This window comes from Agrococcus sp. ARC_14 (genome assembly GCF_022436485.1).
GTDB lineage: Bacteria > Actinomycetota > Actinomycetes > Actinomycetales > Microbacteriaceae > Agrococcus.
The window spans coordinates 1,285,095-1,396,967 of sequence record NZ_JAKUDO010000001.1 but is presented as its reverse complement, the minus strand read 5'-3'; the positions used below and the strand labels follow the sequence as shown (position 1 = coordinate 1,396,967).

105 protein-coding genes, 2 tRNA genes and 1 riboswitch (2 of these 108 running past the window's edge) are annotated in these 111,873 nt (G+C 71.9%); of the genes, 39 read left to right on the top strand and 68 right to left on the bottom strand.

All coding sequences use genetic code 11. From position 1 onward, the window contains the following. Positions 1–96 carry the start of a peptide chain release factor 2 gene (prfB, locus tag MKD51_RS06970; protein ID WP_240239610.1) on the bottom strand. 1,023 nt of this gene lie to the left of the window's left edge, so the window shows 96 of its 1,119 coding nt (coding positions 1–96); the start codon lies at positions 94–96; its stop codon lies beyond the left edge, outside the window. A gap of 73 nt (positions 97–169) precedes the next feature. Between prfB and MKD51_RS06965 the strand changes: the two genes are divergently transcribed. Next, positions 170–1,399: an MFS transporter gene (locus MKD51_RS06965; RefSeq protein ID WP_240239609.1), complete on the top strand. Its 1,230-nt coding sequence runs from the start codon at positions 170–172 to the stop codon at positions 1,397–1,399. A 50-nt stretch (positions 1,400–1,449) separates the two neighbouring features. Here the strand turns inward: MKD51_RS06965 and MKD51_RS06960 are convergent, their stop codons facing one another. Continuing rightward, on the bottom strand, positions 1,450–1,710 hold the full coding sequence (locus MKD51_RS06960) for a hypothetical protein (protein ID WP_240239608.1): 261 nt from the start codon (positions 1,708–1,710) through the stop codon (positions 1,450–1,452). A 158-nt stretch (positions 1,711–1,868) separates the two neighbouring features. On the opposite strand from MKD51_RS06960, the gene MKD51_RS06955 reads away from it, so the two are divergent. Beyond that, a complete protein-coding gene (locus tag MKD51_RS06955; RefSeq protein ID WP_240239607.1) occupies positions 1,869–4,985 on the top strand; it encodes a PKD domain-containing protein in 3,117 nt (1,038 codons plus the stop codon). A 35-nt stretch (positions 4,986–5,020) separates the two neighbouring features. Here the strand turns inward: MKD51_RS06955 and MKD51_RS06950 are convergent, their stop codons facing one another. From MKD51_RS06950 to MKD51_RS06920, 7 genes are read right to left on the bottom strand one after another with little or no spacing between them, the layout of a single operon-like run. Beyond that, the gene (locus MKD51_RS06950; protein WP_240239606.1) at positions 5,021–5,467 is read right to left on the bottom strand and encodes a pilus assembly protein TadG-related protein; all 447 of its coding nucleotides are present in this window, start codon (positions 5,465–5,467) and stop codon (positions 5,021–5,023) included. Then, positions 5,464–5,958, bottom strand: coding sequence for a hypothetical protein (locus MKD51_RS06945; protein WP_240239605.1), 495 nt, complete (start codon positions 5,956–5,958; stop codon positions 5,464–5,466). Before MKD51_RS06945 ends, MKD51_RS06950 begins: the two co-directional genes overlap by 4 nt. Further along, positions 5,933–6,313: a TadE/TadG family type IV pilus assembly protein gene (locus MKD51_RS06940; protein ID WP_346986695.1), complete on the bottom strand. Its 381-nt coding sequence runs from the start codon at positions 6,311–6,313 to the stop codon at positions 5,933–5,935. Before MKD51_RS06940 ends, MKD51_RS06945 begins: the two co-directional genes overlap by 26 nt. After that, positions 6,313–6,501 carry a hypothetical protein gene (locus tag MKD51_RS06935; RefSeq protein WP_240239604.1) on the bottom strand — a complete coding sequence of 63 codons (189 nt, stop codon included), beginning with the start codon at positions 6,499–6,501 and terminating at the stop codon, positions 6,313–6,315. Before MKD51_RS06935 ends, MKD51_RS06940 begins: the two co-directional genes overlap by 1 nt. 10 nt (positions 6,502–6,511) lie before the next feature. Beyond that, positions 6,512–7,447 (bottom strand): type II secretion system F family protein, encoded by a 936-nt coding sequence (locus MKD51_RS06930; RefSeq protein WP_240239603.1) that lies wholly within the window; start codon positions 7,445–7,447, stop codon positions 6,512–6,514. Next, the gene (locus tag MKD51_RS06925; RefSeq protein ID WP_240239602.1) at positions 7,444–8,301 is read right to left on the bottom strand and encodes a type II secretion system F family protein; all 858 of its coding nucleotides are present in this window, start codon (positions 8,299–8,301) and stop codon (positions 7,444–7,446) included. The genes MKD51_RS06930 and MKD51_RS06925 overlap by 4 nt, the downstream gene beginning before the upstream one ends. After that, a complete protein-coding gene (locus MKD51_RS06920; protein WP_240239601.1) occupies positions 8,298–9,530 on the bottom strand; it encodes an ATPase, T2SS/T4P/T4SS family in 1,233 nt (410 codons plus the stop codon). The genes MKD51_RS06925 and MKD51_RS06920 overlap by 4 nt, the downstream gene beginning before the upstream one ends. Positions 9,531–9,642: 112 nt before the next feature. Here MKD51_RS06920 and MKD51_RS06915 point away from each other — a divergent pair, with 112 nt between their 5' ends. The 3 genes from MKD51_RS06915 to MKD51_RS06905 are packed head-to-tail and all read left to right on the top strand — an operon-like array spanning position 9,643 to position 12,365. Continuing rightward, a complete protein-coding gene (locus tag MKD51_RS06915) occupies positions 9,643–10,545 on the top strand; it encodes an alpha/beta hydrolase (RefSeq protein ID WP_240239600.1) in 903 nt (300 codons plus the stop codon). A gap of 4 nt (positions 10,546–10,549) precedes the next feature. Continuing rightward, on the top strand, positions 10,550–11,161 hold the full coding sequence (locus MKD51_RS06910; RefSeq protein WP_240239599.1) for a TetR/AcrR family transcriptional regulator: 612 nt from the start codon (positions 10,550–10,552) through the stop codon (positions 11,159–11,161). Positions 11,162–11,192: 31 nt separating this feature from the next. After that, entirely contained in the window at positions 11,193–12,365 is a 1,173-nt protein-coding gene (locus MKD51_RS06905; protein ID WP_240239598.1) for an MFS transporter, read from the top strand. 48 nt (positions 12,366–12,413) lie between these two features. On the opposite strand, the gene msrA is transcribed toward MKD51_RS06905, so the two are convergent. The 7 genes from msrA to MKD51_RS06870 all read right to left on the bottom strand — a co-directional run bounded on the left by msrA (position 12,414) and on the right by MKD51_RS06870 (position 17,904). Beyond that, entirely contained in the window at positions 12,414–12,968 is a 555-nt protein-coding gene (gene msrA, locus MKD51_RS06900; RefSeq protein ID WP_240239597.1) for a peptide-methionine (S)-S-oxide reductase MsrA, read from the bottom strand. Further along, the gene (gene msrB / locus MKD51_RS06895) at positions 12,965–13,444 is read right to left on the bottom strand and encodes a peptide-methionine (R)-S-oxide reductase MsrB (protein WP_240239596.1); all 480 of its coding nucleotides are present in this window, start codon (positions 13,442–13,444) and stop codon (positions 12,965–12,967) included. The genes msrA and msrB overlap by 4 nt, the downstream gene beginning before the upstream one ends. A gap of 86 nt (positions 13,445–13,530) precedes the next feature. Continuing rightward, the gene (locus MKD51_RS06890; RefSeq protein WP_240239595.1) at positions 13,531–14,466 is read right to left on the bottom strand and encodes a hypothetical protein; all 936 of its coding nucleotides are present in this window, start codon (positions 14,464–14,466) and stop codon (positions 13,531–13,533) included. Between the two features lie 65 nt (positions 14,467–14,531). Further along, the gene (locus tag MKD51_RS06885; RefSeq protein WP_240239594.1) at positions 14,532–15,338 is read right to left on the bottom strand and encodes an alpha/beta hydrolase; all 807 of its coding nucleotides are present in this window, start codon (positions 15,336–15,338) and stop codon (positions 14,532–14,534) included. A 10-nt stretch (positions 15,339–15,348) separates the two neighbouring features. Next, positions 15,349–16,053: a flavodoxin family protein gene (locus MKD51_RS06880; protein ID WP_240239593.1), complete on the bottom strand. Its 705-nt coding sequence runs from the start codon at positions 16,051–16,053 to the stop codon at positions 15,349–15,351. 155 nt (positions 16,054–16,208) lie between these two features. Continuing rightward, positions 16,209–17,063 carry a 3-hydroxyacyl-CoA dehydrogenase family protein gene (locus MKD51_RS06875; protein ID WP_240239592.1) on the bottom strand — a complete coding sequence of 285 codons (855 nt, stop codon included), beginning with the start codon at positions 17,061–17,063 and terminating at the stop codon, positions 16,209–16,211. Between the two features lie 85 nt (positions 17,064–17,148). After that, the gene (locus MKD51_RS06870; RefSeq protein ID WP_240239591.1) at positions 17,149–17,904 is read right to left on the bottom strand and encodes an SDR family NAD(P)-dependent oxidoreductase; all 756 of its coding nucleotides are present in this window, start codon (positions 17,902–17,904) and stop codon (positions 17,149–17,151) included. A gap of 62 nt (positions 17,905–17,966) precedes the next feature. On the opposite strand from MKD51_RS06870, the gene MKD51_RS06865 reads away from it, so the two are divergent. Continuing rightward, positions 17,967–18,049: transfer RNA gene (locus tag MKD51_RS06865), tRNA-Leu, on the top strand. 29 nt (positions 18,050–18,078) lie between these two features. Further along, positions 18,079–18,801: a DedA family protein gene (locus tag MKD51_RS06860; protein ID WP_240239590.1), complete on the top strand. Its 723-nt coding sequence runs from the start codon at positions 18,079–18,081 to the stop codon at positions 18,799–18,801. 25 nt (positions 18,802–18,826) lie between these two features. Here the strand turns inward: MKD51_RS06860 and MKD51_RS06855 are convergent, their stop codons facing one another. The 7 genes from MKD51_RS06855 to murI all read right to left on the bottom strand — a co-directional run bounded on the left by MKD51_RS06855 (position 18,827) and on the right by murI (position 24,696). Next, a complete protein-coding gene (locus MKD51_RS06855) occupies positions 18,827–19,480 on the bottom strand; it encodes a metal-dependent transcriptional regulator (protein ID WP_240239589.1) in 654 nt (217 codons plus the stop codon). Further along, on the bottom strand, positions 19,461–20,348 hold the full coding sequence (locus MKD51_RS06850; protein ID WP_240239588.1) for a metal ABC transporter permease: 888 nt from the start codon (positions 20,346–20,348) through the stop codon (positions 19,461–19,463). Before MKD51_RS06850 ends, MKD51_RS06855 begins: the two co-directional genes overlap by 20 nt. Then, positions 20,348–21,163, bottom strand: a complete 816-nt coding sequence (locus MKD51_RS06845; RefSeq protein WP_240239587.1) for a metal ABC transporter ATP-binding protein — start codon at positions 21,161–21,163, stop codon at positions 20,348–20,350. Before MKD51_RS06845 ends, MKD51_RS06850 begins: the two co-directional genes overlap by 1 nt. Next, positions 21,160–22,071 carry a zinc ABC transporter substrate-binding protein gene (locus MKD51_RS06840; RefSeq protein WP_240239586.1) on the bottom strand — a complete coding sequence of 304 codons (912 nt, stop codon included), beginning with the start codon at positions 22,069–22,071 and terminating at the stop codon, positions 21,160–21,162. Before MKD51_RS06840 ends, MKD51_RS06845 begins: the two co-directional genes overlap by 4 nt. Positions 22,072–22,444: 373 nt before the next feature. Then, on the bottom strand, positions 22,445–23,062 hold the full coding sequence (gene rdgB / locus MKD51_RS06835; protein ID WP_240239585.1) for an RdgB/HAM1 family non-canonical purine NTP pyrophosphatase: 618 nt from the start codon (positions 23,060–23,062) through the stop codon (positions 22,445–22,447). Beyond that, complete coding sequence (gene rph, locus MKD51_RS06830) at positions 23,059–23,796, bottom strand: ribonuclease PH (protein ID WP_240239584.1); 738 nt, start codon at positions 23,794–23,796, stop codon at positions 23,059–23,061. The genes rdgB and rph overlap by 4 nt, the downstream gene beginning before the upstream one ends. A 63-nt stretch (positions 23,797–23,859) precedes the next feature. Then, positions 23,860–24,696 carry a glutamate racemase gene (gene murI, locus MKD51_RS06825; RefSeq protein WP_240239583.1) on the bottom strand — a complete coding sequence of 279 codons (837 nt, stop codon included), beginning with the start codon at positions 24,694–24,696 and terminating at the stop codon, positions 23,860–23,862. A 146-nt stretch (positions 24,697–24,842) separates the two neighbouring features. On the opposite strand from murI, the gene MKD51_RS06820 reads away from it, so the two are divergent. The 4 genes from MKD51_RS06820 to MKD51_RS06805 are packed head-to-tail and all read left to right on the top strand — an operon-like array spanning position 24,843 to position 27,988. Then, positions 24,843–25,655: an ATP-binding cassette domain-containing protein gene (locus MKD51_RS06820; RefSeq protein WP_240239582.1), complete on the top strand. Its 813-nt coding sequence runs from the start codon at positions 24,843–24,845 to the stop codon at positions 25,653–25,655. A 31-nt stretch (positions 25,656–25,686) separates the two neighbouring features. Further along, positions 25,687–26,331: an ABC transporter permease subunit gene (locus MKD51_RS06815; RefSeq protein ID WP_240239581.1), complete on the top strand. Its 645-nt coding sequence runs from the start codon at positions 25,687–25,689 to the stop codon at positions 26,329–26,331. Then, a complete protein-coding gene (locus tag MKD51_RS06810; RefSeq protein ID WP_240239580.1) occupies positions 26,328–27,026 on the top strand; it encodes an ABC transporter permease in 699 nt (232 codons plus the stop codon). Before MKD51_RS06815 ends, MKD51_RS06810 begins: the two co-directional genes overlap by 4 nt. Further along, entirely contained in the window at positions 27,023–27,988 is a 966-nt protein-coding gene (locus MKD51_RS06805) for an ABC transporter substrate-binding protein (RefSeq protein WP_240239579.1), read from the top strand. Before MKD51_RS06810 ends, MKD51_RS06805 begins: the two co-directional genes overlap by 4 nt. A gap of 86 nt (positions 27,989–28,074) precedes the next feature. Here the strand turns inward: MKD51_RS06805 and MKD51_RS06800 are convergent, their stop codons facing one another. The 3 genes from MKD51_RS06800 to MKD51_RS06790 are packed head-to-tail and all read right to left on the bottom strand — an operon-like array spanning position 28,075 to position 30,760. Continuing rightward, positions 28,075–28,629, bottom strand: coding sequence for a GNAT family N-acetyltransferase (locus MKD51_RS06800; protein ID WP_240239578.1), 555 nt, complete (start codon positions 28,627–28,629; stop codon positions 28,075–28,077). A 38-nt stretch (positions 28,630–28,667) separates the two neighbouring features. Next, on the bottom strand, positions 28,668–29,333 hold the full coding sequence (locus tag MKD51_RS06795) for a response regulator transcription factor (RefSeq protein ID WP_240239577.1): 666 nt from the start codon (positions 29,331–29,333) through the stop codon (positions 28,668–28,670). Further along, complete coding sequence (locus MKD51_RS06790; RefSeq protein ID WP_240239576.1) at positions 29,330–30,760, bottom strand: histidine kinase; 1,431 nt, start codon at positions 30,758–30,760, stop codon at positions 29,330–29,332. The genes MKD51_RS06795 and MKD51_RS06790 overlap by 4 nt, the downstream gene beginning before the upstream one ends. 108 nt (positions 30,761–30,868) lie before the next feature. Between MKD51_RS06790 and MKD51_RS06785 the strand changes: the two genes are divergently transcribed. Further along, on the top strand, positions 30,869–31,477 hold the full coding sequence (locus tag MKD51_RS06785) for a DedA family protein (protein ID WP_240239575.1): 609 nt from the start codon (positions 30,869–30,871) through the stop codon (positions 31,475–31,477). Between the two features lie 84 nt (positions 31,478–31,561). Next, complete coding sequence (locus MKD51_RS06780) at positions 31,562–32,866, top strand: nicotinate phosphoribosyltransferase (protein ID WP_346986694.1); 1,305 nt, start codon at positions 31,562–31,564, stop codon at positions 32,864–32,866. Between the two features lie 20 nt (positions 32,867–32,886). Here MKD51_RS06780 and MKD51_RS06775 read toward each other — a convergent pair whose 3' ends face one another. Continuing rightward, on the bottom strand, positions 32,887–33,177 hold the full coding sequence (locus MKD51_RS06775; RefSeq protein WP_240239574.1) for a DUF3039 domain-containing protein: 291 nt from the start codon (positions 33,175–33,177) through the stop codon (positions 32,887–32,889). A 116-nt stretch (positions 33,178–33,293) separates the two neighbouring features. Between MKD51_RS06775 and MKD51_RS06770 the strand changes: the two genes are divergently transcribed. Next, positions 33,294–34,223: a hypothetical protein gene (locus tag MKD51_RS06770; protein ID WP_240239573.1), complete on the top strand. Its 930-nt coding sequence runs from the start codon at positions 33,294–33,296 to the stop codon at positions 34,221–34,223. Between the two features lies 1 nt (position 34,224). On the opposite strand, the gene MKD51_RS16200 is transcribed toward MKD51_RS06770, so the two are convergent. Beyond that, positions 34,225–35,772, bottom strand: coding sequence for a trypsin-like peptidase domain-containing protein (locus tag MKD51_RS16200; RefSeq protein WP_277603926.1), 1,548 nt, complete (start codon positions 35,770–35,772; stop codon positions 34,225–34,227). Between the two features lie 91 nt (positions 35,773–35,863). On the opposite strand from MKD51_RS16200, the gene MKD51_RS06760 reads away from it, so the two are divergent. Next, on the top strand, positions 35,864–37,072 hold the full coding sequence (locus MKD51_RS06760) for an aminotransferase class I/II-fold pyridoxal phosphate-dependent enzyme (protein ID WP_240239572.1): 1,209 nt from the start codon (positions 35,864–35,866) through the stop codon (positions 37,070–37,072). Between the two features lie 22 nt (positions 37,073–37,094). Here MKD51_RS06760 and MKD51_RS06755 read toward each other — a convergent pair whose 3' ends face one another. Beyond that, positions 37,095–37,925, bottom strand: a complete 831-nt coding sequence (locus MKD51_RS06755; protein WP_240239571.1) for a carbon-nitrogen hydrolase family protein — start codon at positions 37,923–37,925, stop codon at positions 37,095–37,097. Positions 37,926–37,998: 73 nt separating this feature from the next. On the opposite strand from MKD51_RS06755, the gene MKD51_RS06750 reads away from it, so the two are divergent. Then, entirely contained in the window at positions 37,999–38,304 is a 306-nt protein-coding gene (locus tag MKD51_RS06750; protein WP_240239570.1) for a thiamine-binding protein, read from the top strand. Then, positions 38,301–38,987 (top strand): AIM24 family protein, encoded by a 687-nt coding sequence (locus MKD51_RS06745; protein WP_240239569.1) that lies wholly within the window; start codon positions 38,301–38,303, stop codon positions 38,985–38,987. Before MKD51_RS06750 ends, MKD51_RS06745 begins: the two co-directional genes overlap by 4 nt. A gap of 78 nt (positions 38,988–39,065) precedes the next feature. On the opposite strand, the gene MKD51_RS06740 is transcribed toward MKD51_RS06745, so the two are convergent. From MKD51_RS06740 to MKD51_RS06730, 3 genes are all read right to left on the bottom strand, one after another. After that, positions 39,066–39,139, bottom strand: a tRNA-Met gene (locus MKD51_RS06740). Positions 39,140–39,186: 47 nt separating this feature from the next. Further along, positions 39,187–42,180, bottom strand: coding sequence for a UPF0182 family protein (locus MKD51_RS06735; RefSeq protein WP_240239568.1), 2,994 nt, complete (start codon positions 42,178–42,180; stop codon positions 39,187–39,189). A gap of 55 nt (positions 42,181–42,235) precedes the next feature. Further along, positions 42,236–43,372 carry a S16 family serine protease gene (locus tag MKD51_RS06730; protein WP_240239567.1) on the bottom strand — a complete coding sequence of 379 codons (1,137 nt, stop codon included), beginning with the start codon at positions 43,370–43,372 and terminating at the stop codon, positions 42,236–42,238. A 20-nt stretch (positions 43,373–43,392) separates the two neighbouring features. On the opposite strand from MKD51_RS06730, the gene MKD51_RS06725 reads away from it, so the two are divergent. Next, entirely contained in the window at positions 43,393–44,814 is a 1,422-nt protein-coding gene (locus MKD51_RS06725) for a zinc-dependent metalloprotease (protein WP_240239566.1), read from the top strand. A gap of 76 nt (positions 44,815–44,890) precedes the next feature. Further along, positions 44,891–45,643, top strand: coding sequence for a hypothetical protein (locus MKD51_RS06720; protein WP_240239565.1), 753 nt, complete (start codon positions 44,891–44,893; stop codon positions 45,641–45,643). Here the strand turns inward: MKD51_RS06720 and MKD51_RS06715 are convergent. Next, positions 45,534–47,339, bottom strand: coding sequence for an ATP-dependent helicase (locus MKD51_RS06715; protein WP_240239564.1), 1,806 nt, complete (start codon positions 47,337–47,339; stop codon positions 45,534–45,536). The two genes, MKD51_RS06720 and MKD51_RS06715, sit on opposite strands and share 110 nt — an antisense overlap. Further along, positions 47,324–48,241 (bottom strand): NAD(+) diphosphatase, encoded by a 918-nt coding sequence (nudC, locus tag MKD51_RS06710; RefSeq protein ID WP_240239563.1) that lies wholly within the window; start codon positions 48,239–48,241, stop codon positions 47,324–47,326. Before nudC ends, MKD51_RS06715 begins: the two co-directional genes overlap by 16 nt. 58 nt (positions 48,242–48,299) lie before the next feature. On the opposite strand from nudC, the gene MKD51_RS06705 reads away from it, so the two are divergent. Next, positions 48,300–49,475, top strand: a complete 1,176-nt coding sequence (locus MKD51_RS06705) for a phosphotransferase (protein ID WP_240239562.1) — start codon at positions 48,300–48,302, stop codon at positions 49,473–49,475. Here the strand turns inward: MKD51_RS06705 and MKD51_RS06700 are convergent. Beyond that, a complete protein-coding gene (locus MKD51_RS06700; RefSeq protein ID WP_240239561.1) occupies positions 49,461–52,634 on the bottom strand; it encodes an ATP-dependent DNA helicase in 3,174 nt (1,057 codons plus the stop codon). The genes MKD51_RS06705 and MKD51_RS06700 overlap by 15 nt on opposite strands. Next, the gene (locus tag MKD51_RS06695; protein WP_240239560.1) at positions 52,631–55,681 is read right to left on the bottom strand and encodes a UrvD/REP family ATP-dependent DNA helicase; all 3,051 of its coding nucleotides are present in this window, start codon (positions 55,679–55,681) and stop codon (positions 52,631–52,633) included. Before MKD51_RS06695 ends, MKD51_RS06700 begins: the two co-directional genes overlap by 4 nt. Before the next feature lie 113 nt (positions 55,682–55,794). On the opposite strand from MKD51_RS06695, the gene MKD51_RS06690 reads away from it, so the two are divergent. Both MKD51_RS06690 and MKD51_RS06685 read left to right on the top strand, forming a co-directional pair. Next, on the top strand, positions 55,795–56,013 hold the full coding sequence (locus MKD51_RS06690) for a DUF3107 domain-containing protein (protein WP_240239559.1): 219 nt from the start codon (positions 55,795–55,797) through the stop codon (positions 56,011–56,013). Further along, complete coding sequence (locus MKD51_RS06685) at positions 56,013–56,318, top strand: hypothetical protein (RefSeq protein WP_240239558.1); 306 nt, start codon at positions 56,013–56,015, stop codon at positions 56,316–56,318. Before MKD51_RS06690 ends, MKD51_RS06685 begins: the two co-directional genes overlap by 1 nt. 127 nt (positions 56,319–56,445) lie before the next feature. Here the strand turns inward: MKD51_RS06685 and MKD51_RS06680 are convergent, their stop codons facing one another. Next, complete coding sequence (locus MKD51_RS06680; RefSeq protein ID WP_240239557.1) at positions 56,446–57,171, bottom strand: ferritin-like fold-containing protein; 726 nt, start codon at positions 57,169–57,171, stop codon at positions 56,446–56,448. Positions 57,172–57,256: 85 nt separating this feature from the next. Between MKD51_RS06680 and MKD51_RS06675 the strand changes: the two genes are divergently transcribed. Beyond that, entirely contained in the window at positions 57,257–58,768 is a 1,512-nt protein-coding gene (locus MKD51_RS06675) for a DEAD/DEAH box helicase (protein ID WP_240239556.1), read from the top strand. Between the two features lie 331 nt (positions 58,769–59,099). On the opposite strand, the gene MKD51_RS06670 is transcribed toward MKD51_RS06675, so the two are convergent. After that, a complete protein-coding gene (locus MKD51_RS06670) occupies positions 59,100–59,996 on the bottom strand; it encodes a PHP domain-containing protein (protein WP_240239555.1) in 897 nt (298 codons plus the stop codon). A 62-nt stretch (positions 59,997–60,058) separates the two neighbouring features. Here MKD51_RS06670 and MKD51_RS06665 point away from each other — a divergent pair, with 62 nt between their 5' ends. After that, positions 60,059–61,093 carry an endonuclease/exonuclease/phosphatase family protein gene (locus MKD51_RS06665; RefSeq protein ID WP_240239554.1) on the top strand — a complete coding sequence of 345 codons (1,035 nt, stop codon included), beginning with the start codon at positions 60,059–60,061 and terminating at the stop codon, positions 61,091–61,093. Between the two features lie 104 nt (positions 61,094–61,197). On the opposite strand, the gene MKD51_RS06660 is transcribed toward MKD51_RS06665, so the two are convergent. The 3 genes from MKD51_RS06660 to MKD51_RS06650 form a co-directional block, all read right to left on the bottom strand. After that, positions 61,198–61,902, bottom strand: coding sequence for a hypothetical protein (locus tag MKD51_RS06660; RefSeq protein ID WP_240239553.1), 705 nt, complete (start codon positions 61,900–61,902; stop codon positions 61,198–61,200). After that, positions 61,899–62,693 (bottom strand): alpha/beta hydrolase, encoded by a 795-nt coding sequence (locus MKD51_RS06655; RefSeq protein WP_240239552.1) that lies wholly within the window; start codon positions 62,691–62,693, stop codon positions 61,899–61,901. The genes MKD51_RS06660 and MKD51_RS06655 overlap by 4 nt, the downstream gene beginning before the upstream one ends. A gap of 80 nt (positions 62,694–62,773) precedes the next feature. Next, complete coding sequence (locus MKD51_RS06650) at positions 62,774–64,087, bottom strand: MFS transporter (RefSeq protein WP_240239551.1); 1,314 nt, start codon at positions 64,085–64,087, stop codon at positions 62,774–62,776. A 57-nt stretch (positions 64,088–64,144) separates the two neighbouring features. On the opposite strand from MKD51_RS06650, the gene MKD51_RS06645 reads away from it, so the two are divergent. Both MKD51_RS06645 and MKD51_RS06640 read left to right on the top strand, forming a co-directional pair. After that, positions 64,145–64,681, top strand: a complete 537-nt coding sequence (locus tag MKD51_RS06645) for a winged helix-turn-helix domain-containing protein (RefSeq protein WP_240239550.1) — start codon at positions 64,145–64,147, stop codon at positions 64,679–64,681. A 47-nt stretch (positions 64,682–64,728) separates the two neighbouring features. Beyond that, positions 64,729–66,192 (top strand): aminopeptidase P family protein, encoded by a 1,464-nt coding sequence (locus MKD51_RS06640; protein ID WP_240239549.1) that lies wholly within the window; start codon positions 64,729–64,731, stop codon positions 66,190–66,192. 26 nt (positions 66,193–66,218) lie between these two features. On the opposite strand, the gene MKD51_RS06635 is transcribed toward MKD51_RS06640, so the two are convergent. Next, complete coding sequence (locus MKD51_RS06635; RefSeq protein ID WP_240239547.1) at positions 66,219–66,899, bottom strand: LysE/ArgO family amino acid transporter; 681 nt, start codon at positions 66,897–66,899, stop codon at positions 66,219–66,221. Between the two features lie 85 nt (positions 66,900–66,984). On the opposite strand from MKD51_RS06635, the gene MKD51_RS06630 reads away from it, so the two are divergent. Further along, positions 66,985–67,866 (top strand): LysR family transcriptional regulator ArgP, encoded by an 882-nt coding sequence (locus tag MKD51_RS06630; protein WP_240239545.1) that lies wholly within the window; start codon positions 66,985–66,987, stop codon positions 67,864–67,866. 8 nt (positions 67,867–67,874) lie between these two features. Here MKD51_RS06630 and MKD51_RS06625 read toward each other — a convergent pair whose 3' ends face one another. Then, positions 67,875–68,525 (bottom strand): general stress protein, encoded by a 651-nt coding sequence (locus MKD51_RS06625; RefSeq protein ID WP_346986723.1) that lies wholly within the window; start codon positions 68,523–68,525, stop codon positions 67,875–67,877. An 87-nt stretch (positions 68,526–68,612) separates the two neighbouring features. On the opposite strand from MKD51_RS06625, the gene MKD51_RS06620 reads away from it, so the two are divergent. The 3 genes from MKD51_RS06620 to MKD51_RS06610 are packed head-to-tail and all read left to right on the top strand — an operon-like array spanning position 68,613 to position 71,452. Next, positions 68,613–69,842 carry a CBS domain-containing protein gene (locus MKD51_RS06620; RefSeq protein ID WP_240239542.1) on the top strand — a complete coding sequence of 410 codons (1,230 nt, stop codon included), beginning with the start codon at positions 68,613–68,615 and terminating at the stop codon, positions 69,840–69,842. Beyond that, positions 69,835–70,338 (top strand): DUF1003 domain-containing protein, encoded by a 504-nt coding sequence (locus MKD51_RS06615; RefSeq protein ID WP_240239540.1) that lies wholly within the window; start codon positions 69,835–69,837, stop codon positions 70,336–70,338. Before MKD51_RS06620 ends, MKD51_RS06615 begins: the two co-directional genes overlap by 8 nt. A gap of 22 nt (positions 70,339–70,360) precedes the next feature. Beyond that, positions 70,361–71,452 (top strand): Mrp/NBP35 family ATP-binding protein, encoded by a 1,092-nt coding sequence (locus tag MKD51_RS06610; RefSeq protein ID WP_240239539.1) that lies wholly within the window; start codon positions 70,361–70,363, stop codon positions 71,450–71,452. Between the two features lie 25 nt (positions 71,453–71,477). Here MKD51_RS06610 and MKD51_RS06605 read toward each other — a convergent pair whose 3' ends face one another. After that, on the bottom strand, positions 71,478–71,852 hold the full coding sequence (locus tag MKD51_RS06605) for a Sec-independent protein translocase TatB (protein WP_240239537.1): 375 nt from the start codon (positions 71,850–71,852) through the stop codon (positions 71,478–71,480). A gap of 80 nt (positions 71,853–71,932) precedes the next feature. Here MKD51_RS06605 and MKD51_RS06600 point away from each other — a divergent pair, with 80 nt between their 5' ends. Next, positions 71,933–72,571 (top strand): class I SAM-dependent methyltransferase, encoded by a 639-nt coding sequence (locus tag MKD51_RS06600; RefSeq protein ID WP_240239535.1) that lies wholly within the window; start codon positions 71,933–71,935, stop codon positions 72,569–72,571. A 105-nt stretch (positions 72,572–72,676) separates the two neighbouring features. On the opposite strand, the gene MKD51_RS06595 is transcribed toward MKD51_RS06600, so the two are convergent. The 3 genes from MKD51_RS06595 to dapE all read right to left on the bottom strand — a co-directional run bounded on the left by MKD51_RS06595 (position 72,677) and on the right by dapE (position 75,197). After that, positions 72,677–72,850 (bottom strand): DUF3117 domain-containing protein, encoded by a 174-nt coding sequence (locus MKD51_RS06595; protein ID WP_240239534.1) that lies wholly within the window; start codon positions 72,848–72,850, stop codon positions 72,677–72,679. Positions 72,851–72,933: 83 nt separating this feature from the next. Continuing rightward, positions 72,934–74,118 (bottom strand): hypothetical protein, encoded by a 1,185-nt coding sequence (locus tag MKD51_RS06590; RefSeq protein ID WP_240239532.1) that lies wholly within the window; start codon positions 74,116–74,118, stop codon positions 72,934–72,936. Next, positions 74,100–75,197, bottom strand: a complete 1,098-nt coding sequence (gene dapE, locus MKD51_RS06585) for a succinyl-diaminopimelate desuccinylase (RefSeq protein WP_240239531.1) — start codon at positions 75,195–75,197, stop codon at positions 74,100–74,102. The genes MKD51_RS06590 and dapE overlap by 19 nt, the downstream gene beginning before the upstream one ends. A 23-nt stretch (positions 75,198–75,220) precedes the next feature. Between dapE and dapD the strand changes: the two genes are divergently transcribed. The 3 genes from dapD to MKD51_RS06570 all read left to right on the top strand — a co-directional run bounded on the left by dapD (position 75,221) and on the right by MKD51_RS06570 (position 78,589). Beyond that, positions 75,221–76,141 (top strand): 2,3,4,5-tetrahydropyridine-2,6-dicarboxylate N-succinyltransferase, encoded by a 921-nt coding sequence (dapD, locus tag MKD51_RS06580; protein ID WP_240239529.1) that lies wholly within the window; start codon positions 75,221–75,223, stop codon positions 76,139–76,141. A 64-nt stretch (positions 76,142–76,205) separates the two neighbouring features. Then, positions 76,206–76,988, top strand: coding sequence for an ABC transporter ATP-binding protein (locus tag MKD51_RS06575; protein ID WP_240239528.1), 783 nt, complete (start codon positions 76,206–76,208; stop codon positions 76,986–76,988). Next, positions 76,970–78,589, top strand: coding sequence for a hypothetical protein (locus MKD51_RS06570; protein ID WP_240239527.1), 1,620 nt, complete (start codon positions 76,970–76,972; stop codon positions 78,587–78,589). Before MKD51_RS06575 ends, MKD51_RS06570 begins: the two co-directional genes overlap by 19 nt. Positions 78,590–78,631: 42 nt before the next feature. On the opposite strand, the gene MKD51_RS06565 is transcribed toward MKD51_RS06570, so the two are convergent. From MKD51_RS06565 to msuE, 6 genes are all read right to left on the bottom strand, one after another. Next, a complete protein-coding gene (locus tag MKD51_RS06565; protein ID WP_240239525.1) occupies positions 78,632–80,083 on the bottom strand; it encodes an NCS2 family permease in 1,452 nt (483 codons plus the stop codon). Between the two features lie 83 nt (positions 80,084–80,166). Continuing rightward, positions 80,167–81,417: a citrate synthase gene (locus MKD51_RS06560; RefSeq protein WP_240240858.1), complete on the bottom strand. Its 1,251-nt coding sequence runs from the start codon at positions 81,415–81,417 to the stop codon at positions 80,167–80,169. A 115-nt stretch (positions 81,418–81,532) separates the two neighbouring features. Then, on the bottom strand, positions 81,533–82,606 hold the full coding sequence (gene dapC / locus MKD51_RS06555; protein ID WP_240239524.1) for a succinyldiaminopimelate transaminase: 1,074 nt from the start codon (positions 82,604–82,606) through the stop codon (positions 81,533–81,535). Continuing rightward, entirely contained in the window at positions 82,606–82,929 is a 324-nt protein-coding gene (gene fdxA / locus MKD51_RS06550) for a ferredoxin (RefSeq protein WP_240239523.1), read from the bottom strand. Before fdxA ends, dapC begins: the two co-directional genes overlap by 1 nt. After that, the gene (locus MKD51_RS06545; RefSeq protein ID WP_240239522.1) at positions 82,926–84,020 is read right to left on the bottom strand and encodes a PIG-L family deacetylase; all 1,095 of its coding nucleotides are present in this window, start codon (positions 84,018–84,020) and stop codon (positions 82,926–82,928) included. Before MKD51_RS06545 ends, fdxA begins: the two co-directional genes overlap by 4 nt. A gap of 171 nt (positions 84,021–84,191) precedes the next feature. Next, on the bottom strand, positions 84,192–84,824 hold the full coding sequence (msuE, locus tag MKD51_RS06540) for an FMN reductase (RefSeq protein ID WP_240239521.1): 633 nt from the start codon (positions 84,822–84,824) through the stop codon (positions 84,192–84,194). Positions 84,825–84,944: 120 nt separating this feature from the next. On the opposite strand from msuE, the gene MKD51_RS06535 reads away from it, so the two are divergent. Then, positions 84,945–86,342, top strand: a complete 1,398-nt coding sequence (locus tag MKD51_RS06535) for an LLM class flavin-dependent oxidoreductase (protein WP_240239520.1) — start codon at positions 84,945–84,947, stop codon at positions 86,340–86,342. 128 nt (positions 86,343–86,470) lie between these two features. Here MKD51_RS06535 and typA read toward each other — a convergent pair whose 3' ends face one another. Both typA and MKD51_RS06525 read right to left on the bottom strand, forming a co-directional pair. Then, complete coding sequence (gene typA, locus MKD51_RS06530; RefSeq protein WP_240239519.1) at positions 86,471–88,372, bottom strand: translational GTPase TypA; 1,902 nt, start codon at positions 88,370–88,372, stop codon at positions 86,471–86,473. 86 nt (positions 88,373–88,458) lie between these two features. Next, positions 88,459–90,363 (bottom strand): ABC transporter ATP-binding protein, encoded by a 1,905-nt coding sequence (locus MKD51_RS06525; protein ID WP_240239518.1) that lies wholly within the window; start codon positions 90,361–90,363, stop codon positions 88,459–88,461. 83 nt (positions 90,364–90,446) lie between these two features. On the opposite strand from MKD51_RS06525, the gene MKD51_RS06520 reads away from it, so the two are divergent. After that, on the top strand, positions 90,447–91,043 hold the full coding sequence (locus tag MKD51_RS06520; RefSeq protein WP_240239517.1) for a PH domain-containing protein: 597 nt from the start codon (positions 90,447–90,449) through the stop codon (positions 91,041–91,043). Between the two features lie 17 nt (positions 91,044–91,060). Here the strand turns inward: MKD51_RS06520 and MKD51_RS06515 are convergent, their stop codons facing one another. From MKD51_RS06515 to MKD51_RS06505, 3 genes are all read right to left on the bottom strand, one after another. After that, positions 91,061–92,071: an ABC transporter permease gene (locus tag MKD51_RS06515; RefSeq protein ID WP_240239516.1), complete on the bottom strand. Its 1,011-nt coding sequence runs from the start codon at positions 92,069–92,071 to the stop codon at positions 91,061–91,063. Continuing rightward, positions 92,068–93,609, bottom strand: coding sequence for an ABC transporter permease (locus MKD51_RS06510; protein ID WP_240239514.1), 1,542 nt, complete (start codon positions 93,607–93,609; stop codon positions 92,068–92,070). The genes MKD51_RS06515 and MKD51_RS06510 overlap by 4 nt, the downstream gene beginning before the upstream one ends. Positions 93,610–93,747: 138 nt before the next feature. Next, on the bottom strand, positions 93,748–95,547 hold the full coding sequence (locus MKD51_RS06505) for an ABC transporter family substrate-binding protein (RefSeq protein ID WP_240240852.1): 1,800 nt from the start codon (positions 95,545–95,547) through the stop codon (positions 93,748–93,750). A gap of 173 nt (positions 95,548–95,720) precedes the next feature. Between MKD51_RS06505 and MKD51_RS06500 the strand changes: the two genes are divergently transcribed. After that, positions 95,721–96,503, top strand: coding sequence for a CPBP family intramembrane glutamic endopeptidase (locus tag MKD51_RS06500; protein WP_240239513.1), 783 nt, complete (start codon positions 95,721–95,723; stop codon positions 96,501–96,503). A 65-nt stretch (positions 96,504–96,568) separates the two neighbouring features. Here the strand turns inward: MKD51_RS06500 and MKD51_RS06495 are convergent, their stop codons facing one another. The 10 genes from MKD51_RS06495 to MKD51_RS06450 form a co-directional block, all read right to left on the bottom strand. Further along, a complete protein-coding gene (locus MKD51_RS06495; protein WP_240239512.1) occupies positions 96,569–98,347 on the bottom strand; it encodes an ABC transporter substrate-binding protein in 1,779 nt (592 codons plus the stop codon). Between the two features lie 179 nt (positions 98,348–98,526). After that, positions 98,527–101,391: an aminomethyl-transferring glycine dehydrogenase gene (gene gcvP / locus MKD51_RS06490; protein WP_240239511.1), complete on the bottom strand. Its 2,865-nt coding sequence runs from the start codon at positions 101,389–101,391 to the stop codon at positions 98,527–98,529. Then, positions 101,391–101,750 (bottom strand): glycine cleavage system protein GcvH, encoded by a 360-nt coding sequence (gcvH, locus tag MKD51_RS06485; protein WP_240239510.1) that lies wholly within the window; start codon positions 101,748–101,750, stop codon positions 101,391–101,393. The genes gcvP and gcvH overlap by 1 nt, the downstream gene beginning before the upstream one ends. Before the next feature lie 2 nt (positions 101,751–101,752). After that, entirely contained in the window at positions 101,753–102,865 is a 1,113-nt protein-coding gene (gene gcvT / locus MKD51_RS06480) for a glycine cleavage system aminomethyltransferase GcvT (RefSeq protein WP_240239507.1), read from the bottom strand. Between the two features lie 63 nt (positions 102,866–102,928). Further along, positions 102,929–103,015: riboswitch (glycine riboswitch) on the bottom strand. Positions 103,016–103,045: 30 nt separating this feature from the next. Beyond that, positions 103,046–103,417, bottom strand: coding sequence for a monovalent cation/H(+) antiporter subunit G (mnhG, locus tag MKD51_RS06475; protein WP_240239506.1), 372 nt, complete (start codon positions 103,415–103,417; stop codon positions 103,046–103,048). Further along, on the bottom strand, positions 103,414–103,782 hold the full coding sequence (locus MKD51_RS06470; RefSeq protein ID WP_240239505.1) for a monovalent cation/H+ antiporter complex subunit F: 369 nt from the start codon (positions 103,780–103,782) through the stop codon (positions 103,414–103,416). The genes mnhG and MKD51_RS06470 overlap by 4 nt, the downstream gene beginning before the upstream one ends. Continuing rightward, entirely contained in the window at positions 103,782–104,312 is a 531-nt protein-coding gene (locus MKD51_RS06465) for a Na+/H+ antiporter subunit E (RefSeq protein ID WP_240239503.1), read from the bottom strand. Before MKD51_RS06465 ends, MKD51_RS06470 begins: the two co-directional genes overlap by 1 nt. Beyond that, the gene (locus tag MKD51_RS06460; protein ID WP_240239501.1) at positions 104,309–105,817 is read right to left on the bottom strand and encodes a Na+/H+ antiporter subunit D; all 1,509 of its coding nucleotides are present in this window, start codon (positions 105,815–105,817) and stop codon (positions 104,309–104,311) included. Before MKD51_RS06460 ends, MKD51_RS06465 begins: the two co-directional genes overlap by 4 nt. Continuing rightward, the gene (locus MKD51_RS06455; protein ID WP_240239495.1) at positions 105,817–106,332 is read right to left on the bottom strand and encodes a Na(+)/H(+) antiporter subunit C; all 516 of its coding nucleotides are present in this window, start codon (positions 106,330–106,332) and stop codon (positions 105,817–105,819) included. The genes MKD51_RS06460 and MKD51_RS06455 overlap by 1 nt, the downstream gene beginning before the upstream one ends. Further along, entirely contained in the window at positions 106,329–109,175 is a 2,847-nt protein-coding gene (locus MKD51_RS06450) for a Na+/H+ antiporter subunit A (protein ID WP_240239493.1), read from the bottom strand. Before MKD51_RS06450 ends, MKD51_RS06455 begins: the two co-directional genes overlap by 4 nt. 100 nt (positions 109,176–109,275) lie before the next feature. On the opposite strand from MKD51_RS06450, the gene MKD51_RS06445 reads away from it, so the two are divergent. Beyond that, positions 109,276–110,430, top strand: a complete 1,155-nt coding sequence (locus tag MKD51_RS06445) for an exonuclease SbcCD subunit D (protein WP_240239485.1) — start codon at positions 109,276–109,278, stop codon at positions 110,428–110,430. Positions 110,431–110,443: 13 nt separating this feature from the next. Further along, positions 110,444–111,873 carry the beginning of an SMC family ATPase gene (locus MKD51_RS06440; RefSeq protein WP_240239483.1) on the top strand. The gene runs 1,543 nt beyond the window's last position, so the window shows 1,430 of its 2,973 coding nt (coding positions 1–1,430); its start codon is at positions 110,444–110,446; its stop codon lies beyond the right edge, outside the window.

Sequence of the window (111,873 nt, the reverse complement as noted above, 5' to 3'; positions counted from 1 at the left end):
GTCGGCCCGCAGACGCTCGGCGTCGAGCACCGACTTGATGTCGAAGAATGTGGAGCGCAGCTCGGCGATGTCGCCGGCGATGTCGAGATCGGCCATGATCATCCAGCCTACCGACGCGGGGCCGCCCACCCGCACGGCCGTGACGATGCATCCGCCGTAGGCTCGGCTCGTGAGCGGACTCGACCAGTCGGAGCGGTTCCCCTGGCGCAGGATCGCCGGGGCCGCCTACGTGCCGACTGCGGCGTTCGCGATCGGCGAGGGCGCGGTCATCCCCTACATCCCGCTCATCGCCGGCGATCTGGGCGCGACGCTCGCGGTGGCTGCCATCGTCGCGGCGATGCTCACGGTCGGTCAGCTCGCGGGCGACGTGCCTGGCGGCTCGGTGGTCGCGCGCTTCGGCGAGCGGCCCACGATGATCGGTGCCGGCCTGCTGGTGCTGGTGTCGCTCGCGCTGGCGTTCTTCTCGACCACCGTGTGGATGCTCGGGGCGGCGATCTTCGTGCTCGGCCTCGGCCACGCCGTGTTCGCGCTCGCGCGGCACGCGTTCATGACGACGTATGTGCCGCTGCGGTTCAGGGCGCGGGCGCTCTCGACCCTCGGCGGCATCTTCCGGATGGGCATGTTCGTCGGGCCGCTGATCGGCTCGGCCGTGCTGGGGCTCGGCTTCGGCGTCAGCTCGGTGTGGATCATCTGCGCGATCGGCACGATCGTGGCGATCGTGGTGCTCATCGTGCTGCCGGATCCGTCATCGGTGTTCGAGCGCACGCCGCCGACGACGGGCGTGCTCGAGCTGCGCTCCGAGCGCACCGGCATCTGGCAGGTCGTGCGGCGCAGCGCGCGCGTGCTGGCGACCGTCGGCGTCGGTGCGGCGATGCTCGCCCTCGCACGGCAGGCCCGCAACGTGCTGCTGCCGCTGTGGGCGATCTCGATCGGGCTCGACGCCGTCACGACAGGGCTCGTGATCGGCATCGCTGGCGGCGTCGACTTCGCGCTGTTCTTCGTCTCGGGCTGGGTGATGGATCGCTTCGGCAGGCTCTGGAGCGTCGTGCCGTCGCTCGCGCTCATGGCCGCCTCGTTCGTGATGCTCGCCCTCTCGCACGACCTCGACGCCGCGACCGCCTGGTTCGTCGCGGCGGCGCTCGTGATGGCGCTCGGCAACGGGCTGGGCTCCGGCATCCTCATGACGCTCGGCGCCGATCTGGCCGACCCCAGGCATCCGGCGCCGTTCCTCGGCGCATGGCGCCTGACGACCGACACCGGGGGCGCCGTCGCGCCGCTGCTCATCTCGCTGCTCATCTCGATCGCATCGATCGGATGGGCTGCCGGCGGCCTGGCGGCACTGTGCCTGGTGGGCGCGGGGATGCTGCTGCGCTGGCTGCCGCGCAAGCCCCGCAGCTAGCGAGGCCTCACTCGGCGCCGGGCGAGAGATTCTGCCTCGACGTCAGCTGCTCACTGCTCGTCGCGGCGCAGCTCCTGGCGCGCGGCCAAGTCGAGCGCGATGGAGTTGGCCTCGTCGCGCAGCTCGTCGTCGTTCAGCTCGCCTGCCTGGATCTGACCGACCAGCTGCCGGAACGCGGGATTCTGCATCAGGGCCTTGAGGCCGTCGGCGGCGCGCTCGGGATGGTCGGTCGGCAGGGTCGCGGCAACGGCGTCGTAGTCGAACGTCTCCGGGTCGATCGATCGCGGGTCCTGCTCTGGCTGCTCGTTCATGCTGCGAGGGTAACGCGATGGCCTGAGGTTGCTCTGGCGTCCTTGACGGAACCCTGCGTTGTCCGGCGCCCGATCGAGTGGGAGCATTCGCCCCAGGGAGCGCTGCCAAGCCGCTCCCCCGAGCCGGATGGCGTCACGGGCCAGTGCTGGAGAGAACCGTGATCGCTCGACCGCTTCCCCGCCTGACGGCGCTCGCCGCCGTGACCGCCGTCGCCCTCGCCCTCGGCCTGGCGATGCCGAGCGCCGCATCGGCAGCGCCGCCTGCCGCCGCCGCGCTCGTGACGCCCGCCGACGGCAGCACCACCGCATCCGTCACCCCCACGCTCAGCGTCACGGCCTCGGACCCCGATGGCGGCAGCCTCGAGGTGACCTTCGAGGGCCGCGAGCGCGGCGCGACCGTGCCGGGCGACTCGGATGCCGACCCGTTCACGGTCGTGGTCGTGCCCGACACGCAGAACTACAGCGACGGGCGGGAGGCGCTGCTGGAGGAGCAGCTGCGGTGGGTGCGTGACAGCCGCGACGAGCTCGACACGGCCTTCGTCATCCAGGTCGGCGACCTGGTCGGCGACTGGTTCATCCCGCGCCAGTGGGGCAACGTGTCGGATGCGTTCGGGATCCTCGACGACGCGAGCGTGCCGAACACGGTGGTGCCCGGCAACCACGACTTCGACTACGCCACGGGCGATGTCGGCCCCTACAACGAGTGGTTCGGGCCCGCGCGCTATGCGGACGCATCCTGGAACACGGAGACCACCCGCTACGGCGGCTACCTGGGGCAGGACCAGTTCGGGCCGGACGGCATCGACCGCGGCAACGCCGACAGCTATGCGCTCTTCACCGCCGGCGGGCGCGACTTCCTGGTGCTGAACCTCGAGTGGGAGGCACCCGGCTACGCGCTCGAGTGGGCCGACCGCGTGCTCGATGCCCACCCCGACCGCACGGTCATCATGGCGACTCACAGCTTCCTGACGGTCAACGGCACGAGGCTCACGACGCCCCAGCGGCCGGGCGGCACCTCGCCCTCGCAGCTCTGGAACGACTTCGTGCGCACCCACTGCCAGATCCGCCTGGTGGTCGCCGGGCACGAGAACCAGGGCGATCTCGGCGAGGCGAACCGCACCGACGACAACGCCTGCGGCCAGCCCGTGCACCAGATCCTCTCCGACTACCAGGCGCGGGCGAACGGCGGCGACGGCTGGCTGCGCACCTACGCCTTCGACCCGGCCGCGAACACGATGACCGCCGAGACCTACTCGCCGACCCTCGACCAGCACGAGACGGATGCGAACTCGGCCTTCACCCTGCCCTTCGAGCTCTCGACGCAGCAGCCGGCACCCTTCGAGCCGATCGCGACCCGCACGGTCGCCTCCGGCGCGACGGCGTCGGCACCCTGGACGGGCCTCGAGCACGAGACCGACTACGAGTGGCGCGCCGTCGTGCGCGACGGCACCGCGAGCACGCCTTCTGCCACCTGGTCGCTGCGCACGCCGCCCGTGCCGGTGAACGCCATCGCGGCGGACAGCTTCACCCGCACCGCCTCGAACGCGTGGGGCACCGCGGATGTCGGCGGTGCGTGGGCGGTCACCGGCGGCAGCGCGGCCTTCTCCGTCAGCGGCGGGCGGGGCATCGTCGCGCTGGCGCCCTCGCACACGCGCGAGGCACGGCTGAGCGGGGTCTCGGCGAGGGACGTCGTCGTCGACGTTCGGGTGAGCGCCGACGTGGCCTCGGCCGGCGGCACCGCGAGCGCCACGGTCTCGGCGCGACTCGTCGGCAGCTCGAGCTATGCCCTGAGCGTGCGCTTCCAGCCGGGCGGCGTGCTGCAGACCTACCTGCTGCGCAACGGCGCGGCGCTGGCCGGCACGACCGGCACGTGGTCGCCGGGGCAGGTCTTCACCGCCAGGCTGTCGCTCACGGGCGCCAGCCCCACGCAGCTGGCGGCGAAGGTCTGGCCCAGCGCGGGCGCCGAGCCGGTCGCCTGGCAGATGACCGCCACCGACAGCACGGCCGGCCTGCAGACCGCCGGCATCGTGACGCTCAAGTCGGCGCTCAGCTCCTCCTCGTCGGTGCCGACCACGAGGCTCTCCTACGACGACCTCCGGGTCGTCGCGCCCGGGGCGCCCCCGGCCAACCTGCCGCCGACCGCGCAGTTCAGCACCGGCGGCTCGCAGCTGACCGTCACGACCGACGGGCGGGGCTCGAGCGACAGCGACGGCACCATCGCCGGCTACGCCTGGCAGTTCGGCGACGGCAGCACGGCGACGGGCGCCACGGCCTCGCGCACCTACGCCGAGGCCGGCACCTACACGGTGCGACTCACGGTCACCGACGACGACGGCGCGACCGCGACCACCACGCGCAGCGTGACGGCCACGGCTCCCCCGCCGCAGAACACGCCTCCGACGGCGGTGATCGCGACCCCGAGCATCGAGGGCAGAGCGGTCTCGGTGAGCGGCGCCGGCTCGAGCGACGGCGACGGCACCATCGCCGGCTACGCCTGGCAGTTCGGCGACGGCGGCACCGCGACGGGCGCGACGGCGACGCACACCTACACGGCGGATGGGTCGTACACGGTGCGCCTGACGGTCACCGACGACGACGGGGCGACCACGACGGCCACGCGCAGCGTCACCGTCACCGGGCCTCCCACGACCGGCGGCGAGGTGATCGCGGCCGACGCCTTCCAGCGCACGGTCAGCGGCGGCTGGGGTCCGGCCGACACCGGCGGAGCATGGACGGTCACCGGCGGCTCGGCAGCGTTCTCGGTGAGCGACGGCGCGGGCGTAGTGGCGCTGCGACCGAGCGACACGCGCGAGGCCAGGCTGCTGGGTGTGTCGACGACCGACGCCGACATCACCGTGCGGATCAGCTCGGAGACCGCCGCAGCCGGCGGCACCGCGAGCGCCACCGTCGTCGGCCGGCTGGTCGGCACCGCGGTCTACTCGGCCAGGCTGCGGCTCGAGCCGGGCGGCGTGATGCGGCTGTACCTGCTGCGCGACCAGGCGCTGCTCGGCAGCCACCTGCTGCCCGGCACGTACATCCCCGGCGAGGGCGTCATGCTGCGGCTGAGCGTCAGCGGCACCTCGCCGACGACGCTCGCGGCGAAGATCTGGCGTGCGAGCGGCGCAGAGCCTGCGGGGTGGCAGCTGCAGGCGACGGACTCGACCGCTGCGCTGCAGTCGGCCGGCGCCCTCACGCTCCACTCCTACATCTCCGGGGGCTCGACGGTGGCGACGACCCGGCTGCGCTACGACGACTACCGCGTGATCACCGGCTGAGCGCCACTCGGCGGTCGTCGTCGCGGGCTGCGCGTTCAGTCGACGAACACCGCCCTCGCCGTCGAGGTGACGTCGAGACGGATGCCCTCCGGCAGCAGGAGAGAGACCACCGGCGGGTGCCACGCGCTCGAGACCGAGACGGTCGCGCTGCGGGCATCGGCGGCTGCGCCGTCGACGCGCACCTCGGTGAGATCGCCGCCGGCGCGGCTCGCCCAGTCTGCGGCCGCGCGGTCGACGGCCGCGTCGGCGAGCTGCGGCGTGGCATCGGTGCCGTCGAAGCGCACCTGTTCGAGCGCGAACGCCTCCGCCGCCGCGAGCGCAGCGCCGTCGGCGACGCTGAAGAGCCGCCGGCGCTCGATGAGCAGGCTGGTCGCGGCAGTGACAGCGATGATGAGCGCGAGAGCGAGGGCAGCGAAGCCGATCGTCAGCAGCAGTGTCGAGCCGTCCTCCTCCCGCCGGAGACGGCGCAGCAGCCGCGTCACGGTGCACTCGCGAACGCCGACACCGGCTGCATGGCGTGCGCGGAGATCGGCACGCCGAGGCTGCCGTCGAGATGCAGCACGGGCGGCGCGAGGGGCAGCGGCACCGTCGCCGCCAGCTGCACCGTGACGGTGCCGCGCGGGGTGTCGCATGCATCCGGCTCCGGCGCGCACGCGACCGTCACCTCCGCGGCGGCAGGCTCGAGCCCCGCATCCGTCAGCGCGACCGCGATCGCCCTGTCGGCGGCGGCGAGCCCCTCTTCGTGGCTCTCCGCCTGCGCGATCGCGCGCGCGGCGTGCCGCGCACCGCCCTCGATGCCCAGCACGGCGTGCTGGATCTGACCGAGCGTGAGCACGAGGTAGACGAGCGGCACGAGCAGCAGCACGCCGACCGTGAGGAACTCCAGCGAGGCTGACCCGGCGTCGTCGGAGAGCCACCGAAGGCGGCGGGCCATCGCCCGCTGGCGCTCAGCCCAACGACTCGACCGGCGCATGCCCGGTCACCTCCAGCGCGGTCGGGCCGATGAGCCCGAAGACCGGAAGCGGCGCCGCGACCCGGATCTCGATCGTGTCGAGCCCGGCGACCGTCGCCGTCGATGCCGACACCTGCTGCGCATACTGCGGGCCGATCGCCGTGGTGATCAGCGCGCGGGTGCGGGTGACGCCGGCAGACGCATCCGCGCCCACGAGCGAGGCGTGCCTGGCGCCCTCTGCGGCCGCGTCGGCGACCGTGGCGCGCACATGCAGCGCGAGCGCCAGCTGCATGACCGAGAGCACGAGCACGACGAGCAGCGCAGCCACCATCGTGAACTCGGCGACCGCCGAGCCTCGCTCGTCGGCCAGCCGCATCAGAAGCTCGTGACGCGCGCGATCGCCTGCTCGAAGACGCCCGTGAGCGCTGGGCCCGCGACCGTCCAGATGACGATGACGAGCCCCGCCGTCATCAGTGTGACGAGCACCCATCCGGGCACATCGCCCCGCTCGTCCTCCCGCATGCGCCCGACGAGGCGCTGCAATCGTCGGCTGATCGTCGACATATCTCCTCCTTCAGAATCCGACCTGCAACACGTGGATGCCCGGCCACAGCGCGAACGCGACGGTGGTCGGCAGGAGGCCGAACACCAGCGGCACGAGCATCGAGATCTCCTTGCGGCCCGCGGCCTCGAGCAGGTCACGCTTCGCGGCGTCGCGCGCGTCGAGCGCCTGGGCCTGCAGCGTCTGCGCCAGAGGCGTGCCGCGCTCGAGCGCGCCCCGCATCTGGTCGACGCTGCGGGTCACGGCCGGGTGCGCGAGCTCATCCGCGAGCATGGCCAGCGCACTCGAGAGGCTCGTGCCCGCTGCCGCATCGGCGACGACGCCAGCCAGCTCGCGGCCCAGAGCGCTGTGTCCCGCCGCGCCGACGCGGCGCAGCGCGTCCTGCAGCCCTTCGCCGGCGGCGAGGCTGAGCGAGAGGAACTCCAGGATCGACGGCAGCTCGCTCGAGATGCGCGAGAGCCTGCGCTTCGCTCGCTGCTGCACCAGCCAGTCGACCGTGAAGGCGCCGATCGCCGCCCCGAGCAGCGCGAGCGCGGCCGGCAGCGCGACGTGCGCACCCTGCAGCGCGCCGGCGACACCGAGCCCCGCACCGATGGCACCGCCGAGCACGCTCCAGCGAAGCTGCCGCCCGCGGAAGTCCGCGACCGTCTCGCTCGATGCCGCCTGGCGGAGCCGGCGATGGATGCCCTCCGGCGCCCCGAGCACCGCGTGCACCACGGGTGTGAGGCGGTCGCCGATCGGCGAGGCGGCGACGCCCAGCACGTGGGTGGGGCTGACGCGACTGCGCGCGACCAGATCGCGAGCGCCGGCGGAGACATCCAGCACGTAGGGGGCGACGCGGTGGAGCAGCAGCGGGCGTCGCAGGATCGGCACCAGGCTCACGAGCATCCAGAGCCCGAAGCCGAGGCCCGCGCCCAGGATCAGGCTCCAGCCGACCTCCACGTTCACGCGAACCACCTCGCCTCGGTCGGCAGCGCGCCGATGCGCAGCATCACGCGGTAGGCGATGAAGGTCACGAGCGCCCCGCAGGCGATCAGCATGAAGCCACCCGCCGAGTTGTAGGCCTGCGCCGCCTCCGGTCTGGTCGAGAGGATGAGCAGCACGATCCACGGCGCCGCGACCCCGAGACGGGCCGCGCTCACGATCCACGTCTGGCGCGCCTCCAGCTCGCCGCGGGTTGCGAGGTCCACCCGCAGGTAGGCGGCGAGCTCGCGCAGCACGGTCGTCACCTCGGTGCCGCCGACCTCGCGGGCCATGCGCAGCGTCTCGACGATGCGGTCGCCGACCGGGTCGGCCAGCCGATCTTTCAAGCGATCGAGGGCGTAGCCGAACGATCCGGTCGCCCGGTGGTCGGCCGCGTACGCCGCGAAGGCCGGGCGCGTGATCTCGGGACCTGCGCGCTCGAGCTGCGCCACGGCATCCGGCAGCGCGAGCCCGCTGCGCACGGCCGAGACCAGGTGGTCGACGACGTCGGGCCAGACGGCGGCCTGCGCACGACGGCGGCGCTTGGCCCGCCAGCGCACCGCCAGCAGCGGGGCGGCTGCTCCCGCGACGAACACGGCGGCAGCGACGGCCACGACGGGCGCGAAGGCGAGCGCGATCCCCGCCGCGAGCACGCCGACGACCAGCGAGATCGCGGCGAGCGCGAGCGGCGGGAGGCCCACGAGCCCCGCCTGCGTGAGCCGATCGAGCAGCCGGGCCCGCGGGCGCGGCTCGTCGGAGCGCGCCGTGCGCGGCCACAGCCACGGGCTGATCGCCAGCACGATGCCGAGCCCGAGCACGGATCCCAGCAGCCACGTCATGCGCTGCCCCTCGCGAGCAGCGCGGTCGGGTCGATGCCGACGGCGGTGAACTTGGCCGTGCGCGCCGGGTGGGAGCCGGTCGGCTCGAGCAGCCCGCCGCGCGTCGCGAACAGCGTGGATGCTTCGAGCACGCCACCGGTCGACTGGCCGGTGGGCGCGAGGATCTCGACGACCTGGCGATTGCCGCGCGCATCGATCGCCAGGTGCACGACCAGGTCGATGCACTGTGCGACGGCGGGCACGACGAAGCCGGAGTCGATGTTCCGGCCTGCCAGCAGCGGCAGCGTCGTGAGCTTGCTGAGGGCATCGCGCGCGGAGTTCGCGTGGATCGAGCACATGCCGCTGACGCCGCAGTTGAGAGCGACGAGCAGGTCGAGCGCCTCGGCCTCGCGCACCTCGCCGACGACCAGCCGGTCGGGTCGCATGCGCAGCGACTCCTTCACCAGTCGGCGCAGCGAGATCTCACCCGTGCCCTCGAGCGACGGCTGCCGGCACTGGAGCGCGACGATGTCATCGACGGGCGGGTCGAGCTCGAAGGTCTCCTCGACGGTGACGATGCGCTCGCCAGGCCGCACCGCGGCGAGCAGCGCGTTGAGCAGCGTCGTCTTGCCTGCGTGCGTCGGACCGGAGACCAGGATGTTGCAGCCAGCGATGACCGCCTGCCGCAGGAAGACCGCGGCATCCTGGCTGAGCGCGCCCCGCTCGACGAGCGCCGTCAGCGACGACAGCCTGCGCGAGAACTTGCGGATGTTGAGGCTCATCGCTCCGCGCGCCACCTCGCCGCTCGCCACATGGAGGCGCGCGCCGTCGGGCAGCGAGGCGTCGACGAACGGCGTGCTGAGATCGACTCTGCGGCCGGTGGTAGAGAGCATCCGCTCGACCAGATCGCGCACCTCGGTCTCGGTCAGCCGCAGCGGGAGCTGCTCGCTGACCCCGCCGCGGGCGCAGAACACGCGCGAGCCCTGGTTGACCCAGAGCTCCTCGATCTCGGGATCATCGAGGTAGGGCTGCAGCGGCCCGTAGCCGGAGACCGCTGCGAGCACGTCGCGCTCCGCCTGCCGCTCGTCGGCGAGCATCGGCAGACTGCCGCCGAGCGAACGCTCGGCGTAGGCGCGCACGGCGTCGCGCACGTAGCGCTCCGCCAGATCGCCCGAGCCGGCGAGGTCGACGCCGTCGCGGCGCACCTTCGCCCGCACGTTCGCGGTGATCTCGGCGACGGCCTGGCGCATAGGGATCAGTGAAGCCCAAGGGGCACAGGGTCCGCGGAAGTTGTCCACAGCGGGTCGACTTGATAGTTTGTGACCACTTGCAAACATTCGGTCACTACCCGGGAGGCCCGCCATGGACGCAGCGCGACACACGATCGAGCTGCCGTCGGGGCCGGTCTCCTACCTCGAATGGCGACCGGCGGCACCGGCCGGCGCATCCGACGTCCTCCTCCTCCACGGCGGTGGGCTCGACAGCGCGTGGCTGTCGTGGGGCGACCTCGGCGCGCGGCTGGCCGCCGCCGGGCATCGCGTGATCGCTCCCGACGCGCCGGGCTACGGCAAGAGCGCGCGTGCCCCGTGGCCCGCGACGCACGCCAACCTCGTCGCCTACGTCGAGACCTTCGCGCAGGCGATGCAGCTCGAGCGCTACGCCGTCGGCGGCCTGTCGATGGGCGGCGGCATGACCCTCGGGCACGTGCTCGCGCATCCCGAGCGCGTCACCGGCGCCATCCTCATCGGCTCCTTCGGCATCATGCCCCGGCAGGGCACCGGCTGGCGCTCGCACCCGTGGCACCTGCTCGCCTGGGCCATGACGCACACCGGGCTCATGGGCGTCACGATGCGCGCCTACGCGGGGCGGCCGCAGGCGCTGGCGCGCAGTCTGCGCGGCATCATCCGCGACGAGCGGCAGATCACCCCGGCGCTGGTGGACGCCGTCGCGGCGGAGGCCGCGAGCGGCAGCGGGCTCACCGCCTTCGACCAGTGGCAGCGCGACCAGATCCGGTTCGGCAGGGTGCGCGACGACTACAGCGACCGCCTGCACGCCTTCCCGCGGCCGGCACTCGTCGTCCACGGCGAGCGCGACAGCGGGGTGCCGGTCGCCCTCGCCCGACAGGCGGCGGCGCGGATGCCCGACGCGCGCTACGTCGAGGCTCCGGATGCGGGGCACTGGACCCAGCGGGATGCTCCCGACCTCGTCACCAGTGCGATCACCGACTTCCTCGATGCGCTCGCCGCCCGCGAGCCAGAGGATTGACACGATGCCCCGGCCCCTCATCCCCCACCGCCGCGAGCGCATCCTCGCCGAGGCCGAGTCGCTCATCCTCGCGCACGGCTTCGACGCCGTGAGCGTGCAGGCGATCGCCGATCGCGTCGGCATCGCGAAGGGCGCGGTGTATCGGGAGTTCGCGAGCAAGGACGCCGTGCTCGAGGCGCTGCTGCAGGCTTCGATGGCGCGGATGACGGCACGGAGCAGCGAGCTGGTCGGCGAGCGCCCGCGGCTCAGCGCCGCCTACCGCGCGAGCATCGAGGTGCTGCTCGACGAGCCGCTCATGGTCGCCGCCTTCCTCGACGACGCGGGCGTGCTCGGCTCCTACGCGGTCGCGGTCCGCGACGGGCGCTACCGCGAGCGGATGCTCGAGATCGTGCGCTGGATCGCGGAGCTGCAGGAGCGCGGCGAGCTCGACGCCGGCATCGACGCCGAGGCGCTCGGCCTGGCGCTCTCGAGCACCACGCTGGGCCTGCTGACCGCCGCGCAGCACCTCGGCCCGCTCTCACGGGAGCAGCTCGCGGGCGCGATCGGCGCGATGGAGGCTCTGGTGTCTGGCCTGGAACCTGCCGCGCCGAACGCCATTCGCGAGCGCCGAAGTTGACGCCCGCGCCCGGCGGGCACAGCCTGGAGTGATGAGCAGCAGCGAACCGGCACAGCAGACGGGCTCCCCGCGCGGGCTCGCAGTGCTGCTGGCGACGACGTTCCTCGCCTTCCTCAACTTCACGGGGCTGCTCGCCGTCGTGCCCCTGTGGGCCTCGACGGGCGGTCTCGGCAGCGCGGGCGTCGGCAGCACGACCGGCGTGATGATGGCCGCGACGGTCGCCACGCAGCTCAGCGCGCGCTGGGTGTTCCGCCTCCTGTCGCTGCGCGCGATGATGATCGTGGGCGCCGCGCTGCTGGGCCTCCCAACGCCGCTGTATGCGCTCTCGACCGACGTCGTGCCGATCCTGCTGCTGACGGCCGTCCGCGGGATCGGGTTCGCGCTCATGGTGGTGGCCGGCGCCATCCTGATCGCGGATGTCGCGGGCAAGGGGCGACTCGGCCGGGCCGCCTCGTACTACGGCGTCGCCGGGGCGCTGCCGAACGTGCTCGCGCTCGGCGGCGGCATCTGGGCGGCCGACGCCTGGGGCTTCCCCGTCGTGTTCGCCGTCACGGGCGCGGCCGGCGTGCTCGGCGCGATCCTGGCGTGCATGCTCCCGCGCGGCTCCCGGGCAACGTTCAGCGTCGTGTCACGGCACGACGTGCGCCGCATCGCGCCGACGATCGTGCTGTTCGTGACGACGACCGCGGCCTTCGGAGCCGCATCCACCTTCCTGCCGCTCGCGGGCCCCGATGCGACGCTCGCCGCGCTCGCGCTGCTCGCCGCCTCCTGCGCGATCGTGCTCGGCCGGCTCGCAGCCGGCACGCTCGCCGACCGCGTCGGGTCGGGCCGACTGCTCGTGCCAGCGGCCATCATCGTGGCGATCGGCGTGCTCGTCGCCGGGCTCTCGCTGGAGGGCCCAGCGTGGGCGCTGCTGCTCGGCTGCGCCCTCGTCGGAGCGGGCTTCGGCGCCTGCCAGAACGACTCCTTCGTGGTCACGCTCCGCAGCTTCGGCGCAGCCCGCCGCGGCACCGCCAGCACGATCTGGAACATCGCCTACGACGGCGGCGTGGGCCTCGGCGCGTTCGGCCTCGGCTGGGTGATCGGGCACCTCGGGCATGCCGGTGCGTTCATCGCCCTGGCAGCGGCGATCGCCGCGATCACCGCGCTGTGCCTGCCCGCAGCCCTGCGCCATCCGGCCGCGTCAGAGCCCTCGCGGCACTGAGGCGCGCCCACCGCTGCATCGGTGGACGCGCCCAGGATTGCCTCTGGATCAGACAGTGCCCGCCGAGCGCTTCGGCAGCACCCAGTCCGGGCGCACGAAGTGGCACGTGTAGCCGTTCGGGTTATCGACCAGGTAGTCCTGGTGCTCGGGCTCGGCCTCCCAGAACGGGCCCGCGGGCTCGATCGTCGTGACAGCCTTGCCCGGCCACAGTCCCGACGCATCGACATCCGCGATCGTGTCGAGCGCGATCTCCTGCTGCTCGGAGGTCAGCGGGAAGATGGCCGACCGGTAGCTCGTGCCGACGTCGTTGCCCTGCCGGTTCATCGTGGACGGGTCGTGCACCTGGAAGAAGAACTCCAGGATGTCGCGATACGTCGTCTCGGTGGGGTCGAAGACGATCTCGACCGCCTCTGCGTGACCGGGGTGGTTGCGGTAGGTGGCGTGGTCGTTGTCGCCTCCGGTGTAGCCGGCGCGGGTGTCCAGCACTCCGGGCTGTCTGCGGATGAGATCATCCAGGCCCCAGAAGCACCCTCCTGCCAGGACGGCGGTCTCGGTGCCCGGGTCACGCGTGATCGCTCCGGTGTCGTCGATGCCGTGGGTCATGATGTGTGCTCCTCTGTGCTGGTGGCGTCGGTGGTCTCGAACAGCGGACGGAACTGACCGTAGCCCTCCGCCTCGAGCGCTGCGGCCGGGATGAAGCGCAGCGAGGCGGAGTTCATGCAGTACCGCTGGCCTCCCGCGTCGGCGGGGCCATCGTCGAACAGGTGGCCGAGGTGGCTCTCGGCGCCGGTGGAGCGCACCCCGGTGCGGATCATGCCGTGCGAGGCGTCACGCTCGGCGCGCACCGCATCCGCCTCGATCGGTCGGGTGAAGCTGGGCCAACCGGTGCCGCTGTCGAACTGGTCGGTCGAGGAGAACAGCGGCTGACCGCCGACCACATCCACGTAGATGCCGTCCTCGTGGTTGTCCCAGTACTCGTTGCGGAAGGCCGGCTCGGTGCCGTCCTCCTGCGTGACGCGGAACTGATGCGCGGTGAGGCGGCTCAGCGCCTCGGGCGTCTTGCGGTAGTCGTGTGCCATGGTGTTGCACTCCTTTGCTGACGTCACCGGCTGTGGCGTCATTGAGACCAACACTGCCGCATCTGATTTTGGTCCCGACCCGGGATTCATCCGCGGATCGGGTGCCCCGACCAGCGCAGCACCCGCAGCGCCTTGAACGTGATCCAGCGGTTCGGCTCCCCCACCGGTCCGTAGTCGTTCACGGCGTCGCCGCCATGCACGACGTCGAGCGGCCACGAGCCGTCGTCCAGCCGCTTCGCGTGCAGCAGGTCGATCGCCTCGCGCATCCGCTCGTCGGGCACGGCGCCGACGGCGCGGAAGTGCTCGAGCGCCCGCAGCGCGTCGTACTCGTGCCGCGGCGGGAAGGCGAGCTGCGTGTACGTGGTCTTCGGGATCTCGCCGGTCGACCTCCGCCGCAGCAGGTCGCGCTCCAGCAGGTAGGCCTCGCCGCTGGCGCGAGCCTCGCGCACCCGCGAGTCGTCGCTGACCGACTCGACCGCCGCCATCGCCTCGATCACCGCGATCGTGGTGTCGAACGACGAGCGCACGCTGCCCTGCTCCTGCTCGCAGTTCCAGCCGCCGTCGGCCATGCGCTCCCCCAGCAGCCGCTCGACGACCGCGAAGTCCAGCTCGCCGAAGTACACGGCATTCGTCACGAGCGCACCATTGATGCACGGCTCGACCTCGCCCTCGAAGTAGGGCTCGTCGTCGTACTCCCACCGCGTGACGCGCTTGACGTCGGCGACGGCGGCGCGCACCGCCGCATCCGCCGGGTCGACACCCAGCAGCCGCAGCTCCGTCAGCACATGGGCGGTGGATGTCCACGGCTGGCCCGGCAGCGTCGGCTCGGTCTTCGGGAAGTGCGCGCCGCCAGCCCACTGGCCGTCGGCGCCGCGTGCCGCCAGCAGTGCAGCGCCCCATCCCTCGGACGCGACGCGAGCGCGCTCGCGCGCCACCGCATCCGGATCCTCGTCCAGCAGGTCGGCCATGACCTGCCAGCGGATCGCGGGGTCGCCCTGCAGCAGCCAGTCGATGATGCGCATGCGGCCATCGTGCCCGCGCCGGCCCACACGCGCCAGTGCCGAGCCGCGGTGGCCGACCGCGCGGCTCAGCGCGCCAGGAACGCCACCAGCGCGTCGTTGAACTGCGAGGCATGGCTGACGTTGCAGCCGTGCGGGGCGTCGGCGAGCACCTGCAGCTCGCTGTGCTCGATCGTCTCGTGCGTGCGGCGGCCGGAGCCGTCGAACGGCACGGTCTGGTCGCCGTCGCCGTGGAGCACGAGCGTCGGCACGGTGATCGTGCCGATGTCGTCGCGGAAGTCGGTCGTCGCCCAGGCATCCATGCAGCCGAGCGCCGCAGGCTGGTGCGACTGCAGCGCGAGCGCGAGGGCCGCCTGCCGCTCCGCCTCCGTGACGCAGACCTCCTCCGCGTTGGAGAAGAAGCCGGTGATGAACTCGTCGAGGAAGCCCTCGCGGTCTGCCTCGAGGCCTGCGCGCATCTCGCGATAGGCCGACTCGGGCAGCGGCCCCTCCGGGTTGTCCGGCCCCTGCAGCAGGAACGGCGGCACGGCCGCAGCGAGCACGACGGCACGCACCCGCTCCTCGCCGTAGGTCGACACGTAGCGCACCACCTCGCCGCCACCCATCGAGAAGCCCACGAGCGTCACGTCGCGCAGGTCGACCTCGGCGAGCACCCGGTCGAGGTCGGCGGCGAGGGTGTCGTAGTCGTAGCCGTCGTCGGGCTTGTCGCTGCGCCCGAAGCCGCGCCGGTCGTAGGCGACCACGCGGTGCCCGGCCTGCACCAGGGCCTCCGTCTGCGGCTTCCACGCCTCCGCGGAGAGCGGCCAGCCGTGGAGCAGCACGACCGGGCGGCCCTCGCCGCCGGTGTCGTCGATGTGGAGCGTGATGTCGGTCATGCTGTCTCCTCTAGCGGTATTCGGGGTTCTGGAAGCCGAAGCGCTCGCCGTCGGCCCAGGCGCGGCGGTCGTTGCCCTCGGGGGGGATGCCGCCGCGCAGCGCACGGGCCAGGTGCAGCAGATTCCAGGCCATGATCGTGATGTTGCGCTGCGTGAAGTCGTTGTCGGCGCCGGCATGCGTGCCGTCGTCGAGCTCATCGCCGTAGCTCGGGCCGGGCCCCGCCTCGCCGACCCAGCCGGCGTCGGCCTGGGGCGGGATCGTCAGGCCGACGTGCTGGAGCGCGTAGAGCACCTCGCGGGCGACGTGCTTCATGCCGTCCTCGTTGCCGCCGACGAGGCATCCGCCGACCTTGCCGTAGAAGATCGACTGGCCCTGCTCGTTCAGCTCGCCCGACTCGCTGTAGAGCCGCTCGATCACGCGCCGCGTGACGCTGGATGCGTCGCCCAGCCAGATGGGCGTCGCGAGCACGACGATGTCGGCCCGCAGCACGCGCTGCCAGAGCGCCGGCCAGGCGTCCTCGCTCGCGCCGTGCTCGGTCATGTCGGGCTGCACGCCGGGGGCGATGGCGTGGTCGACGGCGCGCACCACCTCCACCTCGACGCCCTGCTCGCGCAGGATGTGGGCGCTCGCCTCGATCAGCAGGTCGGTGTGGCTCTCGCCCGGCGAGGGCGTGAGCGTGCCGTTGAAGTAGATGGCGCGGATGGGTTCGGTCATGGTGTCCACGGTGCCACGGCGACGAAGACGCCGCCAGATGCGAGACACCCGCCGGAGGAAGTCCGGCGCTGACGGCAGCCCGCTGGATGGTGCAACCGGATCACGCGAGCGGCCGCGATCCTCCGGGCCGACACCTGCCGACCACCGCGGCAGGCTCAGTTGATCGAGTCCCGCGCCTCGAGCAGCGCCGCGAGCCGCCGCGCGAACGCCGCGCCCGCGTCTGCATCCCGCGGCAGGAACCCCTGCCCGCTCTTCGCGCCCAGCTCGCCCCGCGCTGCACGGTCGCGCAGCATGGCAGGGGCGGCGGAGGCGTCGCCGAGCGTCGGGAAGAGACCGTCCGTCACGCTCGTCCACACGTCGAGCCCGCCGAGATCCATGATCTCGAAGGGGCCAGCGAGCGCCCAGCGCGGCCCGAGCCCGGCGGTGACGGCCTCGTCGATCTGCTCGGGCGTCGCGACGCCGAGCTCCACGAGGTGCATCGCCTCGCGATAGAGCGCCGCCTGCAGCCGGTTCGCGATGAAGCCCTCCACCTGCTGCGCGAGCGGCACGGCCGTCTTGCCGCACCCTTCCAGCAGCGCCACCATCCGGTCGACGGTCGCCTGCGGCGTCGCGGGCCCCGGCACGACCTCCACGAGCGGCACGGTGTCCGCCGGGTTGAAGAAGTGCGCGATGACGAGCCTCGCCGGATCCCGCATGCCCTCCGCCAGCGCATCCGGGGCGATCGAGGAGGTGTTCGAGGCGATGATCGCGCCGGCGTTCGCGGCCTCGACCTGCGCGATGAGGTCGCGCTTGAGCTCGAGCCGCTCGGGCGCGGCCTCGAGCACGATGGTGGCTCCGGCCACGGCGCTCTCGAGCTGCACGTGGGCGGATGCGCCGGCCGACTCGGCCGCGGCGGTCGCGGCCTCCGGCCGAACATCGAACACCCGCACCTCATGGCCCGCCCGCGCGAGCACACGGGCGATGCCGGCTCCCATGATGCCGGCGCCGAGCACGGCGATCGTCTCCTGCATGTGCTGCTCCCTCGCTCGTCACCGACGATGCCACAGCGCGGCGCGCGCCGGCGCTCCGCTGCGATCGGCATCGCTGATCACCGCGTCACCGACCGATGCGACCGCCGAGTCCCACGCCGGCGATGACCCGGTCGGGCACGAGCGGGATGAGCGGCGCCGCCAGCCGGTAGCGCCAGTCGCTGACGACGACGCCGCGCCGCCTGCGCAGCGCGTGCAGTCCGTCGCGGACGACCGTGGACGCATCCGACCACCCCGCCCGCGGGACGACGTCGGGCGAGACGCCCATCCGGTCGTGGAACTCGGTGGGCACGAAGCCCGGCAGCAGCGCCGTCACCGTGACGCCGTCGCGGTGGTAGCGGGCGTTGAGCGCGCGCGAGAGCGTGATCACCTGAGACTTCGCGGCGGCGTACGAGCCGCTCGGCAGCCTGCCCGCGAGGCTCGCGACATTGAGGATGCCGCCGCGGCCGCGCGCCCGCATGCCCGGCAGCGCCGCGTGGGCGAGCCGCAGCGGCACCCAGGAGAGCAGCTCGTGCATGCGCCGCTCATCCTCGATGACGGATGCGTGGAAGGGCTCTGCCACGGCGAACCCGGCGTTGTTGACCAAGACGTCGACCGGCCGGGAGGCATCGCCGAGGCGCGCAGCGGCCAGCTCGAGCCCCGCGTCGCTCGTGAGATCAGCCGGCAGCACCTCGGTCTCGACGGGCAGCTCGTCGGCCAGCGCGCGCAGCCGATCGGCGTCGCGCGCGACGAGCACGAGGGAGAAGCCATCCGCGGCGAGCTGCCGCGCGAACTCGGCGCCAAGGCCCGCGGAGGCACCGGTCACGAGCGCGCGCATCTGCATGGAGCAACCCTGGCAGAACCTGGGCGTCGCGGTGGGCGCGCCCCAGTAGTCTGGGGGCCCACGCGGGAGTGGTGGAATTGGCAGACACGCAAGGTTTAGGTCCTTGTGCCCTCGTGGCGTAGGGGTTCAAGTCCCCTCTCCCGCACTCGACGCACTATGCGAAGGAGCACGCGCGTGCATCCGCTGCCATCCGAGTTCCTCATCGACATCGAGGGCTTGATCACTGGCGCGGGCGCGTGGGCGCTGCTGGTGGTCTGCGCGATCGTCTTCGTCGAGACGGGGCTGCTGGTCGGCTTCCTGCTCCCAGGCGACACGCTGCTGGTGATCGCGGGCGTGCTCTCGTTCACGGGCGCCATCCAGCAGCCGATCTGGCTCGTGATGCTCTGCATCGCCGCGTGCGCGATCGCCGGCGACCAGCTGGGGTACTACATCGGCCACAAGGCCGGGCCGCCGATCTTCCAGCGAAGATCCTCCGGCCTGTTCTCCCACCGCACCATCGAGCGCACCAACCGCTTCTTCGTCCGCTACGGCGCGGCCGCCGTCATCATCGCCCGCTTCATCGGCATCGTCCGCACCTTCATGCCGGTCGCCGCCGGCGTCGGCAAGATGCCCTGGCCGCTGTTCTTCCGCCTCGACATCATCGGCGGCCTGCTGTGGGGCGCCGGGCTGCCGCTGCTCGGGTGGGGCGTCGCGCACATCCCCGGCGTCGCAGCGATCGTCACCGAGTACATCGACCTCGTGCTCATCGGCGTGGTCGTGATCGCGATCGGCTTCATCGTCTGGCACGCCATCCAGTCGCGCCGCGAGGTGGAGCGCGAGATCCGCGACGGCACGTCCGCGAACGTGGTGGAGACGCTCGACCTCTCGGGCACGAGCGAGCCGGGCATCGAGCGCTGACAGCCGCGCTGCGGAGCAGGTGGGGTCAGGCCGTGACCCAGACGGCCTGCGCGACCGCAGGCCCGAGGTCGACCGTTCCGTTGGCCGTGTGCACCTGGATGGACCCCGAGTAGGGCTTCTGGCCCAGCACCGTGAGCGCCGTGTCGAGCGCGATGCCCGCATCCGCCAGGAACCGCAGCATCGCGGGGTCGTTGTCTGAGATGCGCACCACGGCACCCTCGTGACCGACGACCGCATCGGCGAGCAGCACCGCATCCGGTCGCACCACCGCGCCGTCGGCGGCGGGGATCGGGTCGCCGTGCGGATCGCGAACGGGGTCGCCGAGCGAGCGGGCGATCGAGTCGAGCAGCCGGTCGCTGAGCGCGTGCTCGAGGATCTCGGCCTCGTCGTGCACCTCGTCCCAGTCGTAGCCGTGGCGCTCGACGAGCCAGGTCTCGACCACCCGGTGTCGACGCACCTGGCGCACGGCGAGCGCCGCGCCCTGCGTCGTGAGCGCGATCGCGCCGTAGGGCCGGTGATGCACCAGGCCGGCGGCGGCGAGCTTCTTCACCATCTCGGTGACGGTCGAGTTCGCCAGCCCCAGCCTGGCAGCGAGCTGCGATGGCGTGACGGGATCCGCCTGCCACTCCGTGTGGTGATAGATCGCCTTGACGTAGTCCTCAGCCGCTGTGGACTGCATGTCGCCTCGCTCTCGACCACCGCATCACGAATCCCCGACGGGGCCCGAACAGCAACGCTAGCCCGAACCCGAGCCCCTGCGTCAGCACCACAGCGCCGCCCGGCGAGATGTCGAGCCAGAACGCCGCCATGAGGCCGACGAGCGAGGCGACGACGGTGATGCCGACCGACCAGGCGAGCAGTGCATCCCAGCGCACGGCGATGAGGGAGGCGGTCGCCCCCGGGATGACGAGCATGGCGACCACGAGGATGATGCCGACCGCCTGCAGTGCGGTGACGACGGTGAGCGCGAGCGCGCCGAGCAGCACGGCGTGGAGGATGCGCGGGCGCAGGCCGATCGCGTGGGCGTGGCCGGCGTCGAAGGCGACCAGGGTCAGGTCGCGTCGCAGCACCAGCAGGGTCACGCAGACGATGCCGCCGACGATCAGCACCTGTGCGATGTCCCCGTCCGAGACGCCCAGCACGTTGCCGAAGAGGATGTGCTGCAGATCGGTGTCGGATGGGGTGACCGAGATGATCACGAGGCCGAGCGCGAACAAGGTGGTGAAGACGACGCCGATGGCCGCATCCGCCTTGATCCTGGTGGCGGCCCGGACGCCGCCGATGAGGGCGACGGCGCCGATGCCGAACACCGCGGCGCCGATCGCGAACGGAAGGCCGAGGATGTAGGCGAGCGCGACGCCCGGGAGCACCGAGTGCGAGACGGCGTCGCCCATGAGCGACCAACCCATCTGCACGAGCCAGGTCGACAGCAGCGCGCAGGCGACGGCGGCGACGAGCGTGACGATCATCGCGCGCTGCATGAAGCCGTAGGTGAACGGGGCGACGATGGCGTCGAGCACGGTGGAGTCGAGCACGGTGGCGTCCATCAGCGCTCCTCCCCGGCGCGGTCGTCCGCCGGCGTGCCCTGCTGCTCGCGCGGCCTGCCGGCACCGAAGGCCTCGGCGATGCGCTCGGGCGTGAGCACCTCGGCGGGCGGCCCGTGGTGCAGCAGCCGGCCGCGCTGCAGCAGCAGCACCCGGTCGACGAGCTCCGCGACGCCCGAGAGGTCGTGGTGCACGATGATGACGCTGCGGCCGCGCTCGCGCAGCGCTCGCAGCACCTCGGTGATCGCCGCCTCGCTCGTGCGGTCGACGCCCGCGAATGGCTCGTCGAGCAGCATCAGCTCGGCGTCCTGCGCGATCGCGCGGGCGACGAAGGCGCGCTTGCGCTGGCCGCCGGAGAGCTCACCGATCTGCCTGCCGGCGAGCTGCTCGAGGCCCAGCAGCGCGATCGCCTCGTCGACGGCGGCGCGGTCGGCGGCCCTCGGGATCCGCAGCACGCCCATGCGCCCGTAGCGGCCGGTCGTGACGACGTCCCGCACGGTCACCGGGAAGTCCCAGTCGACCGCCTCCGCCTGCGGCACCGAGGCGACGAGCCCTGCGCGGCGGGCCTCCTTCGGCGCGCGGCCGAGGATGCGCACGGTGCCCTCGTGCGGCACGCGCTCGAGCACGGCGGCCAGCATCGACGACTTGCCAGAGCCGTTCACGCCCACGAGACCGGTGATCTCCCCTGCCCGGATGCGGACGGTCACGTTGGTGAGCGCGCGCACCTCGCCGTAGCGCACGCCGAGGCCTGCGACCTCGACGGCGTCCGGCTCTTTGTGGTCGCCCATCCGCGGATATCGGTGGGGTGCGGTGCTCATCGGCTGAGGCCCTCCAGGATCGCGTCGATGTCGTGCTCGATGAGCGCGAGGTAGGTCGGTGCGGGGCCGTCGGCAGCCGAGAGCGAGTCGACGTGCAGGCTGCCGTCGAAGCGCACGCCGGCAGTGCGCGCGATCTGCTGCTGGGTGCCCGGATGCGTCGTGGACTCGCAGAACACGGTCGGCACGCGGGTCTCGGCGACCACGGCCGCCACGTTCGCGATCGCCCGCGGGGTGCCCTGGCCACCGGCGTTCACGGGCCAGAGGCTCGCCTCAGCGAGGCCTGCGTCGCGAGCGAGATAGCTGAAGGCGCCCTCGCAGGTGACGAGCACACGATGCTCGGGCGGCAGCGCGGCGACGCCCTCGCGGAGGCGGTCGCCCTGCAGCTCGAGCTCGGCGGTGAGGGCGGCAGCGCGCTCGTCGATGGCGGCGCGCTGCTCGGGGGCGAGGTCGCCGATGGCGACCCGCAGCTGCTCGACGTAGCGCGCGCCCTCGGCGGGCGACACCCAGGCGTGGGCGTTGGGGTTGCCCGCGTAGTGGCCGGTCTCGATGGCGATCGGCTCGACCGCGTCGCTCAGCACCAGGTGCGGGGCGTCTGCGCGCTCGACGAGGGTCAGCAGCCAGTCATCGATGCCCATGCCATTCGTGACGACGAGGTCGGCGCCCTCGGTGCGCACGAGATCGCCGGGGGTCGGCTCGTAGTCGTGCACCTCGACGCCCACGCGCGTGAGCGACTCGACGCGCGCGGCGGGGCCAGCCACCTCGCGAGCGAGATCGGCGATCACGGTGAAGGTGGCGAGCACGAGGGGCCGGTCGTCGCCGCCCTGCCCTGTCGCCGCGGCGCCGCCCGCGCCATCGCCAGCGTCGAGCGTGCAGCCGGTCAGCGCCGCGAGCGCGCACGCCGCGGCCACGGCGACAATTCGCCTCCCCGCACGCACATATTTCGGCACGCCGAAATCATGGCACACCCGCGCTTCCACGCGCCACCGCGGGTCGCAGGGGACCCCTTCGCCGAGCGGGGACCTGTTGCAGCGGGTCCCCGCTCGGCGGAGGGGTCCCCAGGCGACGCGGCTCGGGCGCGCAGCGTTGCGGCGCGGCTCGGGTGCGCAGCAGTCGCGGCAGACGCAGCACGCGCCGCGCCGGATCAGCGTGGGGCCGCGAGGCGGACCCCCTCTGCCGAGGCGGACCCGGTGCACCGGGTCCGGTTCAGCTGCAGGGGTCCGCTGCAGCAGGTGGCGCGCTCGATCAGCAGGTGGCGCGCCCGTCAGCAGGTGGCGCGCTGGATCAGGGGTGCTGCAGCCGCTCCGCGAGCGCCGTGAACGCGATGCGGCGGTGGCTCAGCGCATCCTTCTCCTCCGGCGCCAGCTCGGCGGCCGCGCGGCCGCCGCCGTCGTGCGGCAGGAAGATCGGGTCGTACCCGAACCCGGCGTCGCCCCTGGGCGCATCCGCGATCTCGCCCTCCCACTCCCCGCGCACGGCGAAGTCGCCGTCGGCGTCCACCCAGGCGGCAGCGCAGACGAACCGCCCGCCGCGGTCGGTGCTCTCGCCCAGATCGGCCAGCAGCAGCTCGAGGTTGTCGCGATCGTCGCGCGTGCCGGCATAGCGCGCCGAGTGGATGCCGGGAGCCCCACCCAGCGCGTCGACCTCGATGCCGGAGTCGTCGGCGAGCGCCGGGAGCCCGGTGTGCGCGTGAGCGGCGCGCGCCTTGATGAGCGCGTTGGCCTCGAACGTGTCGCCGTCCTCCACGGGCTCCGGCCCGTCGTAGGGCAGCAGCTCGACGCCGGGCAGCAGCGGCGTCAGGATGCGCGCGAGCTCCTCGACCTTGTGCGCGTTGTGCGTTGCGACGACCACCTGCAGCCCGCCGCCGACGAGGTCGAGCCCCATCGCGCCGCTCGGGCTCATGCGCTCGCTCCCAGCACCTCACGCTGGATCTCGGTCAGCCGCGCGGTGCCCGCAAGTGCCAGGTCGAGCAGCTGGTCGAGCTCCGAGCGGTCGAAGGGTGCGCCCTCGGCCGTGCCCTGCACCTCGATGAGCAGCCCGCGCCCGGTGGCGACGACGTTCATGTCGGTCTCGGCGCGCACATCCTCCGTGTAGGCGAGATCGAGCATGGGCGTGCCGTCGACGATGCCGACCGAGACGGCAGCGACCGAGTCGAGCAGCGGCTTCGCGCTCTTGGGCACGCGACCGGCGGCCTGCGCCCACGAGATGGCGTCCGCGAGCGCCACGTAGGCGCCGGTGATCGCTGCAGTGCGGGTGCCGCCGTCGGCCTGCAGCACGTCGCAGTCGACGCTGATCGAGAGCTCGCCGAGCGCCTTCATGTCGACCCCGGCGCGCAGGGAGCGCCCGACGAGCCGCGAGATCTCGTGCGTGCGGCCGCCGACCTTGCCTCGCACGCTCTCGCGATCCATCCGCTCGTTCGTCGAGCGCGGCAGCATCGCGTACTCCGCGGTCACCCAGCCCTTGCCCTTGCCCGCCATCCAGCGGGGCACGGTGGGCATGACGGATGCGGTGCACAGCACTCGCGTGCGACCGAAGGAGACGAGGGCGCTGCCCTCCGCCTGGTCGCTCCAGCCGCGCTCGATCGTCACGTCGCGGAGCTCGTCGAGCTGCCTGCCGTCCTTGCGTGCCATGGGCATCCGTTCTCTCGGTCCTGCGGATCAGTCGTGCGGGTCGGTGGGTGCGTGGCCAGCCGGTATCGGTCAGTCCGTGCGGCCGGGCAGCTGGATCACCCCGGTCTGCGTGAACTCCACGTGCGTGACCTCTGGCCCCAGGAAGCGGCGCGCGAGTCGCAGGAAGGGCTCCTGCGCGGCGGTCGTCGCCTCGAACTGGTAGCTCGGCTGCGCATCCGTCGGCGCCAGCAAGTCGCGGTCGCTGAGGATGCGGTAGACGTCGCCCGCGGTCTCCTCGGCGCTCGAGACGAGTCGCACGTCGGGGCCCGCGACGTAGCCGATCGCGCCGGCCAGCAGCGGGTAGTGCGTGCAGCCGAGCACGAGCGTGTCCGGATGCTCGGCCAGCAGCGGCTCGAGGTATTCGTGCGCGGCCTCGAGCACCTCATCGCCGGTGGTGACGCCGGCCTCGACGAACTCCACGAAGCGCGGCGCCGCGGCGGCAGCGACATGCGCCACGCCTGCTTCGGCGAAGGCCCGCTGGTAGGCACCGGAGCCGATCGTGCCGGCGGTGCCGATCACGCCGATGCGGCCCGAGCGGCTCTGCGCGACCGCGGCGCGCACGGCGGGGTGGATGACCTCGACGATCGGGATGCCCATGCCGGTCTCGTAGCGCTCGCGCGCGATGTCGAACATGGCGGCCGATGCGGTGTTGCACGCGATCACGAGCATCTTCACGCCCTGCGCGACGAGCGTGTCGAGCACGTCGAGGGCGAGGTGACGCACGTCATCCTGCGCGCGCGGGCCGTAGGGGCCGTTGGCCGTGTCGCCGATGTAGGTGATCGACTCGGCGGGCAGCTGGTCGATGATCGCGCGCGCCACGGTGAGCCCGCCGACACCGCTGTCGAAGACTCCGATCGGGCGCTGCACGTCGGCAATCCTAGTCGCGGCGGAGCACGGCGGCCCGCGCCGCGACCGGCCACCGCAGTCATCCGACGCCACACTCGCGCCCGCTGTCCCCCGATGTCAGTCCCACCCGGTATCGTCAGCATCCCGGCGATCGGGAGGAGCCCCGCGTGATCGAGTTCGACGCCGTGCGCAAGCAGTACCCCGACGGCACCGTCGCCGTCACAGACTTCAGCCTGCGCATCCCCTCCCACTCCGTGGTCGCGCTCGTCGGCTCCTCCGGCAGCGGCAAGACCACGCTGCTGCGGATGGTGAACCGCATGGTCGAACCCACGAGCGGCAGCGTGCGGATCGACGACGTCGACGTGCGCTCGATGGATCGCGTGCAGCTGCGGCGCTCGATCGGCTACGTGCTGCAGGCGGGCGGCCTGCTGCCCCACCGCACCGTCGCCGACAACATCGCGACCGTGCCGGTGCTCGAGGGCAAGAACCGTCGGGAGGCGAAGGCGGATGCGCTGGGCCTGCTCGAGCGCGTCGGTCTCGACCCTGCGCTCGCCGACCGCTACCCCGCGCAGCTCTCCGGCGGGCAGCAGCAGCGCGTGGGCGTCGCGCGCGCGCTCGCCGCCGACCCCAACATCCTGCTGATGGACGAGCCGTTCGGCGCCGTCGACCCGATCGTGCGCGACCAGCTGCAGGCCGAGATGCGCACGCTGCAGGCCGACATCGGCAAGACGATCCTGTTCATCACCCACGACATCGACGAGGCCTTCGCGCTCGGCGACGAGGTGGTGGTGCTCCGCACCGGCGCAGAGATCGCGCAGCGCGGCACCCCCGCCGAGATCCTCGCCGCGCCGGCAGACGCCTTCGTCTCCAACTTCGTCGGCGCCGAGTCCGCCCGCCGCACCCTGCGCATCCGAGAGGTCGACGGACGCAGCGTGGTCGTCGACGGCGACGACCGCCCGACCGGGGTGCTGTCGGCGTGAGGGCCGCCGTCGCCATGAGGGGCGCAGCGCGATGAACTGGCTGAGCCAGAACCTGCACATCGTCGGCCAGCTGCTGGTCGACCACCTGGTGCTGTCGATCCCGCCGATCCTGCTCAGCCTGCTGATCTCGGTGCCGCTCGGGCGCCTCGCCGCGGGCAGCCCGCGCTGGCGCACGCCGCTGCTGACCGGCACGGGGCTGCTCTACGCGATCCCCTCGCTGCCGCTGTTCATCATCATCCCGGTGATCTTCGGCTTCTCCTTGCGCTCCCCCGCGACCATGATCACGGCGCTCACCCTCTACGGCTGCGCGCTGCTCGTGCGCGGTGCGGCGGATGCCTTCCTGTCGGTGCCCGAGGATGTCCGGCTGGCTGCCGAGGCCACCGGGCACTCGCGCTGGGCGCTGTTCTGGCGCGTGGAGCTGCCGCTCGCAGGACCCGTGCTGCTCTCATCGCTGCGTGTCGTGACGGTCTCGACGGTGAGCCTCGTGACGGTGGGCGCCGTCATCGGCATCTCGAGCCTCGGCACGCTCTTCACCGACGGCTTCCAGCGCAACATCGAGGCCTCGATCCTGACCGGCCTCGTGCTCACGGTCGTGGTCGCCTTCGTGCTCGACGGCCTCTGCGTGCTCGCGGCTCGATTCGCGATGCCCTGGCGACGTGCGGTGGTGCGCGCATGAACCTCCTCGTCGAAGCGATGCAGTGGCTGTTCGACCCCGCCAACTGGACGGGTGCCGGCAACATCGGGCAGCGCATCCTCGAGCACCTGGGCTTCTCGTTGGCGGTGCTGCTCGCCGCCGCAGTGATCGGCATCCCGATCGGCACGATGATCGGGCACACCGGTCGTGGGCGCGGAGCGATCATCGCGATCACCGGTGGCGCACGTGCACTGCCGACGCTCGGCCTGCTGACCCTGCTGGGGCTGGCGTTCGGCATCGGGCTCGAGGCGCCGTTCCTGGCGCTGCTGGTGCTCGCGCTGCCGCCGGTGATCGCCGGCGCCTACGCGGGGGTCGAATCCGTCGACCGCGCGACGGTCGGCGCGGCTCGCGCGATCGGTCTGACCGAGCGGCAGATCCTCACCCGGGTCGAGCTGCCGCTCGCTGCGCCCGTCATCCTCGGCGGCCTGCGCTCGGCCGCGCTGCAGGTCATCTCCACCGCCACCCTGGCTGCCTACATCTCCAACACCGGCCTCGGCAGACCACTGTTCTCGGGGCTCAAGACGCAGGACTACGGCATGATGCTCGGCGCCTCCATCCTCGTCGCACTGCTCTCGCTGATCGTCGAGCTCTGCTTCCAGCTCGTCCAATCCGCGGCGACCCGCCGCGCCGAACCCCATCGCGCACCACGGGGTGCCCGAGAGAGGATCCAGGCATGAACACCACTCCCAGCACCAGAGGTGGCCGCTTCGGCACCATCCGTCGGGCCGGCTTCGCGCTGGCCGCGATGGGCACGGCCGCAGCGCTGCTCGCCGGCTGCGCGAGCGCCGACCCGCTCGAGGAGGGCGGCGAGACCACGCCTCCCGCCGAGGGCGACAGCGCAGCGCTCGTCGTCGGCTCGCAGGCCTACTACTCCAACGAGATCATCGCCGAGCTCTACGCCCAGGCCCTCGAGGCCGACGGCTATGAGATCGATCGCCAGCTGCAGATCGGCCAGCGCGAGGTCTACCTGCCCGAGATCGAGGCCGGGTCGATCGACCTCTTCCCCGAGTACAGCGGGCCGCTGCTGCAGCAGTGGTCGGAGGACCCTGCGGAGCGCACGAGCGACGAGGTCTACAGCGCGCTCGTCGAGGCGGCTCCGGAGGGTCTCACGATCCTCGACCAGGCGCCGGCGACCGACCAGGACTCCTATGTCGTCACGCGCGAGTTCGCCGAGGCGAACGACATCACGACGGTCGCCGACCTGGCGAACGTCGAGGGCGCGCTGACGCTGGGCGCCAACTCCGAGGCAGAGACGCGCCCCAACGGCCCGCAGGGCATCGCCGAGTACTACGGCATCGAGGTCGGATTCACGCCCATCGAGGATTCGGGCGGCCCGCTCACGATCCAGGCGCTGCAGGACGGCGACATCCAGCTCGCCATCGTCTACACCGCCGACCCGACGATCGTCCAGAACGACCTCGTCGTGCTGGAGGACCCGGAGGGGCTCTTCCTGTCCTCCAACGTGGTGCCGGTGGCGAGCGACCGCGTCGACGCCGAGGCGCAGGCGACCGTCAACGAGGTCAGCGCTGCGCTGACCGCCGACGCGCTCGTCGAGCTCAACCGCCAGAGCGTCGAGCAGCAGTCGCCGGCAGCAGACATTGCCCAGGCGTGGCTGGAGGAGCAGGGCTTCCTGGGCTGATCCGTCGCACCACGGTCATCGAGTAGCCCCGCAGGGGCGTATCGAGACGAGTCGGTCGACGTCTCGATACGCCGCCCTGCGGGCGGCTACTCGACGAGCGTGCTGGCCCGCACCATCCTGTGCATCGGGATGTTGCCCCAGGTCGGGCCCGTCTCGACCTGCTCGTCCTGGTGACGGAAGCCGCGCCGCTCGTAGAACCGGGCGGCGCGGCTGTTGCCGTCGATGAGCCACAGGTAGAGCGGCCGCTCGTCGACCACCGCGTCGAACAGCACGGCGCCCAGCCCCGTGCCGTGCATATCAGCGTGCACGTAGAGCCGGTCGAGCTCCCGCTCAGCGGGCGGCGGCACCAGGCCGAGCTCGACCTCCCACCGGCCCGGTGCCGTGCTCGTCGAGGCGATGCCGACGACCCGGTCTCCCTGCCAGGCGATGCGGCGCACGGCCTCGCGCGGCTCGCCGAAGGCACGGGCGAGCCCGACGACGTTCGCCTGGGCGAGCCCCGCGAGCGCGAAGTCGCGCGGCAGTCGCCCGGCATAGGTGCGCAGCTGCTCCTCGACCAGGAACGAGGCCCAAGCGGGCGCATCCTGTGGCGTCGGCTCGCGCAGCTCGACGCCATCCGGCAGGGCTCGGGTGGGATTCGGCACCGGACAACGCTACCGGCAGCAGGCGGTGCCCGGGATGCTCAGTCGCCTTCGGACGAGAGCCCGGCGCGGTAGGCGACGACCGCCGCCTGCACGCGGTTCTCGACGCCGAGCTCGACGAACAGCGCAGACAGATACTGCTTCACCGTGCCCTCCGAGAGATGCAGCGAGCGGGCGATCGCGGCGTTCGCATGCCCGCGCCCGACCTCGCGCAGCAGCTCGCGCTGCCGCGAAGTGAGGCGCGAGACCGCCTCGTGCGCACCGCCGCGCTGCCGTTGGGCCGCCTGCTCCCTGCGGGCGAGCCAGCGTGCCACGCGAGGCGAGAAGGAGCCTCCGCCGTCCGCCAGGGCGTGCACCGCGGCGATGAGGTGGCTCGGCTCATCCGACTTCAGCAGGAACCCGACCGCCCCGCCACCGATCGCCTCGGCGATGAGCTCGTCATCCGAGAAGGTGGTGAGCATCGCGACCGGCAGCTGCGGCTGCTGCCGACGGATCGCGCGCAGTGCCTCGATGCCACTCATGCCCGGCATCTGGATGTCGAGCAGCACGACATCCAGACGATGGGCTCTGACGAGGTCGACTGCCGTGGCACCGTCGTCGGCCTCGCCGGTGACCACGATGGACGGATCCGACGCGAGGATGCTCGCGATGCCCGCGCGCACGAGTCTGTCGTCGTCAGCGAGCAGCACGCGGATCGTGCCGGTCACGGTGCCGGCACCGTCGCGGTCTCGATCACGGCACCGTCGTCGAAGCAGACGACGTACACGTCGGCGCGCTCCGCGAAGCTCACCAGCGCCTCGTAGTAGCGGCATGCGCTGCCTGCCGGCTCCTGCACGAGCTCGCGCGGCGCCTCGAGCATCTCCAGCGGCGGCAGCAGCGGCTCGACCTGCGACTGCGCATCGCCGACCTCGATGGCCGCGAACGCCTCGGGCGAGAGCACCGACATCGTCGTGGCGAGCACGAAGTACCAGCCCCCGACGATCACGATCGCGGCGACGATCGCGAGCGGCAGCAGCACCGCGCGCCGGCTCGCACCCATGCGCTGCGCGCTCGCCTGTGAGCGCTGCTCCTCGACGGCGGCCGCCGCCCCGGTGGGCGCCTGCGGCTCCGGATGCGTCGGCACGGTCATGGTGACGACGAACGCGCCGTCGGTCTCGCCCGTGACGACCTCGCCACCGAGCACCTCCGCCCGATGCCGCAGCCCGAGCAGTCCGAAGCCGCCGGTGCGCTGGGTCGCGCCGGAGCGCTCCGGCAGGTCGTTGCGCATCGTGACGCGCACCAGCTCGGCGGTCGCCCCGACCTCGAGCGCGACCGCGCTGCCGGGCGCGTGCCTCGCGGCGTTCGCCATCCCTTCCTCCACCAGGCGGGTCACCGCGGCCGCCGCGCTCGCGCCGACCCCTGCCGGCCAGCGCTCCGGCATCGTCGCGTGCACCTCGATGCCAGCCGCGCGAGCCCGCTCGAGGGCGGCTTCGACGCTCGGCAGCTCGTGCTCGGCGCCTCGCGAGGGGTCGCGCAGCAGCTGCACCGTGCGCCCCAGCTGCTCCGCCGCCTCGGCTGCGCCGGCGCGGACCTCCAGGATCTCTGCCCGTGCGGGCGCCGGCAGGCTGTCGTCGAGCGAGAGCCGAGCGAGGCGCACGGCGATCAGCGTCAGCTGATGCCCGAGCCCGTCGTGCATCTCGGCAGCGATCGAGGCGCGCTCCCGCTGCTGCGTGCGCTCGGTCGATGCGTCACGTGCCCGTGCTTCCGATGTCGCGAGCGCCCAGCCCCGTTCGATGAACGCGCGGCGCTGCCGCCCGGCCCGGACGATGCCGAGCGGCACCACCAGCGCGAGCGCGATCGCGAGGCCACCGACCACGGCGTTCGCGAGCGCGACGGGCGTGAGGCCCATGAACAGGGCCGACACGACGGCGCCGGCGACCGCCGCTGCCCCGATCAGCAGCGGCGACGTCGAGCCCGGCAGCACGGCAGCCGCGATCGCGGCCGCAGCCACCAGCGCGAGGGCGAGCAGGGGCTCGGTCGCCAGCAGCTGGTAGGCGACGGCGCTCAGCACGGCACTCGCGAGCGCCACACCAGCGGCACGTGCGCCGCGGCTGAGTCGGCGCCGCTGCGGCGATGTGCGAGAGATGCGGTCCATCCGTCGAACGTACAAGCGGCGCCTCGCGGCCCACCACTGACGATCGTCAGTGCACGTGCATCCGATCGGCAGTGTCCGCCGCGAGGTGCCACTTCTTAGCGTCGAAGCATGATCGATCTCATCCGCGCGGCGCTCGACGCCGCCAGCGAGCAGGTGGCGCTCGTGCTCGCAGCCGTCGCGCTCTGCTCAGCGCTGGATGCGGCCCTCGGCCTCGGCGTCCTCCTCCCCGGCGAGACCGGCGTGGTGCTGGGCGCCATCGCGCTCGCCGACTCCCCTCCTGCCGTCGCCGCGGCCGTCATCGCGGCCGCGAGCGGCGCCTTCGCGGGCGACCACATCGGCTTCGCGGTCGGCCGACGGTTCGGCCCGGCGCTGCGGGAGACCAGGCTGGTGCGCCGGCTCGGCATCCAGCACTGGGATGCGGCCCGCGCCTTCGTCGCCCGCAGCGTCTGGGCCATCATCGTCGCCCGCCTGCTGCCGGGCGTGCGCACCTTCGTCTCGGCTGCAGCGGGTGCCTCAGCGATGCCCTACCGACGCTTCGCGCTCGTCAGCGGCGTCGCCGCGCTGCTCTGGGCAGGCATCTGGGTGGTCGGCGGCGCCGTCGTCGGCAGCGCGCTGCTCGAGCTCGCGGAGCGCAGCACGCTCCCGGTCCTGCTCGGCGCGCTGGCGCTGGTGCTGGTGGTGCTGCTGGTCCGGCGGCGCCCGCGCGCGGCGCGCTGAGCCACGCGCTCACAGCCACGCCCGCGCCCGCGCTCCCGCGCTCGCTCTCGGGGCTCTCCGCTGCGCATCTCGTAGCATGGCCTCGTGACCGACACCGCGCTCATGACCGACCGCTACGAGCTGACGATGATCGATGCCGCGCTGCGCAACGGCACGGCATTCCGGCCCTCCGTCTTCGAGGTGTTCGGCAGACGACTGCCCGGTGCCCGCCGCTACGGCGTCGTCGCGGGCACGGGTCGCTTCCTCGAGCGCCTCGCCGAGTTCCGCTTCGGCGACGCCGAGCTCGCCTTCCTGCGCGACAACGAGGTCGGCTCGAGCGAGCTCATCGACTGGCTCGCCGACTACCGCTTCACCGGCAGCATCCGCGGCTACGCCGAGGGCGAGCTCTATTTCCCCGGCTCCCCCATCCTGGTCGTCGAGGGCTCGTTCGCCGAGGCCGTCGTGCTCGAGACCGTCGCCCTCTCGGTGCTCAACTACGACTCGGCTGTCGCCAACGCCGCCACCCGCATGGTGCGCGCAGCCAAGGGCCGCCCGATCGCCGAGATGGGCTCGCGGCGCGCCAACGAGGAGGCGGCCGTCGCCGCAGCTCGTGCCGCCTACATCGCAGGCTTCTCCGCCACCTCCAACCTCGCGGCCGGGGCCCGCTGGGGCATCCCCACCATGGGCACCGCCGCGCACTCGTTCACGCTGCTGCACGACTCCGAGGCCGAGGCCTTCCAGGCGCAGATCGACGTGCTCGGCGTCGGCACGACGCTGCTGGTGGACACGTACGACATCGAGCAGGGCATCCGCACCGCTGTCGAGGTCGCCGGCACGAAGCTCGGCGGCATCCGCCTCGACTCGGGCGATCTGGCGGAGGTCGCCGGAGAGGCGCGGCAGCTGCTCGACTCGCTCGGCGCAACTGACACCCGCATCACGGTCACGAGCGACCTCGACGAGTACGCGATCGCCGGCCTGCAGGCGAGCCCGGTGGATGCCTACGGCGTCGGCACGAGCGTTGTCACCGGCTCCGGCGCACCCGCGGCCGGCATGGTCTACAAGCTCGTCGCACGTCAGGGTGACGACGGCGGATGGGTCGGCGTCGCGAAGCAGTCGGAGGACAAGGCATCGAAGGGCGGCGAGAAGGTCGCGGTGCGCACCATCGAGCACGGCGTCGCCGTCGAGGAGACGGTGCTGCTGGGCGACGACGTCGCACCGGCGGACGCGATCGCGCGCGGACGCGCGCTGCAGGTGCAGCTGGTCACCGACGGACGCATCGACGAGCAGTGGATGGGCGCCGTCGGGGTCGCGACCGCTCGCGAGCGCCATGCCGCCTCGGTGGCCGAGCTGCCGGCCGACGCGCACCGCCTGGCGCGCGGCGAGCCTGCGCTCCCCACGGTCTTCCGCTGACGCATCCGACCCGAGCCGGCTTACTCGGTGCGGAGCTTCTCGTAGATCGCCTTGCAGCTGGGGCAGATCGGGAACTTCTCCGGGTCGCGGCCCGGCGTCCACTTCTTGCCGCACAGCGCGCGCACTGCCTTGCCGGAGAGCGCGGACTGCAGGATCTTCTCCTTCTTCACGTAGTGGGAGAAGCGATCATGGTCGCCGTCCTCGACCGACTCCTCGTTGAGCAGCTGCTCGAGCTCGCGGTCGAGCACATCGGTGCCGCCGCCGGCGCCGATCGTGTCCGGTCCGGATGTGTCGGGTCCTGTCGTGGTCATGCCACCATGATCCCACGCTCGCGACGCCGACGCTCAGCCCACTCACTGCCGAGGTGCGCGACCATGCTCTCCGGCGCTCGCGGGGGGCGCGCGCCGCACAGACGAAGGGGGAACCGATGGGTGACATCGAATCGAACGAGGATCTCGGCTGGATGATGAAGACGCTCGAGGGCATCCTCGGCGTGCAGCGCCCGCTCGTCGTCAACCACCTGCGCGGGCTGCGCCGCAAGCACCCTGACCTCACGCCCGAGCAGGTCATCAAGCGGCTCGAGCGGCAGTACCTCGCTGCGGTCTCGACCGGTGGTGCAGCCGTCGGAGCCACCGCGGTCGCTCCCGGCATCGGCACGGCCGCCGCGCTCGGCCTCACGGTCGCGGAGACTGCCGGGTTCCTCGAGGCGAGCGCCTTCTTCGGCCAGGCCGTCACCGAGGTGCACGGCATCGCCGTCCACGACGAGCAGCGCGCGAAGGCGCTCGTGATGGGCCTCATGCTCGGCGCAGGCGGCCAGTCGCTCGTGAAGCGCGCAGCCGAGCAGGCGCTCGGCCGCGGCGGCATCCCCGGCGGCACCTACTGGGGGCAGATGATCACCTCGGTCCTGCCCTCGGGCGCGATGGGCCAGGTGATCGACTACATGCGCCGCGCGTTCCTGCGCAGAATGGCCCGCAACACCGGTGCCTCGATGGTCGGCCGCGCCATGCCCTTCGGCATCGGCGCCGTGATCGGCGGCGTCGGCAACAACATCCTCGGTCGCCAGGTCGTGAAGGCCGCGCGCGAGGCCTTCGGCCCCGCTCCGCTGCAGTTCGACGCCAACCTCGCACCCCGCATCAAGGAGGTGCGTCCGAGCCTCGGCCAGCGCATCACGGAGGCGCGTCAGATCGAGCGCGAGGGCCTCGGCGGCGGCCTGCGCCGCATGCGAGAGCGCCGGGCCGCGCAGGACGACGTCGTGATCGGCACGGACGACGTGCCCGGCGCATCCGGACAGCCGAACGGCGCGCCGCCGGCAGATGCGCCGGGCGACGCGCCGTCGGACGAGCGACGCGAGGGCTGAGTCAGCTCAGCGCTCCGAGCGTCACCTGCGCCTCGGCCTCCTGGCCGTCGCGCTGGTAGGTGACGGTGACGTCGGTGCCCGCCGCGTGCGAGCGCACCTGCGCCGTGGCGTCGACCGCGCCGGTGATCGGCTGACCGTCGATCTGCGTGATCACGTCGCCAGCCTGCAGCCCACCGGCTGCGGCCGCGCCGCCGTCGCTGAGCTCCTGCACCTGCGCGCCGACCGTGCCGACGGATGCGTCGGTCACGTCGCTCACGGTGGCGCCCAGCAGGCCGTGGCTCGCCTCGCCCGTCGAGATGATCTCCTCGACCACCCGCTGCACGAGGCTCGCCTCGATGGCGAAGCCGATGCCGATCGATCCGGCCGACTCCGAGCTCGACGAGCCCATGCTCGCGATCGCGACGTTCACGCCCACGAGCTGGCCGGAGGCGTTCAGCAGCGCGCCTCCCGAGTTGCCGGGGTTGATCGACGCATCCGTCTGCACGACCGGGATCGAGATCTCCTCCTGCGCGCCCTGGGCGCCGTTCTCCTGCCAGAAGCCGAAGGGCGACTGCTCGGTCTGCTGGTCGTCCTCGCCCTCCGGGGCGGCGCTCGAGGCGATGCGGAGCCCGCGATCCACCGCGGAGACGATGCCATCGGTGACGGAGTTCGACAGGCCGAGCGGTGCGCCGATCGCGATCGCGGTGTCACCCACCCGCACGTCGTCGCTGGAGGCGAAGGTCACGACCGGCAGATCGGCGTCGACCTTGATGACGGCCAGGTCGACGACCGGGTCGGTGCCGACGATCTCGGCCGCCAGCAGGCGGCCGTCGCTGGTCTCGACCGTGATCTGCGCGTCGGCGGTCTGGCCGTCGAGCGTCACGACGTGGTTGTTCGTGACGATATAGCCGCCTGCGGCGACGGCGACGCCGGAGCCCTCGCCGGAGGCGTCCTGCGAAGCGGCGCGCACGGTGACGACGGATGGGCCGGCCGCGGCCGCGACGTCGGAGATCGTGCCGGGGTCGGAGACGGCCTCGCCGCCGGGGGCGCCGCCGGGTGTGTCGTCGGAGGGCGCCGTCTGCGTCTGCGGCTGCCAGCTGCTCGCCAGCGACCCGCCGCCGAAGCCTGCGACGCCGCCGATCAGCACCGCGGCGATGAGCCCGGTGACGACGAGCCCCGTGCGCCGGCGGGGCCGCTCCGTGGCGGGCGCGTGCGCGGTCGCGGTGCCCCCGTTTGAGTACATCGGCTGGTAGGACTGCGTCGCAGCGGTCTGGTCGTGCTGCGCGACGCCGAAGGCGGCGCCGTCGTACGCCGGCGTGGACGCGGCCGGCGTGCTCGCCTGGGGCGTCGGCGCCTGCCAGCGCTGCCATTGCTCGCCGCCGGGCTGCGGCTGGCTGCCGGCCTGCGGCTGGCCGCCGGGCTGCGGCTGTGGCGGCTGCGCGGCCGGCGCATGCTGGCCAGGCTGCTGGCCGGCATGCGGCTGCTGACCTGGCTGCTGATACGGCTGGTTGGGCTGCGGCTGGCCCTGCGGCGCCATCGGGTTGGGCACGCTGTCGTACGGGTTCGTCATGGGCTCCACCGTGCCACCGCAAACCATGCGATTCCTACGTGAGCGCGATGTCGCCCGTTCGGAACGACTCGGAAGCAGGTAGCGTCGGACTATGGAACAGGCACCCTGGCAGCGAGCCGCAGCGGGCGCGGGACTGCTCGGTGCTGATGGTCGGCTGGCTCCGACGATCTTCGCCGAGATGACCGCCCTTGCCACGCAGACATCCGCCCTCAACCTCGGGCAGGGCTTCCCCGACGAGGACGGCCCGCGCGCCGTGCTCGATGCCGCGAAGCACGCGATCGACCACGGCAGGAACCAGTACGGTCCCGCCCGCGGGGCACCAGAGCTGGTCGACGCGATCATCGAGCACCAGCGCCGCTTCTACGGCATCGGGCTCGGCCGCGGCGACGTGCTCGTGACCGCGGGGGCGACCGAGGCGCTGGCGGCGACGATGCTGGCCTACCTCAACCCCGGCGACGAGGTGATCGTCTTCGAGCCGTACTACGACGCCTACGCGGCCGTCGCGGCACTCGCCGGCGCGGTGCTCGTGCCGGTGCCGCTCGCAGCACCCGACTTCCAGCCCGACATCGACAGGCTGCAGCGCGCCACGACGCCGCGCACGAAGCTCATCATCGTCAACTCGCCGCACAATCCGACCGGATCGGTGTTCACCGAGGAGACCATGCGGCACATCATCCGCGTGGCCGAGCGACGCGACGCGATCATCGTCACCGACGAGGTCTATGAGCACCTGGTCTACGACGACCAGCACGTGCCGCTCGCCTCCTTCGACGCCGCGCGCGAGCGGCTCGTCTCGATCTCCTCCGCCGGCAAGACCTTCTCGGTCACCGGCTGGAAGGTCGGCTGGATCATGTCGACGCCCGAGCGCATCGCGCAGATCGGCGCTGTGAAGCAGTACCTGACGTTCGTCAACGGCGCGCCCTTCCAGCCCGCGGTCGCCGTTGGCCTGCGCCTGCCGGACGAGCACTTCGACACGATCGTCGCGTCGTTCGCGCGCAAGCGCGACATCCTCACGCGCGGCCTGCGCAAGGCCGGCTTCACGGTGCACGACGCGAACGCCGGCTACTTCGTGCTCGCCGATGCGGCGCCACTCGGCATCGAGGATGCCACCGCGCTCGCCCGACGGCTGCCGGAGCTCGTCGGTGTCGTCGGCGTGCCGCTGTCGGCGCTCGCACGACCGTCGCGCCGCGATCTGCGCTCGACGCTGCGCTTCGCCTTCTGCAAGTCGGACGACACGCTGCATGAGGCGTCCTCGCGCCTGGCGGGCCTCAAGGACGCCGTGCTCGAGCCCGCACGCTAGCGAGCGCCCCGGCGCCGCCCGCTCAGGCCACGCGGTAGCGGCGGTTCGCGAGCGAGGGGTTGCGCGCGCGCGTGCGCTCCACGAGCGCAGGGTCGATGACCGCGATCGCGATGCCCTCCTCATCGCCGAGCGCGGCGAGCGGCACACCCATCGGGTCCGCGATGAGCGAGCAGCCGACGCCCAGCGGCGGCGCCTGGTCGGCCGCCACCACGTGCACGGTCGACTCGATCGCGCGCGCGGTCACGAGCGTCGTCCAGTGCCGCTCCTTCTGCGGCCCGCGCACCCACTCGGCGGGCACGACGACGACGTCGGCCCCCGCATCCACGAGTCGTCTCGTCGTCTCAGGGAAGCGCAGGTCGTAGCAGGTCTCGATGCCGATGCGGGTGCCGAAGGCCTCCACGACGGGCGTCTGCGCGGGATCGCCCGCGGTGAGCCAGTCGGATTCCCTGGAGCCGAACGCGTCATAGAGGTGCACCTTGCGGTAGGCCTCACGGATGCCGGATGCGTCGACGGCGACGACCGTGTTCGAGACGCGGGCATCGCCATCGTCGGTGCCGAGTCGCTCCACGAGGCCGGCGATCACGAGTGCGCCGTGCGCGGCCGCCCGCTCCTGCAGCATGGTGACGAAGGGGCCGTCGAGCAGCTCTGCCGCCGCCGGAGCGGTCGCGGCGAGATCCTTGGAGCAGTGCTGCGAGTACTCCGGCAGCACGATCAGGCGCGCACCGCGAGCCGCAGCCAGGTCGATCCAGCGCGCGGCGGCGGCACGGTTCTGGGCCGGCTCCTCCCCCGGTGCCCACTGCACGGCTGCCGCCAGCAGCATCCCGTCTCGAGGTGCCTGTTCGCTCTGCTGCATGCCATCAGCCTAGGACGCGTCGCTCGCGCGCTCAGGATCGGGGTGCCAGGATCAGTGCGACGAAGGGAGCAGGATGCTCGTCGCATTCTCCGTAGCACCAGGCACCGCCGGCCCAGACGGCTCGGTGCACGACGCCGTCGCCGCCGCCGTGCAGGTGGTCCGCGACAGCGGGCTGCCGAACCGCACCGACGCGATGTTCACGACCATCGAGGGTGGGTGGGATGAGGTGTTCGACGTCGTCAAGCGCGCGACCGACGCCGTGCTGGCGGTCTCGCCCCGGGCGTCCCTCGTCATCAAGGCCGACATCCGACCCGGATGGACGGGAGAGCTCGACGGCAAGGTCGTCAGGCTGGAGCAAGCCCTGGAGGGGGACGCATGAGATCAGAGCTGTTCGCTGAGGCGAATCAGGAGCGCCAGTCGACGGAGCGCTGGGTCAAGCAGTCGAGCAAGATGCTGCGGATCAACGTGTCGGGTGGCCGCGACGTGCTCGCGGCCAAGGGAGCGATGGTCGCCTATCAGGGGCAGGTCGAGTTCCAGCACGAGGGTGCCGGTGCCGGCCGGATGCTCAAGAAGCTCGTCACCGGCGAGGGCACCTCGCTGATGCGCGTGCGCGGCGAGGGCGAGGTCTTCTTCGCGCGCGACGCTGCGAACGTCTTCACCGTGCAGCTGGAGAACGAGGGGCTGTCGGTGAACGGCAGGAACCTGCTCGCCTTCGACCCCGACCTGCAGTGGGACATCAAGATGCTGCGGAGCGGCAACATCCTGGCCGGCGGGCTCTTCAACGTCGAGATCGGCGGCAACGGCACGATCGGCCTCTCCTGCGAGGGCCAGCCGCTGCTGCTCGACTGCTCGCAGCAGCCGACCTTCGTCGACCCGAATGCCGCAGTGTGCTGGTCGTCGTCCTTGAGCCCGTCGGTCGTCAACAGCATGAACATGCGCTCGATGCTGCGAGGCGGCTCGGGCGAGGCGTTCCAGCTCGCGTTCCACGGCCCCGGCTTCGTGGTGGTGCAGCCGAGCGAGGGGCGACCAGAGGTCTCCGGCTCGAACGGCGGCAGCCGCTAGCCCAGCAGGCTCCGGACAAACCAGAAGAGGCGCCCTCACGGGCGCCTCTTCTGTGTGCCGCAGTTCGCGGACTTCTTGTTGCGGGGACAGGATTTGAACCTGCGACCTCCGGGTTATGAGCCCGGCGAGCTACCGAACTGCTCCACCCCGCGGCACAAGAAGAAACGTTACCAGGGGGTTCGCCGGAGGGCAAATCGGGCTAGGGCGCCGGGGACTCCTCAGGCGCCGTCGTCTCCTCCGGAGGGGCAGAGTCCTCCGGCGCGGCGGTCTCCTCCGGAGCCGCCTCGCCCTCGATCTGCGCCGACAGCGTCAACGCCGTCTGCAGCGCTGCGGTGAGTCGACCGTCGGCCTCTGCGGCAGCCACGAGGTCGTTCTCGGCGTAGGCGGCCTGACGCTCCTGGAGCGCCGTGCCGGCCTGCGCGATCGCGGCATCGAGCTGCGCCTGCAGGCTGCCCTCCGGAGCAGGCTCCTCGCCTTCGCCCTCGCCCTCGCCCTCGGGGTTCGTCGGATCCACTCCCGAGTCGCCGGCATCGGCTCCCGAGTCACCGCCGAAGAGCGAGTCGAGCGCCTCATCGAGCGTGTCCTCGAAGGCGATGTCGTCACCGAACGCGACCAGGATCTTCCGCAGCACCGGGAACGAGGTCGCACCGGTCGACTGCAGGTAGACAGGCTGCACGTAGAGCAGTCCGCCACCGACCGGGAGGGTGAGCAGGTTGCCGTTGATCACCTCAGACGCGCCCTGTCTCAGCAGGTTCAGCTCCCGCGAGACCTCATCGTCGGTGTCGAAGGTGTTCTGCACCTGGCCTGGTCCCGGGATCGATCTGTCCTTCGGCAGCATCTGCAGCGTCAGCTGCCCGTAGGAGTCATCGACCTCTCCATCCGCGCCGCCGGCATCCGCGTTCACCGACAGATAGCCGTACAGCACGTTGCGGCCATCCCGTGGGATGAATGTCGAGTACAGCGTGAACGCCGGATCCTGCCCGTCCACCGACATCGTCAGGTAGTACGGCGGCTGCGGCGGTGCCCCTTCGGTGTTGTCAGCGGTCGGCTCGGTCGGCGTGGACCACTGGTCGTCGCCGGAGAAGAACGTCGCCGGGTTCGTGACGTGGTAGTCGCCCAGGATCGAGCGCTGCAGCTTGAACATGTCGGCCGGGTAGCGCACGTGGCTCATGAGGTCGCCGGAGATCTCGCTGATCGGGTGGATCGTGCCGGGGTAGATCGCGCTCCAGGCCTGGAGGATCGGATCCTCCGGATCCCAGGCGTACAGCGTGACCGAGCCGTCGTAGGCATCCACCACGGCCTTCACCGAGTTGCGCACGTAGTTGACGATGTCGTCGGCCGCGGGAGTCGGGCTCGCGTTCGTCGTGTCGGCGATGGTGCGCGCGATCGACTGGTGCGTCGAGTACGGATACGACGAGGAGGTCGTCATGCCGTCCACGACCCAGACGAGCCGGTCATCGACCACCGCCGGGTAGGTGTCGGAGTCGAGCGTCAGATAGGGCGCGACCGCCGCGACGCGCTCGCGCGGGTCACGGTCGTAGAGGATCTGCGACTGGTCGGTCACCGCATCCGACAGGATGATCTGCTCGGACTGGAACTTCAGCGCGTAGACGAGGCGGTTGAAGATGTTGTCGAGCATCGGGCCGCCCTCGCCCGCGAAGGTGGTCTCGGCGTTGCCGCTGCCCTCGTCGCTCGAGCGTGGGTAGTCGAGCTCGAGGTTGGGCGAGCCCTCCGGGCCGCCGACGATCGAGTAGTCGGGCATCGACTCGCCGAAGTACACGCGCGGCTCGTACTCGCCGAGCGCGCCGTCGGTGGGGATGCCGGACTGCAGGAAGACCGGCTGACCCTCAGGGCCGCGCTGGTTGCCATAGGCGGCCACCACGCCGTATCCGTGCGTGTAGACGATGTGGCGGTTGTACCAGCTGTCGTCGTCGAGCCCGGAGAGATCGAGCTCACGGACGGCGATGACGGTGTCCTGCGTCTGGCCGTCGATCTCGTAGCGGTCGACGTCGAGCTGCTCGGGGAAGCCGTAGTACGGGCGGTACTCCTCCAGGTTGGCGAACGCGTTCGTCACCAGCGCCGGGTCGATGATGCGGATGTTCGCCGTCGTCTCGGCGTCCGCACGCAGGGCTCCGGGCTCGGCGTCCGTGCGCGCATCCGACGAGGTCTCGACCATGCCGTCGACCCCCCAGGCGGAGCGGGTGGCGTCGATGTTGCGCTGGATGTACTCGGCCTCGAGCGTCCTGGCGCTCGGGTCGACCTGGAAGCGCTGCATGATCGCCGGGTAGGCGACGCCCACGACCAGCGACGCCGCGATGAGCAGCGCGGTGCCGACGATCGCGATGCGCCAGCGGCCGATGATCGCCGTGACGATGAAGAAGATCGCGACGACGGCCGCGATGCCCGCGAGGATCTGCGCGGCAGGGATCGCCGCGTTCACCTCTGTCCAGCCTGCACCGGTCGCGAGGAAGCCCTGCGAGGTCTGCGCGAGCGTGGCGTACTGGCCGAGCCAGATCGAGACGCCCAGGACGAGCATGTAGAGCGCGACGATGACGGCGAGCTGGATGCGCGCGGAGCGGGAGATGCGGAACTCGCGGCCCGTGATGCGGATCGCGCCGTAGAGGTAGGCGGTCGCGAGCGTGGCGACACCGGCGATGAACAGCACCGCGAGCGCGAAGCCGACGATCTGCTGATAGAAGGGCAGCTCGAAGACGTAGAAGCTCGCGTCAAGGCCGAACTGCGGGTCGACCTGGCCGAACGGCTGGCGGTTGAGCCAGAGCTGCGCGCTCTCCCACTGCGAGGCGGAGGCGACGCCGGCGAACAGGCCCAGCGCGACGGGGGCCGCCCACATCACGACCTTGCGCAGCGGCTCGACGAGCTCCTGGTAGCGGTCGAGCTGCGAGTTCAGCTGCGCGTAGACCGGCCGCGAGCGGAAGGCGATCTGCACGGCCAGCGCGATCGGCAGCGCCATCGCCACGAACCCGATCAGGAACATCACCGTGATGGAGAGCCAGCGCGTCTGCAGGACCTGCACGAAGCCCAGCTGATCGAACCAGAGCACATCGGCGTAGAAGCCGGAGAAGAGGACGAACGCACCGATGATGGCGGCGACGATCAGGACCGTGATCAGCAGCGGAGACGGTCGCTGCCTCCCGGTCGTCGCGGCGGTCGGTCGTTCGGCGTTGGCAGACACGTCGTTTTGCTCCAAAGGCTGTTCGGGCGCGGTCCAGCCATCGTATCTGGGGACCCTATGAGTCGGTGCCGCCCTCACAGGTCGGCAGCGTGGAGGTGTCGGCGTTCATCGCGACCGTCTCGATCGCCGTGATCGCGTCGTCGAGCGTGTCGACCGCGAAGACCGTCAGCCCGGCAGGCACGTGCCCGACGACCTCGGCGCAGTTCTCGACCGGAGCCAGGAAGTGGCTCGCCCCGGCGGCCACCGCCCCGTGCAGCTTCTGCACGATGCCGCCGATCGGTCCGACATCGCCCAGCGCAGAGATCGTGCCGGTGCCCGCCCACTCGGTGCCGGCCGTCATCGCGCCGGGCGTGAGCTCGTCGACGATGCCGAGCGCGAACATCATGCCGGCGCTCGGGCCGCCGACATTGGGCAGCTCGATGTCGACCTCGAAGGGGAAGGTGAACTCATTCGACGGGTAGATGCCGACGATGCGCTGCCCCTGCTCGTCGACGGGCGTCACCTCGACCGTCATCGCCTCGCCCTCGCGCTCGATGTCGAAGGTCGTCTGCCCGTCGACCGCCGCGATCGCCTGCCGGATCGAGTAGACGTCGTAGGCGGTCTCGCCGTTGACGCGCACGATGCGGTCGCCCTCCTCGAGGACGCCGACCGCCGGGCTGTTCGGGATCACGCCCGCGACGCGCACGTCGCTGACGATGTCGTGCCCCTCGTGCAGCAGCGCCGCGGCGATCGCCGCCTGCTGCGAGTTCTGCATGTCGATGCGACCGGACTCGTTCGACTCCTCGATCGAGAGCTGCGGCGGGAAGGCGACCGACATGGGGATGATGGAGTCGGCCGGATCGAGGTAGGCCTGCGCGACGTCGACCCAGCTCAGCGGTCGCTCGGGGTTGCCGTGCAGCGCGAGCGTCAGCAGCCGCAGCTCGCCCTCCGTCGGGTAGGTCTGGGCACCGTCGATCGCGATCAGTGGTCCCGCATCCGTCTCGCCGAGCGTGTCGTACGTGGGGCCCGGCACCTCGACCACGTAGGGCGAGGGCACGAAGGCGAGCGCGAGCGAGGCGATCGCCGTGGCCGTCAGCGCACCCCAGCCGGCACGACGAAGGCGCCGCGGCCGCACATCCGGGAACCGGTGGTGCACCGGGTGTTCGCGGACGGCGGAGGGCGGGATGGGCGGATTCCCGACAGGTTCGGACATGCTCCGGATAGCGTAGTCGCATGCCTGACGACTCCGACGATCGGCGCCCAGAGGACGAGCTGCGAGAGATGCTGCAGCGCTTCCTCTCCGGCGACGGACCCATCGATCCCTCCCGCCTCGCGGGTGCCGCTGGCATGCCCTCCGACCCCGCCCAGCTGCAGGCTCTGATGGCGCAGCTGCAGGCGGCCCTCTCCCGCAGCGAGGACGGCATCGACTGGTCTGCCGCCCAGCGCCAGGCCGCTGCCGTGGTGCAGCGCGACCCCGGCTCGGTGACGAGCGCGGAGCGCGAGGCCGTGCAGCAGGCCGTCGACCTGGCCGCGATGTGGCTGAGCGCGACGACCGAGATCGGCGCCGCGACCGGGCTGACGATGCTCTCGCGCCAGCAGTGGGTCGACGCCACCATCCCGGTGTGGCAGGAGATGAGCGAGCCGGTCGCCAACAGCATCGCCGGCGCGCTCACCCGAGCGATGCAGGAGCACGCGCCGGAGGAGGCGCAGGAGATGCTCGCCGGCGCCGAGAAGATCCTGCGCAACGTGGGCGGCACGATGTTCGCCATGCAGCTCGGCAACGTGGTCGGCCAGCTGGCCGGCGAGACGGTCGCCGGCGGCGACTTCGGCTTCCCGCTGCTCGAGGACACCGCGGCCCTGCTGCCGGTGAACCTGCGCACGGTCGCCGAGGGGCTCGAGATCCCCGAGGACCAGGTGCGGATCTGGATGGCGGCGCGCGAGCTCGCTCACGCCCGCCTCTTCCATCACGCACGCTGGCTGCGCCTGCACGTGCTCTCCTCCGTGCGCGAGTACGCCGAGGGCATCCACATCGACGTCGACCGGCTCGAGGAGCTCGCCGAGTCCTTCGACCCGACGAACCCCGACGAGCTGCGCCAGGCGCTCTCGAGCGGCGCGCTCATCCCGCCGAAGACGCAGGAGCAGCTCGAGGCGCTCGCACGACTCGAGACGACCATCGCGCTCATCGAGGGCTGGGTCGACGCTGTCACCGAGGCCGCGACCGAGCGGCTGCCCAAGCGCGACGCGATCGCCGAGTCGGTGCGGCGCAGGCGCGCGACCGGCGGCCCGGCCGAGAAGGCCTTCGGCACGCTCGTCGGCCTCGAGATCCGCCCGCGTCGCCTGCGCGAGGCCGCGGCCTTCTGGCGCACGGTGACGGATGCCGTGGGTGCAGAGGTGCGCGACAGCCTGTGGGATCAGCCCGATCTGATGCCCGGCTCCGACGACATCGACGACCCCTCGCGCGTCATCGCCCGGCTGCAGGGCGTCGGCGAGCTCGACGAGATGGACCTGGCGCTCCAGGAGCTGCTCGACGACGCCGAGCGATCGCAGGACGCGCCCGGCACGGGGGCGGAGGCTGCCGCCGACGAGGCACCGGAGGGCGAGACGCCCGAGGGCGAGGCCGGCGACGAGGACGGCGAGGAGCCGAAGCAGGGCTGAGCCCTTCGACAGCGCAGGGAGCGATGGCTGTGGAGAGCCGCCGACGCGATCGGCCGCGAAGGCGCACCATGCGCCCATGCTCCGCCTCGACCCGCACCTCGCCGTCTTCCGCACCTCCCCCGACCGCATCGCGATCGGCGCCCAGCAGCCCGTCGCCCAGCTCGACGCCGACGCGCCCACGCTGCGCGCGATCGCGGCGCTGACCCGAGGCGTGCTGCCACGCGAGCTCGGGCAGCTCATCGGCGAGGTGCCCGCGCAGACGCTGCTCGAGGTGCTCGAGCCGGCGATCGTCGAGGCGGTGGCGCCCGTCGCCACGCTCGTGCGCGGGCGCATCCCGCTCGCCGAGCAGCTGCACCGCGCCGCTCGCGCCGCCGGGCACCCGACGCGTGTCGACGGCGAGGGCGTGATCGTGCCGGTCGCGCCCTGGCGGCTGCCGGCGCGCGAGCTCGAGCGGCTGCTCGACGCGGGCGATGCACACCTGCCGGTGGTGGTCGGCGACGCCTGGCTGCAGGTCGGCCCGTTCGTGCCGTCGGGCGGAGGGTGCGCGCAGTGCGCGCGGCCCGCGGGTGACCCCCTGCTGCCCGGCCATCTGACGCCGGTGGCGAGCCCGATCGCCGCGTCGCAGGCTGTGGTCACGCTGCTCGAGGCGCTGCGACGCGCGAGCGAGGGCGCGCTGTCGGCGGGCTGGGCGGTGCGGATCCGGCAGCGGGATGGTGCGGTCAGCGCCGTGCGGCGCCGCCGCTGCTCGCACCGCGCTGCGCAGGGGTCCGCCGCCCGTTCGCGGCCCGCGGCGGAGCGATCTCGGCGAGGAACCGCGACGGCTGCCTAGCCGCGTGACCCGAGCTCTTCGCCCAGGTGAGCGAGAGCGTGCGCTCGGCGCGCGTGATGGCGACGTAGAGCAGCCGGCGCTCCTCGTCGATCTCGGCGAGCGTCGTCGCGTGCGAGATCGGCAGCAGCCCCTCGGCGAGGCCGCACACGTGCACGTGCTGCCACTCGAGGCCCTTCGCGGCGTGGATGGTCGCGATGGTGACAGCGGCGACGGTCGGCTCGTGCTGCGTCCGCGCCCGCCGCTGCAGGTCGTGCGCGAAGCCCGGCAGGTCGGTGCCGCCCGTCTCCTCGGCCAGCGTCACGAGCGCGTGGAGCGCGTCCCACTGCGCGCGCTCCTCGCCGTGGGTCGCCGGCGGCTCCGCGCGGTAGCCGAGCCCCATGACGATGTCGGTGACGGCCTGGAACACCGGGCGACGGTCGGCCGGCGCGCTGCGCAGCATCATCACGGCGCGCTTGACGACCGGGATCTCGAAGAAGCGGGCGGAGCCGCGCACCGTCGAGGAGAGCCCGACGCTCGCGAGCGCCTGCTCGATGAGGCCGGACTGCGCGTGGTAGCGGGTGAGCACGGCGATGTGCCCGGCGTCGGCGCCCGCATCCACCTGCGCGCGGCACGCGGCCGCGATCGCCGCGGCCTCCGCCGAGTCGTTCGCGTGCACGGCGGCCGTCGGCTCCTTGCCGACCGCGCCGGAGGCGGCGGTGAGGGTGAGGGCGTCGCGGCCGCGCATCAGCCGGTTCGCGAGGCCGACGATCGACGAGGTCGAGCGGTAGGAGCGCTCGAGCCGGACGACCTCTGCATCGGGGTGGTCGTGGATGAAGCGGTTGAGGCTCGCGGCATCGGCGCCGGCGAACGTGTAGATCGTCTGACTCGGGTCGCCGACGACGCACACGTCGCGGCGATCGCCCAGCCAGGCCGCGAGCACGCGCTGCTGCATCGGCGAGACGTCCTGGTACTCGTCGACGGTGAAGTGGCGATAGCGAGAGCGCACCTCGTCCGCGACGACCGGCTCGCGCTCGATCATGCCGACGGTCGCGAGCAGGACATCCTCGAAGTCGATCTGACGGCGCTCATCCTTGATGCGCTCGTAGGCCATGTGGAGGTCGATCATCGCCTCCGGCGCGATGCCCGTTGGCATGGGGCGGATGCGCGCCTGCACGCCGTAGTCCTCGAGGGTCATCGCCTGCGACTTGCGCCACTCGATCTCGCCAGCGGCGTCGCGCAGCTGCGCTGTCGGCAGCCGCATGCGCAGCTGCGCGGCCGCATCCGCCAGCGTCGACGCCTTCTGCGGCAGCAGCGCCGGCATGCGCGAGCCCGTGATGCGCGGCCAGAAGTGCGAGAGCTGCGCGAGCGCCGCGGCGTGGAAGGTGCGCGCCTGCACGCCGCCGGCGCCCAGCCGCGCGAGGCGGGTGCGCATCTCACCGGCGGCCCGCGACGTGAAGGTCAGCGCGAGCGAGGCGTGCTCCGCCTGCTCGCCGGTCGCGACGGCGTAGGCGATGCGATGCGTGATGGCGCGCGTCTTCCCCGTGCCGGCTCCCGCCAGGATCGCGACGGGGCCGCCGAGCGTCGTCGCCGCCTGCCGCTGCTGCTCATCGAGCCCCGCCAGGATGCGGTCGGCGTCGGTGAGGGCGCCGGCCTGTGCGCCGTCCCCGTCCGTGATCCGCGCATCCGTCTTCGACGCATCCGTCATCGCGCCAGCCACGCCTCGATGATCCAGGAGGCGATCGAGGTCTTCCCCGGCGACCGCACGGCGCCGGAGCGCAGCTCATCGCGCGTGAACCAGCGCACGTCGAGGATCTCGACGCCGTCGGGCACGAGCGTCTGCGGCTCGGGCGCCACGCACTCGAAGCCGAGCATGAGGCTGCGCGGGAACGGCCAGGGCTGCGAGCCGAGATAGCGGGGCTCGACGACGTGCAGGCCCGTCTCCTCGTGCACCTCGCGCACGACGGCGGCCTCGAGCGACTCACCAGGATCCACGAAGCCGGCGATGAGCGAGTAGCGCCCTGCCGGCCAGGCCGCGTTGTGGCCGAGCAGGATGCGCTCGTCGGCCTCATCATGGATGGCGACGATGACCGCCGGATCGGTGCGCGGGAAGTGCGCGGCGCCGCTGGCGGAGCGACGCACCCAGCCCGACTCCTCGAACTCGGTCGGCAGCCCGTCGAGCGGGCTGTGGAGGCTCTCGCGCTGCCAGACGCCGAGCGCGACGGCCTGCACGAGCAGGCCCGCGTCGGCGTCGTCGAGCTCTGCGCCGATCTCGCGCAGCGAGTGCCACTCCGCGCCATCGACGTCGAAGGGCTCGGCGACGAGCATGGTCAGGACGATGACGCCCGGCTCGCCGTCGGCGCCCTGCGGCAGACGGCCGAGCCAGCTCGGCGGCACGAGCGGCTCGACCGGTGCTGCACTGGCCGGAACCTCGTCGGGAGCGAAGCGCACGAGCCGGCCGTCACGCACGGGAGCGCGGTCGCCGGCGATGACGATGATGCGCGTCGACGCGGTCTCGAGAGCCCGATCGACGGCGTCGGGGGCGATGCGCGAGGCGTGGTCGCGGTCGATCCCGGAGCGGGCGAGCGGCGGGACGCCCCCGTCTCGGGTGAACCTTGGCACGTCACCTCCGTCGCGTGGCGCGGCCCCGCGTGAGCGAGTCCGGCCTAGCCTGGCATCCATGAGCTCGAACCCCTTCACTCTAGCTGCGCTCGCCACGACCGCTGTGCCCGGCCTCGATGTCGTCGGCGCAACGGATGACGGCTCCGACGAGCACCGATCCGTCGTCGCCGCGCAGCTCGCGGGCGGCGAGACGGTGCAGGCGGTGCTCCCCCGCTCGATCTCCGCGCTGCGCAGCGCGAAGGAGCACGCGTCGGCGCTCGCCGCGCTGACGCTGGCGACCCGATCCCGGCTCCCCTTCGAGGTGCCGACGGTGCTCGGCACGGCGGATGCCGGCAGGTCGACCCTGTTCGTCATCTCGCGGCTGGGCGGCACGACGATGCTGCTGTCCGACATCTCCCCCGCCCGCCCGGGGCTCGCCGTGAGCATCGGCCAGGCGATCGCCGCGATCCACGAGCTGCCGACCTCGGTCGCCTCTGATGCCGGCCTGGCGCACGAGAGCGCCCAGACGCTGCGCACCCGACTGCTCGGCACCTTCGACCGCGCTGCCGAGACCGGCTCGGTGCCCGCGGCGCTGCTGCAGCGCTGGGAGGCGGCGCTCGGCGACGATCGCCTGTGGCAGTTCAAGCCCACGCTCGTGCACGGTGACCTCCAGGCCCCGGCCTTCCGGGTCGAGGGTGCTGCGGTCGTCGGGCTCGACGGCTGGCATGCGCTCTCGATCGGCGACCCGGCCAGGGATCTCGCCTTCCTGCTCGGCTCCGGCGAGTTCGGCAGCGTCGACGAGGCCTTCGACGCCCACGCCGCAGCCCGCGGCATCGGCGATCGGCAGGTGCGCCAGCGGGCGATGCTGCACGCCGAGCTCGACATCGCTCGCTGGCTCCTGCACGGGGTCGACCGCAGCGACGGGTCGATCATCGAGGATGCGAAGGGCATGCTCGCGGGGCTCGTCGCGCGCGTCGACAGCGACCCGGGGGCCGCGATCGCACCCCAGCACCTGGAGACCATGGACCTCACGGGTGTGCAGGCCTACCTGGGTGAGGCGGCCAGCGCCGACAGGCCCGCCGATGCCGGCACGCCCGCAGAGCAGGAGACCGACGTCATCCAGAACCCGCTGCCCGGGGGACGCACGGGTGCGGCGGCGCGCGACCTCGATCGGACGGACGTGATCGAGCCCGCCCTGCCGGCTGCCGATCCGACCCAGCAGGAGCGCGCAGACGGCAGCTCAGCCGAGCGCTGAGGCCTCTGCCACCGCCTGCTGCGCGGCGAGCCAGCGGGCCTCGAGCTCGGCGAGCGACTCGATGCGCTCCGGCCGGATGACGCGATCGTGCTCCACGAAGTAGAGCTCTGCGTCGACCTGCTCGGGGTCGAGGCCCGCGTGCGCCGCGTAGGCGGCCCGGTAGAGCGCGAGCTGCAGCTGCCGAGCCTCGAGGTCGGCGTCTCCCGAGGGCAGCCTGCCCGTCTTCCAATCGACGACGGTGGCGCGATCGCCGTCCCGGTAGACGGCGTCGATCTTGCAGACCACGGTCGTGCCTGCGAGCGGCAGGTGGATCTCGATCTCGGTCTCAGCCGGCTGCCGGTCGCCGTAGGAGGAGGCGAGGAAGGTCTGCTTCAGCCGCTCGAGCCGCTCGGCGTCGATGCCCACGAGCTCCTCGTCGAGCGCCGCGTCGTCCACGGCGTCGCCGAGGCCGATGGCCCCGTCGCGCCGCTCGACCCAACCGTGGAAGAGCGTCCCCAGCCGGGTGGCAGCGAACGGCTGCTGCGGCATGGGCCTGGCGATCTGCTTCGCGACCGCGACCGGGTCAGCCGCCCAGTCCTTGAATCCGGATGCGGCGATGCGGCTCGGGAGGCTCAGTGACGTCTGCACGCGGTCGGCGAGCAGCAGTCGGATCGCGGCGTCCCAGCGCGTGGCCCGCTCGGGCTCTGCCGACTCGATGCGGGCAGCGGCCCGCTCGACGGCCTCGCGACGCCCGCCCAGCGGGTCGACGGGCCACACGAGCTCCGGGGCGACGCCGACGCGAGGGTTGCCGTCGGCCTTCGTCGCCGGCGGCAGCAGGTCGACACCGCGGTCGGCGGCCACCAGCTCGAGCAGGCGATCGGGGCGCGAGGGCGTCGGCCCGGTGCCGTACCACTGCGCTGCAGAGAGCCAGAGCGCCTTCCGTGCCCGCGTGACGGCGACGTACGACAGCCGGTCGCGCTCGCTCTGCTCGTGCTCGGCGAGCCGGCCGAGGAAGTCTGCTCGCGCGTCGCGGTAGCCATGCGCCGTGCGCTGCTGCCAGTCGTGCTGCGAGAGCAGCCGCCGATCCCCGCGCAGCTCGTAGGGCAGCTTCGCCCAGTCGAGCCAGCCCTTCGAGCGCGGGTCGCTGACCGTGAAGGCGAGCCGAGGCAGCGCGACGAGATCCCACTCGAGGCCCTTCGAGGCGTGCATGGTGAGGATCTGCACGACGCCCCGCTCTGGTGCCCGCTGCGGCGCATCCGGTCCGCGCCCGCGCTCGACCGCCTCCAGGTAGTCGAGGAACGCGCCGAGCGAGCCACGATGGTCTGCGGCGGCGAAGGCATGCGCCTCGCGCGCGAAGGCGTCGAGCACGGCGCGGTCGCGGCCCGGGTTGGCGCCGACCTCGATGTCGAGGCGCAGCGCCTGCTCGATGCTGCGCACGAGCTCCGGCAGCGGCATGCCGGCTCGGCGGCGCAGGCGGCGCAGCAGCTGCGCGGCCTCGCGCATGCGCTCGAGCCCTTCGGCGGTGACGCCCTCGAGCGCAGCCCCGTCGGCGAGGGAGTCGAGCGCGTCGATGATCGATGCGCTCGCCTCGGCGACCACGGCGCTGCGATCGCGGGCGCGCTGCTCGTCGGTGAGCCCTGCTGCGGCGAGCCGTCGGGCGTGCCGCTGCAGCGCCATGAGGTCGGCGACACCGATCCGCCAGCGACTGCCGGCCAGCAGCCGCACGAGGCTCGAGCCCTCCTCCGGCTTTCCGAGCACGCGCAGCGCGGCCACGAGGTCGACGACCGCCGGCTCCTCGAGCAGCCCGCCACCACCCCACCGCGCGACCTTGACGCCGAGCGCGCGCAGCGCATCCGCGAGCGCGATCCCCTGCGCGTGCGTGCGCACCAGCAGTGCGGCGGTCGCTGGTCCCCCGTCGAAGCCCGCGCCGTGCTCGCGCAGCCAGCCAGCCAGCTCCTCGGCCTCCTGATCGAGGGTCGAGACGTGGCGCACGCTGACCTCGCCGATGCCGGCGCCCGTGCGCGGGGTCAGCCGTTCGACAGGCACGCCCGGCTGCTCGGGCAGCCCGCTCGCGATGCTGTGGGCGACGTCGAGGATGCCCGCGTCGTTGCGCCAGCTGGTCGAAAGCGACATCGTCGCGGTCGCGCCGAATCGCTCCGCGAACAGCGCGAGGGTGCCGGCGCTCGCGCCCCGGAAGCCGTAGATGGCCTGGTTGGGGTCGCCGACGGCCATCACCGGCTCGCCGGTGAAGATCGTGCTCAGCAGCTGCAGCTGCAGCACCGAGGTGTCCTGGAACTCGTCGAGCAGCACGAAGCGGTGCCGCGAGCGCAGGTCGTCGATCGCACCGGGATGCGCGTCGATGGCGTCGAGCGCGAGCCGCACCTGGTCGCTGAACTGCACCACGCCCAGGCTGCGCTTCTGGGCGTCGAAGGCGTCGACGAGATCGGCGAGCACGTCGAGCGCGCCGACGCGCCGGGCGTCCTCGGCGATGTCGTCGCGCGCGCCCTTCGTGAGCGCTCGCTCGTCGGGGTCGGGGGGCAGCTCTGCGAGGCTCGCGAACGCCGCAGCGAAGCCGGATGCGCGAAGCTGCGCGGTGCCGACCCGGTGGTCGCCGAGCTCGCCGGCGAGCTGCAGCACGCGCTGGGCGATCTGGTTGGCCGATCCGAGCGTCGCGAGGCGCAGGTCGTCGGATGCGCGGGCGACGCGGAGCGCGAGGAGGAGCGCCGCGGGGTCGGTCAGCACCTCCGACTCCGGGTCGCGCCCGATGAGCAGCGCCCACTCTCGGAACAGCGAGCTCGCGAAGGAGTTGTAGGTCTGCACGACCGGCTTGTGCGTGGCGACCAGCGCTGGGTCCACCAGGCCCGCCGTGCCCAGCAGCGTGAGCTGCTCGTCGAGCCGCACCTGCAGCTCGCGGGCCGCCTTGCGCGTGAAGGTGAGGCCGAGCACCTGATCGGGCGCCGCGTGGCCGTTCGCGACCAGCCACAGCACGCGCTGCGCCATCGTGTGGGTCTTGCCGCTGCCGGCCCCCGCGACCACCAGGATCGGCGCTGCCGGCGCCTCGATGACGCGCTGCTGCTCGGGCGTGGGCGCCTGCGGCTTCGTGCCCTCCGCCTCGGCGAGCGCGGCAGCGATGTCGACGGCGCTGTGCGCTTCGGGGTGCTGCTGGGGGATGTCGGTCATTCGGTGACCTCCGGGAGGACGTGGATGTCGCACTGGGCGAAGGAGAAGGGGTCGGAGCAGTGCTCGGCCGGGATCGCGCCGAATGCCGCGCCGCCCATCGCGCCCACGGCATCCGCCACGTGCTGGACGAAGGCCTCGCGCACCTCGTCGAAGGGCGGCGCGTCCTCGAACTTCTTCGCCCTGGACCAGCGCGGCAGGAACAGCCTCGCCTCGGCGGCTGCGTCGGGGGCGATGCCCGCGATGCCGCCGAGCGCGAGGGCGAGCTGATAGGCGCGCAGCTGCAGGTTGCCGAGCTCGTCGTGCGACTTGGGCTTGGAGCCACCCGTCTTCAGGTCGACCACGCGCACACCGCCGCCGGGCGCGTGCTCGAGCCAGTCGATCGAGCCGTTCAGCGTCGCGCCCCCCTCGAGCTCGACCGCGAAGCGTGCCTCGTGCTCGGCCGACTCGACCGTCCACCCCTGGCCGCGCAGGATCTGGAAGTAGTGGGCGATGGCAGCCGCCATCGGCGCGACGTCGGCACGCTGCCGCGCTGCCTCCCAGCTGGACTCGTGCGCGAGCTCGCCGAAGCGGGCCTCGATCGCCGCCTGCAGCGCCGACGCGTCGGTGGCGTCGTGCTGCTCGACCGCCTCGTGCACGATCGTGCCGAGACCGGCCGCGCGGTTGCTGGTGCTGCCGGCGAGCCGGTCGACCGCCCAGGAGACCTGGCACTCGTCGAGGCCCTGCAGCGCCGAAGGGCTCACGTGCACGGGCTCGGTGGCATCGAGGCGCTCGGTGGTGGTGATGGGCGCGAGGCCCGCCCACTCCCCGACCGCAGCGCCCGGCACGCGCTCCTCGGCGAGCCGACGGAGGGCGGCAGCGGCGTCGTCGGCGTCGCCCTCCGCGAGCACGAGGCGCTTGCGGAGGTGCGCGACGAGCGATCGCAGCGAGTGCCAGTCCCCGTCTGGCTCGGGTGCGCGCGGCAGTCCGAGCACGAACGGCGACGGCTGCTCGTCGTCGCTCTCGACCGCCGTCAGCAGCACGCTCGAGCGCGCGGTCGCGACCGCCTTCACGAAGGTGCGCAGCTCGTCGTGCAGCACCGCGGTGCGCTCGTCGTCGGAGGGCGAGCCCGCGAGCCGATTCGCGCCCAGCAGCGAGCCGCGGGGGCGGAGGTTCGGCCACACGCCGTCCTGCAGGCCGGCGACGATCACGGTGTCGACCTCGCGACCGACGAACTGACCGGGGGTGCCGATCGCGACTCGGGAGAGCTCGGCGCGGGCGGCGAGCGAGTCGTCGTCGACGCTCGAGGCGAGCCAGGCGTCGACGAAGCCGCCCGCATCGACGTCGGGCCGGCGCTCGATCAATCGGGCGACCTGATCGAAGAGCGCGACGACCGCGTCGAGCCTGCGATTCGCGAGCGCGCGCTCGACGCTGTCGCCCTCACCCAGCGCGGCACGCTGCCAGGGATCGGCGACCCCTGCGGCACTCCAGACCGCCCACAGCACTCGATCGGCGGCTGCGGGGTCGTCGGCGGCGGCGAGCTCTCGGGCGTCGGCCACCATGCGGACGAGTCGGCGCGCCGCGGCCACGCCCTGACGCGCGCCGGCCAGGTCATCGAGCATCGAGGGCTGCTCGACCGCGTCGCGCACGAGCTCGGCTCCCGGCACGTGCACCTCGCCGCCCTCGGCGATGATCCGGTGGCGCAGCGCGCGCTTGAGCCTGCGCACCGCGAGCGCGTCCAGGCCGAGGAGCTCGCTGCGCAGCAGCTGCTCGACGAGCTCGGCGGTGAGCGGCAGCCGGTCGGTCGCGACGGCGAGCACGCTCACGAGCGCCTCGACCGTCTCAGCCTCGCGCAGCCGCGTCGGCCCGCCCGATGCGACGGGCACGTCGAGCGCCGACAGCAGCGAGCCGAGCTCAGCGGCGACCCGGCCGGTGCGGGCGATCACGGCGATCTCGTCGAGCGGCACACCGAGCGCGCGACGCTCGTGGATGAGCCGGGCGATGCGCCTCGCCTGCTCGTCGACCGACGCCGCGACGTGCAGCTCGACGAGGTCATCGCCGATCCCCGCGGCTGCGGCGCTGCGGTGCCTCGCGCCACCGGCCGTGCCGATGCCCCCGGATCGGGCCAGGATGAGCGCCCGCACCCGCTCGCCGTGCCTGTGGTCGTGCGCGAGCTCGAGCCGGTCTCGGTCCGCGAAGCCCAGCCGCGCAGGCAGCGTCGCCAGCAGCGCCGGATCAGCGCCGCGGAAGCCGCCCGTGGTGGTGTCGGGATCGCCGAAGGCGATGATCGAGGCACCGCGCGCACGCAGCGCCTCGAGCACGACCACCGCACCCTCGGTGAGCTCCTGCGCATCGTCGACCAGCACGAGCGAGGGCAGCGGGGTCGCGGTCACGGCGATCTCGGCGGCGGCGCGCCGCAGCAGCGACGCCGCCGTCACGGCATCCGCGCCACGCCGCTCGAGCCGCTGCAGCCGCTCGAACTCCGCCATGAAGGCGCCCGCGGCGACCCACTCGGGGACGCCGTGCGTCTCGCCCTCGCGCGCCAGCGCATCCGCCGTCATCCCTCGCTCTGCGGCAGCCGCCATCACCTCGCGCAGCTCGGCGCGGAAGCCCGCCTGCTCGCGCACCTCGAGCCCCAGGTGCTCGGGCCACGCCGGCCCGTGCGCGAGCCCCGTGCCGGCGTCGTCGGCATGGCCGGCGAGCATCGCCGCGATGATGCGATCCTGCTCGGCGCCCGAGAGCAGCTGCGGCGCCGGGCGGCGCTCGGCGAGCGCGGCGGCGGTCAGCACGGCGTGCGCGAACGACGGCATCGAGCGCGCCAGCGGCCCGGGAGTGACGAGCGCCGTGCGGGTCGCGAGGCGATCGCGCAGCGCCGTCGCGGCCTGCCGCGAGCCCGCGATGACGAGCACCTCGGCCGGCGCGAGACCGGCGGCGAAGCGATCGGCGGCGAGCTCGACGAGCGTCGTCGTCTTGCCGGAGCCCGCGACGCCGAGCACGATGGCGGATGCGTCGGCGGGCAGGGCGAGCACGGCGCGCTGGGATGCGTCGAGGGTCACGGGCTGGTCGGTCACAGCGCCACGGTATCGACGGCCGGTGACGTGGCGGTCACGGCCCTCTGGTTCCCGCCGTTCGCCGGGCGCGGAAGCGTGCATGAGCCCGCATCCGTGTCGCTATCCTCAGGAGCATGGACATCCGCATCGGCATCAAGGACTCCGCGCGCGAGATCGCGTTCGACTCGGCGCAGACGCCCAAGGAGGTCGAAGACGCGGTGCTGGCTGCCCTCGACTCCGGGCACCTCGCGCTCGACGACGCGAAGGGGCGCCGCTACATCGTGCCGAGCACCGGCATCGCCTACGTCGAGATCGGCAGCGAGTCCACGCGCAAGATCGGCTTCGTGGCCTGATGCTGCCCATCCTCGTGCTCGTGCCGATGGTGATGGGCGCGGCCATCGGGCTGCTGGCTCGCTACCTGCTGCCGGGCCGCCAGTGGGTGGGGCTGTTCCTCAACCCGTTCGCCGCCGCTGCGGCCGCAGGCGTCGTCTGGACGATCGGCGCGCTCATGGGCGCGATGCCCGACAACGGCTGGCTCTGGTTCGGCAGCCTGGTCGCAGCGCTCGTCGTCGCGCTCATCATCCCGAGGGCGCTGCCGGGGCGGCGCGAGCGGGATGACGCTCGCTACCTCGCAGAGCTGCAGGCGAAGAAGGCCTGAGCCCGGTCTCGTGACGCCCGGCTGCGCCGGGCTCCTCGACCTGCGGGGTGACGCCCGGCTGCGCCGGGCTCCTCGACCTGCGGGGTGACGCCCGGCTGCGCCGGGCTCCTCGACCTGCGAGGCGAGCTCAGGCCGTCAGGCCGAGCTCGTCCATGCGGCGGGTGTGCGACGCGACGATGTCGTTGAACGCCGGCTCCAGCCGCTTCTGGCTCGGCACGGCGCGGCCGCGCTCATCCGGGCCGTTCACCGCCAGGTACATCTGCAGCAGCGCATCGCCCACGAGCCGTCGGCCCCAGACCGCCATGCGGTCGGAGAGCCGCGGCGTGCCGTCGATCGCGTCGCGCAGCAGGGTCACGAGGTGCGGGTGCGCGCTCTCGCCGCGCAGCGCACGCAGCATGGCGTCCTGATCGTCCTCGGGCAGCCCGGGCACGATCGCGACGAAGAAGTCCTCCAGCAGGCCGGAGACGACGTGGATGGCGAGCAGCTGCTCGTACCAGTCGGCGCCGTCCATCGCGCGCGCGAACTCCTGGGTCGACTCGATGAAGGGGCGCATCGCCGCATCCGTCTCGACGTGCTCGCTCTCGAGGATGCGCCGGAACGCACCAGCACGACTCGCGTGGATGCGCACGACATCGGTGAGCGCGACGCGCTCCTCGAGCGAGGGCGCCTGCTCGAGCACGCGGCCGGCCTTCGCGACCAGCTCGAGCTCGAGCGCGAGCGCCTGGCCCACGAACGGCACGAGCGCCGGCCGCACATCCGAGAGCAGCACCCGGTCGCCGAGCACCGGCACCCGATGCTGTCGGAGGAGCTGGCGCGTCACGTCGCGCGGCGTCCGGTCGAACCACTTCACCACGGGAAGGAGTCTAGAGGCGGCGCGGAGCCTTCCGACGCATGCCGCCGGTAGGATTGCCGGAGCATACGAACAGGCGGAACACTCCTTGACTTTCCAAGACCTCTCCATCGACGCCGATATGGTCCAGGCGCTCGCCGACCGCGGCATCCTCGAGCCCTTCCCGATCCAGACCCAGACGATCCCCCTCGCGCTGTCCGGCCAGGACATCATCGGCCAGGCGAAGACCGGCACCGGCAAGACCTTTGCCTTCGGCCTGCCCCTGTCGCAGCGACTGGGCGCGACGCCCGAGCCGGGCGTGCAGGCGCTCATCGTCGTGCCCACGCGCGAGCTCGCCGTGCAGGTGACGGAGGATCTGGAGCTCATCACCTCCAACCGGCCGACCACGGTCGTCTCCATCTATGGCGGCAAGGCCTACGAGGGCCAGATCGACCAGCTGAAGGCCGGCGCCCAGATCGTCGTCGGCACTCCCGGTCGCCTCCTCGACCTCGCCAACCAGCGCATCCTCGACCTCTCGAACGTCAAGGAGATGGTGCTCGACGAGGCCGACCGCATGCTCGACCTGGGCTTCCTGCCCGACGTCGAGAAGCTCTTCTCGCTCGTGCCGGCCGTGCGTCACACGATGCTGTTCTCGGCCACCATGCCGGGCGCCATCGTCGCGCTGGCGCGCCGCTTCATGTCGCGCCCGCTGCACATCCGTGCGACCGATGTCGACGAGACCATCGCGCAGGCCAACATCGAGCACATCGTCTACCGGGCCCACGCGCTCGACAAGGACGAGGTGATCTCGCGCATCCTGCAGGCCGAGGGGCGCGGCAAGGCCGTCGTCTTCACGCGCACCAAGCGCGCGGCCTCACGCCTCACCGAGGAGCTCATCGACCGCGGCTTCAACGCCGCCGCCGTCCACGGCGACATGAGCCAGGAGGCCCGCGAGCGCGCCATGGCGCAGTTCAAGGCTGGCAAGAAGGATGTGCTGATCGCCACCGACGTCGCCGCCCGCGGCATCGACGTCGACGACATCACGCACGTCATCAACCACACGCTCCCCGAGGACGAGAAGGCCTACCTGCACCGCGTCGGTCGCACGGGCCGTGCCGGTCGCACCGGCATCGCCGTCACCTTCGTCGACTGGGACGACCTGCACAAGTGGGCGCTCATCGATCGAGCCCTCGAGTTCAACAGGCCCGAGCCGGTGGAGACCTATTCCTCCAGCCCGCACCTCTACACCGATCTCAACATCCCCGAGGGCGTCAAGGGCCGACTCACGACGACCCCGCCCAACAAGGAGGCCAAGCGCGAGGGCGTCGCACCGCGTGCGCGCGGCGGCGAGCGCAGCGGCGGCGAGCGCGGCAGCGACCGCCCCGGCACCCGCTCTGAGGGTGATGGTCCGAGCCGTCGGCGCCGCGGCGGCCGCGGCCGCTCCGGTGGCGAGGAGCAGACGGCGGATGCGTCGACGCAGTCGAGCGAGCAGGTCGAGGGACGCGGCACGCACGACGGCGGTGGCAGCGAGCACCACGATGGCAACGCCGCCCCGCGGCGTCGTCGTCGCCGTCGCTCCGGCGGCGGTGGCGGGGCTGCGCCCCAGGCCCCGCAGGCCTGACGCAGCGCCAGCCAGACAGCACCGAACGGCCGTCCCGCATCTGCGGGGCGGCCGTTCGCTGTGCGGCCGCCTGCCGCCGCATCCGCTGGGCTCCCTTCCAGGATCGAGTGGCCACCTCTGGCATCGAGTGGTCACCTCTCGGTTCGACTGGTCACTTCCAGCATCGAGTGGTCAGCCTCCGGCCCGGAGCGTCCAAGCTCGAGGAGCGAGTGGCGACCGCTGACCCTCGGCCGCGCAAGCGACCACTCGATCGCGCAAGCGACCACTCGATCGCACGAGTTGACACTCGCGCGCAGAGGTCGACGTGGCGGGCTGCACCGCCCGCGGTGCGTCAGGCCGGCAGCACCGGTGCCCAGCCGGTCGAGCGGCGCACGATCTCGGCGACCACGGCCGGCTCGGTGGTGTGCTCCCCCAGTCGGTTCGGCTTGCCGGAGCCGTGATAGTCGCTCGAGCCGGTCACCAGCAGGCCGAAGCGCTCGGCGTCGGCCAGCAGCTGCCGGCGCGAGGGCGCGTCATTGTCGCGGTGCCACACCTCGACGCCCCCGAGCCCAGCCGCGACCAGGTCGCCGAGCACGCCCATCCGCATCACGGGCCGTCCGCGGGATCCCGGGTGTGCGAGCACCGAGACGCCGCCGGCGTCATGGATGATGCGGATCGCCTCCTCGGGTGCCGGCGCCATGTGCGGCTGGTAGTAGCCGCCCTGCCAGTGCAGGATGCCCTCGAACGCGGCGGAGCGATCGGGCACGATGCCGAGCGCGACGAGCGCGTCGGCGATGTGCGGGCGGCCGATGGTCGCGCCCGGCGCCGAGTGCTGCTCGATGTGCTGCCAGGTGAGCGGGTAGTCGCGGCCGATGGCGTGCACCATGCGCTCCGCGCGGTCGATGCGGTCGTGACGGATGCGCTCGCGCTCGCCCGTGAACGCCTCCGATGCAGGGTCGAGCAGGTAGCCGAGCACGTGCACGCTCGCCGGCCCGAGCTGCGACGAGAACTCGACGCCTGGCAGCAGCCCGATGCCGACCTCGCGCGCGACCTCGCTCGCCTCGCCCCAGCCTGCGACGGTGTCGTGGTCGGTGAGCGCGACGACCCCGAGGCCCGCGGCCGCGGCCGCGCGCACGACGTCACCGGGAGCGTCCGTGCCGTCGGACTCCCGAGAGTGCAGGTGGAGGTCGGCGGGGCCGGCGGCCGCCCAGTCGAATGCTGTCGTGTCCGCTGCCCCGACGTGCTCCATGCGGCCAGACTACGCGCGCGCGCCGACAGGCCAGACCACGGCGGATCGCCTACGCTCACAGAGTGCTCGCGATCCTCGGCTGGCTGCTCGCCCTCGTCATCGCGGCGTGCCTGACGGTCGCCGCGTGGCCGCAGGCGTTCGGCCTCGAGCAGGCGCCGATCATCGCTCAGGTCGTCTCGATGCGCATCGGCGTGGTGGGGATCGCGCTGCTGCTGCTGCTCGTGTTCCTGTGCTTCGTGGGCTGGAAGCGCGTGCGGCCCTTCGTGCTCGGCGTCGTGTCGCTGCTGCTGGTCTTCGCGCTCGTCTCGAGCGGCATCCACGTCTCCCGCGGCCTCGACACGAGCCAGACGATCGGCGCGCAGACGATCGAGGGCAGCGACGACCTCGTCGTGCTCACCTGGAACACCCTCGGCGATGTCCCCGGTGTCGACGAGATCGCCCGCGTCGTCGACGAGACGGGGGCGGATGCGGTGATGCTGCCCGAGACGACGCTGCAGCTGGGCGTCGGCGTGGCAGAGCTGCTCAGGGAGGTCGGCAAGCCCTACTGGGTGCTCACGAATGGCTACTCCCCCGCCTACGGTGCGCTCAACACGACGCTGCTCATCTCTGCCGAGCTGGGCGAGTACACCGCCGACCGCGAGATCGGCGGCACTCGGACGCTCCCGACCGTGGTCGCACGCGCGACCGACGGCGAGGGTCCCGTGTTCGTCTCGACCCATCCGGTTGCTCCCGTGCCGCAGCAGATGCGCAACTGGCGCGCGGATCTCGACTTCGTCGCGGGCCTGTGCGACGGCTCGGAGTCGGTCGTGATGGCCGGCGACTTCAACTCGACCGTCGACCACTGGTGGCAGTACCGCACCGAGCTCGAGGGCGGCGGCTTCGGCGATCTGGGCGTGTGCCGCGATGCGGCCAGCGCGGTGGGCGCCGGCGCGGTCGGCACCTGGCCCACATGGGCGCCGCCGTGGATCGGCGCGAACATCGACCACGTGGTCGCGACCCCCGACTGGACGCCGGTCGCCGCGCGCGTGCTCACCGGCCTCGACGACTCCGGCACCGATCACCGGCCCGTCGTGGTGCAGCTGCGCCAGACCGGCTGAGTCGAGCCCGCTCGTCGCCGCCCGCCTCCAGGAAGCGAGGCGGGTTCTTGCAGATCTGGCGTGCCAAGACTGCAAGAACCCGCCTCGATCTGGGCGCGCTGGCGTCAGCGCGTCAGCTCGTCGATCGCGGCCAGCACGGCGCGGCCGGCCTCGGCGGTCGCCAGCGGCCGGAAGTGCCCGTTCGCGCGCAGCCGCACGCCGCGGATGCCCTCTGGGATCTGGTTGTCGGGGATGTGCGGGTCGATGTCGGGCAGCACCACACGGATCCGCAGGTCGGCGCTGCGCTCGGCCGCGAGCGCCAGCAGCCGCTCGTCCGTCGGGTCGAACTCACGGATCGCAGCGTTCCGCAGCAGCCGCGCCCTGCTCGAGCCGGCGAACGGCGTCGCGAGCGCCACGAGCCCCACTGGCTGCGGCAGCTCGGGCTCGAGCGCCCTGTCGATGAGCAGCCGCTTGCCGCTCAGCCCGCCCTTCGAGTGGCCGACGAGCACGAGCTGCGCGTGCGGATGCGCCGCCGCGACGCGGTCGACTGCCTCGCCGACGAGCACGGCTGCCTCGCGCACCGGCAGCAGGTGGCGTCCGAGCTCCGGCACGAAGTGCACCGCGTGGCCCGCGGCCGCCAGCCGCCTGCCGAGCGGCTCCATGAACGGCCATCGCTCCACCACGCCCTGGATCAGCACGCAGTGCACGCGCGCGCCCGGCATCCCGAGCGGCCGCGGCGGCGACGGGTCGATCGTCGACCGCACATGCATGCGCGCCGCGAAGGCGTAGTCGCGCGCCCACACCCCCACCTCGCGCGCCGTGAGCGTCATCGCGCGAACTCCTCGAGCATCTGCGAGACCGGCTCTGCGCCCGTCACCATCGCCTCGTGTCCGCGATCCTCGGCGACCCGCAGGCGCCCATCCGGCAGCGCAGCGACGACCTCGTCCACCCACGCGGCGGGCGAGACGCGATCCTCCTCCCCGCGGATCACGAGCGTCGGCTGCTCGATGCGCGGCAGCAGGGGGCGGATGTCGTGCCCGAGCATGGTGCGGAGCTTGCGCAGGTACCAGCGCGGCCCGGCCTGCGCATAGAGCCGCGCGCCGATCGCGGCGACGATCGGTGGATCGTTCGCGAGGTCCTGCAGCAGCCGCATCGCCTGCTTCCACCCCGAGCGCTCTGCCGGATTGACGGTCGGCGCGATCAGCACGACCCGCTCGACGAGCTCGGGATGCCGCACGGCGAGCTCCGCGACGACCTGCGTGCCCATCGAGTGGCCGACGGCGATGCACGACCCGGGGACGAGGCTGCGCAGCGCGTCGGCCACGAGGTCTGCCAGCGCAGGCATCGGCAGCGACTCCGTGGGCTCCGGCGATGCGCCGAAGCCCGGCAGGTCGAGCGCGACGACCTCGAAGCTGCTCGTGAGCTTGTGGCGCAGCAGCCCGAAGTACTGCTGCCCCATGCCGATGCCGTGCACGAGCACGACCGTGGCGGCGCCCGGCTTCGGCCACCGGTGCACGATGACCGTGTGGTCGCCCTCGGAGTGCGCAGCGGTCACCGCGCCCGCTGTGCCGTCGGCAGCGGCGCGCCAGTCGGCCAGGCTCGCTCGCTCACGCTTCCCCATCGCTCCAGCGTATGGCCGTCGGCCCGGCCGCAGCCCCGTCGCTGCAGCCCGGCGCTGGACCCCGGCTCGGGCCTGCCGGCTCAGTGCTCCGCGTCGGGCAGCTGGCGCATCGTCCAGAACGGCCCGATCACGACGCACAGCGCCGACAGCAGCTGCCCGGTGGCGCCGATCCACATCGTCGGCACGACGCCGAGCCAGGTGCCGAGCCCGCCCGCGAGCAGCGCGGCGATCGGCATCACACCCCAGACGCAGAAGCGCACGGATGCGTTCATGCGGCCGAGGAGGCGCGGCGGCGTGATGCGCTGTCGGAAGGTGACCTGCGTGATGTTGTAGAGCAGCACGGTGAAGCTGCCGACGAACAGCTGCGCGACCAGCAGCGGGAAGGCGACGGCGGGGAAGGTGGCTGCCAGCGGCAGCAGGCACGCGATGGCGCCGAACGCGATGGCGCTGACCGGGATCGCCCTGGCCTCGCCTAGCCAGCGCACGATGTGCGGGGTCGCTGCCGCCCCCGCGAGGCCCCCGATCGAGCCGAGCGAGAAGATGATGCCGAACGCCTCGGGGCTCAGCCCCAGCTCGCGCAGCAGGAAGATCGGCAGCAGCGTGAACGACATCGTCGAGAAGAAGTTCGAGATGCCGGTGGTGCCGACGATCCGGCGCAGCAGCGGATTGCCGAACACCCAGCGCAGCCCCTCGCCGATCTCGTGCAGCACGGGCGCACGGTCGTCGTCGGCTCGCGGCTGCTCGTGGTCGCGCGTGAGCAGCAGCGCGACGAATGAGGCGACGTAGGTGCCGACGGTGGCGAAGATCGCGAAGGGCGCGCTGATCAGGCCGATGAGCCAGCCGCCCAGCGCCGGCCCGCCGATGTTGGCGAGCTCTCGCGTGGCCTCGAGCTTGCCGTTCGCCTCGGCGATCTGCTCCCTGCGCACCAAGGAGGGGATGATGCTCTGGTACGACACGTCGAAGAAGACGGTCGCGACGCCCACGACGAGCGCGACGGCGTAGAGGTGCCACATCGCGAGCACGTCCGCCCACCACAGCAGCGGCAGCGCCAGCAGCGCGACAGCGCGCACCGCATCCGCCCAGATCATCACGCGGCGCTTGCGCATGCGGTCGATCCAGGCGCCGGCGGGCAGCCCGACGACCAGGAATGCCGCGACGCCGGCGGCGTTCAGCAGCCCGACCTCGAACTCGCTCGCGTGCAGCAGCAGCACCGCGAGCACCGGGATTGCGAGCTCGGTGACCTGCGAGCCGACCTGCGCGAGCGCCTGCCCCGACCACAGGGTGAGGAAGTTGCCGTCGCGCCAGAGCGAGCCGGGAGCATTGCGCACCGCGGCATGCGCTGCGCGCTCGACCGACGGCTCGACTGCCGCGGCCGGCAGCTCTGATTGGGACATGTCAATCAGTATGAGCCAGCGATTGAGGAGTGTCAATCGCTCGCGTAGGGTGGTCGCATGGGCGATGAGCGGATCGAACTGCGCTCCAGCGAGCAGGACGCCGACAAGCAGGCCATGGCGCGGGCGCTCAGCTCGCCCCTGCGACTGCGCGCGCTGCGGCTCTGCGCGTTCGAGTCGCGCACGAACAAGGAGCTCGCCGAGCTGCTGGGCGTGAACCCCGGCACGATGCTGCACCACGTGCGCACGCTCGTGCACACCGGCTTCCTGCGCGCGGATCCCGAACGCACCGGCACCGGCGGTGCGCGCGAGGTTCCCTACCGCGCGACGGGAAGATCGTGGAACACCCCGGTGCCTGGCATCGCGCCGATTCTGCTCGAGACCTTCCTGCAGCAGGTCGACGGCATCGCGCCCGACGAGCATCACGTCTCCTGGATGGGCCTCAAGCTCGACCCGCAGCACCGCGAGGAGTTCGAATCCAGGCTGTCGGCCCTCCTCAACGAGTTCAAGGACCGCGGCCCCGATGCCGACGGCGAGTCGCTCGGCGTCTTCACCTCTGTCTATCCGGACCGCAACCCACCGTCGGGCTCGGCCTGACGCATCCGCGCATCGCACCTCGCCGCAGCGGTGCGAGAATGGCCCGCATGACCGACTCCGCGACGACGCAGTCCACCACCAACCGCTCCACGACACCCACCTCGTCGGCGTTCACCGAGCACATCCAGACAGGCTGGGCAGAGCGAGACGGCTCGACGCCCCCGCCCCGCGCCGCCGCGGCCTTCGCGGCCGCCCGCCGTGCGCGCATCGCTGCGCTGCACCCCGGCGTGCGGCTCGTGATCCCCGCCAGCGGCCTGAAGGTGCGCTCGAACGACACCGACTACCCGTTCCGCGCGCATCCCGACTTCACCTACCTCACCGGCTGGGGGTCGGATGCGGAGCCCGACTCGGTGCTCGTGCTCGAGCCCGTCGCCGGTGACGAGGGCGGCGCGGCCGAGCACCGGGCCACGCTCTACTTCCGCGGACCAGCCGGTCGCGGCACCACCGAGTTCTACGCCAACCCGGCGATCGGCGAGTTCTGGGTCGGCCCGCGGCCCTCGCTCGCGCACGTGGCCGCCGACCTGGGGCTGCAGGTGGCCGACCTTGCCGAGCTCGACGCGGTGCTGGCGGCGGCGGGCGAGGTGCTCGTCGTGGCGGGCGCCGACCCGACGATCGAGGCGCAGCTGACCGGCGCGAACCCCGACGGCGACGTGCTCGCGCGCGACCTCAGCGAGCAGCGACTGGTGAAGGACGCGCACGAGGTCGCCGAGATCCAGGCGGCGGTCGACGCGACCGCGCGCGGCTTCACCGACGTCATCGCCGATCTGCACGCCGCCACGCAGCACGAGCGCGGCGAGCGGGTCGTCGAGGGCGCCTTCCATCGACGCGCCCGCCTCGACGGCAACGCGGTCGGCTACGACACGATCGCCGCCAGCGGCCACCACGCCTGCTACCTGCACTGGACCCGCAACGACGGTCGGGTGCTCGACGGCGACGTCATGCTGCTCGACGCCGGCGTCGAGGTCGACAGCCTCTACACGGCTGACATCACGCGCACGCTGCCGATCTCCGGCACGTTCACCGAGGTGCAGCGCCGCATCTACGAGGCGGTGCTCGAGGCGGCTGACGCGGCGCTCGCGGTCGTGCGCCCCGGCATCATCTTCAAGGAGGTGCACGCCGCAGCGATGGCGGTCATCGCGCACAAGACCGCCGAGTGGGGCGTGCTGCCGGTCGCTGCGGAGGTCTCGCTCGAGCCCGACCAGCAGCTGCACCGCCGCTGGATGGTGCACGGCACGAGCCACCACCTGGGCCTCGACGTGCACGACTGCGCGGCCGCCCGCAGGGAGTTCTACCACGACGGCGTCGTGCGCGAGGGGATGGTCTTCACCATCGAGCCCGGCCTCTACTTCCAGGCCGACGACCTCACGGTGCCGGAGGAGTTCCGCGGCATCGGCATCCGCATCGAGGACGACATCCTCGTCACCGCCGACGGCGCCGTGAACCTCTCTGCCGCCATTCCGCGCACGGCCGACGAGGTCGAGGCGTGGATGCGCGAGGTGCGCGCGGGCTGACCTCCGGCACCGCCGACAGCGAGGCGTCAGCCGAGCACGAGCGTGACGGCGATCACGAGCATCACGACCGCGATGCCGCCGTCGAGGATGCGCCAGGCGCGCTCGGTGCGCAGCAGCGGCGCCAGGTAGCGCGCGCCGTAGCCGAAGCCGACGAACCAGAGCGTGCTCGCGGTGACGCCGCCGGCGAGGAACCACCAGCGGGCGTCGCCGTGCGTGCCGGCGACCGAGCCCATCACGACCGTCGTCTCGACCAGCGCGTGCGGGTTGAGCCAGGTGACGGCGAGGATCGTGAGGAGCGTCGCCATCCGCCCGCTGCGGGTGCGGGTGGCAACGGTGCCGGGGGCCGACGCGGTGCTCGCGCTCGGCGCTCCACCCGCATCCGCAGGCGCGTCCGGTGCGGCCTCGAGCGAGCCGCCGCCCCGCCAGGCACGGCGTGCGCTCAGCAGCGCGAAGCCGACGATGAACACGGCGCCGGCCCAGCGAGCGAGCGTCTCCAGCCACGGATGCGCGGTCACGAGGGTCGCGACGCCCGCGACACCGACGGTCTGCAGGATCGCGTCGCTCACGACGCAGACGAGCACCACGATCCCGACGTGCTCGCGTCGCAGACCCTGCCGCAGCACGATCGCGTTCTGCGCGCCGATCGAGAGGATGAGGCCCAGGCACAGCCCGAAGCCCGACAGCAGCGCGACGATTCCCTGTTCCATGTCATCGACGCTACGGTCGTCGCGATATGCAGTCCAGCGAATGATCCTGCATGATCTGAAGCTTTGCTTCATCTAGGCTGAGCCCGTGGAGCTTCCCCTCGATCACCTGCGCACGCTCGCGGCCGTCGTCGACGCCGGCACCCTCGAGCGCGCCGCCACGCAGCTCGGGGTGACGCCCAGCGCCGTGAGCCAGCGCATCCGCGCCATCGAGCAGCGCGTGGGCCGCGTCGTGCTGCAGCGCACGAAGCCCGTGCGCGCGACGGAGGCGGGTGCCTCGCTCGTGCGGCTGGCCCGCCAGCTCGCCATGCTCGAGCACGATGCGCTCGTCGCGATGGGCGATGCACCCGGCGCCCAGCGCATCCCGCTCGCCGTCAACGCCGACTCGCTCATCACCTGGTTCCTGCCAGCGCTCGCCGCCGTCACCGCGCAGCGCGAGGTGACCTTCGACATCCATCGCGAAGACCAGGAGCGCACGGCGCAGCTGCTCGAATCCGGCACGGTCATGGCGGCAGTCACGGCGCAGCGCGAGCCCGTCGCCGGCTGCGTCTCCTCGCCGCTGGGCCGCATGCGCTACGTTGCGATCGCGCAGCGCGACTTCGCGCAGCGCTGGTTCGCCGACGGCCTCACACCCGCCGCGCTCGAGCGCGCACCGATCGTCGACTTCGACCACCACGACACGCTGCAGGCACGATTCGCTGCCGACCACGGCGCCACCGCGGATGCGCCGCGGCACGTCATCAGCGCATCCGCCGAGTTCGCGGAGGCGGTGCGGATGGGCCTCGGCTGGGGCATGCTGCTGCCCGGCCAGTTCGAGGTCGGCGTCGCCGACGGCTCACTGGTCGTGCTCGCCGACGACACCGTGGAGGTGCCGCTGTGGTGGCAGCGGTGGAACCTGGCGTCGCCGCTGCTCGACCTGGTGACTGATGCGGTGGCGGATGCCGCGCGGGCATCGGACGCGATCGCCTGAGCGAGGGCTCAGGGGGCCGGCGGCTGCTGGCGGTCCATCGGCGCCTGAGCACTCGTCGGCGCCTGAGCGCTCGTCGACTGCTCGGGCGCCTGCGCGCTGGTCGGCTGCTCGGGCGCCTGCGGCGTCGGAGCGCTCGTCGGCTGCTGCGGCGGCGGCGCCGACTGCAGCTGCGCCTCGGTCGGCGCGGCGGCTCCCTCGCGCTGGCCGATGACCTGCATCGCCTTGCCTGCGCTCCCCTGCGGTGCGACGACGTCGTATCGGCTCGCGAGCACCTGCTGCGTCGACGCGAAGTCCCGCTTGCGGCGCACGAGCGCGTGCTGCACGACCGCGAGCAGGATGCCGAGCGCGAGACCGAGCAGCGGGAACACGAGCACGGATCCGACGGCCTCCGGCACGAAGACCAGGAACATCAGGCCCAGGAACGCGCCGAAGCCGAGGCCGCGGATGGCGCCGCGCATGGCGACCTTGCCCCAGGTGAGGCGGCCGACGATGCGCTCGACCAGCTTGAGGTCGTTGCCGATGATCGCGAGGCCCGCAAGCTCTGCATCAGAGCTCGAGACCTTCGCGATGGCCGCCTGCGCCTGGTCGTAGGTCTCGAAGGAGGCCACCACCACCCCGTGCGGCAGGTGCTGGTCGCCGGTGGTCGATCGCTGGAACATGCTCACCCGCCAAGTCTCCCACGCGAGCTCCGCCGACCACGGCCGGGTTCGCTGTCGGCGTCAGCCTCGCGCGGTACCGTGGACGCCATGAGCGCACCCACCGTCTTCGTCGCCCGCCTCGCGGGTGCGGGCGTGTTCGATCCCGCCGGAGAGCGGATCGGCAAGGTGCGCGACGTCGTCACGGTGCCCAGGCATCAGGCTTCGCCGCGGGTGGTCGGCCTCGTCGTCGAGGATCGCGGCAGGCAGCGCGTCTTCCTCTCGATCGGCCGGGTGCTCTCGATCGGCGGCGGCCAGCTGATCGCCGCGGCCATCAGCGAGCGCCGCTTCAGCCAGCGCGGCAGCGAGCGGCTGCTGCTCGCCGACATCCTCGGCCGCGCGGTCACGCTGCAGGACGGCTCGGCAGCGACCCTCGAGGACCTCTCGATCGCCGAGCGCGGCCCCGGCGAGTGGGAGGTCGACGAGCTCTTCATCCGCAAGCCGAAGACCGGGCCGTTCGGCAAGGGCCCGACGACCCTCGCGCACTGGAACGACGTGCGCCACGACCTCGATGCCGAGCACGACACCGAGCACCTGCTCGCATCGCTCGACGATCTCCCGGCCGCCGACGCCGCATCCGCCATGCTCGATCTGCCGCAGCAGCGCATGATCGAGGTCGCTGAGGACCTCTCCGACGACCGCCTGGCCGACATCCTCGAGGAGATGCACGAGGATCGCCAGGTCGAGATCCTCGCTGCCCTCGAGGACGACCGGGTCGCCGACGTGCTCGACCAGATGGAGCCCGACGACGCCGCCGACCTCATCGGCCACATGACCACCGAGCGCGGCGAGACGCTGCTGGGCCTGATGGATCCGGATGAGGCCCAAGACGTGCGCATGCTGCTCTCGTTCGGCGCCGACACCGCCGGCGGCCTCATGACGACCGAGCCGATCATCCTCGCCTCCGACTCCACCGTGGCGGAGGCGCTCGCCCTCATGCGCCGTCACGAGATCGCGCCCGCGCTCGCCGCCGCCGTCTGCGTCACGCTGCCGCCCTACGAGGCGCCCACCGGCCGCTTCCTGGGCATGGTGCACTTCCAGCGGCTGCTGCGCTACCCGCCGAACGAGCGCGTCGGCACGCTGCTCGACGAGCAGATCGAGCCGGTGCTCGTGAGCGACACGGCGGCAGAGGTCACCCGCCAGCTGGCCGCCTACAACCTCGTCTCGGTGCCGGTCGTCGATCCCGCCGGCCGCCTGGTCGGCGTCGTCACGATCGACGACGTGCTCGACCACATCCTGCCCGAGGACTGGCGGGCGCAGGAGGAGGCTTCGCATGGCTGAGCGCGACGACGACTTCTCCCGCCCCAAGGCCTCGCGCCGACGCATCCGGCTTCCCGAGTCGAAGGATCGCTTCGGTCGCTTCACCGAGTCGTTCGCGCGTGGGATGGGCACGCCCGCATTCCTGGTCGGGATGACGATCTTCTGCGGGTTCTGGCTCACCTACAACTCCATCGTGCCGGCCGAGGCGCAGTTCGACCCGCAGGACCAGGGCTTCCCGCTGCTGACGCTGGTGCTGAGCCTGCAGGCCTCCTACGCGGCTCCCCTGCTGCTGCTCGCGCAGAACCGCCAGGACGACCGCGACCGCGTGCAGATCGAGCAGGATCGCCTGCGAGCCGAGCGCAACCTCAACGACACCGAGTACCTCGCCCGCGAGGTCGTGGCCCTGCGCATGGCCATGCGCGACATGGCGACGCGCGAGTTCATCCGCGCCGAGCTCAAGTCGTTCGTCGAGGATCTCGACGAACGTCGCGACCGCGGCCCCCGCACGGACCCGTGATGGGCTCCGAGGCGGCCCGGCCGTGACTGCCGGGATCGATCCGGCGCTCCTGCGCGCCCTGGCGACGGTCATCGACCCCGAGATCCGCCGGCCGCTCGTCGAGCTCGACATGATCCCCGCCGCGACGCTCGCCGACGGCGTCGCGAGCATCCGGCTCGAGCTCACCGTGGCCGCATGCCCCGCCGCCGACAGGATCGAGGCGGATGTGCGCCAGGCGGCCGCGTCGGTCGCCGGCGTCGAGCGCGTGGAGATGGAGATCGCCGTCATGGCGCCGGCCACGCGGCAGGCACTCGTGGAGCGGCTGCGCGGCTCGCGACCGCAGCAGTTCGGCCCCGACACGCTGACCCGCATCATCGCGGTCGCGAGCGGCAAGGGCGGCGTCGGCAAGTCGACCGTGACCGCCAACCTCGCCGTCGCGCTCGCCGCGCGCGGCCTCGCGGTCGGCGTCATCGACGCCGACGTGCACGGCTACTCGATCCCGGCGCTGCTGGGCACCGATGCCAAGCCGACGCGCGTCGGCGACATGATGATGCCGCCGGAGGTGCAGGGCGTGCGGCTGGTGTCGATCGGCATGTTCGTCGACGGCAACCGCTCCGTCTCGTGGCGCGGGCCCATGCTGCACCGCACCCTGACGCAGTTCCTCACCGACGTCTGGTGGGGCGACCTCGACGTGCTGCTCATCGACATGCCGCCCGGCACCGGCGACGTGGCCATCTCGCTCGGCCAGCTGCTGCCGCACGCCGAGGTGCTCGTCGTCACGACACCGCAGAAGGCCGCTGCCGACGTCGCGGAGCGCGCCGCAGAGGTTGCGCGGCAGACCGGCCAGCGAGTGCTGGGCGTGGTCGAGAACATGGCGGGGCTGCCGCAGCCCGACGGCGGCCTGCTCGAGCTCTTCGGCGCCGGCGGCGGCGAGGAGGCGGCCCGCCGGCTGGAGGTGCCGCTGCTGGCGCGCATCCCGCTCTCGATCGCGCTGCGCGAGGGCGGCGACGCGGGTGCGCCCGTGGTGTCGGGCGACCCTGCCGACCCGGCGGCTGCCGCGATCATCGCGCTGGCCGCAGCGCTGCGCGGCACGCGGCCGATCGCGGGGCGGAGCCTGCCGCTGGCGCCTCGCTGATCGTGGCGCTGCCAGGCTCGGTCGGCTAGGTCGCCTCGTCGTCGAAGCGCATCGGACCGGCGGCCCGGCGAGGGCGCGCTGGCGCCGTCGCGACCGCCGATGCTGCCGCTGCGGAGGCGAAGTCGCCAGCGGGCTCCGCAGGCTCATCCTTCAGCGCATCCATCACGATCCGGCGCGGGTCGTACCGCCGCGGGTCGAGCTGCTTCCAGTCGACCTCGTCGAACTCCGGGCCCATCTCCTCGCGCATGCGCGCCTTGGCGCCACCGGCGAGATCGCGCAGGCCGCGCACGAGCGAGCCGAGCCGTTCTGCGAGCGCGGGCAGCCGCTCGGGGCCGATGAGCACGGCCGCGAGGATCGCGATGATCAGCAACTTGTCGAGCGTGATGCCTGCAAGGGACACCCCACTAGGGTAGCGAGCACTGCGGCGAGCCTTGGACGGGCGGATGCGTCGCGGTCGATACGCTCAACGTCGGAGGAACCGTGCAGACATCACCGCTCATCGCCAAGTACCTCGACGACCTCGCCGCAGAGGATGAGGTGCTCACCGCAGCGCGGGACGCCTCCGTCGAGCTGGGGATCACACCCATCGCGCCCGCAGTCGGCGCACAGCTCGCTGCGGTCGCGGCGTCGACGCAGGCGACCGCCATCCTCGAGGTCGGCACCGGCGCGGGCGTGAGCGGCCTGTGGCTGCTGCGCGGCGCCCCCGGAGCGACGCTCACGTCGATCGACACCGAGCTCGACCACCAGCAGCATGCCCGCGCCTCCTTCGGGAAGGCAGGCATCCCGGTCACCCGAGCCCGCCTCATCACGGGCAAGGCGCGCGACGTGCTGCCGCGCATGAACGAGTCGAGCTACGACATCGTGCTGCTCGACGCCGATCCGGCGAACCTGCTCGAGTATGTCGAGCACGCGCTCGCGCTCGTGCGCATCGGCGGCTCTGTGCTGGTCGCGCACGCGCTCATGGGCGGCCGCGTCGCCGATCCCGCGCAGCGCAGCGACGAGGTCGCAGACCTGCGGGCGCTGCTGAAGGAGCTCTCCACCAGCGACGCGGTGCGCACCGCGGTCTCGCCTGTCGGCGACGGGCTGCTGCAGATCGTGCGGCTGCCGGAGCCTGCCTGAGCCTTGGTGTCGTGACGCCTCCGGGCTCAGCTCCACCGCGCAGCGAAGGGCCCGATCCGCTGAGGATCGGGCCCTTCGCATCCGGCCAACGTCGGCCGGCGTCGGTCAAGCGGTGACGACGACTCCGCTGAGCGCCTTGTGCAGCGCGGCGGCCTCTTCGTCGTTCACGGAGACGACGAGGCGTCCCCCGCCCTCGAGCGGGACGCGCACGACAATGACCCTGCCCTCCTTGACGGCCTCGAGCGGTCCATCGCCGGTGCGTGGTTTCATGGCGGCCATGCGGCTCCCCCTTCGGTTCCTGTGGGTCTATTATCTCACGTCTCCGTGACACCGTGACCTGAGTCGACACTCCGCTGGATGTGCTAGGGCACCGTCCAGTCGCGACCGTCGACGTGCCAGCAGAACCAGATCCACACCGGCTGCAGCACGATGCATGCCGCCAGCAGCATGCCGCGCGCCCAGGCCGGCCTCACCGCGGCGAGGATCACGGCAACGGGGAAGATGGGCATGAGCAGCCGCCAGGTGGACGACTGCGGGAACCAGACGGCGGCGAGATAGATCAGGTAGGCGATCACCCAGAGCCTGCCCTCGATGCCGACGGCGCGCGCCCAGGGCCCGGCCAGCAGCACCACCGCGGCGACCACGGAGCCCCCGAGCCAGAGCGGCCACCAGCCGTCGAACCACCACTCGAGCCCGACCGGCCAGGGCGTGAACGGCACGAGCTCCTGCCTGCCGACATAGGCGGAGCGCCAGCTCAGCTCGGTCTCGAGGTAGGCCGTCATGCTGCCGGTCGCGATGGTGCACGCGATGAGCCAGCCGAAGCCCCAGAGCGCGCTCCACGCCCCGAGCCCCACGAGCATCCATCGCTCTCCGACCGGGAACGATGCGCGGTGGCGGAACCACCGCACCAGGAACCACAGGCCGAGCGCGAGCGCGAAGGCGAGCCCTCCAGGGCGGATGAGCGCCATGATCGGGATGAGCACCCAGAGCCACTCCCACTCGCGGAGCCGCCAGGCGAGCAGCGTGGCGGCGAGCAGCAGCAGGAAGAGCGACTCCGCATAGCCCAGCTGGAAGACCGGCGCCAGCGGAGAGAGGAGCACGAGCGCGAGCGCGAACCGCTCGCGGCCCGGCGCGAGCTCTGTGAACAGTCGGTAGGCGACGAGGGCGAAGGCGGCGGATGCGGCCACCGAGAGCAGCACGGCCGCGCCCTCCCACGGCAGCCCGGTGAGCATGAGCACGCGTGCGAGCATCGGGTAGACCGGCATGAATGCCCAGGCATTCTCGCCCACGTGGCCCGAGTCGTCGAGCGGCAGCTCGGTCGGATACCCCGACATGGCGACGATGAAGTACCAGTGGGCGTCCCACATCGTCGAGTAGTCGAGCAGGTCGGGCCCAGCGGGCGTCCACGAGCTCTGCTCCTGCCTGCCGGCGAAGGCGGCGAGGAAGCCTGTGCTCACCAGCCGCGACACGAGCCAGAGCGCCAGCGGCCACAGCCACCACCGCTCGCGCGTCGGCGCGCGGCGCTCCGTCAGGCTCGTGAGAGCCACGTGCGCAGGCTCTCCTCGGTCGCGACGATCTGCGCGACCGGCACCGACTCATCGTCGGCGTGCGCCTTCGACGGGTCGCCCGGGCCGAAGTTGACCGCCGGGATGCCCAGCGCCGAGAACCGAGCCACGTCCGTCCAGCCGTACTTCGGCTGCGGCGTCGCGCCAACCGCCTCGATGAACTCCTTCGCGAGCGGCGCGTCGAGGCCGGGGCGGGCGCCGGCCGACGCATCCACGACCCGCACGTCGAAGCCCTCGAAGAGGTCGACGACGTGGCTGGTGGCCTCCTCGACCGAGCGCGAGGGCGCGAAGCGGTAGTTGACCTGCACGACGCACTCGTCGGGGATGACGTTGGTCGCCACCCCGCCGGAGATCATCACGGCGTTGAGGCCCTCCCGGTAGCGCAGGCCCTCCACGTCGACCTCGCGCGGCCGATAGGACTGCAGCACCTGCAGGATCTCGGCGGCGTCGTGGATGGCGTTGTGGCCGACCCAGGCGCGAGCCGAGTGGGCGCGCACGCCACGGGTGCGGATCTCTGCGCGCAGCGTGCCGTTGCAGCCGCCCTCGATCTCGCCGTTCGAGGGCTCGCCCAGGATGGCGAAGTCCGCCTGCATGAGCTCGGGGTGGGCTGCGGCGAGCCGGCGCAGACCGTTGTGCTCCTCCCCCACCTCCTCGTGGTCGTACCAGATCCAGGTCACGTCGAACACAGGCTCGGCGAGCTCGACGGCGAGCTTCAGCTGCACCGCCACGCCGGCCTTCATGTCGACCGTCCCGCGGCCCCAGATGTGCGGCTCGCCGTCCACGACCGCGTCGCGCGTCGGCACGTTGCCGTTGATGGGCACCGTGTCGATGTGGCCGGCGAGCACGACCCTGCGCTCGCGCCCGAGCTGCGTGCGGGCGATCACGGTGTCGCCGATGCGGGTCACCTCGAGGTGCGTCGCAGCGCGCGCCGCCGCCTCGATCGCGTCGGCGATGCGGCCCTCATCGTCGGAGACGGACTCGATGTCGCACAGCTGCCGGGTGAGGTCTGCGGCGGATGCGGTCAGGTCGAGCACCAGCGGATCACGAGGGGAGGCCGTCATGGGCACCAGCCTAGACTTGAGGCATGGCTCGCCCCGCACACGGACATGCACTCGTCACGGTCTTCGAAGGCCGGGTGCTCGATGCCTGGTTCCCCTCGCCGGCGCTCGGCGCCACGAGCGGTGACGCGCAGTGGATCGGCGGCGGCGGGCTGGCCGAGCTGGCCGGCCCCGTGCCGACGCGCGGCGTGCTGCTCGAAGCCCGGCACGTCGAGATCGACCTGGATGCGGCCCCCGCATCCGCCGAGGACGCCTACCTGCGCCTCCACCTGCTCAGCCACCGGCTGGTGCAGCCCAACACGATCAACCTCGACGGGATCTTCGGAGCGCTGCCCGTCGTCGCCTGGACGAACGGCGGCGCCGTCGACCCCGAGTGGGCGAGCTCGCATCGCGTCGACCTGCAGCGCGCGGGCCTGCAGGTGCAGGTCGTCGACCGGTTCCCCCGCATGACCGACTTCGTCGTGCCCTCCGGCGTGCGCATCGGAGACGCCAGCCGCGTGCGGCTGGGTGCGCACCTCGCCCAGGGAACCGTCGTCATGCACGAGGGCTTCGTGAACTTCAACGCCGGCACGCTCGGCACCTCGATGGTCGAGGGTCGCATCTCGCAGGGCGTGGTCGTCGGCGACGGCACCGACATCGGCGGCGGCGCATCGATCATGGGCACGCTCTCCGGCGGCGGCAAGGAGCGCGTCTCCCTCGGCCAGCGTGTGCTGCTGGGCGCCAACTCCGGCGTCGGCATCTCGATCGGCGACGACTCGGTCGTCGAGGCCGGCCTCTACGTGACCGCCGGCACGAAGGTCACGCTCCTGCCCGGCGGCGAGCAGGTCAAGGCCGTCGAGCTCTCGGGCCGCGCCGGCCTGCTGTTCCGGCGCAACTCCGTCTCGGGCGCTGTCGAGGTCGTCGCGCGCGACGGCAGGGGCGTCGAGCTCAACGCCGCGTTGCACTGAGACTCCCCGGGCGCTCCCCCGCCCGCTGGAGGCGGCGGTCAGCCTCGGTCGCCAGACTGAGGACATGACCGGACCCGCGGCAGCGCCCGCCCACCCCGTGCTCGCCCTGCGCGAGCTGTCGAAGCGCTTCGGCCAGCAGGTCGCCGTCGACCGCCTCTCGCTCGACGTGCCGCCCGGCTGCATGTTCGGGCTGCTGGGCCCGAACGGTGCTGGCAAGACGACGACGCTGTCGATGGCCACCGGCCTGCTGCGCCCCGACGCCGGCACCGCGTTCGTCGACGGCGCCGATGTCTGGACCGATCCTGCCGCCGCGAAGGCGCGCATGGGGGTGCTGCCGGACGGCGTGCGACTGTTCGACCGGCTCTCGGGTGCTGAGCTGCTGCGCTACCACGGGCTGCTGCGCGGCATGCCGGTCGCCGATGTCACGAGCCGCGCCACCGAGCTGCTCGAGGCGCTGGGCCTCGCGGAGGCAGGCTCGACCCTCGTCATCGACTACTCCGCCGGCATGCGCAAGAAGATCGGGCTCGCCTGCGCGCTCATCCACGCTCCCCGGCTGCTGCTGCTCGACGAGCCCTTCGAGGCAGTCGACCCGGTCTCCGGCGAGACGATCCGCGAGATCCTGCGCGGCTTCGTCGCCGGGGGTGGCACGGTGGTGCTCTCGAGCCACGTGATGGAGCTCGTCGAGTCGCTCTGCGACCGGGTGGCGATCGTCGCGCGCGGCCGCATGCTCGCCACCGGCACGCTCGACGAGGTGCGCCAGGGCCAGCCGCTGCAGCGCCGCTTCCTCGACCTGGTCGGCACGCACGCGCTGGATGCGGAGAGCCTGTCGTGGCTGCGCTCCTCCTAGGGCTCCGGCTGCGGCAGTACGGCCGCGCGCTCGGGCGCAACCCATGGGCCATCGTCACCCTCGTCGTCACCGCGCTCGGCGCGCTCGCCGGTCTCGGGCTGCTGGCGGTGCTGCTCGTGACGCTGCGGGTGCTCGCGCCGACGGCGGCAGCGGATGCGGTGGTGCTGCTCGGCAGCGGGCTGGTCGTCGTGTGGGCGGTCGCCAGCATCCTCATCTCTGCCGACGACGCGCTTGCCCCCGAGCGCTTCTCGGTGCTGCCCGTGCCCGCGCGGCGGCTGCTGCCGGGCGTGCTGCTCGCGGGCGCGATCGGCGTCGGCGGCATCGCGACGGCCATCGCCCTGCTGCTGACGCTCATCGGCTGGAGCGCCGACCTGTTCGCGCTCGTGGCCGCCGTGCTGCTGCTGCCGGTGCAGCTGCTCACCTGCCTGCTGGCCGGGCGGGCACTGGTCGCAGCGCTCTCTCGGCAGCTCGCCAAGCGCAGCGGTCGCGACCTCACGATCGTCGTCGGGAGCCTGCTCGGCATCTCCGCCGGCATCCTCGTCGTCACCGTGCTCGAAGGCGTGCGCGCGCTCGGCTCGACCGAGACCCTGCTGGGCGCCCTCTCCGGTGTGCTGGCATGGACGCCGCTCGGTGCCGCCTGGGGCGTGCCGCTGGCGGTGCTGGCGGGCAGCTGGCTCGAGGCGGTCGCGAAGCTCGCGATCGCCATCGCGACCGTCGTGCTGCTCTGGCTGGTCTGGGCGCACGACTTCCGCACCAGGCTGACGGCGCCGATCGTCCAGGGCGGCGGCGGTCGCGTGCGCGGCGGCGCCTGGCTCGACCGGCTGCTGCCCGCGACGCCGGTCGGCGCGATCGCCGCACGCGGCCTGCGCTACCGGTTCCGCGACCCGCGGCACCTCGTCAATGTGCTCGGCGTCGCGATCGTGCCGCTGCTGGTGCTGGTCATGAACGTCGTGGTCGGCAACTCGGTGCAGGTCGACATCGATGCCGGGCCGGGTGCGGAGCCCTTCGCGGCCATCGGGCCGATGCTGCTGCCGGTGCTGGGCGCGATCGTGCTCATGTCGGTGGCGCAGCTCGACGCCGCCTACGACAGCTCCGCGATCGCCGCCCACGTGCTCACCGGCGTCACCGGCGCGCAGGATCGCGCCGGCAGGGCGCTGGGCATGGTCGTGCTGTTCGCGCCGATCCTGCTGGTGATGTGCGTGCTGTCGACCGCGATCGCCGGCAGCTGGACGCTGCTGCCCGCGTCGATCGGTGCGACGCTCGGCACCGGCGGCATCGTGCTCGGCATCGGTGCCGCCGTCAGCCCGTGGCTGCCCGGCCAGACCCCGCCGCCCGAGACCAGCCCCTTCGGCGCCGGCTCCTCCGGCGGTGCGCAGGCGCTGCTGGGCGCGCTCATCGCGATGGCCGCGATCCTCACGGTCGGCGCACCCGCCATCGGCACGGCGATCGCCGCCGCCTGGATCCCCTGGCTCGGCTGGGTGAGCCTCGCCATCGGCATCGTCGTGGCCGTGCTCGCCGTCTGGCTCGGCGTGCGGATCGGCGGCAGGGCGCTCGAGCGACGCTGGCCGGAGCTGCTGGCGGCGGTGGCCCGGGAGGCCTAGCCGACGCTGGCCAGAGCTGCTGGCGGCGGTGGCCCGGGAGGCCTAGCCGATCAGGGTCTGCAGGGGGCCGCGCACGAAGAAGACCACGAACAGCGCTGCCACGATCCACAGCAGCGGCGAGATCTGCTTCGCCTTGCCGGAGACCGCGTGCACGATCACCCAGGCGATGAAGCCCACGCCGATGCCGTTGGCGATGTTGTAGGTCAGCGGCATCACGACGATCGTCAGGAACGCGGGCAGCGCGACGCGGAAGTCGGTGAAGTCGATGTCGGCGATCTGCGCCATCATCATCGCGCCCACCACCACGAGCGTCGCCGCTGCGACCTCGAGCGGCACGATCTGCGTGAGCGGGGTGAGGAACATCGCGGCCAGGAACAGCACGCCCGTCACGACCGAGGCGAGGCCCGTGCGGGCGCCCTCGCCGACACCGGCAGCAGAGTCGACGAAGACGGTGTTCGACGAGGCGCTCGCGCCACCGCCGGCGACGGCGCCGAAGCCCTCGACGAGCAGCGCGCGCTTGAGGCCCGGGAACTGGCCGTCCGGGGTCGAGAGCCCTGCCTGGCGTGCGAGCCCCGTCATGGTGCCCATGGCGTCGAAGAAGTTCATGAACACGAGCGTGAAGATGAACATCGTGGTCGCGAGGATGCCGATGCGCTCGAAGGAGCCGAAGGAGACCTGCCCGACGAGCGAGAGGTCGGGCAGCGCGAAGATGCTGGTCGGCAGCGCAGGCGCGTTGAGGTTCCAGGCATCGAGGTTCTGGCCGAGCGACGGCCCCACCTGGAAGATCGCCTCCAGGATGATCGCGATCACCGTGGTCGCGATGATGCCGATGAGCAGCGCACCCTTGACGCGCAGCGACAGCAGGATGCCCATGAGGATGACGCCGATGACGAACGTGGCGGTCGGCAGCGACGTGATCGAGCCGCCGTCCCCGAGCTGCACCGGCGGTGCAGCGATGCCGGTCGAGCGCACGAAGCCCGAGTCGACGAATCCGATGAAGGCGATGAACAGGCCGATGCCGACCGCGATCGCGCTCTTGAGCGCCGCGGGCACCGCGTCGAAGATCATGCGCCGCAGGCCGGTCGCTGCCAGCACCACGATGATGACGCCGTTGATGAGCACGAGGCCCATCGCCTCCGGCCAGGTGAGCTCCCCGACGAGGCCGAACGCGAGGAACGAGTTGATGCCCAGGCCCGCCGCGAGGCCGAACGGCACGTTGGCGATCAGACCCATCGCGAGCGTCATCACGCCGCCGACGAGCGCTGTGACGGCCGCCACCTGACCGTTGGGGAGCCATCCGCCCTCAACGTCGGTGGCCGCCTGCTCCGGCGAGAACCCACCGATGATGAGCGGGTTCAGCACGATGATGTAGGCCATCGCGAAGAACGTGACGAGGCCGCCGCGCACCTCCTGCGTGACGGACGAGCCGCGCGCCGAGATCTTGAAGAAGCGGTCGACGGCGCTCTTCGGCGCCGCCGGTGAGGTGCTGGTCATGGTTGCTCCGGGTCAGGGCGGGCCTCGACGCGCTCTGCGCCTGCGGCGCGGAGCGGCTCAGCCAGCAGAAGGGGCGGCAGCGCCTAGATGTGGCGTTCGGTCGGGCCCACGTAGAGCTGCTGCGGGCGGCCGATCTTGGTCTGCGGGTCGAGCATCATCTCGCGCCAGTGGGCGATCCAGCCCGGCAGGCGGCCGATCGCGAAGAGCACGGTGAACATGCGCTCTGGGAAGCCCATCGCCTTGTAGATGACGCCGGTGTAGAAGTCGACGTTCGGGTAGAGCTTGCGCTCCTTGAAGTAGTCGTCGGCCAGCGCGACCTGCTCGAGCTCCTGCGCGATGTCGAGCAGGGGGTCGCGCACGCCGAGCTGGGCGAGCACCTCCTCTGCCGAGGTCTTCACGAGCTTGGCGCGCGGGTCGTAGTTCTTGTAGACGCGGTGCCCGAAGCCCATGAGCTTGACGCCCTGCTCCTTGCGCTTGACGCGCTCGACGAAGCGCTCGACGCCCTCGCCGGAGTCGCGGATGCCCCGCAGCATCTGCAGCACGGCCTCGTTGGCGCCGCCGTGCAGCGGACCGGACAGCGCGTGGATGCCGGCCGAGACCGAGGCGAACAGGTTGGCCTCGGTCGAGCCGACCAGACGCACCGTCGACGTCGACGCGTTCTGCTCGTGGTCGGCGTGCAGGATGAGCAGTCGCTCCAGCGCCCGCACCATCACCGGGTTCTGGATGTACTGCTCGGCCTCGATGCCGAAGTTGAGCTTGAGGTAGTTCTCGACGAAGCTCAGCTGGTTGTCGGGGTAGAGGAAGGCCTGGCCGATCGACTTCTTGTGCGCGTAGGCGGCGATCACCGGCATCTTCGCGAGCAGCCGGATCGTCTGCTTGTCGACCTTGTCGGGGTCGCGCGGGTCATGGTCGGACTCGTAGTAGGTCGACAGTGCGCTGACGGCGCTCGAGAGCGCGCTCATCGGGTGCGCGTCGCGCGGCAGGGCGTCGAAGAAGCGCCGCAGATCCTCGTGCAGCAGCGTGTGGCGGCGCACGCGCTGGTCGAAGCCTGCCAGCTCGTCCTCGCTCGGGAGCTCACCGTAGATCAGCAGGTGCGCGACGTCGAGGAAGGTCTTCTGCTCCGCGAGCTCCTCGATCGGGTACCCGCGGTAGCGCAGGATGCCCTGGTCGCCGTCGATGTAGGTGATCGAGCTGCGCGTGCTGGAGGTGTTCACGAAGCCGTAGTCGAGGGTCGTCAGCCCCGTGTCGCGCGTCAGCTTCGACACATCGATCGCGCTGCGCCCGTCGCTCGCCTCCAGCACCTGCAGCTCGGTGGAGCCGCCGCCGTGCTGCAGCGTCACGGCCCGTGCCGCTGAGGCGACGGGTGGGGCGGTGGTCGTTGCGGTGTCCTCGGTCGTCACGGAGCCAGCCTACCGGTCGTCGGGAGGAGGCTTCCCACGCCCAGCAGGCTCAGCCGCGCAGGCGCGCCGCAGCCGCTGCGATGTGCTCGTCGGATGCGGTGAGCGCGACGCGCACGCGCGTGCGGTCTCCGTAGAAGGTGCCGGGGGCGACCAGGATCCCGAGCTTCGCGAGGGAGTCGAGCTGCTCGAGCGCATCCGTGCCGTCGGTCGACCAGAGGTAGAGGCCCGCGTCGGAGGAGACCCGGAACCCGCGCTGCTCGAGCGCGGGCAGCAGCAGCGCCCGGCGAGCGCGGTAACGCTCTCGCTGCACCGTCACGTGCTCGCCGTCGCCGAGCGCGACCGCGAGCGCATGCTGCACGGGGCTGGGAGCCATGAGCCCGAGGTGCTTGCGCACGGCCAGCGCGCGCTGCACGACGCGCGGGTCGCCGGCGATGAACGCGGCGCGATAGCCGGCGAGGTTCGACTGCTTGCTGAGCGAGTAGACCGAGACGAGCCCGGTGAGGTCGCCATCGGTGACGCGCGGGTCGAGGATCGAGGGCGCCTCGTCGACCTCCCACGGCAGCAGGGCGTAGCACTCGTCGCTCGCGACCACGATGCCCCGCTCGCGCGCGGCCTGCACGACCCGCCGCAGGGCATCCACCCCCAGCACCGCACCGGTCGGGTTCGAGGGCGAGTTGAGCCACACGAGCCGCGTCGCCTCCGGCCAGTCGTCGGGGTCGTCTGCGGGCACCGGCTCAGCGCCCGCGATCCGGGCGCCGATGTCGTAGGTCGGGTAGGCGATCGAGGGGTGCACGACGACGTCGCCCGCACCGAGGCCGAGCTGCAGCGGCAGGCCCGCGACGAGCTCCTTCGAGCCCACCGTGACGAGCACATGCTCGTCGCCGATGCCGGGCACGCCGCGCACCCGAGCGAACCACTCGGCGATGGCTGCGCGCGCCTCTGCCGTGCCGTGGTTCGTGGGGTACGCGTGCGCGTCGGTCGCGTCGCGGAGCGCCTGCTGGATGATCGGCGGCGTCGCGTCGACGGGCGAGCCGACGCTGAGGTCGATGAGACCGCCGGGGTGCACGGCGGCGCGCGCCTTCGCCCCCGCGAGCGTGTCCCAGGGGAACTCGGGCAGCAGCATCAGCTGTGCTGCTGCGGCGGCAGTGCGGCGACGATCGGGTGGTCGTGCTTGATGACGCCGACCTTCGCGGCGCCGCCGGGCGAGCCGATCTCGTCGAAGAAGTGCACGTTGGCCTCGTAGTACTCGGCCCACTCCTCAGGCGTGTCGTCCTCGTAGAAAATCGCCTCGACGGGGCACACCGGCTCGCACGCACCGCAGTCGACGCACTCGTCGGGGTGGATGTAGAGCATCCGGTCGCCCTCGTAGATGCAGTCGACCGGGCACTCGTCGACGCACGCGCGATCCTTGAGGTCGACGCACGGGAGCGCGATCACGTAGGTCATCGGTCTGCCTCCCCTTCCGTTCCAGGCTTCGCTGCCATCCTAATCCGCCGCATGGCCTCCGCATCCGGCCACGCCAGGGCGATGAGGGACGCGAGCGCCGGGATGAGCGACCAGAGCCAGCCCGCGAGGTTCGAGGGCACGAGCGAGCGCTCCGTGCCCCAGGCGCCGCGGCCGAGCGGGTCGATCGCGATGATCGCGATGACGCCGATGAGGCCGATCACGGCCGCGAGCGTCATGGGGCGCGAGCCGCTGGCCGCTCGGATGCCGACGATCAGCCCGACCGCGGCGATGAGCGAGAGCCCCAGGCCCCACGGGAGCTGCTGGTGCGAGAAGGTGCCGACGGTGCCGACGACGACACCCGCGAGCAGCCCGCCGACGAGCAGCAGCCAGCGCGTGCGCCGCGCGGGTCGCGCCTCGATCAGGCGGTAGTGCTCGACGGTGTCGATCGCGCGGCGCTGCCCGCCGACGTGGAGGACGTCGTCGCCCTCGACGGTCAGCTGCGAGCGGTGCTGGGCGAGCGCGGCCAGCACCTGCGCGCGCACCGGCTCGAGCGCGAACGTGACGTCGGCCGGGCGGTCCGTGCGCACATAGAGCGGCAGGTCGTAGCGGCGCGCGACGATCACGGCGGCCGCATGGGCCGCGACGTGATCCGGATGCCCGTAGCCGCCGTCGGCGTCGTAGGTCACGATGGCCGTCGGGTCGATCTCCTCGACGGCGACGCCCAGCGCATCCGCCAGGTCATCGATGTCGGCGCGGCTCATCGAGGTGGGCGGCGCGTCGGGGGCGGCGGCCGCCTTGCCGCTGCGGTGCCATGCCATGCCCGAGTCGTCCCAGCCGTGGATGCGGCGGCCGCGGGCGCCGAGCGCGCGCAGGGCAGCCTCGAGCTCTGCGCGCCGCACCTCGCCGATGCCGATCTCGTCGGCGGCTCCCTGGCGCTCGCTGCGCACCTCGCCGCGCTCGCCGAGCGTGAAGGTCACCACCACGGCATCACCGCCGGCGGCTGCGACGGCAGCGATCGCTGCGCCGGTCGAGAGCGTCTCGTCGTCGGGGTGGGCGTGCACGAACATCACGCGCTCGAGGCGGGGATCCATCCCCTCTATCCAACCACTCAGCGCGGTGGAGCTGGAGCGGAGGCCATTTCTGGCCTCCGCCGCGACCCCGGCGCGGTGGAGCTGGGAGCGGAGGCCATTTCTGGCCTCCGCCGCGACCCCAGCGCCGAGGCCCGTCCCGGGCCTCGGTCATGCCTCAGCTCTCGTGCCCGGCTAGAACACCGCCGGCCGCACCGGCGCCGGCCGGTGCACCAGATAGGGCAGCGCACGATCGGCAGCCGCCTCGACGCGCTCGAGCACGCCGGGGTCGCGCAGGACCCCTGCATCGAAGTCCTCGCTCGCCGCATAGACGCCGACCGGCAGCGTGAGCGCCTGGAAGAACGCGAAGAGCGGCCGCAGCTGATGCTCGATCGTGAGCGCGTGCCTGTGGGAGCCGCCGGTCGCGGCCAGCAGCACCGGGGTGTCGACCAGCGCGCGCTGATCGACGAAGTCGAACAGGTGCTTGAACAGCCCCGTGAAGCTCGCACGATAGACGGGGCTGCCGACGACGAGCAGGTCGGCCTCCTCGATCGCCTCGATCGCAAGCTCCGCCTCTGGCGGCAGCGCCGAGCGCTCGAGCGCGCCCGCGAGATGCGGGCCGACCTCTGCGAGCTCGATCACCTGGATCTCCGCATCGGTGCGCAGCGCGATCGCATCGGCGAGCGCGGCGACGAGCGCCGTGGTCGACGACGGCCGGTGCAGGCTGCCGCTCACGGCGACGATGCGCAGCCGCTCGACCGGCTCATCGGGAGCAGCGTGCCTGCCGAGGCGCAGCCGCTCTGGCGACAGGGATCGGTGATGCGTCATGCCGCCACGGTAGGCGCCACCCGCGCCGCGCCTGCGAGTGTGACGGAACGTGACGGCCCGTGACCTCCCGCGTCGCGCATCCGTTGCCGCCGGTGTCGCCTGCCGGACACGATGCCGGACATGACACGGCAGATCAGATTCAACGCCTTCGACATGAACTGCGTCGCGCATCAGTCCTCAGGGCTGTGGCGCCATCCGGACGACCGCTCCCGGCACTACAACACGCTCGGCTACTGGACGGGGCTCGCGCAGCTTCTCGAGCGCGGGCACTTCGACGGGCTGTTCATCGCCGACGTGCTCGGCACCTACGACGTCTACGGCGGCAGCCGCGAGGCTGCGGTGCGCAACGGCGCGCAGGTGCCCGTGAACGACCCGATCCTGCTGGTGAGCGCCATGGCAGCCGTCACCGAGCACCTGGGCTTCGGCATCACCGCAGGCACGGCGTTCGAGCACCCCTACCCCTTCGCGCGCCGCATGACGACGCTCGACCACCTCACGGACGGCCGGGTCGGCTGGAACGTCGTCACCGGCTACCTGCCGAGCGCCGCCCGCAACATGGGGCAGGACGATCAGCTCGCGCACGATGACCGCTACGACCACGCTGACGAGTACCTGGAGGTGCTCTACAAGCTCTGGGAGGGCTCCTGGGAGGACGACGCGGTCGTCGAGGATCGCGAGCGCGGCGTCTTCGCCGACCCCGCCAAAGTGCACGACATCGGACACGAGGGCCGCTTCTTCACGGTGCCGGGCGCGCACATCTCGGAGCCGTCGCCGCAGCGCACGCCCGTGATCTACCAGGCGGGCGCATCGCCGCGCGGCGTCGCCTTCGCCGCCGGCCATGCCGAGGCGATCTTCGTGGCCGCGCCGTCGAAGGAGGTGCTCGCCGCCACCGTCACGCGCATCCGCGACGCGCTGGAGGCCGCGGGCCGCGATCGCTCCGCTGCCCGCATCTACACACTGCTGACGATCATCACCGCGGCGACGAGCGAGGAGGCGGTCGCGAAGGAGGCCGAGTACCGCTCCTACGCGAGCGAGGAGGGCGCGCTGGTGTTCCTGTCGGGGTGGATGGGCGTGGACCTCGCCGCCTACGACCCGGCAGACCCGGTGGGCGACGTGGAGTCGAACGCGATCCAGTCGACGCTGCAGAACCTCAAGGCCGAGGCCGACCTCGGCCGCGAGTGGACCGTCGGCGACCTCGGTCGTCACTCGGCGATCGGCGGGCTGGGGCCGACCATCGTCGGCAGCGGCGAGGAGATCGCGGATGCGCTGCAGGAGTGGGTCGACGAGACCGACGTCGACGGCTTCAACCTCGCCTACGCCGTCACGCCCGGCACCTGGGAGGACGTCATCGAGCACGTGATCCCGGTGCTGCGGGCGCGCGGCGCCTATCCCGAGGGCTACGCCGCTGGGACGCTGCGCGAGAAGCTGCACGGCCGGGGCGACCGCCTGCCGGACGAGCACCGCGGTGCCGAGCACCGCATCCGCTCGTCGACGTCGGCGGGCTCCCCCGCCGCCTGAGGACGACGGGCTCCGTGGCAGCGCACGCCTGCGGAGCCCGCCCGGCGCCCGCACTTCACCGACCCGTTCCACCATCTGCGACCCGGTACACCGGGTCGGGAGTGGTGGAACGGGTCCAAGCTCGGCTGCTAGCCCTGCTTCTTCAGGCGGCTCGCCTCGCGGCCACGCGTGGTCGCATCGAGGATCACCTTGCGGATGCGCACGTTGTTCGGCGTCACCTCGACGCACTCGTCGTCTCGCGCCCACTCGAGGCACTCCTCGAGCGAGAGCTGCTTGGAGGGCGTCAGTCGCTCGAGCTCTTCAGCATTTGCCGAGCGGATGTTGTTGAGCTTCTTCTCCTTGGTGACGTTCACGTCCATGTCGTCGGAGCGCGAGTTCTCGCCGACGACCATGCCCTCGTAGACATCATCGCCGGGCTCCACGAAGAAGGTGCCGCGCTCCTGCAGCGCCATCATCGCGAACGGCGTCGCGACGCCCGTGCGGTCGGAGACCAGCGCGCCGTTGCTGCGCGTGACGATCGCGCCGGCCCACGGCTGCGTGCCGTGCGAGATCGCGTTCGCGATGCCCGTGCCGCGCGTGATGGTCATGAACTCCGTGCGGAAGCCGATCAGGCCGCGGCTCGGCACGACGAACTCCATGCGAACCCAGCCGGTGCCGTGGTTCTGCATGCCGTCCATGATGCCCTTGCGGGCCGCGAGCAGCTGGGTCACGGCGCCGAGGTGCTCCTCGGGGACATCGACCGTCAGGTGCTCGAACGGCTCATGCAGCTTGCCGTCGATCTGGCGGGTGACGACCTGCGGCTTGCCGACGGTGAGCTCGAAGCCCTCGCGACGCATCTGCTCGACCAGGATCGCCAGGGCCAGCTCTCCGCGGCCCTGCACCTCCCACGCGTCGGGACGGCCCACGTCGACGACGCGCAGCGACACGTTGCCGATCAGCTCGCGGTCGAGGCGATCCTTCACCATGCGGCCGGTGAGCTTCGCGCCCTTGATCTTGCCGGCGAGCGGCGATGTGTTCGTGCCGATCGTCATCGAGATGGCGGGCTCGTCGACGGTGATCGTCGGCAGCGGGCGCACGTCGTCGGGGTCGGCGAGCGTCTCGCCGATCGTGATGTCGGGGATGCCCGCGACCGCCACGATGTCGCCCGGACCGGCGCTCTCTGCGGGGACGCGGGTCAGCGCCTTCGTCTCGAGCAGCTCGGTGATGCGCACGTTCTGCACCTCACCGTCGTGCCGCACCCACGCGACCGTCTGGCCCTTGCGGATCTCGCCGGCCTTGACGCGCAGCAGGGCGATGCGACCGAGGAAGGGTGATGCGTCGAGGTTGGTGACGTGCGCCTGCAGCGGAGCCTGGTCGTCGTAGGTCGGCTCAGGGATGTGCTCGAGGATCGCGGCGAACAGCGGCTCGAGGTTCTCGCTGTCGGGCAGCTCGCCGTCGGCGGGCTTGTTGGTCGAGGCGCGGCCGGCCTTGCCGGATGCGTAGACCACCGGCACGTCGAGGACTGCGTCGAGGTCGAGGTCCGGGACGTCGTCGGCGAGGTCGGAGGCCAGGCCGAGCAGCAGGTCCTGGCTCTCGGTCACGACCGCATCGATACGGGCGTCGTGGCGGTCGGTCTTGTTGACCAGCAGGATGACGGGCAGCTTGGCCTCGAGTGCCTTGCGGAGCACGAAGCGCGTCTGCGGCAGCGGGCCCTCGGAGGCGTCCACCAGCAGCACGACGCCGTCCACCATCGACAGGCCGCGCTCCACCTCGCCACCGAAGTCTGCGTGGCCGGGGGTGTCGATGACGTTGATCGTCACGGGGGTGTCGGTGTGCTCGCCCGCATACCGGATCGCGGTGTTCTTGGCGAGGATCGTGATGCCCTTCTCGCGCTCGAGATCACCGGAGTCCATCACCCGCTCGTCGACGGCCTGGTGGGCAGTGAACGAGCCCGTCTGGCGGAGCATCGCGTCGACGAGAGTGGTCTTTCCGTGGTCCACGTGGGCGACGATCGCCACGTTGCGGAGGTCTGATCGCGCGGCGATCGGCATGCAGGTGCCTTCCGGTATGAGGAATTGTGCGACGAACGGCCGCGATCGCCCATCTTAGCGGGCGGTCGCGGCCGTGCGGTCACGAATCAGATGCTGCGCTGCTCGTCGATGGCGTGATCGCCCTGCTGCTGCTCGACGATGCGCTTGGGGTCGCCTGTCTCCGGCACCTCGCCCTCCTGCGACTCCTCGGCCGTGCGAGCCAGCACCTGGTGCCGCAGCTCTCGCCTGGCCCGCTGCTTGTCAGGATCCGGCACCGGGATGGCCGCGATGAGGCGCTGGGTGTAGGGCTCCTCCGGCGCGCGCAGGATCGCGTCGCGCATGCCCTGCTCCACGATCTTGCCGTGGTGCATCACCGCGATGCGGTCCGACATCAGATCGACGACCGCGAGGTCGTGGCTGATGAACAGGCACGCGAAGCCCTGCTCCTGCTGCAGCTCGCGCAGCAGCTCGAGCACGGTGGCCTGCACCGAGACGTCGAGCGCGCTGGTCGGCTCGTCGGCCACCAGCAGCTCCGGGCTCATCGACAGCGCCCGCGCGATGCCGACACGCTGCTTCTGACCACCGGAGAGCTCGTGCGGGAACCGGTTGCGGTACGAGCGCGGCAGGCGCACGGCGTCCAGCAGCTCTTCGACGCGCTTGTCGAGCGCGGCTCCGCGGTGGATCCTCGCCAGGTACATCGGCTCACCGATGGATTCACCGATCGGCAGTCGCGGGTTGAGCGACGACGACGGATCCTGGAAGACGATGCCGACCTTGCGGTTGAGGCTGCGCGCGAGCTTGCGGTCGATGTTCGAGATGTCGATGCCTGCGACCTCAAGGCGGCCCTCGGCGATCGGCTGCAGGCCGATGGCCGCACGGCCGATCGTCGACTTGCCGGAGCCCGACTCGCCCACGAGACCCAGGATCTCCCCCGCGTGGATCTGCAGCGAGACGCCGTCGACCGCGCGGAAGGTGCCGAGCTTGCCCTTCTTGCCGTACTCGATGGCGACGTCGTCGAGCACGAGCACCGGCTTGCCCTCGAACTGCTTCTCGGACCGCTTCGCCTCCGCCGCGACGCGTGCGTTGATCTCGACCCGCTTGCGGAGGCCTTCGTCCTCGACCTCCTCATCCGCGACGAGCGCGAGCGCTGCGGTGAGGTCGATCGCCTCTGCGCCCTCGGCACCTTCACCGAGCCTGGGCACCGACGACAGCAGCATCTGCGTGTACGCCTGCTTGGGCGCAGCGAAGATCTCGCGCACCGGGCCCTGCTCGACGATCACGCCCTTCTCCATCACGACGACCCAGTCTGCGAGGTCGGCGACGACACCCATGTCGTGCGTGATGAGCAGCACTGCGGAGCCCAGGCGATCCTTGAGGTCGCGCATGAGCTCGAGGATCTCGGCCTGCACCGTCACGTCGAGCGCCGTGGTGGGCTCGTCTGCGATCAGCAGCTCGGGGTCGAGCGCGAGCGCCATGGCGATCATGGCGCGCTGGCGCTGACCACCGGAGAGCTGGTGCGGGTAGGACTTGAAGGCCTTCTCCGGGTCGGGGAGCTCGACGAGCTCGAGCATCTCCATCGCGCGATCCTTGGCCTCGCTCGGCGTGGAGCCACGGTGGACGCGCAGGGCCTCCATGATCTGGAATCCCACGGTGAACACGGGGTTCAGCGCCGTCATCGGCTCCTGGAAGATCGCGGAGACGCGATTGCCTCGCACCTCGCGCATCTGCGCGGGCTTGAGCCCGATGAGCTCCTCCCCCGCCAGCCGGATCGAGCCGCCGACGCGGGCGTTCTTCGGCAGCAGGTCGAGGATGGCCATCGACGAGACGCTCTTGCCAGAGCCCGACTCACCGACGACGGCGACGACCTCGCCCTTGCCGATCTCGAAGGAGACGTTGTCCGCAGCCGGAACCCAGTAGCCCTCGACGGCGAAGTGGACGTCGAGGTTCGAGATCTGCAGCGCGGGCACATCGCCGTGCTTCACCTGTGCGGCCTGCGTGGTGTCGGAAGTCATGCCGCCTCCTCCTGCGGGGTGTCGGAATGGGCGCGCGGCGCGGTGCCTGCGACCATGAAGTTGTGAACGACGATCAGCCTGCCGTGACCCTGCACTCTCGCGTCAACCGAGGCGTCGCCATCGCCTGCTGGGCGCTGCTGGTGGTGCTCGGCGGCCTGCTCGCGCTGCAGTCGCAGCTGCAGGGCGTCGTCGCGACGATCATCGTGGCGGCCTGGTTGGCCTATGCGGCGTACGTCGCCATGTGGGCGCCGGCGCTGGTGGTCGATGCGCACGGGAGCGAGATCCGCAATCCGCTGCGCACCATCCGCGTGGCCTGGGACGCGCTCATCCACGTCGACACGAAGTTCGCTCTGACGCTCTTCACGCCCGGGCGCAGCTGGTCGGTGTGGTGCGCCCCGCAGGCCAGCGCGCTCATCGCGCGCCGCAAGGCCCGTCGCTTCCGCGACGACCGGGATCCTCGTGACCCACGCAGCCCGCTCGATGCGGGGATGCGCATCGGCGACCTGCCGGGCACCGAGTCGGGCGACGCGGCGGCGCTCGTGCGCGACCGCTGGGATCGCCTCGCGAACGGCAGCGCCGACGCCGAGGCGATCGCGGTGCCCGTCACCGTGCACTGGGGTCGCGTGGCCGCGCTCATCGCCGGCCCGGTGCTTGCCGCGACCGTGCCGCTGCTGCTCTGAGCCTTGCTCGGTGCGCATCACGCGCGCTGCTCCTCGACCGCGGGCAGCTCCTTGGTGCGCCGCACCGAGAACCGCTTCTGGCGCGGGTCGAACGCGTCGCGCAGGCCGTCGCCGATGAAGTTGATCAGCAGCGCGGGCGTGACGATGAAGAACGCCGGGAACCAGAACAGCCACGGCCTGCTCGCGAACGCCGACTGGTTGTCGGAGACCAGCAGGCCGAGCGACGCCTCGGGAGGTCGGATGCCGTAGCCGAGGAAGCTCAGCGCGGCCTCGAGGATGATCGCCGCAGATGCGATGAGCGACGCGGCAACGATGACGACGCCCATGGCGTTCGGCAGGATGTGCTTGAAGATGATGCGCGTGTCGCTCGCGCCAGCGACGCGGGCAGCCTCGACGAACTCCCGCTCGCGCAGCGAGAGGAACTCGGCGCGCACGAGTCGTGCGATGCCCATCCAGGCCACGAGGCCGAGGAAGATCGCCAGCCACTGCACGCCAAGGCCGCCCGTCGCTCGACCCACGACGGCGCCGACGACGATGGTGGGGATGACGATGAAGACATCCGTGATGCGCATCAGGACCGCGTCGACCCAGCCGCGGTAGTAGCCGGCGATCGCGCCGACCACGGTGCCGAGCACCGTGGCGACGCCCGCGAGCAGCACGATGACGAGGAACGAGTTCTGCACGCCGCGCATCGTCGCTGCGAAGTAGTCGACGCCGATGCGGGTCTGGCCGAAGGGGTGCTCACCGAGGAAGAAGCCTGCGCCGCCCAGCCACTCGGGGATCAAGGAGACGGTCGGACGGCCGCCGTCGACCAGTGTCATCGGCTGGCGGTAGTCGAGCGGCCACCAGCCGGGGATCGGCCCGATGCCGATCGCCGAGACGGAGAACACGAAGATCGCGACCAGCAGCACCAGCGAGACCATCGAGGTCTTGTTGCTGACGAAGCGCCGCATGATCAGGCGACCCTGGCTCAGGCCGGACTCGCCCTCGCCGGTCGTCGCGGCGCCTACGGGGGTGGTGTTCGTCACTTGACCCTCACTCTCGGGTCGAGGAGCGCGTAGCTCAGATCTGCCAGGAAGTTGAACAGGATGGCGGTGATGGCGATCACGAGGAAGTAGCCCATGATCGGATTCACATCCACGCGACCGAGCGAGATGTTGAACAGCGCTCCCATGCCGCTGATGGCGAAGATGCGCTCGGTGATGAGCGCGCCGCCCAGCAGCACGCCGATGTCAGCAGCCACGATCGTCGTGATCGGGATGAGCATGTTGCGGAACGCGTGCCGCGTGATCACGGTGCGCTCGGTGAGGCCCTTCGCCCGCGCGGTGCGGATGTAGTCCTGGTTGAGCACCTCGAGCAGTCCGGCCCGCGCGTACCGCGTGTAGCCGGCGAACGAGATGAGCGTGAGCGAGATCGTCGGCAGCAGGAAGTGCGTGAACGTGTCGAGGCCCGTGAGCCACATGTCGCCGGAGAGCCCGACCGTCTGCTCGCCGACCGTCGCGATCGGCCGGTTGTTGATGCGCGGGCTCGCGAGGTAGGCGGGCCATGCCTGCATGTAGCGGTCGGCGACGACGAGGAGCGAGGACAGGAAGCCCACGAGCATCGTCACGCGGATCACCTGGCCGCGATCCGGGCCGCCGATCAGCCAGCCGGCCACGAAGCAGACCGCCAGCGTCGCAAGACCCAGGATGCCGATCGTCCACACCGTCGAGATCGCGAACAGCCCCTGCAGCACGAAGTAGGAGGCATAGGCGAGCACGCCGGCCACGCTCGCGCCGATGAGCGCGCGGCGGTTGCCGAAGCCGGCCATCACCGCGGTGGCGGCGAAGACGGTGCCGCCGATGAGCAGCAGCAGTCCGACCGCACCGAGACCCGGCTGCTGGAACCAGTTCGACGCGTCGAGGTAGGTCAGCAGCGCGGCGGTCGCGGCACCCGCGATCACGAAGCTGATCAGGCGCTTGCGCAGATCGCCCGCGACCAGCGCCTGCATGATGAAGGCGATCACGAGCGCGATGACGACCGTCGGCACGATGCCGAAGCTCGAGTCTCCGCTCGAGAGCCAGTTGTTGAAGTCGATCGCGATGAACTCCTTCAGCAGCACCGCAGCCAGGAACGACGGCAGCGAGTAGAGGAAGAAGCTGACGAACGTCATGCCGAAGTCGAAGGCCGAGTACTGGCGCAGCGCCGAGACGATGCCGGTGATGATGCCGAAGATGATCGCCAGGATCGTCGACGCCGACACGAGCCTCACCGTCGAGGCCACGGCGCCCGGCAGCAAGGCCGTCACTGGCGTGTAGTTGAGGTCGGTGCCGAGATCGCACGTCGCGAAGGGCACGAGGCAGCCTGCGGCACCGGCGATCCAGCCGAACCAGCGCAGCGGCGGCGGCACGTCGAGCGAGAGCCGCTCGATGCGCTGGCCGATCAGCAGCTGCGCGTTCGGAGCGTTGGAGCCCTGCAGGTCTTGCAGAGGGTTGCCCGAGTTCGCGGCGAGCACGTACATGAGGAACGAGGCCACGAGAAGGGTGAGGATGGAGGCGAGGATGCGCCTCACAATGAAGCTGAGCACGGCTCAATAGCTCCGATCAGTCGGTGATCGCACGGATCGCGCGCGATTGAGGACGGACACGGGATGGCCGTGGTTGCCGGGGCCTGAGCCCCGGCAACCACGGCCGGGTAGGACTAGTGGGGAATCATACCGTCAGCGTCAGCCGACGAGCGACCACTCCCACGTGTTCCAGATGGCGCCCGTCTGGCCGCCGTTGTAGACCACACCGTCGACGGTGCCGTTGGTCGCCACCAGGCCGGGGACCTGGAAGAGCGGCAGGCCGTAGAAGTCCTCGCGCGAGAGGCGGTCGATCTCGACCTGGATCTCGGTGAGGCGCTCCTCGTCGCCGATGGTGACCTGCGACTCGTCAGCCAGGGTGTCGACCTCGGCGTTGGAGTAGTTGTTGTAGTTGCCGCCGCCGCCGGTCTGCCAGATCTGCGGGAGGCTGGCGTATCCAGCACCCGGGGAGATCCAACCGAAGATCGACGCGTCGTACGAACCGCTGCCGAGCAGGGTCGACCAGTCGGGCGAGCCCGCGTCCTCGACGATGAAGCCGGCCTCTGCCGCGCTCGCCTGGATGAGCTGGAAGGCGTCGACGCGGTTCGGGTTGGCCGTGTTGTAGAGGATGCTGACCGTCGGCGTGGCGCCGGCGAGCAGCTCGGTGGCGCGCGCGATGTCGGGCTCCGCGTAGTCGCTGTAGCCGTTCGCGGCGATCGCGTCGGCGTACTGCGGCTGGTTGGCGACGAACTGCTGCGAGTTGAGCACCTCTGCCTCGGGGTCGACCGGGGTGACGACGGCCTCGAGGATCGCCTGGCGCGGGATCGTGAGCAGGAATGCCTCACGGACGGCCGGGTCGGCGAAGGTCTCGTTGAACGTCAGGTCGAGGTGGTCGTACGACAGCTGCGGACCCTGGATGAGGGTGCCGTCGAAGGCTTCGATCGCCGAGACCGTGTCAGCCGAGGGCTGGGGCTCGATGACGTCGACCTCACCGTTCTGGAGGGCCGTGATCTGCGCGTTCGGGTCACCGATGAAGCGCAGGATCAGCTCGTCGAACGACGGAGCCTGCTCGCCGCGCCACTCGGGGTTGCGCTCGAAGGAGATGAAGCCACCGTCGTCGGCCTGGAAGTCCTTGACGACCCACATGCCAGCGCTCACCAGGAGGCTCTCGTCCTCCGGCATCGCGGTGATGTTGTAGCCCGTGTTCCAGAACTCGGCGAGCGCACTCAGCTGCTCGTTCGGCTCGATCGGGTTCTCTGGGTCGCCAGCCGGCGTCTCCTCGAGGAACGTGTGCAGCGCCTCGACCGACTCGAAGCCGGCCTGCTCTGCGAACACGTGCGCGGGCTTGCCGATCAGATTGACGAGGTTCCAGTCGACGTAGGGCTCGCCGTAGTTGAGCGTCAGCGTGCGGGCCTCCTCGTCGATCTCCGGGAACTCGGTCGTGTCGAGACCCGCGGTGGAGCCGGCGAGCTGGAAGTACTGGTTGCCGCCCGTGACCTCGCCGGTCGCCTCGTCGATCGTCGCGTCGTCGAACCAGCCGGAGCCGATCGCCCACTGCAGCAGCAGGTCGGTCATGCTCATCGCCGTGCCGTCAGACCAGACAGCCTCGGGGTCGAGGGTGTACTGGACGACCAGCGGCTCCTCGCTGATGAGCTCGATCGTGGCGTTCGTCTCGTCGGGGACGATGTTGAACTCCTCGTCGAGGTACAGCATCGAGCCGGGGCCCGTGGCGTTGCCGGTCAGGAAGTCGACCATGCCGTTCGTGTTGAGGTTGGTGTCAGGCGTCGCCGACGTGAGCGCCGTGACGGCGTTCGTCTGGGCGACGCTGATCGTGCCACCGGCTTCGCCGGTGCCCGAATCGGACGGAGCGGGCGTGCCGCCTGTGGTGCAGCCGGCGAGCGCGACCATAGCCGCTGCGCCGATGGCGATCCCGGCGATCGCGCGACCGCGACGCCTCATCATGTTTGTCACTGGTTTCCTCCTGTGCAAGGTGAGCGCGCGGCTTCTTGAGCCGCTGTGCTCTGAGATAGTCGTCAGTCTAAGCACGCGATTCTGGCCCGAGACGCCCGGTGACGCGATCGTTACCAAGTTGGTGCTTACGTACCGCTGAGGCTCTGTGGCCGTAGCGTTGAGGGGTGTCTGCCACACTCCCCGACTCCCTCCGCCCGGCATCCCGTCGCGGGCTCGTGACGGAGATCGCCATCGTGCTGCTGCTCTCGCTGGGCGCCAGCGCGCTGTGGTCGGTGCTGCAGTTCGTCGACCTGAACACCCGCGAGGCGCCCATCGGCGAGCAGCAGGTCGCGCTCAACCCCACGCGCTCCGACCGCGCGTGGCTCGACCTGATCTACCAGCTGACCGGCATCTTCCTCGACATCGTCCCGGTGGCGCTCGTGGTCTGGCTGCTGTGGCGCTCCCGGCGCCCCCACCTGGGCGCACTCGGGATCGACGGATCCCGCCCGTGGCGCGACAGCGCATCCGGCACCGCCCTGGTGCTCGTGATCGGCATCCCGGGGCTCGCGCTCTACTTCGCCGGCCGCGCGCTGGGGCTCACCGTCGACGTGGTGCCTGCGCCGCTCGACGCGCACTGGTTCACGGTGCCGGTGCTGCTGCTCTCTGCGCTCCGCGCCGGGCTCACCGAAGAGGTGATCGTGATCGGCTACCTGTTCGAGCGACTGCGCAGGCTGGGCTGGAGCGCCTGGCAGATCATCGCCGCGACCGCGGCGCTGCGCGGCGTCTATCACCTGTATCAGGGCGTGCCGGCGCTCATCGGCAACGTGGCGATGGGGCTGCTGTTCGGCTGGCTCTACCAGCGCACCGGCAGGCTGGTGCCGCTCATCGTCGCGCACACGCTCATCGACGTCGCGGTGTTCGTGGGGTACCCGTGGGCGTTCGCGACGTTCCCGGGGTTGTTCGCCTGAGGCGTCTCGATACGGCCGCTGCGCGGCCTACTCGACGAGCGAAGGTTCGACGAGCGACGGGTGGGTCAGGGGGCCGGCGTCGCCGACTCGATGCCCCACTCCCAGGCGTTCCAGGTGAGCGATGCGGGACCGGGCCTTGGCAGGACGCCCTGCACCTCGCCTGCAGCGATCGTCATGCGTGAGGGCTCCATGATCGGCAGCACCAGCGCATCCGAGACCAGCGAGGTCTCGAGCTCGAGCAGCGTCGACTCGAGCGCGTCCTGGTCGGCGGTCGCGAGGGCTTCGTCGAGCAGGCCGTCGCGGTCTGCGCTCTCGGCCGCGGTGATGCCGCCGCCGCGCCACCGCTGATCGATCTGCTCGACCGTCGTCGGGGTACGCGTGAGGCGCAGCACGGCGTTCCACTCGTCGTCGGCCAGGCCCGTGGCGAGATCGTCGACGCCGCAGTCGCGCACTGCCCAGCCTGCCTCTGCGGCCTGCGCGCGCATCGCCTCGACGTACCCGGCGGCGAAGGGCTGGTCGTTGTCGTAGCGCACGCAGACCTCGGTGCCGGCGTCGATGCCCATCGACTCGCGCTCTGTTGCGGAGGCCTCCGGATCGGCCCCGCCGAAGGCCGCCCCGAAGCCCGCATCCTCGAGCGCGTACTCGTAGACGCGCGTGCCGGAGCGGAAGAGGATCGAGTCGGTCGCCGTGGTCTCCTGCGCTCGCTCTCCCAGCACCTCCTCCGTCGCGCGACCGCGATCGAGGGCGTGGAAGAAGGATGCGCGCGCCTCGACGGACTGCAGCGGAGCGCGGTCGGTGCGCAGCACGAGCTCCCAGCGGGTGCCGTCGCCCGCGAGGGCGATCGCTGCATCGTCGCGCTCGAGGTCCCGGATCTGCGCGCGGTCCTCGTCGGACGGCGTGATGGCCGCGACATCGAGCTCGCCGGCCGTGAGCCCTGCGAGCGCCGCCGCGTCGTCGGCGACCGGCTGCAGCGCGAAGCGCTCGATGGCCGCACCGCGCGCACCCACATAGCTGGTGTTGGCGGCGAGCTCGATGCGACCGTCCAGGATGGCGTCGATGCGGTACGGGCCGCTCGAGACGAGAAGGTCGCTCTGCGGCGCGAGCGGATCGACGGAGAACTCGCTCGTCCACCCCTCCGCCAGATCGTGCAGCGCGAGCGGGTCGGCGCGGTCGATGATGTCGAGGACGGCCTGCTTCGCCTCCATCGGATCGGCGATGCCGAGCGCCCGCTGGCCGAGCACGTGCGCGGGCACCGCCACCGGCAGCGCCTGCTGCCAGTCAGGGATCGGCTGCGAGAGCGCGACGTCGATCGAGCGTGCCCAGTCGTCGCGCACGGCAGCGGTCGAATGCGCCAGGCCGCCGGCGTCGGCGACATCGAACCAGACGGCCTCATCGGGCAGGTCGAGCGTACCGTCGAGGCCGCGCAGCGACGCGAGGTCGAGCTCGGGCGTCGAGAGCGCGTTCGAGGTCGCCGCCCAAGCGAGCATGAGGTCGGCGGCGTCGACGGGGACGCCATCCGACCAGCGGACGCCGTCGGCCAGGTCGTAGCGCACCGTGAAGGGCGACTCGCTCGCGATCGAGGCGGTGCCGAACGAGGGATCCTCCAGCACCTCGCCCTCGGCGTCGACGATGGCGAACTGCCCGCGCGTCATCGCGGCGAGGTCGCGATTGGCCGCGGTCGCGCCCGTCGTGCTCGCGGCGTTCACCGAGGTGAGCTCGCCCGTCCACGCCACGTCGACGCTCGTGCCTGGCACGACGCGCGGCTCGGTCGCCGGCCCGCATGCGCTCAGCAGCAGCGCGGCCACCAGTGCGCCGGCGATCGCGAGCGGTCGAGCTCGATGCACCGGTCTCGTGACGCGCGCGCTGGAGCTGAGGGCGGAGGCCCTTTCGGGCCTCCGCCGCGACGCCAGCGCCGGGCCCGTCTCGGGCCCGGGAGCGGCTGCGCCACGCGCTCCTCGACCTACGGAATCCACGCGAGCGGGCTGCGGCCGCGCGCTCCTCGACCGACGGGCGGGGGCAGGCATCAGGCGAAGGCCTCCACGGGCGGGCAGCTGCAGACGATGTTGCGGTCGCCGTACGCCTGGTCGATGCGCGACACCGGCGGCCAGTACTTCGCGCGCTCGACGCCGGCGACCGGGAAGACCGCCTGCTCGCGGGTGTACGGGCGACTCCACTCGCCGTGCACGATCGACCCCGCGGTGTGGGGCGCACGTCGCAGCGCGCTCTCCTCGAGCGGCACCTCGCCGCGGCCGACCGCGTCGGCCTCCGCCTTGATCGCGATCATCGCGTCGATGAAGCGGTCGATCTCGGGGAGATCCTCCGACTCGGTCGGCTCGACCATGAGCGTGCCCGCGACCGGGAACGACATCGTCGGCGCGTGGAAGCCGTAGTCGACCAGGCGCTTGGCGACGTCATCGTTCGAGACGCCGGTCGCCTCCTTGAGCGGGCGCAGGTCGAGGATGCACTCGTGTGCGACAAGGCCGCGCTCGCCGGCGGCGTGCTCACCCGTGTAGAGCACCGGGAAGTGCTCCGCCAGGCGCGCGGCGACGTAGTTGGCGGCCAGCACAGCGCTCGCCGTCGCCTTGGTGAGGCCCTCGAGCCCCATCATGCGCACGTAGGCCCACGAGATCGGCAGGATCGACGCGGAGCCCCACGGCGCTGCCGCGAGCGGATTCGTGCCGATGCGCACGCCGTCGATCTCCTGTGACTCCTCGCGCGGGTCGCGCGGCAGGAACGGCGCGAGGTGCGCCTTCGCCGCGACCGGTCCGACGCCCGGCCCGCCGCCGCCGTGCGGGATGCAGAAGGTCTTGTGCAGGTTGAGGTGCGAGACGTCGCCACCCATGTCGCCGAAGGTCGCGTGGCCGAGCAGCGCGTTGAGGTTGGCGCCGTCGATGTAGACCTGGCCGCCCGCCTCGTGCACAAGGTCGGTGACGCGCCGAATCTCGGACTCGTACACGCCGTGGGTCGAGGGGTACGTGATCATCAGGCCCGCGAGGTCGTCGGCGTGGCCGGCGATCTTCGCCTCGAGGTCTGCCAGATCGACGTCGCCGTTCTCGCTCGTGGCGACGACCACCACTCGGCAGCCCGCGAGCACCGCGCTCGCGGCGTTCGTGCCGTGGGCGGATGCGGGGATGAGCACGACGTCGCGGTGCTGCTCGCCGCGCGAGCGGTGGTAGCCGCGGATGGCCATGAGACCGGCCAGCTCGCCCTGCGCCCCGGCGTTCGGCTGCAGCGAGACGGTGTCGTAGCCGGTGATCTTCGCCAGCCAATCTGCCAGCTGATCCACGAGCGCGAGCGTGCCCTCGGCATCCTCGATCGGTCCGTAGGGGTGCAGCTGCGAGAACTCGGGCCAGGTGATGGCCTCCATCTCTGCCGCCGCATTGAGCTTCATCGTGCAGGAGCCGAGCGGGATCATGCCGCGGTCGAGCGCATAGTCGCGATCGGAGAGCCGCTTCGCGTAGCGCATGACCTGGGTCTCGGAGCGGTGCGCAGAGAAGACCTCGTGCGTCATGAACGCGCTCTGCCGCGCGAGCGACGACGGGATGGCGCGAGCCGCTGCTGGCTCGTCCTCGCCGGCGATGCCGAGCGCCTCGAGCAGGTCGGCGAGCGGCACGCCCGTGCCGACCTCCGCCCACGTCTCATCGAACGAGACGTGCAGGGTGTCGGCGTCGACGACGTGCACGAGGATGCCCGCCTCCGCCGCCTGCGACTGCAGCTGCGCCGCACGACCGGGGACGCGCATCCGCACCGTGTCGAAGAACGACTCGTGCACGAGCTCGATGCCCGCGGCGCGCGCGGCGCCGGCGAAGCGGGTCGCGACGCCGTGCACGCCCTCGGCGATCGCCGTGAGCCCGTCGGGGCCGTGGTAGACCCCGTACATCGAGGCCATCACGGCCAGCAGCACCTGCGCCGTGCAGATGTTGCTCGTGGCCTTCTCACGGCGGATGTGCTGCTCGCGCGTCTGCAGCGTCAATCGGTAGGCGGGGAAGCCGTCGGCATCGAGCGAGACGCCGACGAGGCGGCCCGGCAGCTGGCGGGTGAGACGGTCGGCGACGGCCATGAAGCCGGCGTGCGGGCCGCCGAAGCCCATCGGCACGCCGAAGCGCTGCGAGGAGCCGACGGCGATCTGCGCGCCCTGGCTGCCGGGCGCCTCGATGAGGGTGAGTGCCAGCAGGTCGGCGGCCGCGACGGGCACGCCACCCATCTCGGTCGAGGCGGCGAAGATGCCGCTCGCGTCCCACACGAGCCCGGATGCGCCGGGCAGCTGCGCGATGACGCCGAACGACTCCGGCAGATCGGCGGGAGCGGTGCCGGCCAGCGGCAGCTCGACGAGCTCGATGCCGGTCGCGTGCGCGCGGTGGCGCAGCAGCGCCTTCGACTGCGGCAGCAGATCGGTGTCGACGACGAAGACCGACGAGGCCGACTTCGACACGCGCCGGGCCAGCAGCATCGCCTCGACGACGGCGGTGCCCTCGTCGAGCATCGAGGCGTTGGCGATGTCGAGGCCGGTCAGGTCGGCGACCATCGTCTGGAAGTTGATGAGGGCCTCGAGGCGTCCCTGGCTGATCTCCGGCTGGTAGGGCGTGTAGGCCGTGTACCAGGACGGGTTCTCGAGGATGAGGCGCTTGATCGGCGGGGGCGTGACGGTGCCGTGGTAGCCGAGACCGATGGCGCTGTGGCGCACGCGGTTGCGGCCAGCGAGCTCGCGCAGCTCGGCGAGCGCGGCAGTCTCGGAGACCGCCCCGCCGATGTCGGTGCCCGCGGTGCGGATGCCCGCAGGCACCGCGGCGTCCATGAGGGACTCGAGCGAGTCGAACCCGACCGCCTCGAGCATGACCTGCTGCGCCGCCGCATCCGTGCCGATGTGGCGGTCGACGAACGGGCGCATCAGGCGGTGAGCTCGCGGTACGCGGCCTCGTCGAGCAGCTCCGGCTCCTCGGTGAAGCGGAGCTTGACGAGCCAGCCGTCGCCCTCTGCGCCCGAGTTCACGAGCGTCGGGTCGCCCGCCACCTCGTCGTTGACCTCGACGACCTCGCCTGCCGCGGGGGCGATGAGCTCGCCGACCGACTTCGTCGACTCGATCTCGCCGATCGACTCGCCCGCGGCGAAGCTGCGGCCGACGCCCGGCAGGTCGACGAACACGACGTCGCCGAGCTGCGCCTGCGCGAAGTCGGTGATGCCGACCGTCGCGACGTCGCCGTCGACGCGGATCCACTCGTGGTCCTTGGTGTACTTGGTCTCGCTCATGGTCAGGCCTCTCGCGTGTAGAACGGCAGCGGTGTGACGACGGCGGGCAGCTTCGTGCCGCGCACGTCGACGGACAGGGACTCGGACTGCGCCGAGTCGGGCTCGACGAGGGCCATCGCGATCGGATGGCCGAGGGTGGGCGAGAGCGCACCGCTCGTCACGCGGCCTGCGACGCGGTCGCCATCGAGCACCGGATAGCCAGCGCGCGGCGCGCGGCGGCCGTCGGCGGTGAGCCCGACGAGCACGGGCGCGCCCGCTGCGGGGCCGGTCTCGATGCCCGCCCGGCCGACGAAGTCGCCCTTGGTCTTGAGCGCGACGACGCGGCCGAGGCCCACCTGCGCGGGCAGCACGTCGAGCGAGAGCTCGTTGCCGTAGAGCGGCATGCCCGCCTCCAGGCGCAGCGTGTCGCGCGCTGCGAGGCCGCAGAGCGAGAGGCCGTGGCCCTCGCCCGCGATGACGATCGCGCGCCAGAGATCTTCGGCGGCGTGCGCCGCGATGTAGAGCTCGAAGCCGTCCTCGCCGGTGTAGCCGGTGCGGGCGATCAGCACGTCCTCGCCCTCGAAGACGCCCGGCAGGCTGCGGTAGTAGCCGAGGTCGTCGAGCGGATCGGACTCCAGACCGATCGCACCGACGATCGCGAGCGCGGCGGGACCCTGCACGGCGACGAGCGCGGTCTGCTCGGTCTCGTCGACGATCGTCGCGTCGAAGCCGGCAGAGCGGGCCGTCAGCGCCTCGAGCGCCGCGTGTCGGTTGGATGCGTTGGCGACCACGAGGAACTCGGTCTCACCCGTGCGGTACACGATGAGGTCATCGATGATGCCCCCGTGCTCGGCCAGCAGCAGCGAGTACTTCGCCTGCCACAGCACGATCGCCGAGAGTCTGCCTGCGAGCGCGTGATCGAGGAAGGCGGCGGCCTCCGACCCTCGCACGCGCAGCTCTGCCATGTGGCTGAGGTCGAAGAGGCCAGCGCGCTGGCGCACGGCCTCGTGCTCTGCCAGGTCGGAGGCGTAGCGCACGGGCATCTGCCAGCCGGCGAAGTCGATCAGCTGCGCGCCCGCAGCCTCGTGCACGGCGAGCAGCGGCGTGCGGGGCTCCGTCGTCTGCGGTTCGGTCATGAGTCCTCCATCGGTCTGGACTCCCCCACAGTCGCCGATCGTTCCCGATCTGCTCCAGTGTGGCCTTCCCGAGCGGTTCTAGAACCTGAGAGATTGGCGGGGAGGCTTGCTCCTTCGGTGCTCCCGAAGGAGCTCTCCCGCCCGGGCGTGCAGCGGCCGGCTGTGTGATGCACGCCGATCCTACCTGGTCTCGCCGGGCTCGTCGCTCTCCTCGTCCGGGCTCGGCGTGCGGTCGTCGACGATCACGATGTCCGAGCGGAACTGGCCGGTGCGATAGGCGGCCTTGCCCATCATCTGCGTCGCGACCGGTGCCGTCACGAGCTGCATGCCCGCGGCCAGGATGAGCATGGTGGTCGTGCCCGGATCGCGCAGCACGACGGCGAGCCCTGCGCACAGCAGCAGGAAGCCGAGCGACTGCGGCTTCGAGGCCGCGTGCATCCGGTTGAGCACGTCGGGCAGCCGCACGAGCCCGATGGCCGCGGTGAGCGTGAAGGCCGCACCGATCAGGATCAGCACCGAGCCGAGGACGTCGAGCACACCTTCGAAGGTCATCGCTGCTCCTCATGATCACCGGCGGGCTGATCACCGGCAGGCGGCTCGGCGGGCGCATCGCCCTCGGCGGGGTCGACGCGAGCGGCGGCCGGCCCGGTGCCGACGACGCCTTCGCGGCCCGCGACGAAGCGGGCCATCGAGACGGTGCCGGCGAAGGCCAGCAGCGAGAGCACGACGATGACCGCGATCGTGTAGCTGTGACGGTTGATCGCGGCCTCGACCGCGAGCGAGCCCGCGACGGTCGTGATGAGCACGTCGGTCGCGACCACGCGGTCTGCCGGCCCGGGCCCGCGCACGATGCGGACGAGCGTGAGCGCTGCCGCGACCACGAGCATGACGCCCGCGATGATGAGGATGACATCCATCAGTCCACCTCCAGGAGGGCGCGATCCTCTGCGGTGCCGAATGCCCGCAGCGCCGTCGACTCGGTCGAGCGCACCTTGGCGCGTGCCTTCTCGACCTGCTCGGGCGTGGAGGCGTCGAAGACGTGCACGAGCAGCCAGCCCTCGCCAGCGTCGATGGCGACCGAGCCGGGCACGAGCGTGACGAGCTCCGCCGTGATGGCGGTGATGAACGCGGAGTCGCTGCGCAGCGGCACCCGGATGATGGCATTCTTCGTCGGCCGCCAGAATGCCAGCACCTTCGCCGCGACCTGGAAGCTCGAGATCAGCAGGCCCCAGAGGGTCACGGCCATGAGTCGCAGGAAGCCGATCGGCCGGAACGACTCGAGCTCCGGCACCTCGGGCAGCGGGAAGAGCACCTGGATCAGCAGTGCGACGAGCACGCCCCAGATGAGGGCGCCGAGGGTGAACTCGCCCCACAGCATCACCCACACGATGGTGAGGCCGATGGTCGCGACGAGGGAGATGCGGTACCGCAGCTTCGGTCGATTCATGGCGTCGCCTCCTCGACCGCGATCTGGTAGGCGCCGCCGTGGATGTCGGTGGCAGCACGGTAGGCGAAGTCGGTCAGCGGACCGGCGATCACCGTGAGCGCGACGGTGATGCCGACGAGGACGGAGGCGGCGACCACCCAGATGCGGGGCAGCACGCGCAGCGAGTGCACGCGGTCGTCGTCCTCGCCGCGGTCCTGCCAGAAGGCGCGCTGCCACACGCGGATGACCGCGATGAGCGTCAGCAGGCTCGTCGCGACGCCTGCGATGACGGCGATGAGCGCGAGCGGGCTGTCGGTCGCGAGCGCGGCATCCATGAGCGCGACCTTGCCGAGGAAGCCGGAGAGCGGTGGGATGCCGCCCAGGTTCAGCGCCGGCAGCAGATACAGCACGGCCAGCAACGGCACGCTGGCGAGGCCGCCGAGCCTGGCAAGGCTCGTGGATCCGCCAACGCGCTCGATCAGCCCGACCACGATGAACAGCGCTGTCTGCACAAGGATGTGGTGGACGATGTAGAAGATCGCACCGCCCAGGCCCGCCTCGGTGCCGAGCGCGATGCCGAGCAGCATGTAGCCGATGTGGCTCACGAGCGTGAACGAGAGCAGTCGCTTGATCTCGCCCTGGGCGAGCGCGCCGAGGATGCCGAGCAGCATCGTCAGGATCGCCACCACCAGCAGCAGCTCGGTGAGCGGGCTGTCGGGGAAGAGCAGCGTCTGCAGCCGGACGATCGCGAAGACGCCGACCTTGGTCAGCAGCCCGGCGAAGACCGCCGTGACGCTCGCGGGGGCCGTCGGGTAGGAGTCGGGCAGCCAAGCCTGCAGCGGGAAGATGGCTGCCTTGATGCCGAACACGACGAGCAGCAGCAGCTGGATCGTCAGCTGCAGTCCGGGGTCGAGCGCCGCGAGGCGCTCCGGCAGCTGCGCGAAGCTCACGGTGCCGGTGGCGCCGTAGACGATCGAGATCGCCAGCAGGAACAGCGTCGACGACAGCACGCTCACCACCACGTAGGTGGAGCCCGCGCGCACGCGCTCCCTCGTGGCGCCGAGCATGATCAGCACGTAGGACGAGAACAACAGGATCTCGAAGCCCACGAAGAGGTTGAAGAGGTCTCCGGCGAGGAACGCGTTCGAGACGCCGGCGGTCAGCACCAGGAAGGTGGGGTGGAAGACCGAGACCGGCGCGCCGTCGGCGCTGTCGGCGACATCGCGCTTCGAGGGGAAGATCACGACGATCGCGGTGACGATGCTCGAGACCAGCACCATGAGCGACGACAGCCGGTCGGCGACGAGCACGATGCCCAGCCCTTCGGGCCACGCCCCGACCCACAGCACGATCGGACCGTTCGCATCCGCTGCGATGCACAGGATGAGCGCGAACACGGCGACGAGGCCGAGCGTCGTGCCGGAAACGATCTTCTGCCAGGCGGGGTGCCGGGCGAGGATGAGCGTGATGCCGGCGCCGAGCAGCGGCAGCAGCACGGGGATGGGGACGAGGTTCGCGAGATCCATCAGCGCGCCTCCTCATCCTCTGCGCGGCTGCCGGTCTCGCGCTCGGGGTGCGCGATGGGGCCGAAGTCGGATCGGCCGCCCGACTCCGAGTCGGACCTGCCGCCGGACTCCGTGTCGCCGGCCGCCTCCATGTCGACGAAGCCCTCGCTCGAGAGGTCTGCTTCGGCGCGACGGCGCACGATGGCATCCTCGACGTCGTCGGCGACCTCGTCGTGACCCTCGAGCTGGAAGGAGCGGTAGGACATCGCGAGCAGGAACGCGGCGGTGGCGAGCGAGATCACGATGGCCGTGAGCACCATCGCCTGCGGCAGCGGATCGGCGATCGCCTCTGGGTCCTCGCCCACGATCGGCGCGACGCCCGCGGGGCCTGAGGAGACCAGGAAGAGCAGGTTGACGCCGTTGCCCGCGAGCATGACTCCGGCGAGGATGCGCATGAGGCTGCGCTCGAGCAGCAGGTAGACGCCCGCGGCGATGAGCACGCCGCCGGCGATGGCGAGGATGAGCGTGGGGGTCATCGGCGCATCCCCTCGGCAGGCAGCGAGCGGTCGGAGCGCCACTGCGGGCGGGGCGCGAGGTTCTGCTCGCTGTGGAGATCGACGCCCGCGCCGAGCGAGCGCACGAAGTCGAGCATCGCGCCGATCACGACGAGCCAGACACCGATGTCGAAGAACACGGTCGTCACGAGGCTCTGCTCGCCGAGCACCGGCAGGGTCGCAGAGACCGCGTAGGACTCGCCGATGCGGCCGCCGATCAGCACCGGCCAGATCATGCTGAGCACCACGACCGCCATGCCGCCGCCGAGCAGCTTGCCCGCGTCGAACGGCACCGCCTCGAGCAGCTCGTCGCGACCGCCGGCAAGGTAGCGCACGGCGAGCGCGATGCCCGCGACCAGGCCTCCTGCGAAGCCGCCGCCCGGCTCGTAGTGGCCGACCGCCAGCAGGTAGATCGAGAGCATCATCATGATCGGGAACAGCAGCCGCGTCATCATCTCGAGCACGGGCGAGGCCATCTGCTCATCGGTGAAGGCGCCGCGCAGCCAGGTGCGGCGCCCGGTCGAGGAGTCGGTCGGGCGCAGCACGCCGGTGCCCGCGACGGGCCGGCGCACGAAGATGAGGCTCGCGACGCCGGTGGCGGCCGCCAGCAGCACCGAGACCTCGCCGAGCGTGTCCCAGGCGCGGATGTCGACGAGCGTGACGTTGACGATGTTCTCGCCGTGGCCGAACTCGTAGGCCCAGCGGTAGAAGCCATCGGAGATCGGTTCTGCGGTGCGTGCCTGCAGCGCAGCGAGTGACGCGAGCGCCGCGAACGTGCCGACCGCGATGCCGAGGGCCGCGCGCAGGAAGCGCGCCGCGCGCAGCGGTCGGTTGGTGAAGTACTTCGGCAGCCGGCGCAGCACGAGCACGAGGATGACGAGGAAGACCGTCTCGGCGAGCGCCTGCGTGAGCGCGAGGTCCGGCGCGCCGTGCAGCAGGAACAGCAGCGCGACGCCGTAGCCGGCGACCGAGAGCAGCATGAACGCCTTGAGCCGCCCGCGCGTGGTGGTCGTGGTGACGGCGGCGATGCTGACGATGATCGCGGTGGCGATCTGGCCGGCGGAGTCGTAGAGGCGCAGGTCGCTCGTGAGCGCACCGGAGATCAGCAGCGCGACGCCGGGGAAGGCGACGACCACGAGCAGGATCGTCGTCAGGTGCATCGGGAGCGAACCGGTCTGGATGCGGCTGGTCACCTCGACGGCGAGACGGTCCAGGCCGCGCATGCCGGCGTGATAGGCCCGCTCGAGCGGGTCCTGGCCGTGCGGCACGCGACGGCGACGACCGAAGGCTCGGAAGGCGAGCGCGCCGACCACCCACGCCGCCATCGACGAGATCAGGGCCGGTGTGAAGCCGTGCCAGAGCGCGAGGTGCGGGGCGTCCTCGCCCGCAGGCACCGCATCGACCTGCGGCTCCAGCAGGTGCGAGATGAGGTCGCCCCCGAAGCCGCCGACCAGGCCGATCAGCGCGAGCGCCACCGGAGCGATGACCAGCATCGGCGACTTGCGCTTCGGCTCGGTGTGCAGGGAACCGAAGAAGGTGCCGACCACCAGTCGCAGCGAGTAGGCGACCGTGAGCGCAGCCCCCACCGCGATGCCGATGAACGCGACCCAGCCGATCGCCATCAGGCCGCCCTCAGCATCGCCGAGCGCGGCATCCAGCGCCGCCTCCTTGCCGAGGAAGCCGAGCGCAGGCGGGATCCCTGCCATCGACGCGGCCGCGAGGATCGCCGCCCCCGCCGCCATCGGCATCCGTCGTGCCAGGCCGCCGAGCTCGCGCAGATCGCGCGTGCCAGTGGCCTTGTCGACGACGCCGACGACCATGAACAGCGCCGCCTTGAAGACCGCGTGCGCCGCCAGCAGCGTCAGGCCGGCCTGCATCGAGGCGTGGGTGCCGATGCCGAGCACCGTCACGAGCAGGCCGAGCTGGCTGACCGTGCCGTGTGCGAGCAGCACCTTGATGTCGAGCTGCCGCATGGCGCGCACGGCGCCGAGCAGCATGGTGACGATGCCGAGGCTGACGAGCCCCCAGCGCCACCAGGGCAGCTCGACGAAGGCGGGGCTGAGGGCTGCGATGAGGAAGATGCCGGCCTTGACCATCGCCGCCGCGTGCAGGAAGGCGGAGACAGGCGTCGGCGCCGCCATCGCGCCCGGCAGCCAGTACTGGAACGGCACGATGGCCGACTTCGACAGCGCACCGACGACCATGAGCGCAGCCGCCCAGGCCGCGGCGACCGTCTGCGGCGGATCGGCGAGCGTGGCCGCGAGCGAGAACGAGCCGCTCTCCGCGCGCAGCATCAGGATGCCGATGAGCATCGTGAGCCCGCCGATGGTGGTGACGATGAGCGCTGTCTGCGCCGCCCGCCGGTTGCTCGCCGAGCGGTGGTTCAGCCCGACGAGCAGGTAGCTGAAGATCGTCGTGAGCTCCCACCCGACCATCAGCACGATGAGGTCGTCGGAGAGCACCAGCAACAGCATCGAGGCGGCGAACCCGGTCAGCAGGCCGACGGTGCGGTTGGCGAGGCGCTTCGACTCGAAGTACCACGCGCAGTAGACGAAGATGCAGCCGCCCACGCCGAGCACGACCATGGCCAGCAGCCACTGGAGGGAGCCGAGCCGGAGGTCGACCGCGATGCCGAGCGCCGGCATCCACTCGACGCGCTCCTGCAGGATCCCGCCGTCTGCGATCAGCGGCGCCTGCATGCCGAACCAGACGGCGGCGGCCAGGCTCGCGGCCGCCGGCAGCAGGAACACGAAGCGGCCCATCCGGCTGCTGAGCGCGCTGGCGACAACGCCGAGTACGGCGAGTGTCGTCACAGTGAGCAGCACGTGGTGCAGTCCCTCTCGAGCGCGCGGGCAGGGGCTTTGTCCATACTATCTGCGCGCGGGGCTGCGCCGATCCGTCGGCGGTCGCCCGTAGCGTGGTGGCATGCGGCTGCTGCACACCTCCGACTGGCACGTCGGGCGCACGTTCCACGGGGCTGACACCGTGGATGCGCTGCTGGGCGTGCTCCGCGAGCTCGCCGCGATCGTTCGCCGTCAGCGCATCGACGTGGTGCTGGTCGCCGGCGACATCTACGACTCGGCGATGCCCGCGGGGCGGCACGTCGACGCGCTCACGCTGGCCCTCGCCGAGATCCGCGCCGCAGGAGCCGCGATCGTGCTCTCGAGCGGCAACCACGACTCGGCGGCGAGGCTGGGGGCCAACGCAGGCTTCGCGCGCGCAGGCGGGCTCCACCTGAGCACCAAGGCGCTCGAGCCGGAGTCGTGGCGCATCGAGCTCGCCGACGAGCACGGGCCGGTGCAGGTCTACGCGCTCCCCTACCTCGAGCCGGTGGCGTTGCGGGCCGCGCTGCCCGAGGCCGGCATCGCGAACCAGGCAGACGCCGTCCGATGGGCGATGGATGCGGTGCGTGCGTCACGGCTCGAGCACACGGGGCGCGCGGTCGTGCTCGCGCACTGCTTCGCGGCGGGCGTCGCCGAGCCCGAGGACGATGCCCCTCGCGACATCACCGCCGGCGGCCTCGACGTGGTGCCGCTCACCCATCTCGACGGCGTTGACTACGTCGCGCTCGGCCACATCCACTCACGGCAGGAGCTCTCGCCCTCGGTGCGCTATTCGGGCGCCCCGCTGCACTACTCCTTCCGGGAGCGCTCGCCGCTGCGCGGCGGGTGGCTCGTCGACCTCGACGCGGATGGGCTGGCGGAGGTCGCGTGGGTCGAGCTGCCGGTGCCGCGGTCGCTGACGACGATCGAGGGCGAGCTCGACGCGCTGCTGTCCGACCCCGAGCACGACGGCACCGAGCAGGACTGGCTGCGCGTGCGGCTCACCGACCGGCTGCGGCCCGTGGATGCGATGCGGCGGCTCAAGGAGCGCTGGCCGCACGCGGCAGAGGTGCAGTGGATCGGTGGAGAGGACGCACCGACGCTCGACCTGCACGCTCGGCTCGCCAGGCGGAGCGAGGCGGAGGTCGTCGGAGACTTCCTCGTGCACGTTCGCGCCGGCGTCGGCGCGAACGAGGCGGAGGCAGCGCTCGTGCGCGACGCCGTCGCGCGTGCAGCGGCTGTCGAGGCCGGCCTGTGATGCGGGCAGCGCTGTGAAGCTGCTGCGGCTCGAGCTCGCGGCATTCGGGCCGTTCCGGGAGCGCTTCGAGATCGATTTCGCGTCGTTCGACGCCGACGGCCTCTACCTCATCGCGGGTCCGACCGGGGCGGGCAAGTCGACGATCCTGGACGCCGTCGCCTACGCGCTCTACGGCAGCGCCCCGCGCTATGCCGGCGCGCCGCACGTGCGCAGCGATCTCGCCGGGCCGAGCGACCGCACCTGGGTCGAGCTCGAGCTGGCGGTCGGCGAGCGCGTGCTGCGGGTGCGACGCACGCCGGAGTACGAGCGGCCGAAGCTGCGCGGCAGCGGGCTCACCAAGGAGCGTGCCACCGCGACGCTCTGGGAGCGCCAGGGCGACGGATGGCAGATCCTGGCGACCAGCGTCGACGATGCGAGCACGGAGATCGGCAGCATCCTGGGTCTCCGCAAGGACGAGTTCCTGCAGGTGATCCTGCTCGCGCAGGGCGGATTCGCCGAGTTCCTCCAGGCCGACAGCAAGGTGCGGAAGACGCTGCTCGAGCGGCTCTTCGGCACCGGCAGCATGCGGCGGCTGCGGGAGCTGCTGCTCTCGGATGCGCGTGCCGTCGATGCAGCCCGTGACGAGCAGGAACGAGTGCGCGACGACCGGGCCGCGCGCGTGCGCGACGCCGCGGCGTCGCTGCTCGAGGCGGAGGACGCGGCGCTGGCGGACGCGGACGACGGAGCGATGGCGCTGTCGGCGCTCGAGAGTGCCATCACCTCGCATGTCGAGCTGTCGGCGGCTCGGGCGGTGGCCGCTGCGGCCGCTGAGCGGGACGCGCGGCAGGCGCGCGACGCCGCGAGGGCGGTCGCCGAGCGCATCGCCCGGCGCGACGGCGCCGTGGCAGCGCTCGCTCGGCTCGACGAGGACGCGGCAGCGATCGCTGAGGACCGTGCGCGTCTCGCGGACGCCGATCGTGCCGGCGAGGCAGCCGGAGCGCTCGAGCGCTGGGCGCGTGCCGACGCCGAGGCCGACCGGGCGGCGAGCGCGCTCGAGGAGGCGACTGCGGGGCTCCCGGAGGGCGTGGAGGCATCGCGCACGGCCGTCGAGGTCGAGCACGACGTCGCCGCCGACGCTGCTGCGCTCGCGTCCGAGACCAGCAGGCTCGAGACATCGCTCCCAGCGCTCGAGCGCGTCGCGACCTCGGCGGAGGCCGCCGCGGCCGATGCGACTGCGGCGGTCGCTGCCGCGAAGCGGCTCCGCGCTGCCGCCCCCGCTGCGCGCCAGTCGATCGTCGACGCCCTCGAGGCGGCGAGCGCCCTCGCGGCAGGCGCCGATGCTGCCTCCGAGCGGCTCGCCGCGGCAACCGGGCGGCTGGATGCCCGCGACGCGGCCGACAGGCTCGCCGAGCCGATCCGCGCCGCCAAGGCAGCTGCCGTGCGCAGCGCGGCCGACCAGCATGA

Excerpts from the sequence above, each read along its gene's own strand:
- MKD51_RS06845 (WP_240239587.1), bottom strand. The coding sequence starts at position 21,163 with ATGAGCACCGCACCCCACCGATATCCGCGGATGGGCGACCACAAAGAG.
- MKD51_RS06960 (WP_240239608.1), bottom strand. The coding sequence starts at position 1,710 with ATGAACGAGCAGCCAGAGCAGGACCCGCGATCGATCGACCCGGAGACG.
- MKD51_RS06670 (WP_240239555.1), bottom strand. The coding sequence starts at position 59,996 with ATGGAGCACGTCGGGGCAGCGGACACGACAGCATTCGACTGGGCGGCC.
- MKD51_RS06885 (WP_240239594.1), bottom strand. The coding sequence starts at position 15,338 with ATGACCGACATCACGCTCCACATCGACGACACCGGCGGCGAGGGCCGC.
- MKD51_RS06645 (WP_240239550.1), top strand. The coding sequence starts at position 64,145 with ATGGGCGATGAGCGGATCGAACTGCGCTCCAGCGAGCAGGACGCCGAC.
- MKD51_RS06755 (WP_240239571.1), bottom strand. The coding sequence starts at position 37,925 with ATGCAGCAGAGCGAACAGGCACCTCGAGACGGGATGCTGCTGGCGGCA.
- MKD51_RS06460 (WP_240239501.1), bottom strand. The coding sequence starts at position 105,817 with ATGGATCTCGCGAACCTCGTCCCCATCCCCGTGCTGCTGCCGCTGCTC.
- MKD51_RS06905 (WP_240239598.1), top strand. The coding sequence starts at position 11,193 with ATGAGCAGCAGCGAACCGGCACAGCAGACGGGCTCCCCGCGCGGGCTC.
- MKD51_RS06505 (WP_240240852.1), bottom strand. The coding sequence starts at position 95,547 with ATGATGAGGCGTCGCGGTCGCGCGATCGCCGGGATCGCCATCGGCGCA.
- MKD51_RS06850 (WP_240239588.1), bottom strand. The coding sequence starts at position 20,348 with ATGGACGCCACCGTGCTCGACTCCACCGTGCTCGACGCCATCGTCGCC.
- MKD51_RS06525 (WP_240239518.1), bottom strand. The coding sequence starts at position 90,363 with ATGACTTCCGACACCACGCAGGCCGCACAGGTGAAGCACGGCGATGTG.
- MKD51_RS06655 (WP_240239552.1), bottom strand. The coding sequence starts at position 62,693 with ATGGGGAAGCGTGAGCGAGCGAGCCTGGCCGACTGGCGCGCCGCTGCC.
- msrA (WP_240239597.1), bottom strand. The coding sequence starts at position 12,968 with ATGACCCACGGCATCGACGACACCGGAGCGATCACGCGTGACCCGGGC.
- MKD51_RS06615 (WP_240239540.1), top strand. The coding sequence starts at position 69,835 with ATGGCTGAGCGCGACGACGACTTCTCCCGCCCCAAGGCCTCGCGCCGA.
- MKD51_RS06785 (WP_240239575.1), top strand. The coding sequence starts at position 30,869 with ATGATCGATCTCATCCGCGCGGCGCTCGACGCCGCCAGCGAGCAGGTG.
- MKD51_RS06870 (WP_240239591.1), bottom strand. The coding sequence starts at position 17,904 with ATGCAGATGCGCGCGCTCGTGACCGGTGCCTCCGCGGGCCTTGGCGCC.
- fdxA (WP_240239523.1), bottom strand. The coding sequence starts at position 82,929 with ATGACCTACGTGATCGCGCTCCCGTGCGTCGACCTCAAGGATCGCGCG.
- MKD51_RS06875 (WP_240239592.1), bottom strand. The coding sequence starts at position 17,063 with ATGCAGGAGACGATCGCCGTGCTCGGCGCCGGCATCATGGGAGCCGGC.
- MKD51_RS06790 (WP_240239576.1), bottom strand. The coding sequence starts at position 30,760 with ATGGACCGCATCTCTCGCACATCGCCGCAGCGGCGCCGACTCAGCCGC.
- MKD51_RS06455 (WP_240239495.1), bottom strand. The coding sequence starts at position 106,332 with ATGACCCCCACGCTCATCCTCGCCATCGCCGGCGGCGTGCTCATCGCC.
- MKD51_RS06855 (WP_240239589.1), bottom strand. The coding sequence starts at position 19,480 with ATGCAGTCCACAGCGGCTGAGGACTACGTCAAGGCGATCTATCACCAC.
- MKD51_RS06565 (WP_240239525.1), bottom strand. The coding sequence starts at position 80,083 with ATGACCAGCACCTCACCGGCGGCGCCGAAGAGCGCCGTCGACCGCTTC.
- MKD51_RS06685 (WP_240239558.1), top strand. The coding sequence starts at position 56,013 with ATGCTGCCCATCCTCGTGCTCGTGCCGATGGTGATGGGCGCGGCCATC.
- MKD51_RS06650 (WP_240239551.1), bottom strand. The coding sequence starts at position 64,087 with ATGTCCCAATCAGAGCTGCCGGCCGCGGCAGTCGAGCCGTCGGTCGAG.
- MKD51_RS06620 (WP_240239542.1), top strand. The coding sequence starts at position 68,613 with ATGAGCGCACCCACCGTCTTCGTCGCCCGCCTCGCGGGTGCGGGCGTG.
- MKD51_RS06535 (WP_240239520.1), top strand. The coding sequence starts at position 84,945 with ATGACACGGCAGATCAGATTCAACGCCTTCGACATGAACTGCGTCGCG.
- MKD51_RS06760 (WP_240239572.1), top strand. The coding sequence starts at position 35,864 with ATGGAACAGGCACCCTGGCAGCGAGCCGCAGCGGGCGCGGGACTGCTC.
- gcvH (WP_240239510.1), bottom strand. The coding sequence starts at position 101,750 with ATGAGCGAGACCAAGTACACCAAGGACCACGAGTGGATCCGCGTCGAC.
- MKD51_RS06770 (WP_240239573.1), top strand. The coding sequence starts at position 33,294 with ATGGGTGACATCGAATCGAACGAGGATCTCGGCTGGATGATGAAGACG.
- mnhG (WP_240239506.1), bottom strand. The coding sequence starts at position 103,417 with ATGACCTTCGAAGGTGTGCTCGACGTCCTCGGCTCGGTGCTGATCCTG.
- MKD51_RS06910 (WP_240239599.1), top strand. The coding sequence starts at position 10,550 with ATGCCCCGGCCCCTCATCCCCCACCGCCGCGAGCGCATCCTCGCCGAG.
- MKD51_RS06640 (WP_240239549.1), top strand. The coding sequence starts at position 64,729 with ATGACCGACTCCGCGACGACGCAGTCCACCACCAACCGCTCCACGACA.
- MKD51_RS06940 (WP_346986695.1), bottom strand. The coding sequence starts at position 6,313 with ATGCGGCTGGCCGACGAGCGAGGCTCGGCGGTCGCCGAGTTCACGATG.
- MKD51_RS06720 (WP_240239565.1), top strand. The coding sequence starts at position 44,891 with ATGCTCCGCCTCGACCCGCACCTCGCCGTCTTCCGCACCTCCCCCGAC.
- MKD51_RS06815 (WP_240239581.1), top strand. The coding sequence starts at position 25,687 with ATGAACTGGCTGAGCCAGAACCTGCACATCGTCGGCCAGCTGCTGGTC.
- rdgB (WP_240239585.1), bottom strand. The coding sequence starts at position 23,062 with ATGAGCCCGAGCGGCGCGATGGGGCTCGACCTCGTCGGCGGCGGGCTG.
- MKD51_RS16200 (WP_277603926.1), bottom strand. The coding sequence starts at position 35,772 with ATGACGAACCCGTACGACAGCGTGCCCAACCCGATGGCGCCGCAGGGC.
- dapE (WP_240239531.1), bottom strand. The coding sequence starts at position 75,197 with ATGACGGCCTCCCCTCGTGATCCGCTGGTGCTCGACCTGACCGCATCC.
- typA (WP_240239519.1), bottom strand. The coding sequence starts at position 88,372 with ATGCCGATCGCCGCGCGATCAGACCTCCGCAACGTGGCGATCGTCGCC.
- MKD51_RS06945 (WP_240239605.1), bottom strand. The coding sequence starts at position 5,958 with ATGCGCCGGTCGAGTCGTTGGGCTGAGCGCCAGCGGGCGATGGCCCGC.
- gcvP (WP_240239511.1), bottom strand. The coding sequence starts at position 101,391 with ATGCGCCCGTTCGTCGACCGCCACATCGGCACGGATGCGGCGGCGCAG.
- MKD51_RS06915 (WP_240239600.1), top strand. The coding sequence starts at position 9,643 with ATGGACGCAGCGCGACACACGATCGAGCTGCCGTCGGGGCCGGTCTCC.
- MKD51_RS06700 (WP_240239561.1), bottom strand. The coding sequence starts at position 52,634 with ATGACCGACATCCCCCAGCAGCACCCCGAAGCGCACAGCGCCGTCGAC.
- MKD51_RS06635 (WP_240239547.1), bottom strand. The coding sequence starts at position 66,899 with ATGGAACAGGGAATCGTCGCGCTGCTGTCGGGCTTCGGGCTGTGCCTG.
- dapC (WP_240239524.1), bottom strand. The coding sequence starts at position 82,606 with ATGCTGCTGCCCGAGTTCCCCTGGGACACGCTCGCGGGGGCGAAGGCG.
- MKD51_RS06890 (WP_240239595.1), bottom strand. The coding sequence starts at position 14,466 with ATGCGCATCATCGACTGGCTGCTGCAGGGCGACCCCGCGATCCGCTGG.
- MKD51_RS06725 (WP_240239566.1), top strand. The coding sequence starts at position 43,393 with ATGCCTGACGACTCCGACGATCGGCGCCCAGAGGACGAGCTGCGAGAG.
- MKD51_RS06595 (WP_240239534.1), bottom strand. The coding sequence starts at position 72,850 with ATGGCCGCCATGAAACCACGCACCGGCGATGGACCGCTCGAGGCCGTC.
- msuE (WP_240239521.1), bottom strand. The coding sequence starts at position 84,824 with ATGACGCATCACCGATCCCTGTCGCCAGAGCGGCTGCGCCTCGGCAGG.
- MKD51_RS06445 (WP_240239485.1), top strand. The coding sequence starts at position 109,276 with ATGCGGCTGCTGCACACCTCCGACTGGCACGTCGGGCGCACGTTCCAC.
- MKD51_RS06920 (WP_240239601.1), bottom strand. The coding sequence starts at position 9,530 with ATGCGCCAGGCCGTCGCCGAGATCACCGCGAACGTGCGGGCGAAGGTG.
- MKD51_RS06810 (WP_240239580.1), top strand. The coding sequence starts at position 26,328 with ATGAACCTCCTCGTCGAAGCGATGCAGTGGCTGTTCGACCCCGCCAAC.
- MKD51_RS06660 (WP_240239553.1), bottom strand. The coding sequence starts at position 61,902 with ATGACGCTCACGGCGCGCGAGGTGGGGGTGTGGGCGCGCGACTACGCC.
- MKD51_RS06470 (WP_240239505.1), bottom strand. The coding sequence starts at position 103,782 with ATGGATGTCATCCTCATCATCGCGGGCGTCATGCTCGTGGTCGCGGCA.
- MKD51_RS06925 (WP_240239602.1), bottom strand. The coding sequence starts at position 8,301 with ATGACGTGGCTGCTGGGATCCGTGCTCGGGCTCGGCATCGTGCTGGCG.
- MKD51_RS06730 (WP_240239567.1), bottom strand. The coding sequence starts at position 43,372 with ATGTCCGAACCTGTCGGGAATCCGCCCATCCCGCCCTCCGCCGTCCGC.
- MKD51_RS06935 (WP_240239604.1), bottom strand. The coding sequence starts at position 6,501 with ATGTCGACGATCAGCCGACGATTGCAGCGCCTCGTCGGGCGCATGCGG.
- MKD51_RS06625 (WP_346986723.1), bottom strand. The coding sequence starts at position 68,525 with ATGTTCCAGCGATCGACCACCGGCGACCAGCACCTGCCGCACGGGGTG.
- MKD51_RS06775 (WP_240239574.1), bottom strand. The coding sequence starts at position 33,177 with ATGACCACGACAGGACCCGACACATCCGGACCGGACACGATCGGCGCC.
- MKD51_RS06805 (WP_240239579.1), top strand. The coding sequence starts at position 27,023 with ATGAACACCACTCCCAGCACCAGAGGTGGCCGCTTCGGCACCATCCGT.
- MKD51_RS06575 (WP_240239528.1), top strand. The coding sequence starts at position 76,206 with ATGACCGGACCCGCGGCAGCGCCCGCCCACCCCGTGCTCGCCCTGCGC.
- msrB (WP_240239596.1), bottom strand. The coding sequence starts at position 13,444 with ATGGCACACGACTACCGCAAGACGCCCGAGGCGCTGAGCCGCCTCACC.
- dapD (WP_240239529.1), top strand. The coding sequence starts at position 75,221 with ATGGCTCGCCCCGCACACGGACATGCACTCGTCACGGTCTTCGAAGGC.
- rph (WP_240239584.1), bottom strand. The coding sequence starts at position 23,796 with ATGCCCATGGCACGCAAGGACGGCAGGCAGCTCGACGAGCTCCGCGAC.
- MKD51_RS06690 (WP_240239559.1), top strand. The coding sequence starts at position 55,795 with ATGGACATCCGCATCGGCATCAAGGACTCCGCGCGCGAGATCGCGTTC.
- gcvT (WP_240239507.1), bottom strand. The coding sequence starts at position 102,865 with ATGACCGAACCGCAGACGACGGAGCCCCGCACGCCGCTGCTCGCCGTG.
- MKD51_RS06880 (WP_240239593.1), bottom strand. The coding sequence starts at position 16,053 with ATGACCGAACCCATCCGCGCCATCTACTTCAACGGCACGCTCACGCCC.
- MKD51_RS06545 (WP_240239522.1), bottom strand. The coding sequence starts at position 84,020 with ATGGATCCCCGCCTCGAGCGCGTGATGTTCGTGCACGCCCACCCCGAC.
- MKD51_RS06745 (WP_240239569.1), top strand. The coding sequence starts at position 38,301 with ATGAGATCAGAGCTGTTCGCTGAGGCGAATCAGGAGCGCCAGTCGACG.
- MKD51_RS06705 (WP_240239562.1), top strand. The coding sequence starts at position 48,300 with ATGAGCTCGAACCCCTTCACTCTAGCTGCGCTCGCCACGACCGCTGTG.
- MKD51_RS06750 (WP_240239570.1), top strand. The coding sequence starts at position 37,999 with ATGCTCGTCGCATTCTCCGTAGCACCAGGCACCGCCGGCCCAGACGGC.
- MKD51_RS06465 (WP_240239503.1), bottom strand. The coding sequence starts at position 104,312 with ATGAATCGACCGAAGCTGCGGTACCGCATCTCCCTCGTCGCGACCATC.